General features: G+C 35.7%; 104 protein-coding genes. 62 read left to right on the top strand and 42 right to left on the bottom strand.

Annotation, left to right across the window (positions count from 1 at the left end; all coding sequences use genetic code 11):
- Window positions 1-59 precede the first annotated feature (59 nt).
- The 10 genes from nfsB (at window position 60) to ACXAGJ_RS16195 (ending at window position 8,229) form a co-directional block, all read left to right on the top strand.
- On the top strand, window positions 60-713 hold the full coding sequence (nfsB, locus tag ACXAGJ_RS16240) for an oxygen-insensitive NAD(P)H nitroreductase (RefSeq protein ID WP_474841183.1): 654 nt from the start codon (window positions 60-62) through the stop codon (window positions 711-713).
- 31 nt (window positions 714-744) lie between these two features.
- Window positions 745-1,047, top strand: a complete 303-nt coding sequence (locus ACXAGJ_RS16235; protein ID WP_474841182.1) for a DUF1330 domain-containing protein — start codon at window positions 745-747, stop codon at window positions 1,045-1,047.
- A gap of 61 nt (window positions 1,048-1,108) precedes the next feature.
- Complete coding sequence (locus ACXAGJ_RS16230) at window positions 1,109-1,906, top strand: SDR family NAD(P)-dependent oxidoreductase (RefSeq protein WP_474841181.1); 798 nt, start codon at window positions 1,109-1,111, stop codon at window positions 1,904-1,906.
- Window positions 1,907-2,830, top strand: a complete 924-nt coding sequence (locus ACXAGJ_RS16225; protein ID WP_474841180.1) for an LLM class oxidoreductase — start codon at window positions 1,907-1,909, stop codon at window positions 2,828-2,830.
- Between the two features lie 53 nt (window positions 2,831-2,883).
- Window positions 2,884-3,762 carry an AraC family transcriptional regulator gene (locus tag ACXAGJ_RS16220; RefSeq protein WP_474841179.1) on the top strand — a complete coding sequence of 293 codons (879 nt, stop codon included), beginning with the start codon at window positions 2,884-2,886 and terminating at the stop codon, window positions 3,760-3,762.
- A 102-nt stretch (window positions 3,763-3,864) separates the two neighbouring features.
- Window positions 3,865-5,343, top strand: a complete 1,479-nt coding sequence (locus tag ACXAGJ_RS16215; RefSeq protein ID WP_474841178.1) for a hypothetical protein — start codon at window positions 3,865-3,867, stop codon at window positions 5,341-5,343.
- Between the two features lie 91 nt (window positions 5,344-5,434).
- Window positions 5,435-5,869 carry a cupin domain-containing protein gene (locus ACXAGJ_RS16210; protein ID WP_474841177.1) on the top strand — a complete coding sequence of 145 codons (435 nt, stop codon included), beginning with the start codon at window positions 5,435-5,437 and terminating at the stop codon, window positions 5,867-5,869.
- Window positions 5,870-5,985: 116 nt separating this feature from the next.
- Window positions 5,986-7,119, top strand: coding sequence for an FAD-dependent monooxygenase (locus tag ACXAGJ_RS16205; protein WP_474841176.1), 1,134 nt, complete (start codon window positions 5,986-5,988; stop codon window positions 7,117-7,119).
- A 9-nt stretch (window positions 7,120-7,128) separates the two neighbouring features.
- On the top strand, window positions 7,129-7,692 hold the full coding sequence (locus tag ACXAGJ_RS16200; protein ID WP_473286249.1) for a hypothetical protein: 564 nt from the start codon (window positions 7,129-7,131) through the stop codon (window positions 7,690-7,692).
- Between the two features lie 15 nt (window positions 7,693-7,707).
- Window positions 7,708-8,229: a DUF4269 domain-containing protein gene (locus tag ACXAGJ_RS16195; RefSeq protein WP_474841175.1), complete on the top strand. Its 522-nt coding sequence runs from the start codon at window positions 7,708-7,710 to the stop codon at window positions 8,227-8,229.
- Between the two features lie 29 nt (window positions 8,230-8,258).
- On the opposite strand, the gene ACXAGJ_RS16190 is transcribed toward ACXAGJ_RS16195, so the two are convergent.
- Window positions 8,259-8,921, bottom strand: a complete 663-nt coding sequence (locus tag ACXAGJ_RS16190) for a class I SAM-dependent methyltransferase (RefSeq protein ID WP_474841174.1) — start codon at window positions 8,919-8,921, stop codon at window positions 8,259-8,261.
- Between the two features lie 147 nt (window positions 8,922-9,068).
- Between ACXAGJ_RS16190 and ACXAGJ_RS16185 the strand changes: the two genes are divergently transcribed.
- From ACXAGJ_RS16185 to ACXAGJ_RS16135, 11 genes are all read left to right on the top strand, one after another.
- Window positions 9,069-9,995, top strand: coding sequence for an alpha/beta hydrolase (locus ACXAGJ_RS16185; protein WP_474841173.1), 927 nt, complete (start codon window positions 9,069-9,071; stop codon window positions 9,993-9,995).
- Window positions 9,995-10,468 (top strand): RNA polymerase sigma factor, encoded by a 474-nt coding sequence (locus ACXAGJ_RS16180; RefSeq protein ID WP_474841172.1) that lies wholly within the window; start codon window positions 9,995-9,997, stop codon window positions 10,466-10,468. Before ACXAGJ_RS16185 ends, ACXAGJ_RS16180 begins: the two co-directional genes overlap by 1 nt.
- Window positions 10,458-11,045 carry a hypothetical protein gene (locus tag ACXAGJ_RS16175; RefSeq protein ID WP_474841171.1) on the top strand — a complete coding sequence of 196 codons (588 nt, stop codon included), beginning with the start codon at window positions 10,458-10,460 and terminating at the stop codon, window positions 11,043-11,045. Before ACXAGJ_RS16180 ends, ACXAGJ_RS16175 begins: the two co-directional genes overlap by 11 nt.
- Window positions 11,046-11,116: 71 nt before the next feature.
- Window positions 11,117-11,917: a helix-turn-helix domain-containing protein gene (locus ACXAGJ_RS16170; protein WP_474841170.1), complete on the top strand. Its 801-nt coding sequence runs from the start codon at window positions 11,117-11,119 to the stop codon at window positions 11,915-11,917.
- A gap of 84 nt (window positions 11,918-12,001) precedes the next feature.
- Entirely contained in the window at window positions 12,002-13,078 is a 1,077-nt protein-coding gene (locus tag ACXAGJ_RS16165; RefSeq protein ID WP_474841169.1) for a serine hydrolase domain-containing protein, read from the top strand.
- 15 nt (window positions 13,079-13,093) lie between these two features.
- Window positions 13,094-14,191 (top strand): hypothetical protein, encoded by a 1,098-nt coding sequence (locus ACXAGJ_RS16160; RefSeq protein WP_474841168.1) that lies wholly within the window; start codon window positions 13,094-13,096, stop codon window positions 14,189-14,191.
- Window positions 14,192-14,286: 95 nt separating this feature from the next.
- Complete coding sequence (locus ACXAGJ_RS16155; protein WP_474841167.1) at window positions 14,287-15,114, top strand: tetratricopeptide repeat protein; 828 nt, start codon at window positions 14,287-14,289, stop codon at window positions 15,112-15,114.
- 109 nt (window positions 15,115-15,223) lie between these two features.
- Window positions 15,224-15,595, top strand: a complete 372-nt coding sequence (locus tag ACXAGJ_RS16150) for a VOC family protein (RefSeq protein ID WP_073314614.1) — start codon at window positions 15,224-15,226, stop codon at window positions 15,593-15,595.
- Window positions 15,596-15,605: 10 nt separating this feature from the next.
- Complete coding sequence (locus tag ACXAGJ_RS16145) at window positions 15,606-16,127, top strand: hypothetical protein (protein ID WP_474841166.1); 522 nt, start codon at window positions 15,606-15,608, stop codon at window positions 16,125-16,127.
- Window positions 16,128-16,156: 29 nt separating this feature from the next.
- On the top strand, window positions 16,157-16,948 hold the full coding sequence (locus ACXAGJ_RS16140) for a cupin domain-containing protein (RefSeq protein ID WP_474841165.1): 792 nt from the start codon (window positions 16,157-16,159) through the stop codon (window positions 16,946-16,948).
- Between the two features lie 72 nt (window positions 16,949-17,020).
- A complete protein-coding gene (locus tag ACXAGJ_RS16135) occupies window positions 17,021-17,755 on the top strand; it encodes an SGNH/GDSL hydrolase family protein (RefSeq protein WP_474841164.1) in 735 nt (244 codons plus the stop codon).
- A gap of 51 nt (window positions 17,756-17,806) precedes the next feature.
- Here the strand turns inward: ACXAGJ_RS16135 and ACXAGJ_RS16130 are convergent, their stop codons facing one another.
- Entirely contained in the window at window positions 17,807-18,733 is a 927-nt protein-coding gene (locus ACXAGJ_RS16130) for an alpha/beta hydrolase (RefSeq protein WP_474841163.1), read from the bottom strand.
- Between the two features lie 32 nt (window positions 18,734-18,765).
- Window positions 18,766-20,106 carry a M28 family metallopeptidase gene (locus ACXAGJ_RS16125; RefSeq protein WP_474841162.1) on the bottom strand — a complete coding sequence of 447 codons (1,341 nt, stop codon included), beginning with the start codon at window positions 20,104-20,106 and terminating at the stop codon, window positions 18,766-18,768.
- A 278-nt stretch (window positions 20,107-20,384) separates the two neighbouring features.
- Between ACXAGJ_RS16125 and ACXAGJ_RS16120 the strand changes: the two genes are divergently transcribed.
- From ACXAGJ_RS16120 to ACXAGJ_RS16105, 4 genes are read left to right on the top strand one after another with little or no spacing between them, the layout of a single operon-like run.
- Window positions 20,385-21,140 (top strand): hypothetical protein, encoded by a 756-nt coding sequence (locus tag ACXAGJ_RS16120; RefSeq protein WP_474841161.1) that lies wholly within the window; start codon window positions 20,385-20,387, stop codon window positions 21,138-21,140.
- A gap of 1 nt (window position 21,141) precedes the next feature.
- On the top strand, window positions 21,142-23,907 hold the full coding sequence (locus ACXAGJ_RS16115) for a TonB-dependent receptor (protein ID WP_474841160.1): 2,766 nt from the start codon (window positions 21,142-21,144) through the stop codon (window positions 23,905-23,907).
- 4 nt (window positions 23,908-23,911) lie between these two features.
- On the top strand, window positions 23,912-25,120 hold the full coding sequence (locus ACXAGJ_RS16110) for a DUF4249 domain-containing protein (protein WP_474841159.1): 1,209 nt from the start codon (window positions 23,912-23,914) through the stop codon (window positions 25,118-25,120).
- A 10-nt stretch (window positions 25,121-25,130) separates the two neighbouring features.
- Window positions 25,131-26,933, top strand: a complete 1,803-nt coding sequence (locus tag ACXAGJ_RS16105) for a hypothetical protein (RefSeq protein ID WP_474841158.1) — start codon at window positions 25,131-25,133, stop codon at window positions 26,931-26,933.
- A 26-nt stretch (window positions 26,934-26,959) separates the two neighbouring features.
- On the opposite strand, the gene ACXAGJ_RS16100 is transcribed toward ACXAGJ_RS16105, so the two are convergent.
- The 4 genes from ACXAGJ_RS16100 to ACXAGJ_RS16085 form a co-directional block, all read right to left on the bottom strand.
- Window positions 26,960-28,141, bottom strand: coding sequence for a nuclear transport factor 2 family protein (locus ACXAGJ_RS16100; protein ID WP_474841157.1), 1,182 nt, complete (start codon window positions 28,139-28,141; stop codon window positions 26,960-26,962).
- A gap of 71 nt (window positions 28,142-28,212) precedes the next feature.
- Window positions 28,213-29,331: an MFS transporter gene (locus tag ACXAGJ_RS16095; protein ID WP_474841156.1), complete on the bottom strand. Its 1,119-nt coding sequence runs from the start codon at window positions 29,329-29,331 to the stop codon at window positions 28,213-28,215.
- 124 nt (window positions 29,332-29,455) lie between these two features.
- Window positions 29,456-30,256 carry a sugar-binding protein gene (locus ACXAGJ_RS16090; RefSeq protein WP_474841155.1) on the bottom strand — a complete coding sequence of 267 codons (801 nt, stop codon included), beginning with the start codon at window positions 30,254-30,256 and terminating at the stop codon, window positions 29,456-29,458.
- A gap of 116 nt (window positions 30,257-30,372) precedes the next feature.
- A complete protein-coding gene (locus ACXAGJ_RS16085) occupies window positions 30,373-32,667 on the bottom strand; it encodes a starch-binding protein (RefSeq protein ID WP_474841154.1) in 2,295 nt (764 codons plus the stop codon).
- Window positions 32,668-33,323: 656 nt separating this feature from the next.
- On the opposite strand from ACXAGJ_RS16085, the gene ACXAGJ_RS16080 reads away from it, so the two are divergent.
- Entirely contained in the window at window positions 33,324-34,118 is a 795-nt protein-coding gene (locus tag ACXAGJ_RS16080) for a DUF8213 domain-containing protein (RefSeq protein WP_474841153.1), read from the top strand.
- A 112-nt stretch (window positions 34,119-34,230) separates the two neighbouring features.
- Here ACXAGJ_RS16080 and ACXAGJ_RS16075 read toward each other — a convergent pair whose 3' ends face one another.
- The 8 genes from ACXAGJ_RS16075 to ACXAGJ_RS16040 form a co-directional block, all read right to left on the bottom strand.
- Entirely contained in the window at window positions 34,231-36,048 is a 1,818-nt protein-coding gene (locus tag ACXAGJ_RS16075) for an acyl-CoA dehydrogenase family protein (RefSeq protein ID WP_474841152.1), read from the bottom strand.
- Between the two features lie 37 nt (window positions 36,049-36,085).
- Window positions 36,086-37,273: an acetyl-CoA C-acyltransferase gene (locus tag ACXAGJ_RS16070; protein ID WP_474841151.1), complete on the bottom strand. Its 1,188-nt coding sequence runs from the start codon at window positions 37,271-37,273 to the stop codon at window positions 36,086-36,088.
- Window positions 37,274-37,295: 22 nt separating this feature from the next.
- Window positions 37,296-39,701, bottom strand: coding sequence for a 3-hydroxyacyl-CoA dehydrogenase NAD-binding domain-containing protein (locus tag ACXAGJ_RS16065; protein ID WP_473286271.1), 2,406 nt, complete (start codon window positions 39,699-39,701; stop codon window positions 37,296-37,298).
- A 17-nt stretch (window positions 39,702-39,718) separates the two neighbouring features.
- Window positions 39,719-40,174, bottom strand: coding sequence for a MarR family winged helix-turn-helix transcriptional regulator (locus ACXAGJ_RS16060; protein WP_073314584.1), 456 nt, complete (start codon window positions 40,172-40,174; stop codon window positions 39,719-39,721).
- A gap of 194 nt (window positions 40,175-40,368) precedes the next feature.
- Complete coding sequence (locus tag ACXAGJ_RS16055; protein WP_473286272.1) at window positions 40,369-42,141, bottom strand: AMP-binding protein; 1,773 nt, start codon at window positions 42,139-42,141, stop codon at window positions 40,369-40,371.
- A 341-nt stretch (window positions 42,142-42,482) separates the two neighbouring features.
- The gene (gene purL, locus ACXAGJ_RS16050; RefSeq protein WP_474841150.1) at window positions 42,483-46,148 is read right to left on the bottom strand and encodes a phosphoribosylformylglycinamidine synthase; all 3,666 of its coding nucleotides are present in this window, start codon (window positions 46,146-46,148) and stop codon (window positions 42,483-42,485) included.
- Between the two features lie 242 nt (window positions 46,149-46,390).
- The gene (locus ACXAGJ_RS16045) at window positions 46,391-46,603 is read right to left on the bottom strand and encodes a hypothetical protein (protein ID WP_474841149.1); all 213 of its coding nucleotides are present in this window, start codon (window positions 46,601-46,603) and stop codon (window positions 46,391-46,393) included.
- A gap of 156 nt (window positions 46,604-46,759) precedes the next feature.
- Complete coding sequence (locus ACXAGJ_RS16040; protein WP_474841148.1) at window positions 46,760-47,977, bottom strand: RsmB/NOP family class I SAM-dependent RNA methyltransferase; 1,218 nt, start codon at window positions 47,975-47,977, stop codon at window positions 46,760-46,762.
- A gap of 76 nt (window positions 47,978-48,053) precedes the next feature.
- On the opposite strand from ACXAGJ_RS16040, the gene ACXAGJ_RS16035 reads away from it, so the two are divergent.
- Complete coding sequence (locus tag ACXAGJ_RS16035; RefSeq protein ID WP_474841147.1) at window positions 48,054-49,118, top strand: WD40/YVTN/BNR-like repeat-containing protein; 1,065 nt, start codon at window positions 48,054-48,056, stop codon at window positions 49,116-49,118.
- A 31-nt stretch (window positions 49,119-49,149) separates the two neighbouring features.
- On the opposite strand, the gene ACXAGJ_RS16030 is transcribed toward ACXAGJ_RS16035, so the two are convergent.
- The 8 genes from ACXAGJ_RS16030 to ACXAGJ_RS15995 all read right to left on the bottom strand — a co-directional run bounded on the left by ACXAGJ_RS16030 (window position 49,150) and on the right by ACXAGJ_RS15995 (window position 57,313).
- On the bottom strand, window positions 49,150-49,611 hold the full coding sequence (locus ACXAGJ_RS16030; RefSeq protein ID WP_473286277.1) for a hypothetical protein: 462 nt from the start codon (window positions 49,609-49,611) through the stop codon (window positions 49,150-49,152).
- Between the two features lie 50 nt (window positions 49,612-49,661).
- The gene (locus ACXAGJ_RS16025) at window positions 49,662-50,306 is read right to left on the bottom strand and encodes a hypothetical protein (protein ID WP_474841146.1); all 645 of its coding nucleotides are present in this window, start codon (window positions 50,304-50,306) and stop codon (window positions 49,662-49,664) included.
- Between the two features lie 31 nt (window positions 50,307-50,337).
- Window positions 50,338-50,880, bottom strand: coding sequence for an RNA polymerase sigma factor (locus ACXAGJ_RS16020; protein WP_474841456.1), 543 nt, complete (start codon window positions 50,878-50,880; stop codon window positions 50,338-50,340).
- A gap of 666 nt (window positions 50,881-51,546) precedes the next feature.
- A complete protein-coding gene (locus ACXAGJ_RS16015) occupies window positions 51,547-53,370 on the bottom strand; it encodes an ABC transporter ATP-binding protein (RefSeq protein WP_474841145.1) in 1,824 nt (607 codons plus the stop codon).
- A gap of 30 nt (window positions 53,371-53,400) precedes the next feature.
- On the bottom strand, window positions 53,401-55,131 hold the full coding sequence (locus tag ACXAGJ_RS16010; RefSeq protein ID WP_474841144.1) for a phospho-sugar mutase: 1,731 nt from the start codon (window positions 55,129-55,131) through the stop codon (window positions 53,401-53,403).
- A 72-nt stretch (window positions 55,132-55,203) separates the two neighbouring features.
- On the bottom strand, window positions 55,204-56,151 hold the full coding sequence (locus ACXAGJ_RS16005; RefSeq protein ID WP_473286281.1) for a glycosyltransferase: 948 nt from the start codon (window positions 56,149-56,151) through the stop codon (window positions 55,204-55,206).
- 3 nt (window positions 56,152-56,154) lie between these two features.
- Window positions 56,155-56,679 carry a DUF4199 domain-containing protein gene (locus tag ACXAGJ_RS16000; protein WP_474841143.1) on the bottom strand — a complete coding sequence of 175 codons (525 nt, stop codon included), beginning with the start codon at window positions 56,677-56,679 and terminating at the stop codon, window positions 56,155-56,157.
- Window positions 56,680-56,803: 124 nt separating this feature from the next.
- Window positions 56,804-57,313, bottom strand: coding sequence for a DUF4199 domain-containing protein (locus ACXAGJ_RS15995; RefSeq protein WP_474841142.1), 510 nt, complete (start codon window positions 57,311-57,313; stop codon window positions 56,804-56,806).
- 330 nt (window positions 57,314-57,643) lie between these two features.
- On the opposite strand from ACXAGJ_RS15995, the gene ACXAGJ_RS15990 reads away from it, so the two are divergent.
- The 3 genes from ACXAGJ_RS15990 (at window position 57,644) to ACXAGJ_RS15980 (ending at window position 60,110) form a co-directional block, all read left to right on the top strand.
- Entirely contained in the window at window positions 57,644-58,129 is a 486-nt protein-coding gene (locus ACXAGJ_RS15990) for a hypothetical protein (RefSeq protein ID WP_474841141.1), read from the top strand.
- A 128-nt stretch (window positions 58,130-58,257) separates the two neighbouring features.
- Window positions 58,258-58,509 carry a type B 50S ribosomal protein L31 gene (locus tag ACXAGJ_RS15985; RefSeq protein WP_073314555.1) on the top strand — a complete coding sequence of 84 codons (252 nt, stop codon included), beginning with the start codon at window positions 58,258-58,260 and terminating at the stop codon, window positions 58,507-58,509.
- Between the two features lie 425 nt (window positions 58,510-58,934).
- Window positions 58,935-60,110: a GlmU family protein gene (locus ACXAGJ_RS15980; RefSeq protein ID WP_474841140.1), complete on the top strand. Its 1,176-nt coding sequence runs from the start codon at window positions 58,935-58,937 to the stop codon at window positions 60,108-60,110.
- Here the strand turns inward: ACXAGJ_RS15980 and ACXAGJ_RS15975 are convergent.
- The gene (locus ACXAGJ_RS15975) at window positions 60,107-61,738 is read right to left on the bottom strand and encodes an ABC transporter substrate-binding protein (RefSeq protein WP_474841139.1); all 1,632 of its coding nucleotides are present in this window, start codon (window positions 61,736-61,738) and stop codon (window positions 60,107-60,109) included. The two genes, ACXAGJ_RS15980 and ACXAGJ_RS15975, sit on opposite strands and share 4 nt — an antisense overlap.
- A 104-nt stretch (window positions 61,739-61,842) precedes the next feature.
- Here ACXAGJ_RS15975 and mtaB point away from each other — a divergent pair, with 104 nt between their 5' ends.
- Entirely contained in the window at window positions 61,843-63,180 is a 1,338-nt protein-coding gene (gene mtaB / locus ACXAGJ_RS15970) for a tRNA (N(6)-L-threonylcarbamoyladenosine(37)-C(2))-methylthiotransferase MtaB (RefSeq protein WP_474841138.1), read from the top strand.
- Window positions 63,181-63,236: 56 nt separating this feature from the next.
- On the opposite strand, the gene ACXAGJ_RS15965 is transcribed toward mtaB, so the two are convergent.
- The gene (locus ACXAGJ_RS15965; protein ID WP_474841137.1) at window positions 63,237-63,548 is read right to left on the bottom strand and encodes an N-acetyltransferase; all 312 of its coding nucleotides are present in this window, start codon (window positions 63,546-63,548) and stop codon (window positions 63,237-63,239) included.
- Between the two features lie 280 nt (window positions 63,549-63,828).
- Between ACXAGJ_RS15965 and ACXAGJ_RS15960 the strand changes: the two genes are divergently transcribed.
- From ACXAGJ_RS15960 to ACXAGJ_RS15950, 3 genes are all read left to right on the top strand, one after another.
- The gene (locus ACXAGJ_RS15960; protein ID WP_474841136.1) at window positions 63,829-64,500 is read left to right on the top strand and encodes an alpha/beta fold hydrolase; all 672 of its coding nucleotides are present in this window, start codon (window positions 63,829-63,831) and stop codon (window positions 64,498-64,500) included.
- Window positions 64,501-64,566: 66 nt separating this feature from the next.
- Window positions 64,567-65,514, top strand: coding sequence for a lytic transglycosylase domain-containing protein (locus ACXAGJ_RS15955; protein WP_474841135.1), 948 nt, complete (start codon window positions 64,567-64,569; stop codon window positions 65,512-65,514).
- Between the two features lie 57 nt (window positions 65,515-65,571).
- Window positions 65,572-65,940: a sulfite exporter TauE/SafE family protein gene (locus ACXAGJ_RS15950; RefSeq protein ID WP_474841134.1), complete on the top strand. Its 369-nt coding sequence runs from the start codon at window positions 65,572-65,574 to the stop codon at window positions 65,938-65,940.
- An 11-nt stretch (window positions 65,941-65,951) separates the two neighbouring features.
- On the opposite strand, the gene ACXAGJ_RS15945 is transcribed toward ACXAGJ_RS15950, so the two are convergent.
- Together ACXAGJ_RS15945 and ACXAGJ_RS15940 are read right to left on the bottom strand one after the other, a co-directional pair.
- Window positions 65,952-66,794, bottom strand: a complete 843-nt coding sequence (locus ACXAGJ_RS15945; protein ID WP_474841133.1) for a TlpA family protein disulfide reductase — start codon at window positions 66,792-66,794, stop codon at window positions 65,952-65,954.
- Between the two features lie 150 nt (window positions 66,795-66,944).
- On the bottom strand, window positions 66,945-67,460 hold the full coding sequence (locus ACXAGJ_RS15940) for a tetratricopeptide repeat protein (protein ID WP_073314537.1): 516 nt from the start codon (window positions 67,458-67,460) through the stop codon (window positions 66,945-66,947).
- Between the two features lie 175 nt (window positions 67,461-67,635).
- On the opposite strand from ACXAGJ_RS15940, the gene rpmH reads away from it, so the two are divergent.
- The 9 genes from rpmH to ACXAGJ_RS15895 all read left to right on the top strand — a co-directional run bounded on the left by rpmH (window position 67,636) and on the right by ACXAGJ_RS15895 (window position 84,261).
- Window positions 67,636-67,794, top strand: coding sequence for a 50S ribosomal protein L34 (gene rpmH, locus ACXAGJ_RS15935; RefSeq protein ID WP_073314535.1), 159 nt, complete (start codon window positions 67,636-67,638; stop codon window positions 67,792-67,794).
- Between the two features lie 102 nt (window positions 67,795-67,896).
- Window positions 67,897-70,749 carry a carbamoyl-phosphate synthase large subunit gene (gene carB / locus ACXAGJ_RS15930; protein WP_474841132.1) on the top strand — a complete coding sequence of 951 codons (2,853 nt, stop codon included), beginning with the start codon at window positions 67,897-67,899 and terminating at the stop codon, window positions 70,747-70,749.
- A 181-nt stretch (window positions 70,750-70,930) separates the two neighbouring features.
- Window positions 70,931-73,204 (top strand): glycoside hydrolase family 3 N-terminal domain-containing protein, encoded by a 2,274-nt coding sequence (locus ACXAGJ_RS15925; RefSeq protein ID WP_474841131.1) that lies wholly within the window; start codon window positions 70,931-70,933, stop codon window positions 73,202-73,204.
- A 107-nt stretch (window positions 73,205-73,311) separates the two neighbouring features.
- Window positions 73,312-73,866, top strand: coding sequence for an RNA polymerase sigma factor (locus ACXAGJ_RS15920; RefSeq protein ID WP_073314529.1), 555 nt, complete (start codon window positions 73,312-73,314; stop codon window positions 73,864-73,866).
- Window positions 73,867-74,022: 156 nt separating this feature from the next.
- Entirely contained in the window at window positions 74,023-75,033 is a 1,011-nt protein-coding gene (locus ACXAGJ_RS15915) for a FecR family protein (RefSeq protein WP_474841130.1), read from the top strand.
- Between the two features lie 139 nt (window positions 75,034-75,172).
- Entirely contained in the window at window positions 75,173-78,622 is a 3,450-nt protein-coding gene (locus tag ACXAGJ_RS15910; protein ID WP_474841129.1) for a TonB-dependent receptor, read from the top strand.
- An 11-nt stretch (window positions 78,623-78,633) separates the two neighbouring features.
- A complete protein-coding gene (locus ACXAGJ_RS15905; protein WP_474841128.1) occupies window positions 78,634-80,397 on the top strand; it encodes a RagB/SusD family nutrient uptake outer membrane protein in 1,764 nt (587 codons plus the stop codon).
- 78 nt (window positions 80,398-80,475) lie between these two features.
- Complete coding sequence (locus ACXAGJ_RS15900; RefSeq protein ID WP_474841127.1) at window positions 80,476-83,781, top strand: VCBS repeat-containing protein; 3,306 nt, start codon at window positions 80,476-80,478, stop codon at window positions 83,779-83,781.
- A gap of 123 nt (window positions 83,782-83,904) precedes the next feature.
- A complete protein-coding gene (locus ACXAGJ_RS15895) occupies window positions 83,905-84,261 on the top strand; it encodes a T9SS type A sorting domain-containing protein (RefSeq protein WP_073314523.1) in 357 nt (118 codons plus the stop codon).
- Between the two features lie 6 nt (window positions 84,262-84,267).
- On the opposite strand, the gene ACXAGJ_RS15890 is transcribed toward ACXAGJ_RS15895, so the two are convergent.
- From ACXAGJ_RS15890 to ACXAGJ_RS15840, 11 genes are all read right to left on the bottom strand, one after another.
- Window positions 84,268-84,648 (bottom strand): c-type cytochrome, encoded by a 381-nt coding sequence (locus ACXAGJ_RS15890; protein ID WP_474841126.1) that lies wholly within the window; start codon window positions 84,646-84,648, stop codon window positions 84,268-84,270.
- Window positions 84,649-84,720: 72 nt separating this feature from the next.
- Window positions 84,721-85,263: a hotdog domain-containing protein gene (locus tag ACXAGJ_RS15885; protein ID WP_473286317.1), complete on the bottom strand. Its 543-nt coding sequence runs from the start codon at window positions 85,261-85,263 to the stop codon at window positions 84,721-84,723.
- Between the two features lie 6 nt (window positions 85,264-85,269).
- Complete coding sequence (locus tag ACXAGJ_RS15880; RefSeq protein WP_474841125.1) at window positions 85,270-85,638, bottom strand: 6-phosphogluconate dehydrogenase; 369 nt, start codon at window positions 85,636-85,638, stop codon at window positions 85,270-85,272.
- 133 nt (window positions 85,639-85,771) lie between these two features.
- Window positions 85,772-86,941 carry a serine hydrolase domain-containing protein gene (locus ACXAGJ_RS15875; RefSeq protein ID WP_474841124.1) on the bottom strand — a complete coding sequence of 390 codons (1,170 nt, stop codon included), beginning with the start codon at window positions 86,939-86,941 and terminating at the stop codon, window positions 85,772-85,774.
- A gap of 4 nt (window positions 86,942-86,945) precedes the next feature.
- The gene (locus ACXAGJ_RS15870; protein ID WP_474841123.1) at window positions 86,946-87,272 is read right to left on the bottom strand and encodes a hypothetical protein; all 327 of its coding nucleotides are present in this window, start codon (window positions 87,270-87,272) and stop codon (window positions 86,946-86,948) included.
- Window positions 87,273-87,282: 10 nt separating this feature from the next.
- Window positions 87,283-88,632 carry a DNA recombination protein RmuC gene (locus ACXAGJ_RS15865; RefSeq protein ID WP_474841122.1) on the bottom strand — a complete coding sequence of 450 codons (1,350 nt, stop codon included), beginning with the start codon at window positions 88,630-88,632 and terminating at the stop codon, window positions 87,283-87,285.
- Window positions 88,633-88,724: 92 nt separating this feature from the next.
- Entirely contained in the window at window positions 88,725-89,465 is a 741-nt protein-coding gene (locus ACXAGJ_RS15860; RefSeq protein ID WP_474841121.1) for a DUF2927 domain-containing protein, read from the bottom strand.
- 12 nt (window positions 89,466-89,477) lie between these two features.
- On the bottom strand, window positions 89,478-90,173 hold the full coding sequence (locus ACXAGJ_RS15855) for an ABC transporter ATP-binding protein (RefSeq protein ID WP_342039420.1): 696 nt from the start codon (window positions 90,171-90,173) through the stop codon (window positions 89,478-89,480).
- 147 nt (window positions 90,174-90,320) lie between these two features.
- Entirely contained in the window at window positions 90,321-92,717 is a 2,397-nt protein-coding gene (gene gldG / locus ACXAGJ_RS15850) for a gliding motility-associated ABC transporter substrate-binding protein GldG (protein ID WP_474841120.1), read from the bottom strand.
- Between the two features lie 40 nt (window positions 92,718-92,757).
- Window positions 92,758-93,042, bottom strand: coding sequence for a putative quinol monooxygenase (locus ACXAGJ_RS15845; RefSeq protein ID WP_474841119.1), 285 nt, complete (start codon window positions 93,040-93,042; stop codon window positions 92,758-92,760).
- 76 nt (window positions 93,043-93,118) lie between these two features.
- Entirely contained in the window at window positions 93,119-93,949 is an 831-nt protein-coding gene (locus ACXAGJ_RS15840) for an SAM hydrolase/SAM-dependent halogenase family protein (RefSeq protein ID WP_474841118.1), read from the bottom strand.
- A gap of 261 nt (window positions 93,950-94,210) precedes the next feature.
- Here ACXAGJ_RS15840 and ACXAGJ_RS15835 point away from each other — a divergent pair, with 261 nt between their 5' ends.
- Together ACXAGJ_RS15835 and ACXAGJ_RS15830 are read left to right on the top strand one after the other, a co-directional pair.
- Window positions 94,211-95,167 (top strand): PhoH family protein, encoded by a 957-nt coding sequence (locus tag ACXAGJ_RS15835; protein WP_073314501.1) that lies wholly within the window; start codon window positions 94,211-94,213, stop codon window positions 95,165-95,167.
- Between the two features lie 53 nt (window positions 95,168-95,220).
- The gene (locus ACXAGJ_RS15830) at window positions 95,221-96,177 is read left to right on the top strand and encodes a phosphoribosylaminoimidazolesuccinocarboxamide synthase (protein WP_474841117.1); all 957 of its coding nucleotides are present in this window, start codon (window positions 95,221-95,223) and stop codon (window positions 96,175-96,177) included.
- A gap of 2 nt (window positions 96,178-96,179) precedes the next feature.
- Here ACXAGJ_RS15830 and ACXAGJ_RS15825 read toward each other — a convergent pair whose 3' ends face one another.
- Window positions 96,180-96,587 carry a glyoxalase gene (locus ACXAGJ_RS15825; protein WP_073314497.1) on the bottom strand — a complete coding sequence of 136 codons (408 nt, stop codon included), beginning with the start codon at window positions 96,585-96,587 and terminating at the stop codon, window positions 96,180-96,182.
- 303 nt (window positions 96,588-96,890) lie between these two features.
- On the opposite strand from ACXAGJ_RS15825, the gene ACXAGJ_RS15820 reads away from it, so the two are divergent.
- From ACXAGJ_RS15820 to ACXAGJ_RS15810, 3 genes are all read left to right on the top strand, one after another.
- Window positions 96,891-97,784 (top strand): DUF72 domain-containing protein, encoded by an 894-nt coding sequence (locus ACXAGJ_RS15820; protein WP_474841116.1) that lies wholly within the window; start codon window positions 96,891-96,893, stop codon window positions 97,782-97,784.
- A 211-nt stretch (window positions 97,785-97,995) separates the two neighbouring features.
- Entirely contained in the window at window positions 97,996-98,361 is a 366-nt protein-coding gene (locus ACXAGJ_RS15815) for a hypothetical protein (protein ID WP_474841115.1), read from the top strand.
- 76 nt (window positions 98,362-98,437) lie between these two features.
- Complete coding sequence (locus ACXAGJ_RS15810) at window positions 98,438-99,547, top strand: DEAD/DEAH box helicase (RefSeq protein WP_474841114.1); 1,110 nt, start codon at window positions 98,438-98,440, stop codon at window positions 99,545-99,547.
- Between the two features lie 13 nt (window positions 99,548-99,560).
- Here ACXAGJ_RS15810 and ACXAGJ_RS15805 read toward each other — a convergent pair whose 3' ends face one another.
- Window positions 99,561-99,929, bottom strand: a complete 369-nt coding sequence (locus ACXAGJ_RS15805) for a response regulator (protein WP_474841113.1) — start codon at window positions 99,927-99,929, stop codon at window positions 99,561-99,563.
- Window positions 99,926-102,130: a PAS domain S-box protein gene (locus ACXAGJ_RS15800; RefSeq protein ID WP_474841112.1), complete on the bottom strand. Its 2,205-nt coding sequence runs from the start codon at window positions 102,128-102,130 to the stop codon at window positions 99,926-99,928. The genes ACXAGJ_RS15805 and ACXAGJ_RS15800 overlap by 4 nt, the downstream gene beginning before the upstream one ends.
- A gap of 289 nt (window positions 102,131-102,419) precedes the next feature.
- On the opposite strand from ACXAGJ_RS15800, the gene ACXAGJ_RS15795 reads away from it, so the two are divergent.
- The 4 genes from ACXAGJ_RS15795 (at window position 102,420) to ACXAGJ_RS15780 (ending at window position 105,144) form a co-directional block, all read left to right on the top strand.
- Entirely contained in the window at window positions 102,420-102,596 is a 177-nt protein-coding gene (locus ACXAGJ_RS15795; protein ID WP_474841111.1) for a hypothetical protein, read from the top strand.
- Window positions 102,597-102,868: 272 nt separating this feature from the next.
- On the top strand, window positions 102,869-103,540 hold the full coding sequence (locus ACXAGJ_RS15790) for a DUF4386 domain-containing protein (protein WP_474841110.1): 672 nt from the start codon (window positions 102,869-102,871) through the stop codon (window positions 103,538-103,540).
- A gap of 254 nt (window positions 103,541-103,794) precedes the next feature.
- Window positions 103,795-104,553 (top strand): hypothetical protein, encoded by a 759-nt coding sequence (locus ACXAGJ_RS15785; RefSeq protein WP_474841109.1) that lies wholly within the window; start codon window positions 103,795-103,797, stop codon window positions 104,551-104,553.
- A gap of 165 nt (window positions 104,554-104,718) precedes the next feature.
- Window positions 104,719-105,144 (top strand): nuclear transport factor 2 family protein, encoded by a 426-nt coding sequence (locus ACXAGJ_RS15780; protein ID WP_474841108.1) that lies wholly within the window; start codon window positions 104,719-104,721, stop codon window positions 105,142-105,144.
- A gap of 188 nt (window positions 105,145-105,332) precedes the next feature.
- On the opposite strand, the gene ACXAGJ_RS15775 is transcribed toward ACXAGJ_RS15780, so the two are convergent.
- A complete protein-coding gene (locus ACXAGJ_RS15775; RefSeq protein ID WP_474841107.1) occupies window positions 105,333-105,842 on the bottom strand; it encodes a GNAT family N-acetyltransferase in 510 nt (169 codons plus the stop codon).
- A gap of 216 nt (window positions 105,843-106,058) precedes the next feature.
- On the opposite strand from ACXAGJ_RS15775, the gene ACXAGJ_RS15770 reads away from it, so the two are divergent.
- The 10 genes from ACXAGJ_RS15770 to ACXAGJ_RS15725 all read left to right on the top strand — a co-directional run bounded on the left by ACXAGJ_RS15770 (window position 106,059) and on the right by ACXAGJ_RS15725 (window position 115,080).
- Complete coding sequence (locus ACXAGJ_RS15770; protein WP_474841106.1) at window positions 106,059-106,640, top strand: Crp/Fnr family transcriptional regulator; 582 nt, start codon at window positions 106,059-106,061, stop codon at window positions 106,638-106,640.
- 64 nt (window positions 106,641-106,704) lie between these two features.
- Entirely contained in the window at window positions 106,705-107,328 is a 624-nt protein-coding gene (locus tag ACXAGJ_RS15765) for an FMN-dependent NADH-azoreductase (protein ID WP_474841105.1), read from the top strand.
- A 191-nt stretch (window positions 107,329-107,519) separates the two neighbouring features.
- Complete coding sequence (locus ACXAGJ_RS15760; RefSeq protein ID WP_474841104.1) at window positions 107,520-108,782, top strand: glycosyl hydrolase family 18 protein; 1,263 nt, start codon at window positions 107,520-107,522, stop codon at window positions 108,780-108,782.
- Window positions 108,783-108,881: 99 nt separating this feature from the next.
- A complete protein-coding gene (locus tag ACXAGJ_RS15755) occupies window positions 108,882-109,283 on the top strand; it encodes an ACT domain-containing protein (protein WP_474841103.1) in 402 nt (133 codons plus the stop codon).
- Between the two features lie 83 nt (window positions 109,284-109,366).
- Window positions 109,367-110,410: a helix-turn-helix domain-containing protein gene (locus ACXAGJ_RS15750; protein ID WP_474841102.1), complete on the top strand. Its 1,044-nt coding sequence runs from the start codon at window positions 109,367-109,369 to the stop codon at window positions 110,408-110,410.
- 75 nt (window positions 110,411-110,485) lie between these two features.
- Complete coding sequence (locus ACXAGJ_RS15745) at window positions 110,486-111,232, top strand: type 1 glutamine amidotransferase domain-containing protein (RefSeq protein ID WP_474841101.1); 747 nt, start codon at window positions 110,486-110,488, stop codon at window positions 111,230-111,232.
- A 12-nt stretch (window positions 111,233-111,244) separates the two neighbouring features.
- The gene (locus ACXAGJ_RS15740) at window positions 111,245-111,679 is read left to right on the top strand and encodes a nuclear transport factor 2 family protein (protein ID WP_474841100.1); all 435 of its coding nucleotides are present in this window, start codon (window positions 111,245-111,247) and stop codon (window positions 111,677-111,679) included.
- Between the two features lie 8 nt (window positions 111,680-111,687).
- A complete protein-coding gene (locus ACXAGJ_RS15735; protein WP_474841099.1) occupies window positions 111,688-112,152 on the top strand; it encodes a YybH family protein in 465 nt (154 codons plus the stop codon).
- A 163-nt stretch (window positions 112,153-112,315) separates the two neighbouring features.
- Window positions 112,316-113,632, top strand: a complete 1,317-nt coding sequence (locus tag ACXAGJ_RS15730; protein WP_474841098.1) for a serine hydrolase — start codon at window positions 112,316-112,318, stop codon at window positions 113,630-113,632.
- A gap of 269 nt (window positions 113,633-113,901) precedes the next feature.
- Window positions 113,902-115,080: a retropepsin-like aspartic protease gene (locus ACXAGJ_RS15725; protein WP_474841097.1), complete on the top strand. Its 1,179-nt coding sequence runs from the start codon at window positions 113,902-113,904 to the stop codon at window positions 115,078-115,080.
- The last annotated feature ends 263 nt before the right edge of the window (window positions 115,081-115,343 follow it).

Here is a 115,343-nt window from a genome sequence, read left to right as displayed (position 1 = left end):
GATAAAAAACTATAATTAGTTTTGCTACTATAAAAAATATAGTATAAAGTTTTACACTCATGAATATTACAGATGTATTGAATTGGAGATATACGACAAAGTCGTTTGATCCCAATAAAAAAATCTCTCCAGAGGATTTAGAACAAGTTAAATCTTTGTTACAAATGTCTCCCTCAAGTACCAATTTACAACCCTGGCATTTCATTATTGCTGGCACCAAAGAAGGGAAGCAACGTTTTACCAAAAGCACACAAGGTTTTTTTATTTTCAACGAACCCAAAGTCCTCAACGCATCTCATGTAGTTGCCTTCTGTTCTCGAACTAGCGCTACTGATGAGTACATGCGTCATTTGGTAGATAAAGAAGACAATGATGGTCGATATGCCAAACCAGAATTCAAAGAACAAACGTATGGAGCTAGAAACCTATTTGCAGATATCCATAGGTATGATGTGAAAGATTTTCAGCATTGGATGGAAAAACAAGTATACCTAAACATCGGGAACTTTTTACTGGGTGTAGCCGCAATGGGCATAGACGCCGCTCCTATGGAAGGTTTTGATATGAAAGCTTTTGATAAAGAGTTCGGTTTGCGTGAAAAAGGGTTTACTGCTGTTACATTGGTGGCTTTGGGATATCGTAGTGAAGACGATTTTAATGCCAAACTTCCAAAATCCAGATTGGATCAGAACGAAATTTTAACCTTAGTATAATCGAAAATATAATCCATTAAAACCCAAAACGATGAGTTATTATTCAGTATTAGATGTAACACCCACAGACGACAAATGGGTTGCCGATTACGTAGCCGCTTCAGGCAAAATAGTGGCAAAACACGGAGGTAAATATCTGGCAAGAACTGCTTCTCACGAACAAATTGAAGGAAACGATCAACCTGCTGCTTTACGGATAATTTTAGAATGGCCATCCAAAGAAGCTGCATTGAACTTTATGAAAGATCAAGAATATGTGCCACATTTGAAAGCAAGAACCAAGGGATCGGTAAGTCATCACTATTTAATCGAAGCCAAAGATGATTTGGCATAATTAATACAAGAAAGAGTTGCTCTCTAGAAGAGCACTCTCTCTTTAAAATTTACACTAAGGCATGAAAACGATATTGATTACAGGAAGTACAGATGGTATTGGTAAGTTGACCGCTTTGAAGCTTGCAAAAGATCAGCATGAAGTGATACTGCATGGAAGAAATCAGGAAAAACTAAATACTACTATTGCAGAGTTAAAAGAAAAAACAAACAATGATGGTATAAAAGGATATGTTGCCGACTTATCCAGTTTTGGAAGCATACAAAAGATGGCAGATCAGCTTAAAGAAGAGCTTTCAAAAATTGACATATTGATCAATAATGCGGGTGTTTTTAAGAGTCAAAATCAGCAAAATGAAAATCAACTGGATCTTCGATTTGTGGTCAATTATTTGGCTCCATTTCTACTTACCAATCAGTTGCACGATCTTATTAAAAAATCAAATTCTCCAAGAGTTATTAATCTTAGTTCGGCTGCGCAATCACCAGTTTCTTTGAATGTCTTAATGGGCAAGGAAATAGCGCCCGAACAGCAGACGTACGCTCAAAGTAAATTAGCGTTAACGATGTGGAGTTTTTATTTAGCAAAGCAATGGGATTTTGCCAATGTAATTGCTGTAAATCCAGGCTCTTTATTAAATACAAAAATGGTACAAGAAGCTTATGGGCAACATTGGTCTTCTGCCGATAAGGGAGCTTCTATTTTGTATGATTTAGCTAGTTCTGACAAGTATGTAAATAGCTCGGGTAAATACTTTGACAATGATAAAGGGAAGTTTTCCCAAGCACATACTGATGCATACGATGATAACAAAATACATCAACTCATTGCAGCCACCAAATCAATTTTATCTGTGTAAATGGAAGCATTTCAAAAAATAGCAAAAAAAGAGAAACTCACATTAGGGCTAGTTTTTCCGTTAGAATCTTACAAAGGATCAATAGCTAAAATGGAAAATCAAGAGCAATTGGCCAAAAGAGCCGAGGAATTAGGTTTTAAGGCATTATGGTTTCGGGATGTGCCGTTTAATGATCCTATGTTTGGGGATGCTGGTCAATTATTTGATCCTTGGATATACATGACGCATATAATGAATCATACCAAGGAGATTGCTTTGGCTACAGGTAGCGTGATTCTTCCACTACGTCATCCAATACATACGATAAAATCAATAAATAGTTTACAGGTTTTGTCTGGAGGTAGAGTAGTAGCAGGAGTGGCTTCTGGTGATCGCCCTGTTGAGTACCCTGCTTTTCATCAAAAATTAGATCAAAAAGCAGAACTTTTCAGAGATAGCTTTTTTTACATCAAAGCCCTACAACAAAATTTTCCCGCGTATCAATCCAAATATTACGGTGGTACAAATGGTGGTATAGATATATTGCCAAAATACAATTCAAAAACACCATTTCTGGTAACCGGGCATTCAGGACAATCTATAGATTGGATAGCAGAACATGCCGATGGGTGGTTGTATTACCCTAGAGATTTTGCTACCCTACAAAAAGTAATGCATCAATGGAATGACGCACTTGACAAAGCGCAGCAAGATTGGAAACCTTTTATGCAATCACTTTATGTAGATTTATTAGAGAATGAAAAAGCTACCCCAAGCCCAATTCACCTTGGTTTTAAAGCGGGTGTGGAGTATACAATCTCTCATTTGAAACTCTTAGAGTCCTATGGAGTCAATCACGTAATTCTGAATTTGAAATATGGTTCCAGACCAGCGGATCAGGTAATTGAAGAGCTTGGCGAAAGTGTACTGCCTCATTTTTCCTGATAGAATATTAGTATATTGCTACGAACATAACCAATGTTCTATTCAAGGTTTTCATGAGAGAAGACATCAGGCAAATACAGTTCGACAATAAAACCAATCCTAAATCATATTTTGAGGTGGTTCGAATTGAAGAGCTGTTGAACAGAACTTTGGATCATGATATCTGTAAAAATCATATCATCAAATTTTACAATATCTTTTTGGTGCTCGAGGGAGAAGGTTACCATACTATTGATTTTACTGATTACAAATACCAGAGCGGGACTGTATTGTTAATTCGAAAGGATCAAATACAAAAGTTTTTTAAAAGTGGTACTGTAAAGGGATATTTATTGATTTTTACAGAAGATTTTATCGTTAGTCATCTTAATAAATTAGAAGCTTTAAAATCCTTCCAGCTCTTTAATGAATTATTGAGTTTTCCCAAAATAGAATTAAAAGAAGATAAAGAAGCATTTTCCAGTTTTTCCACCCTTGTCAAGCAAATCGAATTAGAGTATCAGTGCAAGGATGAATATTCGATAGGGATAACCCGAAGTGCATTACATATGATTATTACCAAGCTATTTCGTATAAAATCTCAGAATGGCCAACTCTCTGGTAAGAAGAAGTATTTGGAAGAATTTCTTTCGTTTCAACGTATGGTAGAAGAGCAGTGTTTTGAAAATAAAAAAGTAATGGATTATGCTCAAAATATGGGGGTGACCACAAAAACACTAAATAATATTGTACAAGCAGTGGTGAATAAACCTGCCAAAACATTTATCAATGAAATTGCCATAATGCAAATCAAAAGACTACTGATTAGCACCAATACTCCCATCAAAGAAATTGCGTATACCTCGGGGTTTGATGATCCCGCTAATTTCTTCAAATATTTCAAAAAGTATGTAGGCGCTTCTCCGGATGTGTTTCGACAGGCGCATCAGTAAGTTTTCCGATTTTGACACTATAAAGGATGGTTTTTACCATTCTTTTTTTTATGCTGAAAATTAATTTTACTGCAGAATTTTAAACCATTAAACACATCAAAAATGAAATATTCTGCAGAATGTATGTTGGTGGTATTGGCTTTAGTTTTTAGTCAATGCTCTACCAACAAAAAGAAGGATCCCCAATCAAACACTGAGAATGCTATGGAAGGAAAGACCATTATGGAGGTTACCACATTTCAAATTAATAGCGATGTAAATCCTACTGATTTTGAAAAAAGGGATGCGCAAATAGAAGGTGATTTTACCAGTAAGCAACCCGGATTTATCAAACGCCAAAGCGGTGTTAACAAAAAAGGAGAATATGTGGTCATCGTATACTGGAAGAGTATACCTAACGCTAATGCCTCCATGAATAAGTTTATGAGTGATCCATCTGTTGCAGACTATGCACAAATGATCAATGCGAATACCATGAAAATGTCTAGGTATGGGATAGATAAGGTTTTTAATGCGAATGACAGCCATTTTGTTGAAGTGATGTCTTTTAAATTGGCCCAGGAAACGGATATTGTGCAGTTTAATTCGTTGAATCAAAAAGTAGAAACCGATTTTACCGGAAAACGAAAAGGATTTCTACAAAGACTTACCGGTGTAAATGAAGAAGGTAAACAAGTGGTTGCCGTGTATTGGACCAATAAGGAAGATTCTGATGCTTCGTTAGATGCATTTATGAACAATCCTACTGCCAAAGAATTTATGCAAGATATGGATCAATCTACCATGGCTATGGGAAGATATAAATTTTTGAATATGGAACTAACGAACAAAGAAAAAGTAGTTGCCTTATTAAATAGTTTTAATACAGGAGACAAAACACCGATTTCTTACATCAATCCTCAAAAGTATATTCAGCATAATTTGAGCGTAGGAGATGGACTTGCAGGTTTTGGAGAGATTATGCAGCATGCACCACCACAAGGTTTTAAAGCGAATGTGGTAAGAGCCTTTCAGGATGGAGAGTATGTGTTTACACATACGATTTACGATTTTTTTGGACCTAAAATCGGCTTTGATATTTTTAGGTTCGAAGATGGATTGATCGTAGAACATTGGGATAACCTGATAGAAGTACAACCGCCTAATCCAAGTGATCGCACACAAACTGACGGGGCTACAGATATAACGGATAAAGAAAAACGTGAAAGTAATAAAACCATTGTAACATCATTTGTGAACGATGTTTTACTCAATCATCAAAGTGATCAAATCACGACTTACATCAATCCAACAAAGTACCTACAACACAATCCAGCTGTAGCAGACGGTTTAGAGGGTTTTGGAGCGGCAATGAAATATTTTACAGAAAATGGCTTGGTAATGGAGTATGATAAGCTGCATATGGTATTGGGAGAAGGAAATTTTGTGCTTACCGTTAGCGAAGGAAAATTTGGTAAAGGAGCGCATACCGCTTTTTATGATTTGTTCCGATTAGAGGATGGGCAGATTGTAGAACATTGGGATGTGATTGCAACTATTCCACCAAAATCCGAATGGAAAAATCAGAACGGAAAATTTTAATCTTAACTAAACAAATGATAATTTTAAAGGGCCGTTCTATAGGAATGGTCCTTTATAATTTTTTCAACTATTTTATTTAAAACAAACTAAAATGGAAACACAGGAAATTATAAGAAAAGGAGAAGGAGAGAACTACAACTATGCGCAAGATCATTGTTTTATAAAGCTCTCTTCGAGGCATACGAATGGGGAACTTAGCTTTGTAGAGGATACATTAAAACCAGGATTTTATTTGGGGAGACATCATCATAAGATGATGACAGAGGTCTTTTATATTTTGGAAGGAGAAGTAACCTTGATTTTTGATAACGAAACGATTGTGGGTAAACCGGGAGATACGATCACGGTACCGCCTAACGTATGGCATGCAGCAAGTTGTAAAGAAGGAGGGAAAATGCTAACGATTTTCAAAAATGGTCAATTTGATCTTTATTTAGAGAAACTATCTCAGCTTTCAGAATCTGATTTTGAAAATCCAGAACTTATAAGATCAATCTCTGAGGCATATGATATTTATGAAGAATAGTTTTGTTCAGTTTCGATTACAGGAAATTTGATTAACTTATTGGAAAACGGATAGGTGGATCTTAGCAGAGAGTTTTTGTTTGTTTTATTACCAGAAAAATAAAATTTTTTAAATAGATGAAATATGCAATTATCGGTGCAGGTATTGGGGGGCTAACCACTGCTTTAGCTTTAGAAAAAATTGGAGTAGACTATGAGATTTTTGAAAAGGCACCAAAAATAGATGAAGTGGGAGCTGGAATTTGGTTAGCTCCAAATGCCTTGTCAGTTTTGCAATATTTGGATGTTTTGGACGAGGTAAAAGTAAAAGGAAATACAATCAACCAAATTACCTTGGCAGAGGTAGACTTGGCTCCAATTTCGGATAATGATCAGGATTTTATAGAAGAAGAGTTTGGATTTACCACAATTGCGATACATCGAGCAGCACTACAACAACTGTTGTTTGATAAAATTCCGAAAGGAAAAATACATTTGGGTAAAGCCTTTCAATCCTATGAAGAAGATCCAAATGGAAACATCAAGGTAAAATTTGAAGATGATACTATCATTGAAACAAATTATCTATTAGGTGCCGATGGGATACATTCCAAAGTGAGAAAACAACTTTTTCCAGAAAGTAAAATCAGATATTCTGGTCAGACATGTTGGCGAGGCGTAGCAAATTTTGAAATGACATCCGAATTTCAACATAGAGGGATAGAGCTTTGGGGGAATCAAATACGATTTGGAATATCAAAAATAGCAGAAAACAAGGTGTATTGGTTTGCAGTGGCCCTGGATCGTCCCGATCAAAAGGACAATCGTGATCAATTGCAACAAAAGCTTGTAGAGATGTTTAAGGAATTTGATCCAATGGTAACTCAGTTGATTTTATCTACACCAATAGAGAAAATAGTTCGTAATGATATTATTGATTTGGCTCTTCTGGATCATTGGCATCATGATAATATTTGTTTGATTGGGGATGCAGCCCATGCCACCACTCCTAATATGGGACAGGGAGGAGCACAAGCGATAGAAGATGCCTATTATTTGAGTAAAATGATAGCAAATGATCAGGGTAATAAACACAATTTTAAGATATTTGAAGGGAAAAGAAAGAAGAAAGTAACCACAATCGTTAATCAATCCTGGAGTACTGGAAAGATGGCACACTGGAAATATGGTCAAGGTTTTAGAAACTTTGTGTTGAAACGTGTTCCGAAAAAAGTACTGCAGAAGAAGATGATAGAAATGTATCAAATTTAAAAATTGTATATGGAAGATTTAAACCCAGCTGAAAAAAGTAAATTAAGAAGACATTATGAAAAAATAGGAAACCTAATCGCCATGTGGGGTGGAGGTGTTTTTGTTTTGTTAATAGTTTTTTCGGTAATCCCCATGGGATTAATCCCTAAAAAAAGAAGGGTCGAGATTTCTGATCCTAATTTGACCATGTTTGAGTCTTTGGGAGTACTTCCCACCTTAATCATGATATTTTCGATTTCTGGAGCTTTGGTTTTATACTTGTATTTTTCGTTTAAATATGCGAAATTGAAAAAAGATCTTGAAGAAAAAAAGAAAGTAGTACTTCATGTTAAAGCCAAAAATGTAAACTATAAACAGGGCCCAGGACCGCAAGAAATTGATCTTTATTTTAGTCCGTCATACAACAAAGTAAATAAGGTAACTTTTATAGATGAACCAAGTTTTCCGAGATTACGTAAAGATCAGGAAGTAATACTTTTGTTAACCAAAAATGCGCTGCATCCGCTAGGAATACGACCAAAAACCAATTTGGAAAGTATCAAGAAAATATGGGATGAAGCGGTCAAAAAATAATTGAAAAGTTGAGAGATGAATTTCCTGGATATAACTTATTTGAAGAATGGAAATGAACGTCAGCAAAAAGCGTATACCGACCTTACGCAACTTCAAATATTCGAGAAGTTAAAGAAGTACAACCCAATTTTGGCAGGTACCATACCTATTGGTATTGATCTTCCGAATAGTGATTTGGACATCATTTGCCAATGCAACGATCATACTGAATTTTCATCTACTATTGAACGCTTTTTCTCTGAGGAAGAAAATTTTGAAATACGAACTTATACTCAAGGTCATCTTTTGATAACTGTGGCCAATTTTGACACTGATCATTTTGGAGTTGAAATTTTCGGTCAGGATATACCCACTACAAGTCAAAATGCCTACAGACACATGCTCATTGAGCACGAAATATTGAATAAACAGGATGCAGTGTTTAAAAAGAACATTATCCAATTAAAGAAAGAAGGTTATAAAACAGAACCCGCATTTGCCAAACTACTGGGCTTACAGGGAAACCCTTACGAAGCGCTTCTTAAGATTAAACCCTAGCAAAAATTTTGTTCGTACCACTTGGGGATTTAGAAGACAGTATATAAAATGGTTACCACTACACCTGGATGTTCATCGATACGCGTGGATAGCAACATTTTTTCTTCCTTTACTTCAAAATTAAAGGGAGGAGATAACAATTGCACTCCACTTTGCTTTTTCAAACGAATACCTTGTCCTGTAATAATATCTTTATTTGGTTCGAAATCACCCTCTGGGATATGCTCTGTTAGAATAATATATTTGTATTGATATAACTTCTCAAGAACCCCATGTATTTCGGTATTTGATAAATGTTGTAATACTTGCCTTAGTATAGCACAATCACCTGCAGGCAGATCATCTTTTGCAATATCTAAACAGTGAAATTCTAAATGTGCAGTCTTAAATTGTTCTTCATGGTGAGTAATCAAATCTGGTACAATATCTACTCCAATGTATTTTTGAGTGTAGGGTACCAATTCTTTTCCAACATTAAAATCTCCACATCCCAAATCACATACGGTGATAGGACTTTCAAAAGATCTCAAAAATGAACGTACTGCTGTTAAATAAGGATCAACCATATCGGTATGATGAGACCCGATTCCCGAATAAAAGGCAGCATCATTAGCACCCCAAAGTTGCATCTCATAAATCTGTTTCATAACCTCTTGGGTGGGCCAGGGTTGCTTTTTCCTTTTTTCTTTCATGAGTGATTGCATTGCTACCATGGTAAAAGTAACTAAAGCCAAACAGAGTCTAAACAAATTTTAGCCTTACTTTTTTACCGTTTTTGACATAGTAGGTGTAACATTTTGAGATTCCTTGTATCTAAACGAAAATTTAAAGGAAAAACGATGAAAAAAACACTGGTGTTATTTTGTATACTATTGGTAGCTTCTGTAAGATCCCAAACATTATTTACCAAAGCATTTGGAGACCCAAATAACAAAGCAATTATATTTCTTCATGGAGGACCTGGATATAATGCTGCGAGTTTTGAGAGAACTACCGCCCAAATTCTTGCAGAAAATGGTTTTTATGTGATTATTTACGATAGGAGAGGAGAAGGGAGATCAACAGATAAAAACGCAAAATTTACCTTTGAAGAAACGTTTAATGACTTGAATACTATTTACGATACGTTCGACTTAAAAACAGCAACGCTGATGGGACATAGTTTTGGAGGGATCGTAGCCACGCTTTATGCAAAAAATCATCTGAATAAAGTAGGGTCCGTTGTATTGGTGTCTGCTCCTTTGTCTATGCAGGAAACCTTATCAACGATTGTGAAATCTTCTAAAGAAATCTATATACGAAACAAGGATACTGTTAATCTGAATTACATTAGGATGCTAGAAAAAATGGACAAAAGCTCTATTCAATATAGTTCGTATTGTTTTAGCCATGCAATGCAGAATGGATTTTATCATCCCCAAAAGCCAACAACAAAGGCATTACAGATGTATGCAAACTTTAAAAAAGATCCCGTATTATTAAAGTATGCCTCACAAATGACCTATGAAGCACCAATGGGGTTTTGGAAAAATGAAAAATACACAACGCTTGATATCACCGATATGGTGAAGCATATTCAAACACTGCGTATTTCTATCTTTGGGATATACGGAGAAGATGATGGTCTTTTTTCTGAAATGCAAATAGAAAAAATCAAAAATCTGATAGGCAATACGAATTTTAAGAAGTTTGATCATGCATCGCACAACCCATTTATCGATCGTCAAAAGGAATTTATTGATACCTTAAAAGAGTGGATTAACTAATGGATTTTGAAGAGATTTATAAAACGTATTGGCAGAAGGTATACAGGCTTTGTATGGGGTATGTTAACCATACTGATCAAGCCAAAGATCTGGCTCAAGAAACGTTTGTAAAAGTTTGGCAACAACTCCCCAATTTTAGAGGAGAGTCTGCTATTGGTACCTGGATATTCAGAATTACGACAAATACATGCCTACGGCAAATTCAAAAAGAAAAGAGGATGCCCACATCAGAATTACCACCTCATATGAAGCTTGAAACCTCAGAGGTTACTATCGAAAATCACATTCAGTTTTTACATCAATGTATTTCAGAACTAAAAGAAATTGAACGTATTATCATATCTCTTGAATTAGAAGATATCGATCAGAAAGAGATTGCCAAGATTGTTGGAATTTCAGAAGGGAATGTTCGAGTTAAAATTCATAGAATCAAAGAAAGGCTAACCAAAAAGTTTAAAGAAAATGGATACTAATATAGACTTCAAAAAAATCTGGAATACTCAGGAGGTTCAGAAACTTGAAATTGCAGATCTTTATAAAAAAGCGGATCGGTTGAAGAGACATAAACGTTATCAACTTATGGGCGCAAATACAATACTGTTGATTACTTCTTGTATCATAGGAGGCATTTGGTATCGATTTCAACCCGAATATATTACAACAAAAATAGGACTCGTACTGGCTATTCTTGCCATGATCATTTTTTTGATTCCTTACAATAGATGGATTTCACTACTCAAGACGAATGAGGGATATAATAATAAAACATACCTTAGGCAGTTGATGCAATTAAAGCAAAAACAGATATTTCAGCAAAAGTGGATGTTGAGCATCTATTTTGTAATGCTTTCTTTGGGGATAGCGTTGTATTTGTTTGAGTACGTTTCAAATATGACAAGGTTCTGGGGGATTGTGATGTATACCGCTACCTTACTTTGGATAGGAATAAATTGGTGGTACTTACGACCTAGAGTGATCAAAAAACAAAATGCTAAATTAGACGAGTTACTACAGAAATTTCAAGAATTGAATAATCAAATACAAGAGTAACAGAATAAATGGTTTTTAGTATTGTAGCTTTTGCCTATATTGTTTATGTCAAATTCAACTAGCAACAACGTATGAAGATACTTACCCCAGGGAAATACTACGGAACAAAAAAGTCTGAAGTAGATTTTGACGGGGTTATTTTATCTGAATACGATTACTCTGCTACCCGAACGGATTGGCATTTTCATGAAAACCCTTATTTTATGTACGTTCTGCAAGGAAACTTGTTTGATGTAAATAAAAAGTTGAAGCAAACATGTCAGCCCGGGAGTCTAATTTTTCATAACTGGCAAGAGGCTCATTATAACTCTAAAGAGACTGCATACGCCAGAGGATTTCATATAGAATTTCCGAGGGCTTGGTTTGATACAAAAAAATTAAATATTAACCTTTGGGAAGGAAGCAGTATCGTTGATCACCCCAAATCTCATCATCTGTTGGCAAAGATTTATTTTGAATTCAGATTTCAAGATGTTTATTCAGAATTGTCGATAGAACTATTGCTGCTTCAATTATGCGAAAATATACAGGAGGCGGCACTCTCTAAAAGTAAACAACCTGCTTGGGTGGCATCACTAAGACAAATACTGAATGACACTCCTGATCAAATAACACTTCAATCTCTCTCTGATCAGTTAGGCGTTCATCCGGGACATATTTCTAGGGCGGTGCCAAAGTATTTTGCAAGTTCTTTAGGAGATTATATTCGTCAGCAAAAAATTAAGAAAGCCTTGGCTTATTTGATGAATAAGAACTTTAGTTTAACCGAAATTGCTCACATATGTGGGTTTTCGGATCAAAGCCATTTTACGAGAACTTTTAAAACCTATTTGCAAAGAACACCAAGTGCATTTAGAAAAAATGTACTTTAAGTTGAGGTTTCGGCATAGATGTTAATTTCATTCTATTTTTGCAATGTAGGGAATAGTATTTTGCGATCTCAAAAAACGTAAATTATGTATAAAACATCTTTAATTACCCTTACTGTTTTATTTGCTTTTCAGATGGTTACGGGGCAGCTGGATTTTTCTAAAGTAAACGGTACTCCAAATGAGTATTTTGATAACATGGATAGTGCCATTCAATCCGGAAAATACGAACGAATTACCAGTGTTTTGATCGCACAAAAAGGAAGAGTGTTGTTTGAAAAATATTATAATGGGGCAGATCAAAATAGTAAGCATAATACAAGATCAGCAACAAAGACAATGGCAACATTGCTTACCGGTATTGCGATAAAAAATGGTCATATAAAATCTGAAAAAGATAAGATATTTACCTACCTGAAACATAAGACTCCTGTAGAGCATCCAGACCCCCGTAAGTTAGAAATTACGATAGAGGACCTACTAACGATGAGTTCGATGTTGGAGTGTAATGATTTTAATAGTTTTTCGAGAGGGAATGAAGAACGTATGTACCCCATAGAAGATTGGACCAGTTTTTTTGTTGATCTACCCATCCGATCTTATCCTTTTGAACCCAAACCAGAAGATCAGCCTTATGGGAGATCCTTTAGCTATTGTTCTGCTGGGTCGGCAACAATGGCAGAAATTGTGCAGAAGGCAGTCGGTATGGATGTGGTAGAATTTGCGAAGCAACACCTGTTCGAACCTCTGGAAATTAAAGAATACAAAATTCATTATAACCCAGAGGGTATCTTGAATACCGCTGGAGGAAGTGAATATCAAAGCAGAGATTTTTTAAAACTTATCCAAATGTGTTTAAATGGTGGTACATGGAACGGGCAACAAATTATGGACAAATCGTGGATTCAAAAAGCAACAACTCCCAAAGCTAAGGTACGAGATGGGGTAGAATATGGATATTTGTTTTGGTTAAAATCCTTTGGGAAGGAGCAGCAATACAGTGCGTATGCAATGGCTGGAAACGGAGGGCAAAAGGTATTGGCCATTCCAGAATTAGATGTAGTATTAGTAATTACCACCACAAATTATGGAAATAGAAATGCTCATAATTATACCGATGAGATCATAAATGAGTATATTGTACCTGGAATTAATAATGGATAAAAATTGATAAACTAGATGCGTAAAATAACAGGAAATCTTATTGTAGAAATGCGATTTTTTCTTGTGTTTACTTTTTTGATCATTAGTTTCTGGAGTTCTGCTCAACAATGGGATAATCCGGCTAACAAATACCTCAATTCATATAAAAAATACAGTAAAGCTTCCTGCCCAATACCCAAAAGCCAAATTCAGCATTTTGTTTATTTTTCCAGGGATAGAGGAAAGCTTAAATCGCATGCCATGTTGGATCATCATGCATTTGCAGGAGCACAAATTATGTATTCCTGGAAACAACTAGAACCTAGAAAGGGAGCGTATGATTTTTCGGTAATAGAACAAGATCTTAACTATCTGGAAAAATTTGGTAAGAAATTATTTATCCAATTACAAGATGCTACCTTTTCTGTAAAAAATAAACCGGTCCCAGAATATCTCATGCAGGAAGAGTATGATCAGGGTGCAGTGCTACATCATGAGAATAAAGAACCTGTTGGATGGGTTGCCAAACGATGGAGCAAAAAAATACAAGAACGTTTTGCACTTTTTTTGATGGCTTTGGGGCAGGAGTTTGACGGTAGAATTGAAGGCATCAATCTTCAGGAAACATCTTTAAGTTTCAAAAACAACGAGCATGGCTTTACCGAAGCGAAGTATGTAGATGGAGTAAAAAATAATATGTTGGCTCTGAAGAAAGCATTTCCAAAAAGTACAACAATGATTTACGCTAATTTTATGCCAGGAGAGTGGTTGCCTTGGGAAGATAAAGGGTACTTGAAAGGAATTTATAATTACGGTCAGGAAATTGGTGTAGGTTTAGGAGCGCCAGATTTGATGGTCACCAGAAAAGGGCAATTGAATCATGCGTTGGCACAAATGCATGAAAATACATTGACGGTTCCTGTAGGAATCGCTATTCAAGATGGGAACTACATTGGTAAAACGGGAGCGGACAAAGATTATAACGAAAAAAATGACAAAGGAATAGGTAGAAACAATATTGTACCTATGTTATACGCTTTTGCTTCGGATTTTTTGAAGGTTGATTATATGTTTTGGGTAGATCAAAAACCCTACTTCGAAGAAGATGTACTTCCTTGTTTTTCTGAGAAATAAATCCTTTTCTTTAAGAATTTATCTATTTTTATTATCATCAGGAGTGTTAAAACAAATTTAGCGGTAGTTATAAAACTGCATAAAACCAACTATAGATGAGAACGCTGTCAATTGCATTATTTACCATTTTGGGTTTAGTCTCTTCTTGCAAAAAGAATGAAAAACAAAACCTTAATCTTAAAACCGAAAAAATGACTATTAAATTCACCGATTCTAAAGGGAATGCCATATCCAAAGAAGAATTATCTAAAGCTACCGGAACATTTAATTATGAAATTTATGGAATAGAAAATGTATCTGATCAAGCAAAACTTTTACATAATGTGGCAAGACAATTAGGACAATCTGGAAAATATACTGAGGCAATTGAAAAATTACGAGAAGCTCATAGAGTTGCTCCAAAATGGCCTTATCCTGTGTATGATATGGCATATACCTATCTTTTGCAAGGTGATTTCGATAATGCGTTAAGATATTATAAGTTAACAGATGAATTAGCTCCACGAGGATTTTATACGTCCAAAACGGCACTTCATACCTTGGAAAAGGAAAAAACCGGAGAGTTTCAGAAAGGATTGTATAAATCTTACCTTTCTCTGGAATGGATTCAGGATATACAAGAGAAAAAAGAAATAGTACAATTATTAGTGAATAAGTTTCCCGCGTTTGCCCCGGCATGGAAAGATTATTCAAGTTTTTTAGAAGGCAAAGAAAGGCTAGAAGCAATTGATAAAGGCCTTACAGCTAATCCAGATTCAGAAACAAAAGGAATGCTTCTTATTAATAAAGCTCTTACCATAAATAATGACGGTGATTTTGATGGAGCTTCCGAAATATTAACAAAGGTAATTTTTGATTCCAATACTACTTATGGGAATCTTGAGATGGCGAAATTTGTTTTAAATAATATATCCAATGAATAAAACAAAATGAAAGAGAATTTCACTTTGTAGAAGAAATACATAAGTAAGAGATGTGAAGTAAAAACTTATTTGCTTTGCGTCAAAGATTAACAATCTAAAATATACAAATATGAAATTAGGAGCATTTTCTATTAGCCTTAGTGTAAAAGACATAAAGGCATCCAAAGAATTTTATGAAACCTTTGGGTTTACCGTTTTTGCAGGTGATCCCGCAAACAATTATCTGATTATGAAAAACGAGGATTCTTTGATAGGTTTATTTCAAGGAATGTTTGAGAATAATATTCTTACCTTCAATCCAGGATGGAATACAAATGCAGAACAATTGGATACGTTTGATGATGTAAGAACCATTCAGGAAGAATTAAAATCAAAAGGGATTGAGTTGCAAAAGGAAGTGGATACCACCACTACGGGGCCGGGTAGTATAACGGTTTTTGATCCAGATGGCAATGCTATTCTTATTGATCAACATGTTTAACAACAGTAACATGAAAAAATTAATGTTCTCTTGCCTTTTGGTGATTGTTATTGCTTGTTCACAAACAAAATCGGATCATAAGGATAAGGAATCTACAATAATTGATACGCTCAAGAATGATGAGGAGATAGATCATAGTAAAAATGATGTAACCGAAGAAAACAAGAATGTTTCAAAACCTGGCAAAATAGATCATTATATCTGCTATACAGAAGATGAACAATCTGATTTGGTCATTTGGATTAGTTATGATGATCAGGGTAAAGCCAGGCAGGTAAAGTACAAAGGAATGACGGCTGCTATTAATCTTACTTTTGTGAAGGAATCGGATAATTTAAACCCAGGAGGGCCATATCCAGTGTATGCAAAGTATTATAACGAAATTTACGAAGGAAAGATAAACGGAGTATACAAGCTAACACATTCGGGTAATTGGGATTATGTGGAGTATACCAGAGGTAAAGATGCAAAGGTTTTCAATTTTACCATTGATCATAACGCCGATCCTTACGGAAGTTCGCCTTGTTTTTGAAATCAAACTAATCATAACCTAACAATGACATGAATCGAAACCAAATTATACAAGGAATAGGAGTGTTAAGTTTCTTAGTCTTCATTAGTTCTGGATTTGCGCAACAGAAGGAAGCTATAGTTCCTTTTAAAATAGAAGATCGGTTATTGTCTGGTATGGATATCCCAAAGCTGAATTTAAAAGCGCATCCAGATCGTGAGTATTTCCAAAAAAGAATTTACCAAGGCAGTGAGTTGAGTGTTTTTATCCTTTCCAGCGAAACAGCAGTTAATGACATACCTAATTTCCCGATTGATGAATTCGTGTATTTTTTAAGTGGACGGGCCGATATTGAACCCAAAGACAATAAAGAGTTTTCTTTTTTTGCTGGGGATTACATTTTTGTGCCCAAAGGATTTTCGGGAAAATGGACAAATAATGGTGGGAATACCTACCATTTAGAACTTTCGGTAATATCAAATATCCGTTCGGATAGTACAGCAATATCAAAAGCAAAAATTCCTTTTGTATTGAATAAAGATCTCATTTCCGGAATTCAGCTCACCCAATTAGGGTCGAAAAAATATAAGGATGTTCTATATCATGGGGTAGAGTTAGAAGTAACCACAGAGGCTGAAATATCCAGTGAAATGGAAATTGTTGATCAGCCAAAAGAAGAATTTATTCATGTACTCGCAGGAGTACTTACGATTACTCCGAAATCAGGAACCGCTCAAACTTTTTATCGAGGAGATTTTTTTGTGCTCCCAAAAGGGTTTACTGGACATTGGAAAAGTGAAGGACATGATCTATGCAGAACATTACGAGTAAAACAAATTTGAAATAAATAACAATGAGCAGGTAGGGTATTTTTTGATTGAGCTGTTCTTACAGCAAATCATAAAAGTAAAACAATGAAAAACCAATTTTTCTACCCAATTTTAGTGTTTTTGTTCATTTTTTTATCCTGCAGTGAGGATGATAATGCAACTCCCACTACGCCCAATCCAAGTACTTCTATTAACAAAATTATGCCGTTAGGAGCTTCCAGGGTTGCTGGGGCTCGACCAGAATACGAAAGTTATCGATACGATTTATGGAAATTGCTGGTAGATGGCGCATATGATTTCGATTTTATAGGAACCGCAAAAGATGAGGCCTCTTATCCTGATTTTAAAGGCTTATCTTTTGATATAGATCATGAGGGGAGAGGAGGCATCAATTCTACAGAAATTCTTGCCGGACTTAATGGATGGATAAATGAAGCCGGAATCCCAGATATTGTGTTGTTTAGCTCACCTGGCGGTAATGATGGAATTGATAATTATACCCAGACTTTGGCAAATATCAATGCAATTATCGATGCCATCCAGGCTGTCAATCAAAATGTAACCATTCTTATAGAATTACCAGCTCCACCTTTAACAAGCGAGCAAACTCAAGAGTTCCTGACTTTTTATAACCAAGCCCTACAAGATATTGCACGCATTGCAACGCAGCAAACCACAACCACTTCAAAAGTAATGACGGTTGATATGCAGGATGGTTTTAATGATTCCTTTCTGGCTGACGATGTGCATTATAATGCAGCGGGAGCGGCTTTTATAGCCAACAAATACTTTACCGTTTTAAAAGATATATTGAAATAAAGAATCAATAAAAACACTGAAATTTCAATACAAAATAATGTTTACGATTACTTAGTTCAATAAGAACTCCAGAGGGATGTGAATTCTGGATTTCCAACTCTTTTCATTGTGGCCTGCACCTTCGAATTTTTTGGTGATCCAGTTTTTTTCTTGCGTGTACCCCTTATCTGTCATGATCTTGTCTACTGTGATTTGAAAAGGTTCGTATTGGGCATCTAATCCTTCAGTCCCAAAATCAAAATAAATCTTATGGGTTTCTGGATCTGGTAAGGAGGCAGCTAATGTGCCGATAAAAGCATCTCCCAAAACAGGCACAGGCCAGTGGGTAGAGACACATCCTGCTGCTCCAAATACTTTTGGATATTTACAGATCGCATACAATGAAATCAGGCCACCCATAGATGATCCCATAACCGAAGTATCTTCAACTAGCGTAGATACATTATAGGTTTTATCAATAAATGGTTTTAATTCTTCGACCAAAAATTGAAGATAATTGTCAGAATACAATTGGTCAAAACCAGTATTGTCTTTTAATCCTTTTTTAGCTTCGGGAGTAGCTGTTGCTTCAGCGGGAGCTTTTGGCATATATTCTACAAATCGTTTAGGACCATTATTCCAAGCCGCTACAACAATGGTTTTTTTGATTTTACCATTTTCCAGCAGGCTGTCCAGAGTTTCATCTACTCCCCAATCGATCCCAGTATAAGAGGTCTCGGGGTTAAAAACATTTTGTCCATCGTGCATGTACAGTACCTGGTACTTTTCGGTGCTATTTTCATCATATCCCTTTGGTAAATAGACTTCAACATTACGAGCATCTACGAATTTGGATGCAAAGTTTTTGTGGATCACAACTTTGCTTTCTTCCAAAGCATTGGTTGGTTCTGAAACAGCTACTACCTGCGTCGAGGGAGTTTTAGTCTGGTTACATCCTATTAGGACAATGGTGACTAAAAAGGTGGTTAATCTTCTCATGATTTAAGTTTTTAGTGGTGTTATGAATTGTTTTAATTTCTAAAGATTTTAGTTGGGAATACAACGGGACTTTCGAATCCATCTTTACTCACCGTGCTAACTCCAAAAAAGAAGTTGTCGATGACAATCCCGTCTAATACAAAATTATCTACGTTTCCTACAAATCTGCTGTAATCCCAGGTAGGAGAAGTAGTATCTCGCCAATATATTTTATATCCTTTTATATTGGGGTCATTGCTCTTTTTCCATCGAAACTTTGCAGAAGGTTCTACGATACCTCCGATTCCTACCTCTGTTGGAGCTGGAGGTGCCCAGGCCATACTTGCAAGGTTGATTGCATTTACGGCAGTTAGTTTGGCTGCATATTCAAAATTAACATGTTCTACAACATCTCCATATTTGATTCCATTTTCTTCTCTAATGTCCTGATGTTGTTGTGTGTAATTTTCGTGAGCTTCCATGATTCGAATACCAGCAAAACCAGCATCATTAAAAGGTCTGTGATGTCCTCCTCTTCCAAAACGATCTAATCGATATACCATCATCGGATTCATCTCTGGCATATACGTCTTTACCGTTTTATAGATGTATCTTGCAAGCTGTCGGGAAATACCATCTACCTCACCACCATAGAAACGTCTTGCTCTACGCTGTTCTTTGGTTTCAGTAGGAGGCACGGGTTCAGAAAATATTCTAAACGTACGGTTGTCAATTACTCCGTCAACTCCTTTTATATTTCCGATCATATCATTGTTCATCACACCAATGATTTCCCATTTTTTCTCAGTAGCATATAGGGCCAGGCCTTGTCCTCCAAACAAACCTTGTTCCTCTCCTGATAACCCTACATAAATGATACTGCTCTCGAATTTGTATTTAGAAAGTACCCTGGCTGCTTCTATTGCTCCTGCCATACCAGTAGCATTGTCGTTAGCTCCAGGGGCGTCATCGGTAAAGTTATTGGGATCGGTAATTCTTGAATCGATATCACCACTCATTACGATAAAACGGTTGGGATACTTAGTTCCTCGTTGGATCGCAACCACGTTATATACCCATACGTCCTTTACAATACGTTGATTGGTTCCTTTTTTTACTAAATCCTTTTGATAGAATACTTCTAAGCAGTTATTACAATCTTGAGAAATACGTTCAAACTCTCCTTTGATCCATCTTCTTGCCGCTCCAATACCTCGGGTATTAGAAACAGTATCGCTTAAGGTATGGCGAGTACCAAATCCTGCAAGTTTTTTGACATCGGTTTCAATTCTTTCTGCGGATACAGCATTGATAATATCATATATTTTTTGGTCGGTTTGAGCGACAAAAGTGGTGGTAAATAAAAGTAAGGCGGTGGTAAAAACTATTTTCATTTTCAATTTTTTGATCGCCTAATTTAAGTAAAAGCACTTGTGTAAGAAGCTTCATTAACAAATTTATAAGAGATCTGAAGATTTGGAATAAGATATGCGAGTTTCTAAGGCTTATGTTGCATATTTTACAAACTTATTAACACGAAAACGTTGTAGCTGAATTGGTAAGTGATACAATTCAATATTTCGATCTATCTTTCTATAGTGTTGGTGTTTTTGAGGGACAAAAATACTGGATTACCGACATAAATTCTTTGCATAATCATCTTTTGGGGAACATGAATTTTATAATTACAAAAAAGAGCGCTTTTGTATTGCTATTGGTATCATATGCTTTTTATGGTCAAAAAAATAGTGATAGTGCTCAATACTACAATTGGTTCGATGGTATGATTGGTAAAACACATACCGGACTTTTTAATGGAAGACAATACGTAGATACAGATGTAAATAAAATCTTTGAAGATAGGCATGCTTTTTTTCTGTCTGATAAAGTACAACTGGCAACGATTACCTATAATAACCAAACCTATTATGAGGTACCCTTGAAATACAATTTAGAAAATGATCATGTGTTGGTTGCTCTAAAATCAGGTACTTCTTCTTCCATAATTCAATTGATTGATGAGAAAATAGAAGGTTTCTCTATTGAAGATTTCAATTTTAAGAGATTGGATACAGTGTATACTAATGAAATTGAAATAAGAGGATTTTATCAAATCATAGTGAGTGATGAGATCTTTACCCTATATAAGAAAAACAAAAGGAATAGAAAAGAGCGTATAGAAGATTTAGGGAAAACAAAGATTTATTATGAATTTGTAGATGATCACTCCTACGTCTTGTTCTATAAAGATTCTTATTGGGATGTTACTTCTAAAAGCAATATTCTAGATGTTTTTCCCGAAGAGAAGGGCATCATCAAAAAATACTATACTGATCAAAGACAAAAACGCAAGTCGAATCCGGATCTCTTTATGAAAAACTTATTTGAATATATAGGCGATAACTTATCAACTAGTAACGATATATAGTATGAAAAATAGTTGGATCATACTCTTTTTTTTGTGCGCTCAGATGGGTTGGTCTCAGGGAGAAGACAAGAGAATTACCGTTACTTTTGAAAATGTGGATTTACAATCGGCCATATTGCAGTTAGAAGGGCTTTGTGATTGTACTTTTTTTTATCAGGAACCTTGGGTAGATCAATATCAGGATGTAAGTGGTAGTTTTCAGAATGCTACGATGAAAGAAATATTAGAAAACCTTTTGGATACTACTTCTCTAAATTACTTTCTTCTGGAAGATAGAGTCATTTTAACTAATAATAATCGTATTTATGGATACTTGCCTAAAGGCTTTTTTGGAGCCCAGGAAATAGGGGATAGTACCGTTGCTAATACATCCAAAAAGATCAATTCTCCAATTTTTGAGAAGTCATATCGACAATCAAATCAACAAATCATTCCTACCGTCAAAATCGGGAAATCTTCAGAAATAACTAACCAAGAATCCTTTACCATATCTGGATATGCGACTAATACCAAAACACAAAAACCATTGGTAAATGCTTTGATCATTCTTGGAGGTAGAAATACTGGAGTCAAAACAGATAATAATGGGTATTACACTATAGAACTTAGACGAGGAACTCATCTTTTTGAAGTGAATGCCTTAGGAATGGAGAATTTCAAAAGGCGTTTGATTATATACAATAACGGAACCCTAAATATCAAACTAGAAGAAAAAATTGAACAGCTCGAAGCTGTAATTCTTCAGTCTGATGTAAATAATGCGGTAACCGATGTAGTAACCAAAACTGAAATTGATATCAAAGAATCCAAAAATATACCGCTGGCGCTGGGAGAACGTGATGTTTTAAAAGTTGCCGCTACCTTGCCAGGAATAACAACAGCAGGAGAAGGTACAATAGGTTACAACGTACGAGGAGGTAAATCTGATCAAAATTTGATTTTGTTGGATGAGGCCGTGGTTTATAATCCTCAACATTTTTTCGGGATTTTTTCGGCTTTAAATCCATTTGTACTGGGAGAAGCAAATATTTATAAAAGTAGTATTCCAGCATCTTATGGAGGAAGATTATCATCGGTTTTTGATCTACAGACCAAAGATGCTTCTACAGATAAATTCGGTTTAGAAGGAGCAATTGGACCTGTAACCGCAAATATTGCTCTCGAAACACCTATTGTAAAAGAGAAATCTGGATTATTAGTAGGAGGTAGAGCGGCATATGCGAATTGGATTTTGGATGCTTTGGATGAAGAATCCCTGCAAGATAGTGAGGCTTCATTTTACGACGGAATTGCCAAGTACAATCATCAAATTTCAAAAAACGCTAAACTAGAAGCTATGGCTTATTGGAGTAGAGATGATTTTAGTATTACTTCTGACTCCTTGTATGTGTATGGGAATAAAGCTTTTTCTCTACGTTGGGATCAGAAATTTAATGATAAAAATAGTGGAGAAATAGCACTTTCAAACAGTGAATATAGCTTTGATATTGAGTTTGACGGAGATGCAGATGATGATTTCGAATTGGGATATCGAATCAATGAAACCGCTTTAAAATTACATTTTAAGCACTTATATAGTGATCGATTGAAATTTGATTATGGCGTCGCGAGTAAACTATATTCTGTAAATCCTGGAAGCATTACGCCCAAAGGCACAGAATCGATTGTCGAGCCATTAACTATCGAAAAGGAAAGAGCTTTGGAGTCGGCTGTTTTTGTTGCCGCAGAAGTAGATCTTTTTGAAAAGTTTACTTTGGACGCTGGACTAAGATACTCCATCTATAATGCCCTGGGAGCTGGAACTCAAAATGTATTTCAAGAGGGAGTCCCTAGAGAAGAAAGCAATATTACAGAGACGCTTACTTTTGATGAAAATGAAGTAATAGAAACTTATTCTGCCCCAGAAGTAAGAGTATCGGGAAGGTATTTGTTTACCGAGGATTTTTCCTTAAAAGCATCTTATAATTCGACCTATCAATATATCCATACTTTATCCAATAATACCACGGTGTCTCCTATAGATACCTGGAAACTCTCTGATTTAAATATCGAACCGCAGAGTTCGCAACAGTACGCGCTTGGCTTATATAAAAATTTTGATGATAACACTTACGAAATGAGTCTAGAAGGGTTTTACAAAACCTCCAAAAATATACTGGATTTTAAGACAGGTGCAGAAATTCTACTGAACGAAAATATTGAAACCGAGGTGTTACAGGGAAAAGGAAAAGCTTATGGAGTTGAATTCTTGGTCAAAAAACAAAAAGGAAAGCTTTATGGGTGGCTGGGATATACGTATTCAAGATCCTTTATACAATTAGATAGTCCCTTTGGTGAAGAGCGGGTCAATAATGGAGATTTTTTCCCGTCAAACTTTGATAGACCGCACGATTTTAGTTTGGTGACCAACTATCGATTTACGAAACGATTTAGTTTGGCGACCAATTTTGTCTATCAAACCGGTAGACCAGTGACTTTCCCTATTGGGACTTTTAGTTTTGATGGTGCAGAATTTACAGTGTTCAGTGATCGGAACAAGTTTAGAATTCCGGATTTTTTCCGATTGGATATTGGATTAAACATAGAAGGGAATCATAAAAAGAATAAACTTGCCCATGGATTTTGGACCATTTCGGTATATAATGTGTTAGGACGTAACAATCCACTTTCTGTCTTTTTTGTTACCGAAGAAGGAGAAGTAAAAGCGTTACAAAGCTCAGTCTTTTCGGTGCCTGTTCCTTCTATTACATATAATTTCAAATTTTAAGGTGATGAAGATGCTAAATAATCATAATCATACGTATCATAAAGCAATCTTATATCTATTGAGTTGTTGTTTGTTGCTCTCCAGTTGTGTTGAAGAATTTGATGTTGAGACGGAAGATTTTGAGAGTATTTTGGTGGTTAATGCCACAATTACAAATGAGTTAAAACGTCAAGAGGTACTCCTTACCCGAACGTTTAGATTTGAAGAGAATGGACCAGCGGCCGAACAAGGTGCTATTGTGAAAATTATTGAAGATGAAACTACCACGATTCCTTTTGATGAAATTTTTCCAGGCAGGTATGAGTCCATTATTCCTTTTACCGTTGTTCCCAACAAGAACTATCAACTATCTATAGAAACTGTAGAAGGTCGAGTTTATCTGTCTAAAATTGTGCAATTGCCTCCTGTTACTTCTAATATCGAACGGGTGTTTCCAATGCGAATGACAAATAACGATGGGGTAGAAGGAGTGGGACTCTTTGTGGATAGTTTTGATGAAACTGGAAATTCTAAGTTTTACCGATATCAGTTTGAAGAAACTTATAAAATTGTAGCTCGTTTTTGGGTTCCAGTGGATTTAACACCTTCGTTAGAGTTTATAGAACGATCAGAAAATCAAAGAATATGCTTTAATAATCGAGTTTCAGAAGATATTTTGATTACAGACACAAATACATTAAATGAAGATCGGGTGAGTGGATTTTTCTTACGCTTTATTCAGGCAGAAGATATCCGCGTGTCAGAGCGATACAGCATTTTGGTACGACAATTCGTGCAATCGCAGGAAGCCAATGGGTTTTATCAGACCCTTTCCAATTTCTCTCAATCCGAAAGTTTGTTTTCGCAAGTGCAACCTGGTTTTATTAGTGGTAACATTACCTCTCAGACCAACCCCAACGAAAGAGTTCTTGGTTTTTTTAATGTGGCTTCGGTAAAGGAAGAACGTATATTTTTTGATAGAGAAGAATTCTTAAATGATTTACCTAGATTTTCTCCTGGATGTGATAGAATAATACCCAGACCCAATACAGGCGAAACTCCAGAATCTTTTGACAGAAGATTAAGAGAATTGATTCGATCCGGCAGTATCAAATTCTTGGAAGAAATTAGAGGAGATGAGCCAGGAAGTGGTGTTTTGGTTTTTGTGCCGAGACCCTGTGGGGATTGTACTGTTTTTGGAAGTAGTGCTGTGCCTGATTTTTGGGTGGATTAAACAATGATATATGCAAAAAAGAGTAAAATATAGAACTGTACTAAAAACATATGTTGTACTTAGTGTTTTTCTGTTTAGCAGTTTGGTTGGCTATGGTCAAAGATTATCTGAACTAAGAACCAATCAAGAAGTACTGGAGTATAGTCAAATCCCGCAAGAACGAATTTTTGTGCATTACAACAGCACCTTATTATTTTGTGGAGAATATTTGTACTATAGTTTGTACTGTATTAACAACCAAAGCACACAACTAAGTGATATCAGTAAAATAGCCTATATAAAGTTGGTCAATCAAAACAAGGAAACGGTGCTTCAACAAAAGGTAATGTTGCATTCTGGGTTGGCACAAGGAGACTTCTTTATACCGGTTGATCTTCCTTCGGGGAACTACAAACTTTTGGCATATACTCAGTGGATGCTCAATGCAAAGGAAGTTCTATTTTTTCAAGGTGATGTGAGCATTCTTAATCCGTATCAAGGAAATCAGGAAAATGTATTGGCAGATGATTCAAAACAATCTTCTGTACCAATTGATCAAGAAGAGCGTACTATAATTCCTCAAAAAAACATGAAAGATGTGGTGGCCGTTCTTCTGGATAAGGAAAAATATGTAAAAAGAGCAAAGGTGAAGCTTACTATAGAAAATACATTGGATACACCTATTTCGTATTCGCTGTCTGTGAGAAGAGTTAAAACAATTCATGCTGCTACTCCTATAAAAACAATTGACTTTGATGAATTTGATCCAAACAAACTTCGAAATAAAGAAAAGAGGGTTGGAGAATCCGTGTTTTTACCTGAAATGAGGGGTGAACTGATCTATGGTAAAATAGTATCAAAAGATTCATTGTATAAGGTGTCAAATGTACCCATTGCACTTTCTACGGTAGACGGAGAAAATCATATTAGTATCGTTGCTACAGACCCAAATGGTAATTTTGTTTTTAATATACCACACAACCAACAGGGAGCAGGAATATCTTTTGTTCAGGTTTTGGATACACAAAAGGAAAAATATAGCATTATTCTTGATAAGATTCCTTCTCCAAATCCGCAATATTTTAATATGAATAAGCTAACAATTACTCCCGTCATGCGTAAAGAAATTTTACAAAGAAGTATTTATAATCAAATTGATAATAGCTTTTATAATATAAAACCGGATACCATTAGTGAAGTTAAAAAGGAAAAACCTTTTTATGGGCAACTTTATGAGAATTATGAGTTAAACGAATATACGCGATTTGCTACCGTAAAAGAGACATTGGTAGAGATTGTAGATAAAGTTTGGACTAGGAGAATTGCTACCAAAGGAGAAGTCTTTGCTATACAAGGAAACTATGCAATAAAAAAGGATGATAATTTTTTACCCCTAGTACTGGTAGATGGGATTTTGGTACAAGAGCAAGAAGAGGTATTAAATTATGATGCCAGAAAGGTTAAAAGTATAGGTTTTTTGCCAGATCGGTATTATTTGGGAGCTAAAGTATACGATGGGTTAATAAGTATTAAAACCTTGGATGGGAATTATTTTGATGAATTCAATAAAAGTTATATCAAACAAATTACTACTCATAGGCCAGCCAAAGAAAAACAATACTATAAGCAAGATTATGCTACTACAAAGTATGATCGCATTCCTGATTATCGATATCAACTATATTGGGAACCAAGAGCACAGCTAACACCTGAAAGCAGAAATGAGCTTCATTTTTTTACTTCAGATGTGGTAGGTACCTATGAAATTGCTTTAGAAGGATTTACTCTCAATGGAACATCCATTTCTGAAAGAAAGCTATTTACTGTAGAATAGTATTCCTGGTTTGTTGTATTTGAGTGCTATCTAATAAAAGTAACTTTTGAAATTTTACCATTACTAACTTCGTAAATTGCTATCACACTAAATTGAGAGCCATTTACTGTTACCAACTCTTCATCAATCACCTTATTGCCAAAAACAATACGATTCTTGATTTCGCAATGCAAATCGGGGGTGTTTTTGAAGAAACCAGCATACGAAGTTCTCATTTTATCAAGTCCTTCATACTGGAGTTGTTCTGGAAAATCATACGCTTTTACGTTTTTGCTGAATGCAGCCAAAAATTCTTCAATATCTCTGTTGTTATAAGCATCAAGTTGTTTTTGAACAATATGTTCTGGAGAAGCATCTGAAACCAGAGTCAGCATTGTAGAGGTAGCGTTAGTGGCGATTCGGGTAATATTTCCTATTTCTTTATCTGTAAAGGAGTGGAATATATTCCAAAATTGATCTTCTTTGGGTTTGAATTTAAAAATGGAGTTGCCTTTTCCCATAAGAATAGTACCATCTGCCAACCAACACATGTCTTCTACATTGGGGAAAGTATTTACAATTTTTTGCGTAACTCCTGTAAGTGGATCAAGACTTTTGATTTCCCAATTTTCATTTTCTTTGCTGATATAACTTATCAAATTAGAATTAGGGATTTTGTGTAATGATCTCCCTATTTTTTTCTGAATAGTTTTATTGGTATTGTCTTTTAAGTTAGAAACGACAAGAGATAAACTACCATCTTCTAGTACCGATGAAACCACAATATTTTGATCGTACCAGGTGTGATATCCTATTTTTAAATCTTCAAAAAGCGCTTTGGATTTTCCTGTTTTATAATCGTAAGCATACAAAAGTTGTTTACCGTCTTTATCCAATCTAATTGATGAAATTTTGTTCCCTCCAGGAATTTTGGTAGGAGAATATTCACTACCCTCAGGAGTTGAGTTTACCCAACGGATAGTGTTTGTTTTTATGGTATATGCAGCGATATCCGTCTGTCCATTTCTTGTACCTGCAAAAAGAAGTGTATTATCATCAAAAAAAGAAGGTTGATTGTCGTATCCTTCATTATTAGATACGTTTCTTTGGTTGTTTAGGACAAAGGAATTGCCTTCTTTTTGTAGGTCAAATAGAAAAACTTCAGTATTGGTTTGAGAAAACACAGTAATAGCGATAAGCTGAATTGAGAGAAAGACGATACGTTTCATAAAAAATATTTGCTTCCTAAAATACATGGAAAAAAAAGGCTTTTTCCTAAGGAATTGTTAATAATGAATACCTATTTGCGCATGGCATATAGTCCAAACAAAGGTCCAAATCCAAGGAATAAATAGATCAATCGATCGTCAAAAACTTCAACCAATGCTGATAATAGCTGAATACTTATAATGGTCACGGCAAAACCAATAGAGTTGGTGATTGTTAACGCAGTACCTCTCAATTCTGGAGGAGAGGTCGCTGCCACCATGGTAGAAAATTGTGGTGAATCTGATATGACCACCATTCCCCAAATACATAAAGCTGAGATAAATAGTTGAGGAGATAGCTTAAATAGCAGGGGGGAGAGTATGCAAAATATCCCGGAAACGAGTAAAGAATTGTAAGCTACTTTTCTGCTTCCCGTTCGCAGGGAGATTAATCCTCCCAACACACAAGAAACAGCTCCTATCCCTATGATAATAAAAGACCAAAAGGATATAGGTAACTCGATAGCATTGTATCTTGCATATGTTTTTAAAATTACCGGCACGAATCCCCAAAAGGCATAAAGCTCCCACATATGTCCAAAATAGCCAAAAGCTGCTTTTCTAAAATTTTGGATGCTAAAAAGTTGCGTAACTACACCAAGTTGCAATTTACTCACTGGTCTTCGATATGGACCATCGGGTACAAGTCCCCAAATACTAATGCCTCCGACACTCGCCAAAATGGAAGTGCTGATAATTACCGCTTTATAATCACTACTCCAAGAGAATTCGTTGATGAAATGGGGGAAAGAGGTACCCAGCACCAAGGCGCCAACCAAGTATCCCAAAGCTCTTCCTAATCCGCCTTTGTAATAATCTGAAGCGATCTTCATACCGATAGGGTAGATACCCGCAAGAAAAAAACCGGTTCCAAAGCGTGCCGTAAGCAAGTTGAAAATACTAATGTTGGGAATCAATAATGACAAATTGCATATCGCTCCTAAAAAAGCACAAATCATAAATATTCTAGAAGGAGAATAGCGATCGGCAAGGGTTAATAAAGCAAAGGTGAGAGTCCCAACGATAAATCCAAACTGAACAAAAGATAATAAATATCCCAGTAAATTAAATTCAACATTAAACTGTGTTGCTAAATCATCGATAACGGCATTTCCTGCAAACCAAAGGGAGGTGCAAAAAAATTGTGACAAAATAATTACAGGAAGTATATAAAACTTTGGTTTCAGAGGACTAGATATTTATTACTAAATATATGTATTTAAAATCGGTTTCTAGATTTTTTACTTCATAAATATCTTTTAAAACTTAGGATTCCTACTCTTGAAGTACTATGGTTCCAAAGATATCAGCATTGATCCAACCTTGGTTTTTATCCTCTCCAGGAACAAAAACAGAACCCATAAAGTTTTCACGCTCTTTGCTGGTGTCATTATCATTATAGGCAATGGCGAAACCGATTTTCTGATCTTTTTGCAAGACTTTGGCATCATTGGTTTTTCCTTCTTCATAAGTGTCGTTATGAACTATTACTTCAAACTCCCAAACAGAAACATTGTCTGTAGTCGTTCTTTTAGAAATCACATGGTTGTTGTAGAGGATGGGTTCTTTTTTCGAATCCAAATCCACCACGTTTCCATCTAAAGCTACGTGATAAGCAAAAGCATTATTGTTAAATTGGTGTTCTCCTCCGGAGTTATCAGCATCGATAAAAATTTCGACACAGTCGTCGTCCCACCATTGCGTTAGGGGATCCTTGTATTGATCAATTAATATATTGTCTTTTACTTCTACAAGAATATATAAGGCTTCTGGAGTCCAGGCTATTTTATATCTGCCAAAAAAATCATCTACCGTTGGATATTCACCAATCCAGGCCTGATCCATAGGTAACCATTTCAAATCGTTCCATATAGGGTCATTCATTTGCCCGTCAATTTCGGGTACGATGACAGCTTTTTGAACTTCAATGATTTGGTGATCTTTTTTTTCTGGTTTTGCCAATGTCTGTGCTACTGCTGCCGATGAGACAGAGGTATCTGAGTCTTGTTTTTGAGTTTTGGCACACGAATAAAGAAAGATAAAAGTAAAGGCTGATAAAATAAGTAATCGGTTCATATATTTATTGCTAATAAAAGTTTATTCTAAAATTAATAAGCGACTGTATCTTATATAAGACACAATCGCTTATTAGTATAACAAAAAAAATGTTAAAATTGAATAAACTTAGCGGATTATTGTTTTATGACCCGTATTGGTTCCGAAAGTCTTTCTCCATTTAATTTTACAGTATAGAACTGCATTCCTTCTCCTATTTGAGAGCTTTCTAAGGGAATATTTTGGCTTCCTGCCAGTGTTTTTTGACTATAAATAGTTCTGGTTTGACCTAGAATATTTGAGGCAGTAATTTCCAGAATCCCATCAGTAGTCGTATGTGCCGTAATGGTAGCATTACTTGTTACAGGATTTGGCCAGATGGTTACTGCATTTTTGGCTAGTAATCCATTGTCATCATCAATAGTAGTCGTTAGGTTAGCTGCTCTATTTGGACATCCGGTGGTACAATTTGCCGTCCAGGTTCCTGTTCTTTTTCCACTACTACTACCAGTTACTCTAAACCATCCGTTAGTACCTCTTGTCAAGTCTACAGTTTGTTGTCCGTTACCATTATTGAAAACAACACCAATATTATTCGTAGAAACTCCATTTGGAATAGTAAAGGTACTACGACTCCATGATGTACCACTGAGATTATCCATGGATCGCCCCGGCCATCCAGGAGTTCCTGCTAGGGTTTGGTTGGTAGCATTGTTATACAGATATATGTTAGTAGTGTTGCCCCATCCACCTCCGGGTCTCAAGAAATTAAGGGTTACCTGATTTGAAGGTGTTGATCCGCCGCTACAACCACTTGGGCAGGTGTCTGTCCATGTCCCATTGGTATACCATCCGGTTGTACTTCTTGAGAGATCGTCGGTTTGGTTGCCTCCACCATCATTAAAAATTACACGAATATTAGCCGCAGATGTTCCTGATTGTGGAGATAAAGTGTATGCATACCACTGGGTTCCAGAGAGATTACTCATGGATTGACCTGGCCATCCTGCAGTTCCTGGTAGAGTAGCATTTGCTGATGCATCAAAGAAGTATACATTAACGTTGTTACTCCATCCGCTTGGTTTTTGGAAATTAACTGTAAATGGATCTACTGTTGTGGTTCCACCTCCGGTATTACTTCCTCCTTGTGTCCAAACAGCGTAATCGTTACCTGAAGTTCTTAATGTCCATCCGCTACCATTTGGAGACCAGTTCCCGCTACCTAATTTCATTGCGATTGTACCATTTCTACCATCGATATAAGCAGCATATAGATCATTTCTAGCTTCAGCAATACTAATATTAGATCCAGCAAATACTCTTACATCTTTTCTAATTGCAATCAAATCTTTGATCGCATCACGAACCCCTGTTCCAGCATTGAAGAAATGCGTCCAAAATACCATTGGATTGCCTGGGTGCGTAAGAATGTAAGCATATCCTTTTCTTAAGTTCGTTTCTCCACCTGGAAATACAAAATTAGATCCACAACACTGTTGTGCCTCTCCAGTGTCATGATTGTCTAAAAACGTAACTGATTTTGTTGGGTTGATACCAATCATTCCCGAAGGATTTCCTGAAAAATCGCGTAAATATGATAGGTTATTATCTCTGATTGCATTTTGCAAACTTACCTTGGTGTTAAAATCAAATGCAGACGAAGAACCTTGTGTCCAGTTTACAAAATTATTGGTTTGTACCCGGCTGCTTTCTAACAATTCACCAACCGCAAAATATGGGTTAGTTGCATCGTTATATTCTTTATTGTAAATAGGATTGTATCCATGTACAAAGTCGTATCTCCATCCATCAAAACCAAGATCGTTTCTCAAGAAATTCATCCATCTGATAATTTCCTGGCGTACCTCTGGGTTTTCGTGGTCCAAATCTCTTGCCGCTGCAAATCCACCATTGGATCCATCGGCTTTTAGGGCATTACCCGGGAAAAAGTCGTTGTTGATACTGAAATTAACCGGGAAATTTACAAAATTTCTTCCTTCATCGTCTGCTGTGATATAAAACGTGGGCCATGCAGGATTTGTAAAAGTAACCGCATCATTGGTACCAACTCTGTGATTGATAACAATATCACTAATCACGCGCATATCTAAAGCGTGATATTGATTAATTAAGTTACGTAACTGGGCTTCTGTACCGTAAGCACTATCAAAATTATACAGTTCTCTAGGTAAGTATCCTTGTGGAGCAGCAGAATTACTTGGTGGCGGCATCCAAATCAAATCGATGCCTGCATCTTTAATAGCGTTTCGATTTTGAGTTACAACGTTATACCAAGTCTGTCCGGCAGGTTGGTTTTGTACATTCCAGTCAAAAGCCTGAAACATAACATCTTCATCTTGGGCCTGAACTCCTACAAAGGGGATCCATAAAAGTAAGGTTACTAAAAGTGAGGTAAAAATTTTTCGTTTCATTTCTCAATTTTTTGAGTTAAGTTAAGTGTGATAAGTGTTTAAAATTTTAATAATACAAGCCAATAAGAATACATCATGGCTTTGTTGAATACATTAAATCTTAAGGAGTGGTTGTATTTGGATGTCGACTGGATTGAAAATCTGAAAAACCTTGTAAATCAATGACTAACCGATCATGTTTTTCTGGTGTAATTATCTGTAATGTAGTTTACTCGTTAGGTTAGGAAGATCAAAACAGATAACTAAACAATCTAGAAGTACTTTAAATATCCTGAAGATGAGTTTTCAGAATTTGAAAAACTATAGCATTAATCAAAAAAAACGAGGTTTCTTTGATGTGTGATAAGTAGCTCAAATAAATTTCCAATTTTCGTAGTTGGAGAAATTAATTTCATAATTAATAAATTTTTGTTTGTAAAAGTGTCTCTTGTGTTAAATTTTCACTAAGTTATTACGAAATATTCAATTTCTTTGAGTCCTAACCGTACTACAACGTTTTCGTGTTGATAAGTTGTTGATTTATTGAGTAATATCTTACAAAGTTATTACCCTTTTAACCTTTCGTTCATTATTTTAATGTTTTGGTAATATTTAGGTTTTCATTGTGTTTTTTTCACTTTCTACCTTTAGAACACTAACTTAAATTTTATTATACAATGAAAAATCGATTTAGATTATTAGGTATTGCCTTGATTTGTTTACTGTTAACAGTTTCTTGCGAGCAATCTGAAGAAAACCAAACTGCACAATCTGTAGGATTAGAAATTCAGGAAACAGATATACTCAGTGGGCAAAAACGAATGAATGGTCATGAAATTCACTTTAAGGTGATCGCTAAAAGTGATGTGCTTTATATGGCTACGATTAATATAGACCAACATGCTCTTACTGCCGCTATTGATTATGCTACAGAAAATATAGATTTGGATGGAAGCAAAGCAGTTTTAAGTAAAAGTCAAAAAGAAGCGTTTTTGGATTTGGGCCAAGAGTTATCCGAGTATTTGTTTAAAGATGGTTCTGTGGATGATTTTACGCTGGCAGAGTTTACATTATTGAGATTGTTAGAATATTGGGCTAAATCACCTAACCATTATGCTCATGATAAGTTGAGTATCAGAAGTAATAGGCTTAATGGCATAAAGGGGTCCAACGAAGGAATTACCTGTATTCGCAAAAATACCTATGTTACCGCGGTTTATGACGATGCGGGAGGAAGAGAATTCAGAGAGCGAAAATTAGTAAACGGAGACCGTTGTTTAGGACGTTGTGGTTCTGGATGTCCTGGAATTTTTACTTTGGCTAGTGCATGGACAAAGGACTGTCTGGATCATGATCAGTGCGGTAGAGTATTAGGAGGAAGTACCAATCCATTTGATAGTAATTGTGGCGATGAATACGGACAAGCTGCAGATGATTACCTTTTTGGAGTAATACGAGGATGTAGAGGTTAAATAATACGCATAAAAAAACCGCCTTTTACCCAATACTAAAAAGGCGGTTTCTTAAATCAAAATTAAACAACTCCCTAGTTTAAAGCCCTAGGGCGGCAATATGTATTATTAATTATCCAAGGTAATATCCGTTTTCTTCAGATATTTTGTTGGCAATTTTAGTTCTTAATTCAACAACGTTAGGTTGGTTTGCGTATTTAGTAAAACGCTTAAGACCCATTAACATCATTCTTTGCTCATCTCCTTCTGCAAAAGAAACGATAGCTTCTTTTCCTTTCTTGATGATGATGTCTACTGCATTGTACAAGTATAATTGACTCATTGCAATTTGAGTATCTTGAGATTCTTCACCAAAACGTTTAGCGTTTTTCTCGGTACGTAATATTGCAGATTCTGCCATGTAGATCTCGATCAAGATATCAGCGGCAGCCATTAATAACTGTTGGTGCTCTTCTAATTTTGGTCCGAATTTCTGAACAGCAGATCCTGCCACCATTAAGAATACTTTCTTCAACTTAGCAATGATTTCTTTTTCTTCAGAAAACAATACTGAGTAATCCGGAGTATCGAATGAAGGAATTCCTGTAAGCTCATCAGCAACTTTCATAGCTGGTCCTAACAGATCAACGTGACCTTTCATCGCCTTTTTTACTAGCATACCTACTGCCAACATTCTGTTGATCTCGTTGGTACCTTCATAGATACGAGAAATACGAGCATCTCTCCAAGCAGATTCCATTGGAGTATCAGCAGAGAATCCCATACCTCCAAAGATTTGGATACCTTCATCTGTACAACTTTGTACATCTTCAGAAACTGCTACTTTAAGAATAGAACATTCGATAGCATATTCTTCTACACCTTTAAGTTCAGCTTCTTGGTGCGTATTACCTTCAGCTTGACGAATAGCAATTCTATCTTCGATATTTTTTGCAGCTCTATAACTGGCAGACTCATCAGCGTACGTGTTGGTAGCCATTTCAGCAAGCTTCGATTTTATAGCTCCAAAATTAACGATAGGCGTTTTAAACTGAATACGCTCGTTAGCATACTTTGTAGCCTCATTGATTACTCTACGTTGTGCGTCCAAACAAGCAGCTGCCAATTTGATACGACCAACGTTTAAAGCGTTCATCGCAATTTTGAAACCATTACCTCTTTCAGATAACATGTTTTCTACTGGTACTTTGGTATCGCTAAAGAATACCTGACGAGTAGAAGAGGAGTGGATTCCTAATTTTTTCTCTTCATCTCCTAATGAAATTCCGTTAGGATTTGCCGGATCATATTCTACGATAAAACCAGTAATGTTCTTGTCGTCTTCAATACGAGCAAAAACAATCATTAGGTTACAAAATCCTGCATTTGAGATCCACATTTTTTGACCAGAGATCGAATAGTATTTTCCATCTTCAGAAAGAACAGCTTTGGTTTTTCCTGAGTTAGCATCAGATCCTGCTCCCGGCTCGGTCAAACAATATGCACCCATCCACTCACCAGTGGCTAATTTAGAAACGTATTTTTTCTTTTGTTCTTCATTTCCGTATAACGAGATTGGCATAGTACCGATACCAGTGTGCGCTCCAAACGCTGTACTGAATGATCCTGTTGCTCCAGAAATATAATCACATACAAGCATTGTAGAAACAAATCCCATTCCTAGTCCATCATAATCTTCAGGAACAGCAACACCCAAAAGACCAAGCTCACCAGCTTTTTTCATACACTGTTCTGTGTAATCGTAATCCTTAGATTCAAATCTCTCCCAATGCGCCCATAATTCGCGATCTACAAACTCTCTTGCGCTATCACGCATCATTTTTTGCTCTTCAGAAAAATCTTCTGGAGTAAATACATCTTCACATTTTGTTTCCTTTACAAGGAATTGTCCACCTCGTAAAATATCTTTATTTATAGTTTCTGTACTCATCTTCTTCGTATTATATTTCTTCTTTTACTCTTTTATTTTAATTCAAAAACTCAAAAATACCAGCGGCTCCCTGTCCTGTTCCGACACACATAGTTACCATACCGTATTTTCCTTTCATTTCACGTTTACGCATCTCATCGAATAGCTGTACCGATAGCTTTGCTCCTGTACAACCTAGTGGGTGTCCCAAAGCAATAGCTCCTCCGTTTACATTGATGATATCTGGATTCAATCCAAGTTCACGGATTACAGCAAGCGACTGAGAAGCAAAAGCTTCGTTAAGTTCGATCAACTCTACATCATCTTGCTTTAAACCAGCTTGTTTCAACGCCTTTGGAATAGCTTTTACCGGTCCGATACCCATAATTCTTGGTTCAACTCCAGCAGCTGCATAGTTTACCATACGTGCAATAGGCTCAAGATTTAGTTCTTTTACCATCTCTTCGCTCATGACCATTACAAAAGCAGCACCATCACTCATTTGAGAAGAGTTACCCGCAGTAACACTACCACCTGCAGCAAATACAGGTCTTAGTTTACCTAGAACTTCTTTGCTAGTACCAGCACGAGGTCCTTCATCTTTGTTTACCGTATATGATTTTGTAGCTTTCTTACCACTACCATCGATGTAAGTTTGCTCCACATTGATAGGCACGATTTGATCCTGAAAACGGTTTTCAGCTTGTGCTTTCAATGCTTTCATATGAGAATTGTAAGCAAACTCATCCTGATCCTCACGAGATACTTTAAACTGATCTGCTACGGCTTCTGCAGTATTCCCCATTCCCCAGTAATAACTTGCGTTATCTTTTGCCAGGTCATAGTTCAAATCTGTTTTGAAACCAGTCATTGGTACTGCACTCATACTCTCTGCACCACCTGCGATGATACAATCTGCCATTCCTGCTTGAATTTTTGCAGTAGCGATCCCGATAGTTTCAAGTCCAGAAGAACAGAAACGGTTTACGGTAACACCTGGTACATCGATAGAATCTAATCCCATTAATGAAATCAAACGGGCCATGTTTAATCCTTGTGCACCTTCTGGCATTGCATTTCCTACGATCACATCATCGATACGAGACTTGTCCAATTGAGGAAGCTCTTTCATCATGTGTTCGATAGTTTCTGCAGCTAATTCATCAGTTCTTTTAAATCTGAACAATCCACGGGGCGCTTTTCCCACGGCTGTTCTATAAGCTTTTACTATATATGCTGTTTTCATCTTTTTTTCTTTTTCTAAGGTTCTAGTTTCTAAGAGGTTTTCCTTTCTTAAGCATGTGTTCGATACGCTCAAGAGTTTTACGTTCTGTACAAAGAGACAAGAAAGCTTCTCTTTCAAGATCAAGTAAATATTGTTCTGTAACCAAAGTAGGTTCAGAAAGGTCTCCTCCTGCCATTACATAACCTAGTTTGTTGGCTATTTTGTGATCGTGTTCAGAGATAAATCTACTTGCTTCCATAGAGTCTGTTCCTACCAAGAACATACCTAGTGCTTGTTTTCCAAGTACTTTTATGTCTTTACGGCGAGGCGGTTGTGTATATCCTTGCTCTGCCATTAATTTTGCATGTGCTTTTGCGGTAGCGATCTGGCGGTCTTTGTTAACCACAACAATATCTTTACCTTTTTGTAGTAGGTTAGTATCAAAAGCTTCGTAAGCTGAAGTAGATACTTTTGCCATACCAATGGTTAAGAAGTGCTCTTGTAGAATATTTAGCTCTACATCATTTTTCTTAAACAAATCAGCAGCTCTCAATGCCATTTCCTTAGATCCACCACCACCTGGGATCACACCAACACCAAATTCTACTAATCCCATATAAGTTTCTGCAGCAGCAACAACTTTGTCTGCATGAAGTGAGATCTCACATCCACCACCAAGTGACATTCCGTGAGGAGCCACAACCGTTGGGATAGAAGAGTAGCGCATACGCATCATGGTATCCTGGAAGTATTTGATCGCCATGTTCAATTCATCATACTCTTGCTCTACAGCCATCATAAAGATCATACCGATGTTTGCACCCACAGAGAAATTTGCTCCTTGGTTACCAACAACCAATCCCTGGAAATCTTTTTCAGCAAGATCAATAGCTTTATTAAGACCAGCAAGAACATCACCACCAATAGTGTTCATCTTACTTTGGAATTCTACATTTAAGATTCCATCTCCAAGATCTTCAACTACAACACCACTGTTTTTGAATACCTGAGAAGATTCTCTAATATTGTCTAAAATGATAAAGGCATCTTGTCCTGGTACTTTAGTTTGTTGTTTTGTTGGAATTTCGTAGAAATATGTAGCACCCTCTTTTACCGTGTAGAAAGAAGAACTTCCAGAAGATAACATTTCGTTTACCCAAGCTGCCGGCTCATATCCTTCAGCTTTCATCATTTCTATTCCTTTTTCAACACCTACAGCATCCCAGATTTGGAATGGCCCATGCTCCCAGCCAAAACCAGCTTTCATCGCATCGTCAATTTTGTATAAATCGTCAGTGATTTCTGGAATTCGATTTGAAACGTATGCAAATAAAGCGGCAAGGTTCTTACGATAGAATTCTCCTGCTTTGTCTTTTCCAGATACCAGTACTTTAAAACGATCGATTACTTTATCGATAGTCTTCGTCATTTCTAGTGTTGCAAAAGAAGCTCTTTTCTTTTCTCTATATTCTAAAGTATCTAGATCTAAAGAAAGAATATCTTTTTTACCCTCTGGGGAAACGTGCTTTTTATAAAACCCTTGTTTTGTTTTACTTCCTAACCATTTGTTTTCCATCATCGTATTGATGAAATCAGGAAGTTTAAACAATTCATGACGTTCGTCATCTGGACAGTTTTCAGCGATACCATTAGCTACATGAACCAAAGTATCCAGACCAACAACATCTACCGTTCTGAAGGTAGCTGATTTTGGACGACCGATTACCGGACCAGTAAGTTTATCTACTTCTTCTATAGTTAATCCCATTTCTTTTACCATGTGGAATAAACTCATGATGCTGAAGATACCAATTCTGTTACCAATAAATGCTGGTGTATCTTTGGCTACAACAGAAGTTTTACCTAAGAATTGCTCTCCGTATCCGTTTAAGAAATCCAATACTTCTGTAGAAGTTTGTGGACCAGGGATAATCTCAAATAACTTTAAGTAACGAGCAGGGTTAAAGAAGTGTGTTCCACAGAAATGTTTCTGGAAATCTTCGCTTCTACCTTCACTCATAAATTTGATAGGAATACCAGAAGTATTTGAAGTAATTAGAGTTCCTGGTGTTCTGTATTTTTCTAAGTTTTCGAAAACTTGTTTTTTGATATCAAGTCTCTCAACAACAACCTCGATAATCCAATCTACATCTGCAACTTTTGCAATATCATCTTCCAAATTACCTGTGGTAATTCGGTTTGCAAATTTTTGATGGTAAATAGGAGAGGGCTTTGATTTAAGCGCAGCGGTAAGCGAATCATTTACTAATCGATTTCTTACTACTTTGTCTTCTAAAGTAAGGCCTTTTGCCTTTTCTTTATCGTTTAGTTCTCTAGGAACGATATCTAATAATAGAACTTCTGCACCAATATTAGCAAAATGACATGCAATTCCCGATCCCATAATTCCTGAGCCGACGACTGCAACTTTTTTAATGATTCTTTTCATTGTTGAACTTCTGGTTGTTAAGGTTTTATAGATTCCTGTTTTTTATAAATTTTCTTTGACGATATTAAATCGTTGATGATCTGAAATACTTCCAGAAAAACATCTAGTTTTTCTTTTGGAATATGTTTTTTTACCGCGTTGTCAAAAGTAAAAACCACTTCTTTAGAGAAATTTCTCATTTCTACTCCAAAAGGGGTTAAATAGATCAAAACACCTCGGCCATCCTGAGGGTTCTTTTTTCTATAGATTAATCCTTTTTCTTCCATGGTTTTCAAAGTACGTGACAGGCTTGTAGCTTCCATGCCCATTTTGGGTCCTAAAGAGGTTGATGGAGTGCCACTTTCTGGATCAATACTTAGGAGTGCAAATCCAGTAGCCATAGTACTGCCTTTTTTACTTGCTTCTTCGTTATACATCTTGGCAACCGCCATCCATGTAGCCCGAAGGGCATAGTCGATCGTTTTTTCCCTCATTCGTTTATTATTGTGATGGTAAAGGTAAGAAAAATTTATTATGCATGCATAATAAATAGTGTAAAAATTTAGAAAATGTTGAAGTAATTTACGTTTTTCTATTGAATTAATAAAAAAACTCCCCATAAAATGAGGAGTTTACTGATTAACAGTTAAGCTTGTATATATATTACAATTGTAATCAGTAGTTTGAATTAGCCATAAATCTTAGTGTATAACGCACTATATTTTTCTTTGATAACTCTTCTTTTTAGTTTCATAGTAGGGGTAAGGTGACCCGCATCGATACTCCACTCATCTGGTGTCAATTCGAACTTCTTTACACGTTCCCATTTACCAAATTTTTCGTTGTGCTCATCTACCTCTTCTTGATAGCGTTCTATTACGGTAGGATTGCTGATCATTTCTTCCATTGTTCCACCGATCTGCAGTCCTTTTCTTTCTGCCCAATCTTTTAAGAATTCGAAGTTAGGTTGAATGAAAGCAGCTGGCATTTTTTCTCCTTCACCGATCACCATGATCTGTTCAATGAATCTGGATTGCTTCATAGCGTTTTCAATCAATTGAGGAGCTACATATTTTCCTCCAGAAGTTTTAAACATTTCTTTTTTACGATCTGTAATTCTTAAGAACCCGTCGCTATCAATTTCACCGATATCACCAGTATGGAAGTATCCATCTTTTAATACCTCAGCAGTTTTTTCTGGATCTTTGTAATATCCTTGCATTACTTGTGGTCCTTTTACAAGAATCTCACCGTCTTCTGCAATTTTAACTTCAGTATTCGGAATCATTCTACCCACAGTTCCAATTTTGAAACCTTTCTCTCTTTCATCATTTACGGATACTACGGGAGAGGTTTCGGTAAGACCGTATCCTTCCATCACAGACATTCCGGCAGCGTTAAATACTCTTGCCAATCTTGGTTGCAGTGCCGCACTTCCCGAAGCAATTACTTTTAGATTCCCTCCAAGGGCTTCCTGCCATTTGCTGAATATTAATTTTCTGGCTAATCCTAGTTTCTTTTCATACCACCATCCGTTGGCTCCGTAGGGTTCGTATTTTAAACCAAGTTCTACTGCCCAGAAGAAGAGCTTTTTCTTTAACCCTGTTAAATCCGCTCCTTTTGCAATAATTTTATCGTATACCTTTTCAAGAAGTCGAGGTACCGCAGTCATTACATCTGGTTTTACTTCTTTAAGGTTATCGCTGATCGTTTCTAGCGATTCTGCAAAATAGATACTTACACCCAAATATTGGTATAAATACATCAGCATACGCTCATAGATATGACATACTGGTAAAAAGCTTAACGCTTTTGCCTCTCCCGAAGGAATAGGGAATCGAGTTGCAGCACTTAAGGCATTGCTTACCACGTTTTTATGACTTAGCATTACTCCTTTTGGACGACCTGTAGTACCTGAAGTATAGATTAAGGTAGCAAGATCATCTTCATGTACTCCTGCCATTAACTTTTCTACTTCTTCCTGGTTGCTGTCATCTTTACCTAATTCTAAAACTTCATTCCAGCTTTTACAACCGTCTATATCATTAAAAGAATATACTCCTTTTAATGAAGGTACATTTCCGTGAATATTTTTTACTTTTTGAAATACTTCATCATCAGAAACAAAACAATATACCGACTCTGAGTGATTTAATACATATTCATAATCTTCCTGAGAAATTGTAGGATAAATAGGAACATCTTGTGCTCCGATTTGTAACACACCAATATCTGTAATATTCCATTCCGTTCTATTATTTGAAGATATTATGGCGATTTTATCGTTTGGTTTTACCCCCAATCTTAGTAAACCTCTACTAATCTGGTTGGCTTTATTAATGTATTCTTGGGTAGAAGTAGCAATCCACTCTCCATTATACTTTGTGATTAAAGCCTTGTCTAAATTAAATTTCTCTAATTGATAATGTGGAAAATCAAATAATCTAGTAATTGTCGTCATAAGTCGTTTTAAATGTTTTTTGTAGAATTCAACAAATCTTATCTAGAAGAATGGTGTAAATGCTTTATAAGATAGTAAAATCCAAGGGATTATATACCAAAAACAAATGCTTCATTTTACTTTCTAGGGATCTTGTTAAATTACTATGCGTGCATAGTTTCGCAAATTATAAAAAATCTGATAATACACAACCCTAATATATAAAAAAAGGAGCTGTAATTTATCAACTCCTTAATTTTTTATTGTTTTTGATGCGATATTCTTGATATCGTAATTTTTAAGAGGATATGGTAGTATTCTCCATTCTAGTTTAAGGTATCTTTAATCCTACCGCTTTATTATTATCGGTTTTCTATCCACTTTCTCGCATTTACAAAAGCTTCGATCCATGGAGATACTTCATCTTTTCTGCCATCTGGATAGTTAGCCCAGTTCCACTGGAAAATCGAACGTTCGATATGTGGCATCATTACCAGATGTCTACCGGTTTTATCCGCCATCATCGCTACGTTATAATCTGATCCATTTGGATTAGAAGGATATGCATCATAACCATATTTGGCTACGATATGATAATTGTCTTCAGACAGTGGTAGGCTAAACTTCCCTTCTCCATGAGAAATCCAAACCCCAAGTGTACTTCCTGCCAAAGTAGATAGCATTACAGAATTGTTTTCCTGAACTTTTACTGAGGTAAATGCGCTTTCGTGTTTATATGAGGCATTGTGAATTAACTTTCCATGAGTGTCATGGTCTGGATTGATCACTTCTAACTCCATAAACAACTGACAACCGTTACAGATCCCTACAGAGAGTGTGTCTTCTCTATCAAAGAATTTTTTCAACGCCGTATTGGCTTTCTCATTATATAGAAATGCTCCAGCCCATCCTTTTGCCGAGCCTAATACATCACTATTTGAGAATCCTCCAACTGCACCAATAAACTGAATGTCTTCAAGAGTCTCACGTCCCGAAATAAGATCAGTCATGTGCACATCTTTTACATCAAAACCAGCCAGATACATGGCATTAGCCATTTCACGCTCAGAGTTACTTCCTTTTTCTCTAATAATTGCTGCTTTTGGACGTGGGTTGCTACTATCAATGATCGGTTTTCTTCCCATAAAATGAATAGGGAACTCATATTTCAAAGGTTGCTTTGCATAATTTTCGAAACGATCCTTGGCAAGATTATTTGCCGTTTGTTTTTGATCCAAAAGGTAAGAGGTCTTATACCAAGTATTTCGAAGTTCTGCAATATTCAAATCAAAACTATCGTCCTTGTTTATAATCTGCAGCGTGTTTCCTTCAACAGCTTTACCAATCTTGAAAAATTCAATTCCGTTTTCAGCAAGTATTTGTGCTACATCACTATTAGGAGCACTTTGGAAAACGATTCCGGCATTCTCTGCAAATAATAACTTGATAGAATCGGACTCTCCAATTTCAGATAGATCAATGTTGGCAGCAAGATCTACATCAGCAAAACATAGCTCTAATAGGGTAGTGATTAAACCTCCAGAAGCAACATCATGCCCTGCGATAATTTTGCGATCCTGAATCAATTGCTGGATGACATTAAATGTAGTTTTGAAAGCTTTGGCATTTGTTACATTTGGTGCTGTTGTACCAATTTTATTGTGTACCTGCGCAAATGAAGATCCACCCAATTGATGTTTGTCGTTGGACATATTGATGTAGAAGATATCTCCACCATATGTTTTTAATACCGGTTCAACCACTCCGGCAATATCATTACAATGTGCAGCAGCGGATATGATTACTGTACCTGGCGCGATAACTTCTTCATTAGGATACTTTTGTTTCATGGATAAAGAATCCTTACCTGTTGGTACGTTGATCCCTAAATCTATGGCAAAGTCAGAAACAGCTTTAACAGCTTTGTATAGCCTTGTATCTTCTCCTTCATTTTTACAAGGCCACATCCAGTTTGCAGATAATGAAATGGAAGATAATCCCTCGTTCAAAGGAGCCCAAATAATGTTGGTAAGTGATTCTGCTATAGAGTTTTTACTTCCTGCTTCGGGATCAATCAGTCCAGAAATAGGGGAGTGCCCTATAGAAGTAGCAATACCTTCGCCAGATTTGTAATCTATAGCCATTACTCCACAGTTGTTCAATGGTAGTTGTAATGGTCCAGCACATTGTTGCTTAGCTACACGTCCTCCTACACAACGGTCTACTTTGTTAGTCAACCAGTCTTTACAAGCAACTGCTTCTAATTGTAACACTTGCTCGAGGTAATCTTTTAATTTGTCAGTAGTGTAATTGATCTCATTATAGTTACGATCAATATTTACATCGTTCATGATGGTTTTAGGAGAACTTCCAAACATATGGTCCAAATCCATGTCCATAGGGGTGTCTCCTTTTGTTTTTGAAGTAAAGGTAAAACGATGATCTCCGGTTACATCTCCAACCTGATACATAGGAGAGCGTTCACGTTCGGCGATACGTTGTAGGGTGTCGATATTATCAGGTCCGATCACCAATCCCATTCTCTCTTGAGATTCGTTTCCTATGATTTCTTTGGCAGATAAGGTAGGATCTCCTACTGGTAGCTTATCCAAATCGATTTTACCTCCTGTTTCTTCTACCAATTCTGAAAGGCAATTTAAATGTCCTCCAGCTCCGTGATCATGAATAGAAATAATCGTATTTTGATCGCTTTCTACCATACCGCGAATCGCATTGGCAGCTCTTTTTTGCATTTCTGGGTTAGAACGTTGGATGGCATTCAATTCGATACCACTACTAAATTCTCCTGTATCTGCAGAGGATACAGCTGCACCTCCCATACCGATTCTATAGTTTTCTCCACCAAGAATCACAATTTTATCACCTGTTTCTGGTTTGGCTTTGATTGCTTGGTCTTTTTTACCGTATCCAATACCTCCAGCTAGCATGATTACCTTATCGAATCCTAATTTTCTAGCATCTTCTTCATGTTCAAAAGTAAGTACAGATCCAGTGATCAAAGGTTGTCCGAACTTATTTCCAAAATCCGAAGCTCCATTAGAAGCTTTGATCAAAATATCCATTGGAGTTTGATACAACCAATCGCGCTCTGCAACAGCTTGCTCCCAAGGTCTGTTTTCTTCAAGTCTAGAGTATGAAGTCATGTATACTGCAGTTCCTGCTAGCGGTAAAGAACCTTTTCCTCCTGCAAGTCGGTCTCTAATCTCCCCTCCAGAACCTGTAGCAGCACCATTAAAAGGCTCTACGGTGGTCGGGAAGTTATGTGTTTCTGCTTTTAGAGAAATTACACTTTCAAAATCTTGCTCGGTATAAAAATCCGGTTTGTCTGCAGTTTTAGGCGCAAACTGTGTAGCCTTGGGTCCATCGATAAAGGCAACATTATCCTTGTACGCAGAAACGATATGATTTGGATGTGTTTCTGACGTCTTCTTGATCATTTTAAAAAGAGAAGAGGGTTGCTCCTCTCCATCAATAACAAATGTACCGTTAAAGATTTTATGACGACAGTGCTCTGAATTTACTTGTGAGAAACCGAATACTTCAGAATCTGTGAGTTTTCTTCCTATTTTTTGGCTTATTCCTTCCAGATATTCAATCTCTTCTTCGCTTAGTGCTAATCCTTCACTTTCGTTATAGGCAGCAATATCTTCGATAGCAATAATCCCTTCAGGTTGGATATCTATAGTGTAAATATCCTGATCCAATCCATCGTATTTTTGAGAAAGCATCGGGTCAAAGTCCGTATGCGATTCTGGAACCGAGTTGAACTCCTCAATTCGTATGATGCCTTCGACACCCATATTTTGAGTGATCTCTACTGCATTGGTACTCCACGGAGTGATCATTGCGGCACGTGGACCAACAAAAAAAGCGTCAACAGACGCCGTAGATATTTTAGGTTGGTTGCCAAATAACCATGTGAGTTTTTTAATACTTTCTGGGGTAATTTCAGTATTGGCTTGAACGGCAAATACTTTCTCTTTTGGGTTTCCGAAGAAATGAATCATACTTCGATTATTTGTGTTGTTTTAATTAAGCTGCAAATTTACTATTTTCTGTATAAAATCAACTATAAATATAAGATTGAATAGTAGAGTTATCCACCAAATTTTAAACAACTTTGTTCTCTGAAAAATTTTATTACTTATACTACTTAAAAGTTATTATATCTTGTTTAATTAAGAACAGCTTATGGGATGTGTTAAAAACTTCAATAAGCTGTTCTTATCAGCATTGTGATTCTTAAAATTTAAACACAACAGATTTGATTTACTTCTGTTTGCTGTGAAAATGGTTTATCTGTTTTTGGTTTGTCTGTTTTTGGGCAAACATCTGTATCCTGTGGACAATGCCTAAAAGTTTCTGGCCAATCTGTTGCTCCACCTCGGATAAACGACATTTTCTTAAGGATAGCGATTCGTTCCTTTTTTAACACAAGAGATTTTAAATTCTTTTTTTTCATGATTTTCACATTTTGGTTTTACTAATAGCACTGAAATTATTGTAACCAAGAAGTGAATAAAAATAATAGTAATCGATATTCTCGAATTTCGATCTATATTCTCGAATTTTGGAAAGTCCGCAATAAAAAAATGAATATTAAAAATAACAATGCGCCCTATGAAGGTACTTTTCTTTCTAGTAAAGCCATATAAAACCCATCATAACCAGATTGATGAGATAATATTTTTTTGTCTTTGATAAAATTGAAATTTTTTCCGGTTTCTGTGGTAAGAAAATGCTCTACCTGGTTTTGATTTTCTGAAGGTAGGATAGAACACGTAGCATAAACCAGTTTCCCTCCGGGTTTTACCATTTTTGAATAACTCTCCAAAATCTCTGATTGTGTCTGCCTGATCGAATCGAGAAACTCAGGCTGAAGCTTCCATTTGGCGTCAGGATTTCTGCTTAACACTCCTAATCCACTACACGGAGCATCAATCAAAACCCGATCTGCTTTGCCATGTAACTTTTTGATATCCTTAGTGCTTTCTATGGTGCGAGGCTCGATATTATGAGCACCTGCTCTTTTTGCTCTTCTTTTTAATTCTTTCAGTTTATTGCCATAGATGTCCATAGCAATAATTTGCCCTTTGTTTTGCATTAAAGCCGAAAGATGCAACGTTTTGCCTCCAGCTCCGGCACAAGTATCGACCACGCGTTGCCCTGGTTGTACTTCCAGAAAGTTAGCCACCAATTGCGATGAAGCATCCTGTACCTCGAAAAAACCATTTTTGAAAGCATCTGATGTAAATACATTTTTGCGCTCAGTAAGCTGCAAGGCATCTGGATATCCTTTGATGAATTCGGTATCGATATCTTCATCTTCTAAGGCACTTCGTAATTTATCTCTCGAAATTTTTAAGGTATTGGTTCTTAACACTACAGGAGCTTGCTCGTTGAGCGCTTTCAATTCTTTTTCCCATTTAGCCCCTAATTCTTGTTCTCCGATTTTGTCCATCCAATCAGGAATAGATTCTCTAAACTTTCTGATTTTAATTAATTCATCAAAACGTCCTTTGATACGTCGGGTAGGAGTAGGACCGATTTGTTTCCAATCGGGTAGTGTAATTCCTCGTAGTGTAGCCCAAACCGCAAAAATTCGCCATAGATTTTCTCTTGAAAAAGGCTCTTTTACTTCAGCGATTTCAGCATACAGGCGTTTCCAACGTACAATTTCATAAACCGTTTCTGCCACAAAGCTTCGATCGCGGGATCCCCATCTTTTGTCTCGTTTCAAAAGTTTTTGAACTACTTTGTCGGCATACCCATCTTCATTAAAGATTTCATTAAGTCCGTCAATTACCGCAAAAACAAGATTTCTATGTAAACGCATGGTGCTACTTTTTAAAGGTTTGCAAAGGTAGACGTTTGTAATCAAATACTATTATATTTGGTCAAAATTGTTGCATATGAGAGTAGTTTTGATTCTTATTTTCGTTTTAAGTATACTATCCTGTGGTACCAAAGAGGAAATTGTAAAGCCCAATTTTTCTGAAGTGGATATAGAAATACTCTATAAAGATTCAATAAGTATACGTGCTATTGACATATATAGGGATTCTTTGGTTGGTTTTGGATTTAACAAAGGGTATGGTTTTTTGGATTTGAAGAGCAATTCGGTAAGTTTAAGGGAATACACGATCAACGAAGTGGTAGATAGTAGTAAAAATTGGATCACAGAACACAGAGCAGTTACTTTTGTTGACAATTCATTTTACAGTCTAGGAATCAGTTCGCCAGCCAGATTAAGAAAGGTGAATATTGAAAATAAAGAAGAAAAGTTGGTCTACGAAGAACATCATAAAAAAGCATTTTATGATGCCATTTCTTTTTGGAACGATAAAGAAGGAATCGCAATGGGGGATCCAACAGATGGATGCTTATCTGTTATCATCACTAGAGATGGAGGCAATTCCTGGCAAAAGGTATCTTGCGAGGATTTACCAGAAACAGCAGAAGGAGAGGCTGCATTTGCGGCAAGTAATGGGAATATTGCTATACAAGGTGAACATACCTGGATGGTGTCAGGAGGGATGAAATCCCGAGTGTTTTACTCTCCAAACAAAGGAAAAACCTGGACGGTTACAGATACACCTATTATACAAGGACAACCAACTACGGGAGCGTATTCGATGGCGTTTTTTGATGCTTTGAATGGAGTGATTTATGGAGGAGACTACACCCAACCAGAGAATAACAAGGCGAACAAAGCCATTACAAAAGATGGTGGAAAAACATGGACGTTAGTTGCCGATGGTAGTGGAGCGGGTTATAAAAGCTGTGTTCGCTATATCCCTAATGGGAAAGGAGAAGAAATGGTTGTAGTAGGTTTTACAGGGATTAGCATTTCCAACGATAGAGGAGTGTCCTGGAAAGAACTCAGTAAAGAAGGATTTTACACCTTACGTTTTTTGACAGATAGTACTGCCATTGCAGCAGGTAAAGGAAGAATTGCCAAACTTACGTTTAAATAAAAAAGAGGCTTATCTAAGCCTCTTCCTATATCTATTGATTATTTCTTCGATTTCGCCATTGTCGTACCCGATCCAATAATCGTTTATTGAAATCATTTTCTGCTTTAATCAAGCGTACGATCTTTTTATTTGGGAGCACGCTTTGCAAATCTTTGATCAATTTTTTTCTAGCTTCCATTTTTTTGGTTTCGCCATCCATATAATTGTCCAAAAATGTTCCTGCCTGGCGATCACTTAATCCATCAGGTCCATTGTAAGCTTCTTTTAGTGCTCTAAAACCCTTGCGTTCACTTTTCTTAATTTGGTGTACAGTTTCATCATAAGCATTGTAGATAGGCCAAAACTGTTGCGCTTCTTTACTGCTTAGATTTAATTGTTCTGTGATAAAGGCAACTTTAAACGCTTTGATTTTTTCACCACCTGGACCAGGTCCTTGCGCCATAGCGTGTAGCGAAATAAAAGCGAAGCATATCAGTAGTAGTATCTTTTTCATCAAATTTAATTTTTCAATCGTTCATTTGGAGCTATACACTCGTTCATTTGTTAATCTGTAAATATAATGTCATCCTCGAGATCTTCTTCGGATAGATATTCTAATAGTTCTTCTTCAGAAATTTCTTTTTCCTCAAATACATCGGCATAGTTAGTCTCTTCATCCAATAAGGAAGCAATATCTTCATTACTAAGCTCTACATTCCCTTCTGCAAAATACTCCTGTATATCTGCTAATTCCAGAGTATTGATGTCTGTTAAGCCAGTATTTCCTTTATTAATAGATACAGAAATGATAATGGCAATCATAGCGGCTATACCAGATATGTAAAGGAGATTCCTTTTAGAGAATATTGAGATTACCTTTCCTTTAGGCGCTTCTTTTGTAGCTTTTTGCAATACCTTTTCTTCCAAAGACTCAAAATAGGATTCTGGAGTGCTAAATCCAGAAGAGATCTTATGATCTAGTATTGATTTCTCTTCTTCTTGAAACGTTATGACTTTAGTGATAGATTCCTCTACATGATCAAAGTAGCCATCGGGAGTGGTAAACCCTGAAGATATCTTTGTATCCAGAGTAGGAGAGGTATCGGTTTCAGAAGCAATGGCCTCTTGTAATCGATCCTCAAATGTTTCAAAATATCCATCTGGTATTTTAAAACCTCCGTTGTCTTTATGTAATTTATCTTTTTTCACTATATATATGACTGTGTAAATGTATAAAGGTTTAACCTTCTTTTAAAAAATCTTCTATTTTTTTCACTGCCAGGTGATAAGAAGCTTTTAGGGCTCCCTCACTGGTTTCCAGGATTTCTGATATCTCTCTATATTTTAATTCCTGAAAATACTTCATATTAAATACTTGTTGCTGCTTTTGAGGTAAAGTGGCAACGGCCTTTTGTAACTTCAATTGCATTTCATCACCATTATAATATACATCAGCTTCCAAATTCTGTACCAATTGCAGGTTTAGCTCTTCATTGCTAATATTATATTTTTTGGCTTTTTGATTGAGAAAGGTAATCGATTCGTTGGTAGCTATACGGTATAACCAGGAATACAATTTACTCTCTCCTTTAAACTTACTTATATTCTTATATACCTTAATAAAGACATTCTGTAAAATATCATCGGTGTCGTCATGGCTTTTGACCATATTACGTATATGCCAATACAAACGTTGCTTGTAGAGGGTAACCAACTTGCTAAAGGCTGCATTGATATCTTCATCAGATTGCAGGGCAATAAGTAAGCTTTCTTCTTCTTGAATATTCAATGGTAGACTTTTTATATGATTAGTGATAGTTTATTCTAACCTCTTAGACTAATGTACACAAAAAAGGTTTAATAAACTTGTAAAAAAAGGTAAACTGATCAATTTTGTAGGAAAAATGTAGGAATAAATGTTAAATTTAGTGTTTATTTGCATTTTTTATAGATAAAATGCAGATTTTATTTGGAGAATTGAAAATTAGTCGTATCTTTACACTGTAATAATGAATTACTACTTTCATTTCCCCCAAGGTGAAAGTTTATTAATAAGAGTGAGTTTTAATTTTAGAGTAAGCCCCTAAATTAAGATGATTTGTGTGAAGAGAAAGAGTGCGACAGCACTCTTTTTTCTTTTTATAGGTTTTTGATATTTTTGAGTAAAGTAGGAATAAGACTACAAAGTATGATATGTTCAGTATATCAAAACGTTAAAAAACACATTTTTTTAGATAAAATGCATTTTTTATTTGGAAAACTGAAAATTAGTCGTATCTTTACACTGTAATAATGAATTACTACTTTCATTTCCCCCAAGGTGAAAGTTTATTAATAAGAGTGAGTTTTAATTTTAGAGTAAGCCCCTAAATTAAGATGATTTGTGTGAAGAGAAAGAGTGCGACAGCACTCTTTTTTCTTTTATAACTATTTGGAAGTCAATTATTTTTTATTCAAACGACTGCATCGTTACTAATTTTTGATACACTCCATCTTTTGCAGTTAATTCTTCGTGTGTACCTTTTTCAACAATTTTACCTTTTTGCATTACAACGATTAAATTTGAATTTTGTATTGTTGATAATCGATGTGCGATCACGATACTGGTTCGATTTTTCATCATATTCTCTAAGGCAGATTGTACAAGTCGTTCACTTTCAGTATCCAGTGCGGAGGTAGCCTCGTCCAAAATCATGATAGGAGGGTTCTTTAATACCGCTCTAGCGATCGATAGACGTTGTTTTTGACCACCACTTAGTTTATTTCCGCTATCTCCAATATTGGTATCGATACCTTTGGGTAAGTCTTTTACAAACTCCCAGGCATTGGCAACTTTTAACGCATCTATAATCTCTTCTTCTGTAGCCGTTTCGTTTCCTATTAATAGGTTGTTTTTGATGGTATCATTGAATAGGATCGAATCCTGAGTCACCAATCCCATTAAATTTCTTAAGGAGTGTTTGCTCAAATCTCTGATATCAACACCATCGATGTTGATGTTTCCTTTATTTACATCATAAAAACGAGTGACCAGGTTAGCAATGGTGGATTTACCACTACCAGATTGTCCTACCAAGGCAACGGAGCTACCTTTTGGAACCTCTAAAGAAAAATCATCTAATACATAGTCATCTTCATACTTAAAGGAAATGTTATTGATCCCAATTTTTTGATCAAACCCTTCCTTTTCTTGTGCATTAGGCTTGTCTTGTAGAGGAGAAGGCGTGTTCAAAATTTCTAAGACACGTTCTGCAGCTGCATTTCCTCGTTTTACACCATAACTGGCTTTGGATATCGCTTTGGCCGGAGTCAATATATTATAGGCCAATCCCATATACACAATGAAGAGCCCCGGATCCAGGGTTTTGTCTACCAAAACCATTTGTCCACCATACCATAATAAGATAGCAATAACTGAGATTCCTAGAAACTCACTAGTAGGAGATGCTAAATTCTGTCTATTTAATAAGGTATTCGAAAAGTCATAGAATCGTCTGGTAGAAGCTTCAAATTTGCTCCCAAAGATCTTTTCGGCATTAAATCCTTTGACTACCTTCAATCCACCAAGCGTTTCTTCAACTATGGAGAGGAAAAACCCTTGTTCTTGCTGTACTTTGTCTGAGTCCTTTTTCAAACGCTTTCCGATCAAAGAGATTAAGAAACCGGACACAGGTATAAAAATGAATACAAATATGGTCAGTTTTACACTGATCAATACCATCGCGACGATAGTGAACAGAATCATCAAGGGTTCTCGTACAATCAATTCTAAAATTGATAAAAAAGAATGTTGAATCTCCAAAACATCGGTAGATATACGAGCCATGGTATCTCCTTTTCGTTTTTCAGAAAAATAAGAGAGGGGTAATGCTACGGTTTTGTGATACAGTTCATTACGGATGTCTTTTAATACCCCATTTCGTAAAAAGGTGATAAAATACATGGCCAAGTAACTAAAAATGTTCTTCAAAAAGAACATGCTAATCACCAGGATCACCATAAAAATCAACACATCATCACTTCCTTGCTGTTCTTTTTGGGTTACAAAGTAACTCAGGTAACTCTCAGCGTAATCGCGAACATTAAAGAAACCTTCCCACTGCGGCTCTTCATATACTTTTTTGGTTTTGTCAAACAATACATTAAGCATAGGAAATAAAGATACCATGGCCAATGTACCAAAGAGCGCATAAAAAATATTCGAGATGATATTTAAGATTGCATATATTCTATAAGGAGCCGCAAAGCGGAGAATTTGTTTAAAGTATTTCATTAATTATTTCAAAACAGCTATCACTGTTATTTAAGTTAATTGTAAATCTTTTTTGATAGCTTCAATCTTGCTATCCAATTGTTGTTGTGCGGTATCAAAATCAGCCACCGAATCCAAAGACCCTTGTACGCTGATATAAAATTTAATTTTTGGTTCGGTACCACTGGGTCGAGCTGCAATTTTGCTACCACCTTCGGTATAAAAAATCAACACATTCGATTTTGGGATATCGATGGTCGTTTCTGTATGATCTTGTAGATTTTTGGCAATGCTACTCTGGTAATCTTCGATCAAGACCACTTTTTCGTTATTTAAATGTTTTGGCGGAGTATTACGCAGATCAATCATTGTTTGTTTGATCTCTTGCGCACCCTCGATTCCTTTTTTAACTAGCGACACCAGATTTTCTTTATAAAAACCATATTTGGTATATAGTTCTAGTAAGGTTGCATAGAATGAACTGCCATTTGCTTTGGTATAGGCTGCAATTTCGCAAGCCAATAGGGTAGAAGTCACCGCATCTTTATCACGCACAAAATCACCTACCATAAAACCAAAACTCTCTTCACCACCACCAATAAAATGTTTTTCAGGAAAATCTTTGATCAGTTTTGCAATCCATTTGAATCCGGTAAGTACTTCGAGATATTCTACTCCAAAACCATTGGCAATACTACGCATCATCGGTGTAGATACAATAGTAGAGGCAATAAATTCGTTGCCCTTAAATGTTTTTTCTTTGGCATATTGCTCTAGCAAAAACCAAGTCATCACTACCATGGTTTGATTCCCATTCAACAATTGTAAATCTCCATCCGTATTGCGTACCGCGATTCCTAAACGGTCACAATCCGGATCTGTACCGATCACGATATCGGCATTTACTTTTTTGGCTAGGTCCATAGCCATAGTTAGTGCAGCTGGCTCTTCTGGATTAGGAGATTTTACCGTTGGGAAATTACCATCAGGCTCCGCTTGCTCTTCTACGATATGTACGTTTTTGAACCCTGCACGTTTTAAGGTTTCAGGAACTGCGGTGATAGAAGTACCATGCAAAGAGGTAAATACGATCGTAAGATCATCTTTCGCTTCTTGAGTAGCGGCGATACTCCCGTTTTGTACACTTTGATTGATAAAAGTTTCGTCAATCGTTGTGTCTATTTTTTCAATAAGGTTCGGTTGTGCTTCAAAATTAATATCTGCGTATTGTAATGCATTGATTTCTGCAATGATCTCTGCATCCTGCGGTGGTACCAATTGCCCACCGTCTTGCCAATACACCTTATATCCGTTATATTCTGGCGGGTTATGACTAGCCGTAAGTACGATCCCACAGTGACATCCTAACTCCTTTACGGCAAAAGATAATTCAGGAGTAGGGCGTAGGCTAGAAAATAAGTACACCTTTACTCCATTGGCCGAAAACACATTGGCTACTACTTGTGCCAGTGTATCACTATTATTGCGGCAATCGTAGGCGATTACTGCCTTAGGTTGTTCACCTTCAAATTGTTTGAGTAAGTAATTACTAAGTCCTTGGGTACTTTTACCCAGAGTATATTTATTAATGCGATTGGTTCCGACACCCATTACACCACGCATTCCACCGGTACCAAATTCTAGGTCTTTATAAAAGCTTTCTTTTAGGTCTTCGGGAGCGTTTTCTTGCAGGTTTTTAATGTGTTGTTGTGTTTCTGTGTCAAAGATAGGAGTAAGCCACTCGCTTACTTTTTGGCTGATGTCGGAATCTGTTACTTGCATGAAAATGATTTTATAACAAAAATACTATTTAATACTAGTTTGGGCATGAAAATACCGCAGAAAATCACACTTTTAGAGGTGTATTTTTTCGGAAATCTTATAGCGCTCTTTGCTTCTTTTGCTGGTAAGTATAATTTCTCCTAAAAAACCAGCCAAAAAGAACTGTGTTCCCAGAATCATGGCAGTCAAAGCAATATAAAACTCTGGGCGTTGGGCGATAAGTCTACCTTTGGTCTCTATAAAAAGTTTATCGATCCCCAGGTATAGCGAAAACCCAAATCCAACGATAAATAATAAGGTACCAATCAACCCAAAAAAGTGCATGGGTCGCTTACCAAAACGTGACATAAACCAAATAGTGACTAGATCCAGAAAGCCATTGATAAAACGACTCATCCCAAACTTGGTTTTACCATATTTACGGGCTTGATGCAGCACTACTTTTTCTCCAATTTTGTTGAAACCGGCATTCTTGGCCAAAACCGGGATATAGCGGTGCATCTCACCATGTACATCGATGTTTTTTACTACAATATTTTTATAGGCCTTGAGCCCGCAGTTAAAATCATGCAATTTTACTCCAGAGGTGCTACGCGCTGCTGCATTAAATAGTTTAGAAGGTAAATTTTTGGCAATTACCGAGTCGTAACGCTTCTTTTTCCAGCCTGAGATCAGATCATACCCGTCTTTGTCGATCAGGTCATACAATTCTGGGATTTCTTCTGGGTTATCCTGTAGATCCGCGTCCATTGTGATCACCACATTACCTTTTGCTTGTTCAAAACCAGCGTGTAAGGCTTGGGACTTTCCAAAGTTTTTTAAAAAGCGAATCCCTTTTACCTGTGGGTCTTGTTGTGATAATTGGGTAATGGTGTCCCACGATCCATCCGTACTTCCATCGTCGATAAAGATAATTTCGTAAGAAAAAGAATTGGATTGCATAACTTTTGCAATCCAATTGTATAATTCGGTAAGTGATTCCTGCTCATTGAGCAGTGGTATGACCACGGATATATTCATAAATTAATAAAGTTCCTGTTTTTGTCTCATTGCGAGTCCCGCAAATAACGAAAAGATAAAACCTAAAAACAAGTTACCAATAAGAGAAAATGCAGCACCAATCATTGGACTACTCATTTTTTCCATTACAGACATACTTTGCTCTACCATAGCTTCAGTCATGTCTGGATTATCCAGTAGTTTTTCACGCTGTGCATCCAGCACATTTTGCATGTATTCCGGCTCAATTACTGTGGTTAAAACAAATGACCAGATTACAACAATAATCCCACCGATAAGGGCGATACCAATACCGATTTTTAAGGCATCAGTAAGTTCCAGAAAACCGTGGTTTGATTTTTTATAGGCCTTGATTCCCATTACAATTACTGCAATAAGGATTAAAATTCCAATTAAGGTAAAAGACCAATGTGGATCGGTGTATGTATTGGTGACATAAATCACCACACCTAGTAATATAGAGATGATTCCTAGTATTACTCCATAGTTGATAATTATCTTTTTTGAAGAAGGTTTTTCATTTTCCATTGTTGAACATTGTTAAGGTTAATTATAACCTATACGTATTCAAAGATACTAAAATGTTACAAGCTGTTCCCTTTTATTCAAAATATTGCTGCAGGAGTAACCATAGAAACAAGAGTCTGTAATACTAATCAAAAGGATCTGGATTTTTTTGCATGATGGCACCGCTGAGCATAGAGATTATTAATCCAAAGGTTAAGTGGTAAATCAAACTCGCGGTTGAACGTTTAATAAAATAAGTGCTTTCTTCACTTAATCCTCTATTTTGTTCTGTTAATTCCTCTAGGGTTGAAGAATTGGAAGGATTTACTATTTCCTTTAATGTTTCAGGCGAAATAAACTTAAGAAAGAAAATATCCCAGGAAATTAATAAAAGCGCACTAATAGCAGAGATTCCAATACCGATTTTTATCGATTGCCATAAAGTTAAAAAATTGTCATTATTAAATTTGTATTTGTAGATGGTATAAGATATTATACAAATGTGTAGAACTAATTCAAAGGTTGAAAATGCCCAATTTGATGTAGTTCTGTTGTCAGTTACATGACGCAAAACCCCATAAATAATCCAAATGGCACCGATTAATAGTCCATAAATTAATATGTGTTTTTTTGTAGAGATAGTAGTTTCAACCATAAGCGATAGATTCCTTTTAATATGCTTTCTAATATCAGTATACAAATATAAAAAAATGTTACAATTGTAATAAAATTAGCGTTTTATCGGGATAATTCATAATTTTATCGTATCTTTAGCCAGATGTTTACGGTTTTACCACATGTAATTTAAGGCGTGAACAGTGGAAAAATAAGGGGATTTACTCAATACAGGGGGATTTGGCGTAAATGATTGATTTTTTGAGTGATATGAGTTTTTCTCTTGAATTGGAATGTGAAAAAGATGAATTTTTAACAGAATACCCCAATTTTAAATTGAATAAAAATATATTAACAAAAAGAATCACGTATGAGAAAATTATTACTTTTTTTAATAGCCGTTTCGGCTATAGGAATTTCATCTTGTACTAGGGATGATGTTGAAGAGATTTCTCAAGTAGAGAAGGAATTATTGGTGGAGCAAATGCTTGTTGAGTTAAATGAGTCTGTGAAAACAGGTAAGTATCAGCAATTTATTATTGTTTTAGGTCAAAAATCTTCAACTGAGAGCTTGAGCGAAGCGGAAATGGAAGCTTTGTTTTTGGAAATCTTAGGAGAAAAATCGCAAACATTTTTAAATCTATTTCTTCAGTTGAAAGCGATTAACATGACAGGGGAGGAGTTTACAGCGATATCTGAACAATTTAAACATTTGATATCTGTTAATGATACAAAACGCTTAAAAAAATCTTCTTCGGATTGTGATAACCAAAGTCTTATTTGTGCTATCATTAATTTTTTAAGTGAGATAAATTCGGAAGGTGAAAAACCTAAAGATCCTAAGGAAGAAGATTAGAGTGAAAATAAATAAGTCTTATTAAATAAGTGCTTAGATGAAATTTAAAACTGTTTATTGTAAAAATATTTTGCAATTAAGAAATTAGTTGTAAATTTGCACCTCGCAAAAAAGAAAAGATAAACCAAATGAGAAAAGGTATTCACCCAGAAAATTATAGATTAGTAGCTTTTAAAGATATGTCTAACGACGAGGTTTTTATTACTAAGTCTACTGCGAATACTAAAGAGACTATCGATGTTGATGGTGTTGAGTATCCGCTAGTGAAGTTAGAAATCTCTAGAACTTCTCATCCATTCTATACTGGAAAATCAAAACTTATCGATACCGCAGGACGTATCGACAAGTTCAAAAACAAATACGCGAAATTCAAGAAGTAATTTGGCGACACCGTTTACAAAAAGCCTTTCCGAGCAGGAAGGGCTTTTTTGTTTGTACACTTCGACTCCGCTCAGTGTACGCCAATTATCACCCTATCGAGCCCTGAGGCTCTCGAAGGGAGAAGTACGGTTCTACTCAGCATACGTAACGCTATTTGTGTGTAGTAACATTATCGAGCACTGAGCGGAGTCGAAGTGCGGCTACACCCGGCACACATAACTAATACATATTTCAATTATAGCATATCGAGCACTGAGCGGAGTCGAAGTGCGAAGTGCAGCCTCTTATCAACGCACCATACAACCAAAATCAAAACCTCTCCACTATTTATTTCCAAATAAAATAGCTCAACCGCATTATTTTTAAGACCAACGTGCTTATTTTTGTCGCAGTTAACCAATAGTAACTTTTTTGATCATAGCACATGAACTACATTCTTTTTGATGGGCCTTCGCGCAATGCTTTATTACCATTTACTTATACAAGACCTGTAGCAGATATACGAATCGGGATCTTAACCATTCGTGAGAAATGGGAGCAACACCTGGGGTATACCACTTCTACCGTTACCGAAGAGTATTTGAGTGATAAATTCCCAATGGTGGAGCTGGAGGATAATATAATGATCAATGCCTCGTATTTGCCTACGACGGATTTGGTAGCCAAAATCAAAGAGTTACAAGAAAATCAAGCCATTTTTGATGGTGAAGAGCCAATTGCCTTTTTTGTAAAAGAAGATCAGGAAGTAGATTTTGAAAGCTTTGCCATTGTACAATACGAGCAGGAACTGCTTACGGTTAAAAATACCTGGGATATCTTCTCTAAAAATGAGCAAGCCATTGCTCAAGATTTTGCACTGGTTACCGCCGATAGAGAAAGTCAACCCATACCCGAAAGCAATCGCGTGATTGCTCCAGAAAATGTATTTATCGAAGAAGGAGCAAAACTAGAGTTTACGATATTGAACGCTAGTGCGGGACCCATTTATATAGGTAAGGATGCCGAAATTATGGAAGGCAGCATCATCAGAGGTCCTTTTGTACTCTGTAATAACGCTACGGTTAAAATGGGAGCTAAGATTTATGGAGGAACCACTGTAGGACCACACTCCAAAATAGGAGGAGAGGTGAATAACTCGGTAATTTTTGGATATAGCAATAAAGGACATGATGGATTTATTGGGAATACCGTACTGGGCGAGTGGTGTAATCTGGGTGCAGACACCAATACTTCGAACTTAAAAAATAATTACGCTCCTGTACGCCTTTGGAGTTACGAAACTGAAGGTTTTGCTAAAACAGGACTGCAATTTTGTGGATTAATGATGGGAGATCATTCCAAATGTGGGATCAATACCATGTTTAACACCGGTACTGTAGTTGGAGTAAATGCTAATATTTTTGGTGGTGGTTTTCCGCGTAATTTTATTCCTAGCTATAGCTGGGGTGGTAGCGCTGGTTTTACCACCTATCTTACCAAAAAAGCCTTTGATGTGGCACAAGTGGTGATGGATAGACGTAAAGTCGAGTTTACTGAACAGGATAAAAAGATATTAGAACACGTTTTTGAGACCACTAAAGACTGGAGAAAAAACTTCTAGTCGAGTTTCTCTTTCCAAACTCGTTTTAAGATCAGGAAATTTTGAGGGTTATTCGTTAGTCCTCTCACATTTTTTTGTGTAAAACGGACTACTTCGTCATAATATAACGGAACAATAGGAGCGTGGGCTACGATGATAGAATCCATCTTGGCATAATATTGTTCTCGTATTTGATCATCGGTAATCAAAAAACTTTCCTCATACAAACGATCAAAAGTTTCATTTTTGAAATGCGTGTAGTTTGGTCCATTGGGTGTATGGTTTTTACTATAGTAGGGAGATAAAAAGTTCTCGGCATCGGGATAATCGGCAATCCAACTCGCTCTGAAGGTATCTAATTTACCAGCCCATTTCTTTTGTCGTATGGTTGAGGAGGGCATCACATCTACAATAATGTTGATCCCAATTTTTTCGAGTTCGCGTTGTATGTATTCACAGATGGTTTGATAATTAGCATCGGTAGCGATACGAACTGTGGGGGCGTTATCTCCGGTTTCTTTTTTATAAGCTTCGACTAGTTTTCTGGATTTTTCTGGATTGTATTCAAATCCTGGAATATTGGCATATCCAGGGATTCCTTTAGGGATAAAACCATTTTCCGCAGGCATACCAATACCATTTTTAAGATAGGTAATCATTTTTTTACGATCAAACCCATGATTTACTGCTTTACGCAATAAAAGCGATTGAATTTCCTCTTTTTCGGTATCCAGATAAAAGCCCAGGTATTCAGAGTTTAGGTAAGGTCCTTTGCTAATATTGATTCGATCTTTGTATTTATCTCTTAGTTTACCACTGGGTGTTAAAAGCTCATCTTTATACGAAGCATCCAAACTGTTTAATAAATCGATCTTTCCTTTGGCAAACTGTAAAAACTCACTTTGCTTATCGGGTAAAAAGGTAACTGCTACCGCTTCAAGATAGGGGAGTTGCTTGCCGTTGTCATCTTTTTCAAAATACAATTGATTTTTACGAAAGACTAATTTTACGTTTTCTTCCCATAGCTTGAATTTAAAAGGACCTGTACCAATAGGATGCGCTCTAAATTCGTCACCATAATACAAAACCGCTTCTTTGGGTACTACAGAGCAGTATCGCATGCTCAAAAGTCCCAAAAAGGCAGGGAACGGCATGTTGAGTTCTATTTTCAGGATGGTATCGTTAACCGCGCGATAGTGTTTTACATTTTTCAATACCCAATTCCCAGGCGAGGCAACTTTAGGATCTTTTAATCGGTTAAAACTGTACACAAAATCCTTCGCAACCACTCTTCTGGTGCTGTCTTTGGTATTAAAAGCAGCATGTCTATGAAATTTCACATCATTCCGAAGGTAAAAAGTATAGTGTAAGGCATCTTCAGAGATTTCCCAGCGTTTGGCGATATCCGGTTTGATGTGCAAATTATCGTCCAACTGTACCAATCCGTTAAATAATTGATTTGTAGCCCAAATATTGGCTACATCTCTGGCAAACGCTGGATCTAATGAACTTACATTCTCGTATTGATTGTACCGAAAAACATGATGATCTCTATCTTTTTCTTCAGAATTACTACAAGAAACAAGTGTTAAGCCTATATAAATTATTGTTATATAGCAATTTATGTGGAAATGATAATTGAATTTCAATTTTAGTAAACGAATTATTGTTGGTATATTTGCACCCTCAAATTTTATTGTAAAGGATAAAGATAAAGAGATTTCTGCCTTCAAGGAAAACGACAGCTGGTTTTATGAGAAAAAAAGTTGCTTTTTATACGTTGGGATGTAAACTGAATTTTTCAGAAACATCGACTATTGCCCGAAGTTTTGTAGACGAAGGTTTTGATCGTGTGGATTTTGCAGAGCATGCAGATATTTATGTGATCAATACCTGTTCGGTAACCGAAAATGCGGATAAGCGATTTAAAACTATCGTAAAACAAGCACAAAAAGTAAACCCAGATGCGTTTGTGGCTGCTGTAGGATGTTATGCGCAATTAAAGCCGGAACAACTGGCTGCGGTAGATGGAGTGGATTTGGTACTGGGAGCGACAGAAAAGTTTAAGATTACTGATTACATCAATGATCTGTCTAAAAATGATTTCGGGCAAGTACATTCTTGTGAGATCGAAGAAGCTGATTTTTATGTAGGGAGTTACTCGATCGGGGATAGAACTCGTGCGTTTTTGAAAGTGCAAGACGGTTGCGATTATAAGTGTACCTATTGTACGATTCCTCTAGCACGAGGAATATCGCGTAGTGATACCTTGTCTAATGTGTTGAAAAACGCCAAAGAAATATCTGAACAAGGAATCAAAGAAATCGTACTTACTGGTGTTAATATTGGGGATTACGGTAAAGGGGAGTTTGGGAACAAAAAACATGAGCATACCTTTTTTGAATTGGTACAAGCCTTGGATCAGGTTGAAGGTATAGAGCGATTACGAATTTCATCTATTGAACCAAATTTGCTGAAAAACGAAACTATAGATTTTGTATCCCAATCCAGAACCTTTGTGCCGCATTTTCATATTCCGTTGCAATCCGGTAATGATGAGATTTTGAAATTGATGCGCCGCAGGTATTTGAGTGATCTGTATGTGGATCGAGTGACAAAAATCAAAGAAGTAATGCCACATGCCTGTATTGGGGTAGATGTGATTGTTGGATTTCCTGGAGAAACTGATGATCATTTCCTGGATACCTATAATTTCTTGTCGCAATTAGATATCTCTTACTTGCACGTGTTTACCTATTCTGAAAGGGACAATACAATTGCAGCTGATTTGGATGGTGTAGTGCCTATGGATGTGCGTAAAAAGAGAAGTAAAATGTTACGTGGTTTATCTGTGAAGAAACGAAGAGCATTTTATGAAAGTCAGATAGGGACAGAACGAACAGTATTGTTTGAATCTGAAAATAAGGAAGGTTATATCCACGGCTTTACCGAAAACTACGTAAAGGTAAAAATGCCATGGAATCCGGCTTATGTAAATACCTTACATCGGGTGGTGTTGACAAAAATTGATGATGATGGGATGGTGCGATTTGATTTTGTGCCAGAACCCGAAAAAATACAAGAAGCATAAACAAAAAAAATCTGCAAGTAATTGCAGATTTTTTTTATTCTATATACGTTGTAAGACTATATGTTTATTCCTACGGGTAATAAATTTTTGTATTTCCTTCTATTTTTCCGCATAAATTTCGCAATCGTAGGGCTTGTGGGGACCAATCTTATGTTGCGATCTTCGATAATGTTGAAAACAGCAACGATAAAATCTTCCTCAAATCCTTTCTTTACTAGTTCTTCGCTCATGATGAGTTTTGTCAGGAAAATTTTTCTTTCCTGTTGGGCGTACTCGATGGTCGCTTTCTGACCTTCAATTGTAGTCTCAAATTGTCTTAGAAATTCATTGTCAATAACTTCTAATCCAACATCACTCAAGTTCTCCATATTGTTTTTTAATTATGAGGTAAATAAGTTTTACTTATGGGGTAACCCCCTTGATTAACTGACTAACATCCGAAAGCAACACGCAAAACCATATCCGAAACTTGATAGGTTCAGTAATTATTTTGTTGATGCCTAACTAAGATTTGTTAGTTTACATTCCCTGTTTCAATAAAAAATTATTGATGTATTTCCTTTTATCTAAAGGGGGAATACTATAATTTTGAGTTGCAAAGATAAGAAAATTAGAGCTTTAAACTTTAATAGTACTGTTAAAATACCTATGTCGCAGGAAGTTACCCATGTTTATTTTGTGCCAGGAATGGCTGCCGATGTTTCGATTTTTGAACATATACGTCTGCCAGAAGCACATTTTAAGACCTACACCATCCCTTGGAAAATCCCAAATAAGGAAGAATCTATTGCGGATTATGCGCAACGTATGTGCGAAGAAATCAAACATAAAGACGCCGTATTGCTAGGGGTTTCGTTTGGAGGGGTGATTGTTCAGGAAATGAGTAAATATTTGCAACTTAAAAAACTTATTATCGTTTCTAGTGTAAAGAGTAAAGATGAATTGCCAAAGCGAATGAAAATCGCTCGTAAAACCGGACTGTATAAGTTGTTGCCGACTTCAGTGGTTTCTAAAATTGATAATTGGGAAAAACTGGCTTTTGGAGATTTTGCCAAAAAACGAGCAGCGATGTATCAACGCTATTTATCAGTGAATGATAAAGGATACTTGGACTGGGCGATCAAGAATATGGTTTGCTGGGAGCAAGAGGAAGCTCCAGAGGATCTAATTCATATCCATGGGGATAAGGATATTGTTTTTCCGATAGCGAATATCAAAAATTGCATAACGGTTGATCAGGGGACGCATGTAATGATTGTAAATAGGGCGAGATGGTTTAATAAACATTTACCTGAAATAATCGGGGATAACTTGCATTAGTCTAACTTTTTACGTTATATTGTAATCTAAATTTTATTTCCCCAATAAAATAAAACCTACTTAGAGATGAAGATGATAAAAAAAGTATTAGTTTTTTTAGGAGTGCTGTTTGTTTTCAGTATTCTTGTAAATGCAACGCAGGAAGAACCTCAAAAGACCCCTGTACAAGAACAGCTTGAGGATAATTTGGTAAACGACTACAATGTTTACGCTATCCCAATGCCTGATAATCTGAATTTTGCTGGAGAATTAGTTCCTATCGATAACCCGGATATCCGAGAGCGTATGGATAGAGAGTTGTTGGTAAATACCTACTGGCAATCTAATGGGTTGTTACTTTTTAAACGTGCCAACAAATATTTTCCTGTTATAGAACCTATTCTGAAAGAAAACGGAGTTCCTGATGATTTCAAATACCTTGCTGTTATTGAGAGTAGCTTGACGCAAGCGGTATCGCCAGCTAGAGCAACTGGTTTTTGGCAGTTATTGAAAGGAACTGCAAAAGAATATGGGTTAGAGGTAAATCAAAATGTAGATGAGCGTTATCATATCGAAAAATCTACAGAAGTAGCTTGTAAATATCTAAAGAGTGCTAAAGAAAAGTTTGGATCCTGGACGTTGGCTGCTGCAGCCTACAATGCAGGTCGTGCAGGGATCAATAGACAGTTAGATAGACAAGATGCTGGATCTTACTATGATTTATTGTTAGGTGAGGAGACAGGACGTTATGTGTTTAGAATTGTAGCGGTAAAAGAGATTTTAAGTAACCCGAAGAAATATGGATTCAACTTCAATGACGAAGATTTGTATAAGCATATTCCTACGTTTAATGTGTTTGTGGATGAGCCTATTACTGATTTCAATGAGTTTGCCAAAATACACGATATCAATTATAAGATTTTAAAATTGCATAATCCTTGGTTAAGAGAAACCCACTTGAATAATACCACAGGTAAGGAGTATTTTATAAAAATTCCTAGAGACGGATATTATAATGTAGGTACCGGACAGTAATTAAATCTCCCATTTTACAAGTTTTTTAAGTAAGTTAGCTGCTTATATATTACAATCATGAATATAAGTGTGCTAGTCTCTTTGGTGCTAATCGGATTATTAGCTGGTTTTTTTAGTGGAACTTTAGGTATTGGCGGAAGCGTAGTGATGATTCCGTTAATGTTGCTGTGGTTGAATTTTTCGCAACATGAAGCACAAGGGACAAGTTTGGCTGTACTTGCAGTACCAGTTACCTTATTGGCTGCCTATAACTATTATCAAGAAGGACATGTCAACTGGAAATATGCCGGTATTATTGCTATTACCTTTATTGTAGGTGGATACCTAGGCAGTAAACTTGCGATATCTATCAATCAAGTTTTGCTCAAAAAAATATTTGGGGGTGTGCTTTTACTAGTAGCTCTAAAAATGATTTTGGGAAAGTAGCGAACTCAATATTAGTTTTTGTCTCTTAACAGGTTTCGCAACGAATCTTTTTCTCTTTTGTATTTTTCGTACTCTTCGTCGATTCTTCTTTCTTCGGCAGTTCTGCCATCTTCACCCACTTCTTCATCTTCGGCTTCTTTTTCTTTAAGTGCTTCAGTGTCTGTGTCATCCTTAAGTAGACCTTTTCTATCAAGGTCAGCAATGATAAGAGATACTCCCTTAGACAGGGAATTGAAATGAATGTTATAAGAATTACTCAAGGTTTCGCTAGAGTGATGTGTTTCTATTTTCTGAATATTCAATAATTTTTTTTCTTCATCCAAAAAATACATCATCGGGAATCCTAGTGCGTGTTTAAGCTTATTTACGATATACGAGTCCTGGTTTGTCTTTTCGTCGACATAAACCATTTGGATGTTCTTGCTATAGTCGTCGCTTTTGTCTTTTAAGTTTTCTTTGGTGTCCCAAAACAATACAACAAAATCAATCTGATCATGAAATCTATCTGCTAAATCATTAAGTGCAGGGATTTCTCCAATTCCAGGAACACACCATGCGGCATATGTAATTAAAAATATGGGTTTTTCGTATTCTTTGAAAGTGATAGGCTCCTCCTTAATAGTGTTAAAGGTAAAGTCATCCATATAGGTTCCATTAAGATGATTGGTAACCAAAGAATCAAATAAAAAGGTGGCCCGCTCTAAGTCGTTTTGTCTATAGGCTTCATCCATCTTTTGATTATACTTGACGATATGAGCAGAAATAGCGACAGAAAAGGGGATTCTTACTTCTTCTTGCGCAAATACATTACTACAAAAAGAGAAGAGTATTCCTAGAATTAATAATTTTCTCATTCTAAAATAATTACAATAGCTAATGTACTATAAAGTCCTTAAAAATAAGCTTTTTTGTTATAAAAACTAATGCTCCCTACTTTAAGGTTTTCAACAATAAAGCTATACAAGACTTATTACATAACGTAATATAGTAAACAATTAGTGTGCCTAAATTTTCTTCATTTGCTGTTTCATCATCGCAATCTGATCTTTAAGCATACCATGCTTATCCAATTTTTTGGCTTCAGTAAGCAAAGTTTGTGCTTCTCTCTTTCTTCTTTTGGTCATTGCGATACCAGCAAGGTTAAGTTTTGCTACGGCCAAATCTTGATTCATTGATAGCCCTAGCTTAACCGCTTTCTTTAAATATTTTTCGGCTTGTGTGATATTGGTTTGGGATAGCATGATCCCTAAAAGATAATTATAGTATCCTTGTTGCTTTGTAGTAAGGGCAACTTCTGGATTTTTTATTTTGTCTAGCCATTTTTTTGCACCATCAAAATCTTGTTTGCGCAGTCTTAAAAAAGCAAGCAAAATCATTTCGTTTTTAAAGTATAAAAACACAAAAACCAGTGATAATAAAATTAGCATGATTCCATTACCCGTGTATCCTTCTATGATTTGCCATACGCCAGCACCAATAATTAGAGCTGCTATTACTAATTTTATATTTTTATTGAACATTGAAAATGTGTTATTTTGTAAGTCGCGGCAAAGGTAATAAAAACAAATAAAAATATTTTGATATTTAGGTTTGTCAAAGTAAAAAGTCTTCGTATATTTGCCCGCAGTTTTGGGTAGAGATATCCGAAAGATTCAAAATAAGGTATTCAAGAAGATTTTATAAAGATAGATAGTAATGAAAAGAACGTTTCAACCATCGAAAAGAAAGAGAAAAAATAAACACGGTTTCAGAGAGCGTATGGCTTCTGTAAATGGTAGAAAGGTATTGGCTAGAAGAAGAGCCAAAGGAAGAAAGAAATTATCTGTCTCTTCAGAATTAAGACATAAGCATTAATGAGAATGCGTAGTTTAAAATATTAAAGGTGTTACTTTATCGGTAACGCCTTTTTTTATATCTGCTAGAAAAAAATAATATATACAACACAATTTTAAGTACATGCCAAAAAGAGAAGACCTTAAGAGTATATTGATTATCGGATCTGGACCGATTGTAATTGGGCAAGCTTGTGAATTTGATTATTCAGGATCGCAAGCATTGCGTTCATTAAGAGAAGATGGAATTGAAACGATTTTGATCAATTCGAATCCTGCAACGATTATGACTGATCCATCTATGGCGGATCACATATACCTTAAACCTTTGAATACGAAATCGATTATTGAAATCTTAAAAGAACACCCTCAGATAGATGCGGTATTGCCTACGATGGGTGGTCAAACTGCGCTTAACCTGTGTATCGAAGCAGATGAGAAAGGGATATGGAAAGATTTCAATGTTGAGATCATTGGTGTAGATATCGACGCCATCAATATTACCGAGGATAGAGAGCAGTTTAGAGAGTTAATGCTCAAGATAGGAATCGGAATGGCGCCTCAGGCAACTGCTAACTCTTATTTGAAAGGTAAAGAAATTGCTCAGGAGTTCGGATTTCCATTGGTTATTAGAGCTTCCTATACTTTAGGAGGAGCCGGAGCTTCTTTTGTATATAAAGAAGAAGATTTTGATGAATTGTTGACTAGGGGATTAGAAACTTCGCCAATCCACGAGGTAATGATCGATAAGGCCTTGATCGGATGGAAAGAATACGAATTAGAGTTACTGCGTGATAATAATGACAATGTAGTTATTATCTGTACGATAGAAAACATGGATCCAATGGGGATTCATACCGGAGATTCGATCACCGTTGCGCCAGCAATGACATTAAGTGACAAGACCTTCCAAAAGATGCGTGATATGGCAATTCATATGATGCGTAGCATTGGGGAGTTTGCGGGAGGATGTAACGTACAGTTTGCTGTTAGCCCTGATGATAAAGAAGAAATAATTGCAATCGAAATTAATCCAAGAGTATCCAGATCTTCTGCATTGGCATCAAAAGCTACTGGATACCCTATTGCAAAAGTAGCAGCCAAATTAGCGATCGGTTACAACTTAGATGAGTTGGATAATCAAATTACAAAATCTACTTCGGCATTATTTGAGCCTACTTTGGATTATGTCATCGTTAAAATACCACGTTGGAACTTTGATAAATTTGAAGGATCAGACAGAACGCTAGGATTACAGATGAAAGCTGTGGGAGAAGTAATGGCTATTGGTAGATCTTTCCAGGAAGCGTTGCATAAAGCTACACAGTCTCTAGAGATCAAGCGAAATGGTTTGGGAGCCGATGGTAAGGGGTATAAGAATTACGATCAGATTATAGAAAAGCTTACCTATGCCAGCTGGGATAGAGTATTTGTGATCTATGATGCTATCCAAATGGGGATTCCATTGAGTAGAATCCATGAGATTACCAAAATAGATATGTGGTTCTTGAAACAATATGAAGAACTGCATAATCTTGAAAAGGAGATTTCTACCTACACGATACAGTCACTTACCAAAGATTTGATTTTAGAAGCAAAACAAAAAGGATTTGCAGATAGACAAATTGCACATATGGTAGGTTGCTACGAAAGTGAAGTGTATAACAAAAGAGAAGAGTTGGGGATCAAACGAGTATATAAGCTTGTAGATACCTGTGCAGCAGAGTTTAGAGCAGAAACACCTTATTTCTATTCTACTTTTGAAGAAGAAATAGAAACACCAGAAGGGGTAGTGTCTGTGCATAATGAGAGTGTAGTAACCGATAGAAAGAAAATTGTAGTATTGGGTTCTGGTCCTAACCGAATTGGACAAGGAATCGAGTTTGACTATTGTTGTGTGCATGGGGTATTAGCTTCTGCAGAGTGTGGATATGAGACGATCATGATCAACTGTAATCCAGAAACGGTTTCTACAGATTTTGATACTGCTGATAAGCTATACTTCGAACCAGTTTTCTGGGAACATATCTACGATATCATAAGACACGAAAAGCCAGAAGGTGTTATTGTGCAGTTAGGAGGGCAAACAGCTCTTAAACTTGCAGAGAAGTTGGATCGTTACGGAATCAAGATTATCGGTACAAGCTACCAATCCCTTGATTTGGCAGAGGACAGAGGAAGTTTCTCGACCTTATTAAAAGAAAATGGAATTCCTTATCCAGAATTTGATACTGCAGAAACAGCAGACGAAGCCCTAGCAGTGGCAGATCGATTAAATTTCCCGATTCTGGTAAGACCTTCATATGTACTAGGAGGACAAGGGATGAAAATCGTGATCAACAAGCAAGAGTTAGAAGAGCATGTAGTTGACTTGTTACGTAAAATACCAAACAATAAGTTGTTATTGGATCATTATTTGGATGGCGCGATAGAAGCCGAAGCTGATGCGATCTGTGATGGAGAGAATGTATATATTATTGGTATCATGGAGCATATCGAGCCTTGTGGTATTCACTCTGGAGATTCTAATGCTACATTGCCTCCTTTTAATTTAGGAGAATTTGTGATGCAACAAATTAAGGATCATACCAAAAAGATTGCACTTGAGTTGAATACAGTTGGATTGATTAACATCCAGTTTGCGATCAAAGATGATAAAGTATATATCATCGAGGCCAACCCAAGGGCTTCTAGAACGGTTCCGTTTATTGCAAAAGCTTACGGAGAGCCATATGTAAATTATGCAACCAAAGTAATGCTTGGAGAAAAGAAAGTAACTGATTTTGATTTCAAACCACATTTAAATGGATATGCGATCAAGCAACCGGTATTCTCTTTCAATAAATTCCCTAACGTAAATAAGAAGTTAGGACCAGAAATGAAAAGTACTGGAGAGAGTATTTTATTTATTGATGATCTTAAAGATGATCAGTTCTATGATTTGTACTCACGTAGAAAGATGTATCTAAGTAAATAAGCATTTTGACACATAAAAATAAGCCGGATTCTGCTAGTTAGGATCCGGCTTATTTTGTTAAATACGTAAAATTTTAAGTTATTTTTTTGGACTCCTTAAAAAAAACTTAATTTTTTTTGTCTATGCATCGTAAATTGGGTTCTCTGTATAATAGTATCTGAGAAATAAATTTTATATTGATATGAGAACCGTCACTTTCCTAATTATGATTTATGGAATAGCATTATTTTCCTCTTGTGCCTTCAAAGAAAAAGAAGAAATTTCAGATCCAATAGATAAAAAAGTAGCAGAATTGATGTCAAAAATGACCCTAGAAGAGAAAATAGGTCAGATGACTCAAATCACGGTTACTGCTTTAGAGAAGAGCGGATCTCCAGGTGTTTTGGATAAAGAGAAGCTGAGAGAAGCTATCCATAAATATAAAATAGGTTCTATATTAAATGTACCTAACCCTGGTGCACCTACACCACAACGGTGGTATGAAGTATTGAACGAAATTCTAGAAGAGACGAATAAAACCGATAATAAGATCCCTGTGATATATGGCATTGATGCTATACACGGAGCCAGTTATACCGCTGGTGCCATTTTGTTTCCCCAGCAGATTGGTATGGCAGCAACATGGGATCCAGAATTGGTTGAGAAATGTACGGCGGTTTCTGCATATGAAACAAGAGCTTCTTCGATCCCATGGGTATTTTCTCCAGATTTGGACTTACCTAGAAACCCAGCATGGTCAAGACTTTGGGAATCTTTTGGAGAGGATTCTTATTTATCTTCCGAAATGGGAGTAGCCATGGTAAAAGGATTTCAAGGAGATGATATTGGGGATGCCAACAAGGTTGCAGCTTGTATTAAACATTATATAGGATATGGTAGTCCAACAACAGGTAAGGATAGAACGCCGAGTATCATACCAGAACGAGTGTTGAGACAATACGATTTACCGATATACGAAAAGAGTGTAGAAGCCGGAGCCAAAAGTGTAATGATCAGTTCTGGGGAGATCAACGGGACACCAGTTCATGCTAGTAAAAGAATTATTACTGATATTTTAAAAGGGGAACTTAACTTCAAAGGATTCGTGGTTACCGATTGGAAAGATATTATTTATTTACATACTCGTCATAAAGTAGCAGCAACCATGAGAGAAGCTGTAAAAAAATCTGTAATGGCAGGTATTGATATGAGTATGGTTCCTGAAGACTATACGTTTTATGAAGAATTATTCTCTTTGGTTAGTGATGGAGAAATACCAATGGCTCGAATTGATGATGCAGTACGAAGAATATTAAGAGTAAAATATGAATTAGATTTATTTAGAACACCAGTTACTAATCCTGAAGATTATCCGGATTTTGGTACAGCCTCTTCTTCGGCCTTGGCATACATTGCAGCTTCAGAGTCTATTACGTTATTAAAAAATAAGGAGAATGTTTTACCATTATCCAAAGAAAAGAAAGTATTGGTTACAGGACCAACCGCAAATAGCATGAAACATCTAAATGGTGGTTGGTCTTATACATGGCAAGGGGAGAAGAGTGATCAATACGCTAAAGATAACCTGAATATTAAACAGGCTTTTGAAAAGAAACTGGGGCAAGAAAATGTATTATATGCTCCAGGGGTATCCATTTTTGAAGAAATAGATATTGCCAAATCGGTTGCTCTGGCAAAACAAGCAGATTATATCGTGTTGTGTTTGGGTGAACATAATTATACGGAAACTCCAGGAGATATTGATGATTTGGTAATTACAGAACCACAAGTAAAATTGGCTGAAGCATTGAGTAAACTGAATAAACCAATCATTTTGGTACTTAATGAAGGAAGACCAAGAATTATCAGCCAGTTTGAAAAGGATATGGACGGAGTGTTACAGTGCTATCTTCCAGGAAATGAAGGTGCAAAAGCCTTGGTTGATGTGGTTTACGGAGATGTAAATCCAAGCGGAAAGTTACCGTACAATTACCCGCGATATACCAGCGCTTTACAAAAGTACAATCGTAAGTATACTGAAAGCCTTGGGGATAGTGAACAAAATGATGATGCAGATTATCAAAGAAGCTATAATCCACAGTGGGAGTTTGGTTTTGGATTGTCCTACACCACTTTTGAATATAAAAATTTGAGTTTTGATAAGGTTTTCTTCAAAAAAGGAGATGCTGTAAAAGTGAGCGTAGATGTACAAAATACTGGAGAGAGAAAAGGAAAGGAAGTGGTGCAATTGTATATCACAGATCTTTATGCGAGTATTACTCCAGAAGTAAAATCATTGAAAAGGTTCAGTAAGATTGAACTTCAACCAGGAGAAGTTAAGACCGTTTCGTTTACAATCAATGTAGATGATCTCAAATTTGTAGATGAAAATAACCAGTGGATCGCAGAAAGTGGGGAGTTTGAAATTTCTGTAGGAAATTTGGTCAAAAAAATCGTTTTAGAAAAAGAGATATAAACGTTTTTGATTATATTTATATATAAAAAAAATGTTAAATTAATCTTGAAAAGGTACTAATGAGGTTATATTTTTAAGGAATTCATAAATTACACAAATTCGTTCAAATGCAAGTCGTTACAAATGTTGATGCTATATTATGGTCTAAAGTTAAACAAGGAGATTTAGAAGCCTTTAATTCACTTTATGATAAATATATAGATACGTTGTATGCATTTGGGACACAACATACCAACGACAAAGATCATGTTATGGATTGTATCCATGATTTGTTTGTGGATATCTACAAGTATAGAAAGAAATTATCTGATGTAGATAATGTGAAATTCTACCTTTTTAAATCTTTAAAACGTAAGATTAATAAAAAGTTCAAGTCAAAAATTAAACTTTTTTCGGCAGACGAGAATAGAAAAGAAATAGTATCTATGAATAGTTCTGTCGAAGAATCTATTATACAATCTGAAAAATCTGCAGAAATCAGTGCTAAACTTTCTTTGGCCTTAACCTCCCTATCTAGTAGGCAAAGAGAAGGATTGTCCCTCAAATTTGATGAAAAAAAGTCTTACGAAGAAATAGCTGCTATCCTTGGGATTTCTATCGAATCCGTAAGAACTCTTATCTACAGAGCAGTAAAAAAACTCCGAAGTGAAATAGAAGTATAGCCAATCAAAAAAATAATATTAGATTTTTGTCTATGTTTTTTGATATGAGTGCTTTAGTATGTATAAGATCAATTCGTTATGTATCAGAATGATGGGTTGCGTCGAATTAAAAAACGTGTTGATAAAGAAATATTGTAATTATATAATATCATAAAGATGTTAACGGAAAAAGAAAAGGAATTTTTAAAATCTAGGATAAATACCTCCATTGTTGAACATAATCGCAAAAGGAAAAAAAGGAAGGTGACCTATTTTTTTGGTATGGCGGCGGCAATGATTTCAGTGTTATTGCTGTCGATAGTCTACCAGAATAAATTCACAAAGACTTCGAAAATCAAAAATTATGTGGATGCCAATAAGGTGAATTTGATTCAAGAAGGAGATGTGAAACTTGTATTACACGACAACAAAGAAATCAATATACAGGAAAAAGAATCTAATATCGAATACTCGAGTACTGGAGATCAAGTGAATATCAATAGTTCTGAGAAGGTAGCGCAAGTAGCCAAAGAAAGTTATAATACGATATTGGTGCCTTATGGGAAAAGAACAAAACTTACCTTATCAGACGGAACCAAAGTATGGTTGAACTCTGGATCTAAACTTACATATCCGGTTGCATTTGTTGGAAATAAAAGAGAAGTGCACTTAACGGGAGAAGCGATTTTTGATGTTAGACACAACCAGAAAAAACCGTTCTATGTATTGACTAATGATTATGATATTAAGGTTTTAGGAACAGTGTTTAACGTAAGTAGTTATGAAGATGATTCCTATACTAGTACAGCTCTAGAACGTGGAAGCGTAGAAATCAAATACACTTCAAATTCTATTTTTGGAAATTCTAAAATAAAAATCAAGCCAGGAACATTAGCTGTTTATAGTCATAAGAACAAGACGATAAGAAGCAGTAATGTAGATGTTGCAAAATATATGTCTTGGAGAGAAGGGAAGTTCATTTTCAAAAAAGAACGTCTTTCGGGGATTGTAAAGAAACTATCCAGATTTTATAATGTACAGATTGTTATCAATGATGAGGATCTTAAGAATGAGACTTTCTCTGGACATTTGGATTTAAAAGATAGTATCGAGAAAGTGATCGAAATCATTAAGGAAACCACTGATTTAAAATATGAAAAAGAGAACGGTAAAATTGTAATTAACTAAACAGAAAATATATGAAATAACAGAACCACCACCTCCATTTTATTTACTTCATAAAAAAGTCAGAAAATGCGGCAACATTTTCTGACCAGAGTCATCTTGTATTGCGTAAAGCAATACTTAACGCATAAAAAACAAAATTATGAATAAAAAAGCTAACTGTCACTCTTTTTTATCCAAAAAGAAGACATACAATTTTTTATTAACCATTATGAGGGTTTTTATTTTATTCTTGTGTCTGGGGCTATCGAGTGCATACGCATATAACTCTTACTCACAAACAAAGCTTACTATTAACGTCGAAAACGCAACTTTGGAAGATCTGTTCGAGCAGATACATTCTCAAAGTGAGTTTATATTTTTCTACAAGGACGACGTATTAAAAAAGGATCATAAAGTAACGCTTAATCTAAAAAGATCTACAGTAAACGAAATACTGGATAAAGCATTAACGCAAACAGGTCTGGTATACAAAGTTATTGATCGGCAAATTGTCATATCAAGGCAAAAAATTGAGCCAATTACGAAAACGTTTTCAGACGCGCTTACTGTTCAGACTTCAATTTCTGGAACGGTAAGTACATCAGACGGATCTCCTTTACCAGGGGTAAATGTATTGGTAAAAGGAACTTCGACAGGTACACAAACTGATTTTGACGGAAAATACACACTAGAAGTTTCTAGTGGTGATATTTTAGTCTTTTCATATATTGGTTTTGTAACCAAAGAACTAACATTTGCAGGTCAATCTTCAATGGATGTTACCTTGCTAGAAGATGCTAGTGAACTTAGTGAAGTAATCGTAACAGGATATACAACACAAAGTGCAAGAAGTATTACAGGATCGGTAACTATAGTAGAGTCTGAAGCTATTGCAGCTACTACTCCTGCTAGTTTAGAGCAGGCACTACAAGGACAAGCAGCGGGGGTTACTGTTGGTGTTGAAGGTGGACCAGGAGGAAACTCGGCGGTAAGAATTCGTGGATATGGTACTATTAATGGTAATGATCCATTATATGTAATCGACGGGGTACAAACAGGACAAGGTTTAAATGATTTAAACCCTAATGATATCAAATCGATTCAGGTTCTTAAAGATGCAGCAGCAGCTTCTATTTACGGTATTGGTGCTGCAAACGGTGTTATCGTAATTACGACAAAAAACGGAAACAAGAACAATAAAGTTTCTTTTAACTATAGTGCATTAACAGGTGTTGATTTTATTCCGGAATCTGTATTTCCAGAGTTTGCTACACCACAACAAATTGCAGATGCACGCTGGCAAGCTTTATCAAATGATGGTTTGGCACTTTCTCATCCACAATATGGTACAGGACCTAATCCAGTACTTCCGGATTACATTCTTCCTGAAGGTTTTGTGGGAACACTTGATGAGAGTACGTATAGTTTTCCAAATAATAGAATTACTAGAGCAAATCAGGCAGGAACCGATTGGTTTGATGCATTTTTTGATACTGCATTTGTACAACAACATAATATTTCTGCTACTGGAGGAGGAGAAAATTCGAAGTTGTACGTAGGACTTGGTTTATTAGATCAAGAAGGGGTAGGACGTGCTACTAGTTTTGAAAGATATAACCTAAGAGTAAACTCTGAATTTGATATCACTGACCATCTTAGATTAGGAGAGTCTGTAAACGTATCGTATTCAGAAAGAATCGGAATTATTGACCCTGTAGGGAGTTCAAGTAACCAAAATAATGAAGGACAAATCGCATCCTTATATCGTAGTAACCCTTTAATTCCTGTTTTTGATATTCAAGGAAATTATGCAGGTACTGCTGGTATTGGAGGGGTTGGTAATGCTTCAAACCCAATTGGGCAAGCAGATCGAAATGCAGAAAACCCTACAGAAACCATTAGAGCCTTAGGTTCTATCTATGCCGAAGTAGACATTTTTGATGGACTATCGTTAAAAACCACATTTACTGCAGATTTAACAGCTACTAAATTTTCATTCTTTAGACCTGTAGATTTTGAAAATTCTGCAGCGAGACAAGTAAACTTGTTAAGAGAAACATCTACAGATATTTTTAATACGAACTGGTACAATATTTTACAGTACAAAAAGATCTTTAATGGTGTGCATAGTGTAGATGCTTTCGTAGGTACGGAATTTAAAAAGAACCGATTCGAACAATTCTTTGCTCAGGTAACAAATTTCTTACAGGATGATCCTGATTTCACCTTCATTAGTGCAGGTACAGGTGTGCAAACAGTAGGTAGTGGACAGTCAAAATCTTCTAGTTTTTCTGTTTTCGGAAAAGTGGATTATGCATATGACGATAAATACTTAGTAAGTGCTACCGTGCGTCAAGATCAATCTTCACTTTTTGAAGGAGGTAATCAAGATGCTGTTTTCCCTGCATTTAGTTTAGGATGGAGATTATCAGGAGAGAATTTCCTTGAGGACTCTCCCATAGTTGATAATTTATTATTAAAGTTTAGCTGGGGACAAGTAGGAAACAACTCGATTCCTGCGTTTAGAGGAATCACATCTTTTGCTTCGAACCTGAACTTTTATAACTATAATGGAAATACTGGATTTTTCTTATCCAATATAGGAGATCCAGATCTTACCTGGGAGACCACAACCACAACCAACATTGGTATTGCAGCTACGTTGTTCAACAATGTATTAAGTGTTGATTTAGACGTGTACGAAGCCGTAACCGAAGATATGTTATTGGCAGTACCAGTAGATCCTACCGTGTTTGGTAATACTATTGGTTCTATCTTTAGGAACTTTGGTCAGATGACGAATAGAGGATTTGATCTTGGAATTTCGTATTCAAGTAATCCTGAAAGAGCTTTTACGTATTCGGTAGGTCTTAACGTGTCTCACTATAAGAACGAAGTAGACTTCTTAGATGAAAGTAACTTGGATCAAGTAATTGCAAATCCAAATTTAGGATCACAAACTAGATTCGAAACAACCAATACATTAGCAGGTGAGCCTATTTCTTCATTTGTTGGATTTACTTGGGAAGGAATAGACCCAAATACGGGTAGAGCTATTATTACTGGAGATGCCAGAGATATTATCGGAAGCCCGCATCCTGATTTCACTTACGGAATTAATTTCGATGCTACGTATAAGAATTTCGACTTATCAATGCTTTTCCAAGGATCTCAAGGAAATGATATTTATAATCTAACTAGATTCTGGACAGATTTCTCAAATTTTGAAGGAGCTAGAAGTTTAGACTATATCAGAAACTCATGGTCTCCAACAAATCCAGGAGGTACTTTGCCAGCATTTACGCTTAGTGCAGATGAGTCTGTGGGATCATCCTACTATATCGAAGATGGATCTTATGTAAGATTAAAAAACATAGCTGTCGGATATACCTTGGGAGATGCGATTAGTGAAAAATTGAAGTTAGATAAGATTAGATTTTTCTTGCAAGGAAAGAACCTGATTACGATTACTGATTATTCTGGTTTAGACCCTGAGATCAATTTATCAAACTACACCAACCAACAACAAGCCAACCTGGAAATCGGAGTTGATAGAGGAGCATACCCAGTTTCACGTTCAGTAAACCTGGGAGTAAACGTTTCATTTTAAAAAAAATAGCAATGATTAAGATATATAAACTTTCGAAAATCAGAACAATCAAAGTAATGACTGTTTTGTTACTTGCTGGTACGATATTCCAGGCTTGTAAAGACGAGTTAGAAATCCCGTTGCAAGGTCAGTTAAGTGAAGATGTAATTGTGTTTGATAGTAGTTGGGTAAGTTCACAATTAACAGCGGCTTATGGAATGTTGGACCTTAATGTTTCAACTTCTGATCCATGGCGATCAGATCCTTCGCACTGGATTTATGGAGAGGTATCTTCGGATAATGCCTACAAAGGTAGTGATCCTGGGGATCAGCCTATTATTGATAATATTGAGGCATATAGAGCTTTAGCTACGGAAAACAGTTATTATGGGTTTTTATGGAATGCTATTTTTGAAGGAGTAGCAAGAAGTAATGAAGCAATCCGAGGTGCTCAAACTGGTTTAGAACGTGGAGAGCTAACTGCTGCTGAAGCTGCTCAGTTTGAAGCAGAAGGTAGATTCCTTAGAGCACATTATCATTTTGAAGCTAAGAAGCTTTGGGGTAAAATTCCTTATATCGATGAAACAGTTACAGAATCACAATCTAATGAAAATGTGGATTCTTGGGCATTGATCGAAGCTGATTTTCAGTATGCTATAGATAACCTTCCTGAAACGTCAAGATTTGTGGGTGCTGCAAATAGCTGGACAGCCACTGCTTATTTGGCTAAGGCCCATATGTACCAATTAGATTATGCTGCGGCAGGTCCAATATTGGATAATGTTATCAATGGAGGTCCGTATAGTCTGACGATGAAATATTCTGATAATTTTAATGCAGCCACCAAAAACTCTAGTGAATCTATATTTGCAGTACAGCATACGGTTAGTGATGGAGCTGCAAATGATGATAATGGTACTTGGGGACAAGCACTTAATTTTCCTCAGGGAGCACCAGTAGGTACTACAGGAGGAGCTTGTTGTGGTTTCTTCCAACCATCACAAAATTTGGTAAATGCCTATAAGACTGATGCTTCTGGATTACCATTATTGGATACATTTAACGATGTTGATGTAACCAATGATGATGGAGTTCCAGCAGAAGATCCTTTTACACCATATACTGGTGAGTTAGATCCAAGATTAGATTGGAAAGTAGGTCGAAGAGGAATAGATTTTAATGGTTGGGGAATTATGCCAGGACAATCCTGGATTCGAAATCCTGCCAATGGAGGACCGTACTTACAAAAAGTTTCGGTATTTAGAGCTAGCCAGTTTAACGATCCTTCTATTGATGCACCAAGTGCATGGGCTCCTGCTGTAAGTGCGATTAATACAAATATTATTCGTTTTGCTGAAATTCTTTTATGGAGAGCAGAGATCATGGCTGCTAATGGTGAGGGAGATCTTGGAGCAGCACTAGTGGATAGAGTAAGAATGCGTGCAGCAAACCCAGAAGATTTTGTAAGAACATTGGATGTAGATGGTAATCCAACCGCAACACCAGCTGCTAATTATGTAATTAGTACTTATGGAACCTTTACTGATCAAGCACAAGCAATACGAGCTGTAGCACACGAGTACAGAATTGAAACTGCACTCGAAGGACATAGATTCTTTGATTTAGTAAGACGCGGCGAAGCCGTAAATACAATTAATACCTACCTTGCTGTTGAAGGCACCAAGCGTACACATCTTAGTGGAGTAACTTTTCCCGGAAGAAGTATTGTATATCCAATTGCACAAAGTGTAATTGATGTGAGTGGTGGTGTTATCATGCAAAACGATGGATATTAAATTGTTTTTAGTTTGAATTGTTTTCTAAAAAACAGTATGTTATGCATACTGTTTTTTTGCTTCTTTAAATAAAAGAAAATGACATTGAGATATTTGAAAATCCTGATTATAGGGCTAATTTTAGGGAGTTGTACAAAAGAAAAAACATCTTTTGATGAGAAAATTTTCGAAAGGTTAACCCCAAAAACAACAGGTATTGAATTTAGTAACATCCTTACGGAGACCGATTCTTTAAACTATTTTACCTACTCATACTTGTATATGGGTGGAGGAGTAGCTGTTGGAGATATCAATAACGATGGGTTAAAAGATTTGTATTTTACAGGAAATCAGGTTGCTAATGCATTATATCTCAATAAAGGAGATCTTACTTTTGAAGATATTACGACAACTGCCGGAGTCTCAGGAGACGACAGATGGTATACAGGGGTTACTATGGTAGATATCAATAATGATGGTTATCTAGATATCTATTGTTCAGTAGGAGGTAAGTTTGAACCAAAATACAATCAATTATTTATCAATAACAAGGATAATACCTTTTCAGAAAAAGCTGAGGAATATGGTATTGCTGATATAGGGAATAGCGTACAGGCTACTTTTTTTGATTACGACAAGGACGGGGATCTGGATCTATATGTAGCCAATTACCCACCTACAAGTTTTAATGCTCCTAATTTCTATTATGCATTCAAAATGCGAACGTTAAAAGATCATGAATCTGATCATTTGTACCGTAACGATGGTGATAAATTTGTAGATGTAACCAAGGAAGCTAATGTGAGGAGTTTTGGGTTAACCCTTAGCGCAACCATTGGAGATTTAAATAATGATAGTTGGCCAGATATTTATGTATCTAACGATTTTAGTACGCCTGATTATTTATACATTAATAATCAGGACGGTACATTTAGAGAAGTCGTAAAAGAAGCTACTTCGCAAACCGCTTTTTTTGGTATGGGAGCAGATATCGCAGATTTCAACAATGATGGAAATCTGGATATTTTTCAGGTGGATATGGATGCGCAATCCAATAGGAGGAAAAAAGCCAACATGGCCAGTATGAATCCTAGTTTGTTTTGGAGTACTGTAAATTCTGGTTTTCATTATCAATACATGCATAACTGTCTACAACAAAACACTGGAATTATTAAAGATGGTGTTCCTCAATTTACGAATGTGTCCAGAATCACAGGAACCTCTTCTACAGATTGGAGTTGGGGACCGTTATTTGCAGATTTCAATAACGACGGTTATAAAGACCTGTTCGTTTCTAACGGAACAAGACGAGAAATAAATAACAACGACTATTTTAAGAAAATAGACCGATTATCAGCCGATAGTGATAGCTTATTACAGAAAAGTCTAAAAATACCTTCGGAAAAAATAGATAATTTCATGTATCGCAATACAGGAGATTACAATTTCGAAATGATCAATAAAGAATGGGGTATTGAATACGAAGGTTTTTCAAACGGAGTGGTCTATGCAGATCTGGATAATGATGGAGATCTGGAAATTGTGACTAATAATATTGACGATCACGCCTCTGTTTTTGAAAATAAAAGCGCACAACTTCATAATTATCTCACGGTTCGATTCAAAGGAGATCAAAATAACATTTTTGGATTAGGAGCTAGAGTATATATCACTGTACCTGATCAAACACAAATGCAGGAATTGACACTTACTCGTGGATTTCAGTCTTCGGTAGCTCCGGAAATGCATTTTGGAATCGGTTCAGAGACTGTAATAGAAGAAGTTAAAGTGGTATGGCCAGACGGTAAATCACAAGATCTTAAAGGAGTTTCTGCAAATCAGATACTTACTTTAGCATATGCAGATGCTGTTCAAAATGACTCTTCAGATGGTGAAAAACAAACATTGTTCTCATCTTTAGCAGAAACCTCATTTCCGGCACACAAACACGAGGAAAACTCGTATGATGATTTTAAAATACAAGTGCTGCTTCCGCATAGAATGTCTCGTTTTGGCCCTGCATTAGCGGTTGGAGATCTTAATAATGATGGATTAGAAGACTATTTTGTAGGAGGAGCTTCTGGAGTTGCAGGAAGTTTGTATTTGCAAGAAGAAACAGGTTTCATAAAGTTAGAAACACATAGTTTTGAAGCGGATAAGAAAAGCGAAGACACTGGAGCCTTATTTTTTGATATAGATCAGGATGGAGATAAGGATTTATATGTGGTAAGTGGTGGATACGAGTTTGCTCCAGATGCAGAACAATTACAAGATCGGATTTATATCAATGATGGTGAAGGGAATTTATCCAAAGCAGAAGAGGGTACCTTACCTCAAATGTTTACCAGTGGATCTCGTGTGTATAACTTGGATTTTGATAAAGACGGACAAGAAGATGTTTTGGTGCTGGGTAGACAGGTGCCATGGCATTACCCAAGCCCTGCTAATAGCTATTTGTTGCGAAATGTGAGTAGCGATGGAGTTCCAAAATTTGAAGATGTTACTCAAAAAATGGCCAAAGAACTAACAGGACTGGGGATGGCCACCAGTGCTGTAGTTACAGATATCGATAATGATGATTGGTCAGACCTGATTATTGTTGGAGAATGGATGCCAGTAAGAGTTTTTAAGAACACGAAAGCAGGATTCGAAGAACAGACGGAACAATTAGGGTTAGGCGATGATACTACTGGTTGGTGGTGGAGTATAGCAGAGGGAGATTTTGATAATGATGGCGATATGGACTATATTTTAGGGAATAATGGACTCAATTATAAATACCAGGCCACCGAAGATGAAACCTTTGATATTTATGTGAATGATTTTGATAAAAATAATTCTTCGGATATCGTGTTGAGCTATTTTAATGACGGGAAACAGTTTCCAGTTAGAGGTAGACAATGCTCCTCTGAGCAAATCCCAGGGATAGAATATAAGTTCAAAGACTACAAAAGTTTCTCTGAAGCTACATTGGTAGAGGTGTATACCAAGAAATCCTTGGATTCTTCTTTGCATTATCAGGTTAAGTCTTTTGCAAGTATTTATATTGAAAATAAAGATGGGACAGAGTTTAAAGTACATGAGCTACCGGTAGAAGCGCAGCTGTCTTCAATTAATCAGGTTTTGGTAAAAGATTTTGATAAAGATGGAAATATGGATGCTGTAATTGCTGGAAACCTATATGCCTCTGAAGTAGAAACCCCTAGAAATGATGCGGGTTATGGTTTGTTCCTAAAAGGAGACGGAATGGGTGGTTTCGATCCCATTTCAGCTTCAGAGAGCGGATTGTTCATTTCTGGAGATGTAAAGGATATGGCTCTTATTTCTAACAAAGAGACCGACTATATCATATCGGCAAAGAATAATGATTACCTTCAATTTGTAGAAGTTAAAACCGAAAATTAAAACCGAACGATGCTTTTCAACAAATCATAATCTTTTGTCAAAGTTTCAAAAGATCTGTTGTTTTATGTGTTTGTTAACGACTTATGTCACTGATTATTAGTAAATTGTAGTAAAAGCAGTCACATGAAAAAAGTATTACTCTATTTTTTGTTATTCGCAGGTATGACCTTGGTATACCCCAACCTTCCTGAAAGCACAAATCCTATCAAGGTAAACAATGAAGTGTTTTCTGTAGAAGTTGCTCCCGCTATTACATCAGGTTTGATTACAATCAAAACCAATTTGGATGTAAAAGGACCTCTCCAGATCAAAATTATGGACAAAGGAGGACTAGTTAGACTAGAGAAAAAGCTGCACTTAGAACGAGATATTGACGTGTCTGGCCTTAGGAAAGGACACTATCTGGTAGAAGTGTACACTGGTAATTATGTTGCTATTGGCAGATTTTATAAAGGACAGGATGCTATAAATAACAAATAAATAGCTCTATCTTTCTAAAAAACCATCAGCTTCCCAGTCTAAGATAACATCAATAGTTTCTTGTGGTAACCTTCCTGCAGGAGGCATTACGTTATTAACACTATTAGAAACCATTCTTAATACTAGATCTCTGTTTACTCCGATAATGGTCTCATCATAATTTCTCATTGGGAAAGGAGCACCTTGAGCCAATGGAATAGTATGACATTCTAAACAGTGTTCATCGATGATCGCCTTTACATCTGCATCATAGGTAGTTATTTTATTTGGATTAGGATTTACATCCGGATCTGGTCCTGCATCTGGATCAGAATCATCACTACCACCGCAACTTGCAAGTACGAGTAATGAGGTGAAAAGTAAAAATTTTGAACATATAGTTTTCATAGCGTGGGGTTTTTCTCTGAAATATACAAAAGATTCAAGAATTACCTATATAACGGGAAATATACAGCTAAATTATAGTTCAATTTTAACGTTATATTCCTTCAGTAATTCCAAATGAGACTCATATTCAAATTCTGAAGCTTTAAAACGCCCTCGTCTTACTTTGGCATCTTCCTTTCTGATAATACTTCTTACAAAACGTCGTACAGCGGTTTTGTTTTCTAGTATCAAACCAGGTACCGCAACACTTTTTCCATCATTGTCTTTGGCCACCATCGTAAAATAACTAGAATTGCAGTGTTTGATTTTACCGGTTTGTATATTTTCAGCTTCAACCCGCACTCCAACCACCATAGAGGTTGTACCAACATGATTTACAGAAGCTTTTAAGGTTACTAGTTCTCCTACTTCTACCGGTTTCAGGAAATCTACTTTATCCACACTCGCCGTTACACAATAGGTTTCAGAATGTTTGGACGCACAAGCAAAGGCAATTTGATCCATTAACGAAAGAATGTAACCCCCGTGTATTTTTCCACTAAAATTAGAATGGGAGGGAAGCATGAGTTCAGAAATTAGTACTCTTGAATCTTTATTGGTTTTATATTTTTTCATAGCAAGTTATTTATTTCTGAAATGTGGAGAGATTTCTTCTACTACGTCTACAATAAAATATTTGGTATCACCCAACCAGGATATGGCTGCAAATCGTTCTTTGTAGGTAAGTTTTACATAACGCCCTTGAAATTTTTGGAGTTTTTTGATCACTTCCTTGTCACTATCTTCTACAGAGAAACTAAAAATTTGCGCTCCTGATATTCCCTGACTGATTTCGCCTTCCCAGGTTTTAAAAACAACACCCTTGTTGCTAAATTTAATAAGCTCGCCACTGCGTGTTCCTTTACTATAAGTGGTATAATATACGGTAGCATACCAACCCGCAAACAGCAGCAAAATAACAGCAATAATTATGACTAGTATTTTTTTCATCTATTGGAAAATTTTTATTTTCTGGTGATAAAACAAATAAAAAATTTCTGCTTAGATCAACCACTTCGTTTTCGCATAAAAAAATTAACTATTTAAGTGAGTAAGCAAAAAATTAATTTTGTTTATACTCATTTCATAGCGCCTGATACACTTTGGTCATAAATTCATCAATTTGACTAGGTTCTAACCATCGGGTTACAACCACCAATTGTTCTTTTTGATCGATAACAATAAAATTTCCTCCAAAACCGGCGGCATAATACAGATGTTCTGGAAGCCCTTCCCAATGGCGAGCTCCTTTTTGATTGAGCCACCACATAAATCCATAGTTCGAATTAGCTTCCGAAGGTTGTATAGCCTCTTTTATCCAGGATGGCGATAGTAATTGTTGACTCTTCCATTTCCCATTGTTCAAAAACAAGAGTCCGAATCTAGCATGATCCAAGGTGTTGATAAAAAGTCCGCCACCAGAATGCCCACCACCACTGACCGATTGCATCTTCAAACCGTCTATAGTGACCCAAGAGTTGTCGTAGCCAAACCACCTCCAGGTAGTTGATGCGCCAATGGGGTCCATAATTTTTTCCTTTAGTACTTGAGGTAAAGGTTTACGCCAAACGTTAAGTAAGGAATATGCCAGTACATTTACGCGTACATCGTTATATTCAAAAACAGTTCCCGGGGTGTTGAGCTTGCGAGATTTCCAGTCGTCTATTCCTCCTTCTCTTGGAGGTCTGTCAGCCCAGTCATACCCTCCCCATAATTGACCTGACCAATCTGAGGATTGTGTTAATAAATGACGCCAGGTAATCGTTTTGTTGTGAACTCCATCAAAAGTTTGATCCCATAGATAAGAGTATGTAAAATCGTCTACAGAAGAGATCAGTTTGGCGTCTACAGCGAGCCCTGCCATGGTAGACAAGTAACTTTTGGTGACACTAAAAGTCATGTCTACTCGCTCAGTATCACCCCATTGTGCTACGATATATCCATCTTTTAGAATTACACCGGCTGGTGTTCCTCTCTTTTTGGTAGGACCAAGAATTTTATGATAAGGTTCTCTTTCAAACCCTTTTAATATCGCTTGTCTTAAATCTTTAGCACCAGAGTATTCGTTAGTCTTGGCAAAATCTATTGCCTCTTGTAGTTTTTGAGTATTGATGCTAAATGATGCAGGTGTTTTTTCTTCCCATTCTCCTCTTTCAGGAAAATACAGTTGTTGTCCCCAGGCAGAGAACATAAAAAAGAAAAGCAATACGCTATTGAAAATACGAGAAATTGGTGTGAGATGGATTGGAATCATAAAATTAGAGTTGTTTTTTGGTGATTCGTCGAACTAAAAGCAGAAAACCAACGGCAAATAGGAGTGAGCTTAAAAAGAAGAACCCTTGTAAAAAATAAGAGAACATTAAATATTTGTCGGATCCCCAGGTAGTAGCATAACCGATCCCAACTCGACTGGTAATAGTTCCTAAAATAGATAATCCACTACCAATTACTAATAAAAGACTATCCGCTTTTGGACCTCTTTTAAAAAGATAATACATGCAAATTACTACTAGAAATAATTGCCCCAAGGAGGTAACTAATCCTAAAAAAATGTAATAGATAATTTCTGATAAACTAGGTCCCATACTAAAAGTTTTATAGATCTGAATCTTCTGTTGCTCTTTTGATAATAGCTTCTGGTAACGCTTTTTTGGCTTTGGCTCCCATTTTCTTTAGTTTTTCGACACTGGTAATAAGATTCCCCCGTCCCTCTACCAATTTATTCATTGCAGAAGAATAGTCCTTTTTGGCATCATCAATTTTTTTGCCTACACCAGTTAGATCCTTTACTAAACCTTCAAACTTATCATACAAGGCCCCAGCTTGTCTGGCGATCTCAATGGCATTACGTTGTTGTTTTTCATTATTCCACATAGTATCTATGGTGCGCAATGTTGCCAGAAGGGTAGAAGGCGTTACGATTACAATATTCTTTTCAAAAGCCTGATTATAGAGTTTGTTATCCTCGTTTATGGCTATTGCAAATGCAGGTTCGATAGGAACAAACATCAAAATAAAATCTGGAGAATCGATATCATAGAGATCCTGATAATTTTTTTCTGAAAGTTGATCCACGTGTCTTTTTAAGGAACCAATATGCTCTTTTAAATGGATAGCTTTTTGGGTGTCGTCTTCTTCATTGGTAAAACGCTCATAAGCAGTTAAAGCTACCTTGGAGTCAATAATCATTTTCTTATTATCAGGGAGATAGATTACTACATCGGGCATTACGCGTTGCCCTTCCTCATTGGTAAAACTTTGTTGCACAAAGTACTCTCTGTCTTTTTCCAGACCGGATTTTTCAAGGACTCTTTCTAGCACCAATTCTCCCCAATTTCCTTGCATTTTACTATCTCCTTTCAGTGCTTTGGTCAAATTGGTAGCTTCTTTACTCATTTGTTCATTAAGATCCTTAAGGCCTAGAATTTGCTGTCGCAGTGCAGCATGATAGTCGATACTTTCCTTATGAGTCTGTTCAACTTTCTTTTCAAAGGTATTGATCTTCTCCTGAAGTGGATTCAGAATATTTTTGATGTTTTCCTTATTCTGTTCTGTAAATTTATTGGACTTTTCGTCGAGAATTTTGTTAGCTAAATTTTCGAATTCTTTGGTGAATTTCTCCTGTAGCTTTTCAACTTCATCCTTTTGTTCTTTATTTTTTAATTGTAAGGCTTCAAACTCTGTATTTCTACGAGTCAATTCAGTATTCAAGAAATCTTTTTCTCTTCGGATACCTTCCCGATCTTGTGTTAGCTCTGCTAATTGTTTTTCGGACGCCTTTTTAAGTTCATCATATTGGTATTGTAGTTGATTGGCACGCTCTTGCACCGTACTACTATCTGTTTTGTACTTCAATGAAGCCACATATTTACCTATAAAGAACCCAACAATAATGGCTGCAACCATTGCCCCAACAGCAATAATGATCGGTGTGTATTCTGTCATCTAATCTTTGAATTTATTGTATTCAAAGATAAAGATTAGAACTAAGAAACGTCGCTTTTGCTATAAGGAAATTGCAAACAACAAATAAGAGTTTACGGAGCGGTTAGTATAGTAATCAATAAGGTTTCTACTGTAGTATCGTCTAATCCAATTTCCATTTCCGGATGATATAGTAATCGGATGAGGTCTGTGTCGATAGTGGCATATTCATTAGTTGTGGTCCATGCCGCTTGAAAGATACTATCCTGATACCTACTGGAATCTCTGGCTAACCCCAAAGATTGTGTAAGTTCTTCTCGCAATAAATGTTTTTGTGCAGCCTCGTCTGCTCTTACAATATCTACATACATATGCCCGCCATTAAGTTCGTTATTTGCGTTCCAGAATAGACTAAAAAGTCCCCAGTTATTGACAACAAATGAAGATTGATCTGGGTAAATCGAAGCATAATCGTTTCCAGATCCAAAGAATATAAAATAATTGGACTCATTTTGATCCTGAACGATTTCTATCATAAATCCATCAGTGGTAAGTGCATTTATTTCCGCTATGATTCGATCTAGTTCATCTCTCAAAGCTGTACTTGGGGCACCGCCTACAAAAACCTTCATATCCGTGTTCCATTTTCGGGTAATTCTACTGGCGTTGCCAAACTCAAATCCTAATGCAACTTCTTTGAAGTAGGTAACCACATCCTTTTGGTAATCCGTTAGGCCGTTCTCATCAGGGTTTTCGATTCCATCAGGTTCTGTAGAATCATCACTAGAACAAGAGGAAAATGTTAAGGTAACAATAAATAGAAGTGCGAAGAGTTTGTAGTAAAATGTTTTCATAGCTTTTTAAGTTTAGTTTCTGACCTTATACCTTCCAGATTTTGAGTCGAAAAGTATTAGGTCCTCGGGGAATAATCCAGAAAAGGCTCTTGCTTGCACCAATTCCTTCGGTCTGCCAAATTCATAGCCATCTTTGTTCATCACGATCATTTTATCACATAATTGAATGGCAAAATCAATTTCGTGAGTAGAAAATAATATGGTTTTTTTGGTTTCAAAGGCCAGTCTTTTCAGCAATTTTAAGATATATGCTTTGTGGTAAATGTCCAGATGCGTTGTGGGTTCATCAAGCATAATAAATGGGGTGTCTTGAGCTATTGCTCTTGCTATTAATGCTTTTTGAAGCTGACCATCACTCAGCTCATAACAACGTTTGGATACCAGATCGTTAATATGGGTAACGTCGATTGCTTTTTTTACTTTTTCTATATCCTCTTCGGTCATTTTACCTACCCAATTAGTATAGGGCTGTCTGCCAAGAGCAACAAGTTCTTGGACCGTGAGGTTTTTGGAAGCAATTTGTTCAGTAAGTACAATACTAAGTTGAGCAGCTAACTCAATCGATTTATAAGAACTGAGTTCTTTTTCGGAGAGGATCACCTTTCCGTGCAAAGGAGATTGTACCTTGGATAATGTTCTTAATAAAGTAGATTTACCGATACCATTTGCGCCTACGAGTCCTACCAGTTCTCCCTCGTATAATTTCAGATTGAGATCTGCAGAAACAACCTTTAATTCGTTTTTGGTTTGATAACCAATAGAAAGGTCTTCCGTTCTTAATACGATATGAAGATTATCGGGGTCGATAGGTTAAATTTTTTGGGTTGCGCTTATCCCAAAGATAGAAAATAGATTTTAACTCGATTTTTGATAGCGTTTCTTTCGCATCCAGGAAAAGAGAAAACCAAATACGCCAAGAGCCAATAGAGGGCAAATAATGTTGATTATTTGCCATAGTGTTTTGTTGGCTACTACCTTTTCTACATCCAGAAAAGGAATTTCAATTTCCTTGCTACGTACTTCTATCAGACCAGAATCATCCAGCAAATAGTTGATCGAATTGAGCAAGAACTCTTTATTACCATATTTTAGATTCATATATGGATCATACCCCAATTCTATAGGTTGTCCTCTTCTGGTTTTGTTGCGAATAACATCTCCATCGCCGATTACAATCATTTTTGTTGGAGCGCTATAATCGATGTGAGTCTCCAGATTAACCGGTTTAATACGATCCTTGTAGGTGGATTTAAACTTTCCTTCCAACAATACAGCCAAATCTTGTGGTCCTTGATTATAGCTGGCGATATCTGGTTTTTTTCTGATGATATCTAGTCTTATTTCTTTAGGAACTCCTTCTATCTTTGATTTATCAGAACTAGTGAGTAAGATCGTTTTTTTAACCTCATTTTTAAGGGTGTCAATCTGATTGGCAAAATCAAACTTAACTGATTCTGTATTTTTTACAATAGGATGATTGTTATTGCTTTTTGTTAGAGAAGCATAAAACCACGGGTAAGGAGTAAATTGTGTATCATTTCCTTGTCCAGAAGCTAATACCAGAGGAGCAGAATACAAATCATTCACAATAACCGGATTTACACGTATACCATAAGAAAATAAAGCATCTCCCAGTCTAAGATCTTGCATTACTGCCACCGCACTACCTTCGGGGTTTATTAGGCTGTCCACTTCCATGGTGACAGACTCTAGCAACCAAAGAGATTTACCTCCTTTCATTATGAACTGATCTAGGACATACTTTTCTTTTTCAGAGAATGCCTCTGTCGGTTTTGCGTTGATGATCATGTCAAACCTTTCCAGGTCATTTAGCGTTTTTTCTGGATCACTAGCTACCGAATCTAAAGTAAAAGCGCCAACAAAATAGTAATCCTGAAGTGTCTTTATAAAGTCTGCAATTTGTATATCGGGTAACTGGCCATTGCCTTTTAACACAGCTATTTTTTGATTTTTGGGATTCAATAACTTCGATAACCCATCAGCAAAAGCATATTCTAATTGTTGTATCGAATTATTAACACGTTCTTCTGATGTGGCTCCAATGGTGTTTTTGATCAAAGGTACCTTTACACTTCTATTCTGATAACTGAGTATCGCCCAGGGCACAACGGTTTCGATCTCTGTCTTCCCGCTTTCTTTTACACTAACCTCCATAGGAGTTAGTCCAAAACGCTGTAGTTCTTCAATCGTTTCGGAACGTAAAATTTCTTCTTCAAAAGGATTGGTGAAAATATATTGAATGTTCGAATTCAAGGCGTTGAATTCTTCTAAAACCTGTGTAGTTTCTTGTTGCAAACGCCTAAATTCTGCAGGAAAATCTCCTTTTAATAAAACATCTATGACTACTGGTGTTTTTGCTTGATAGATTAAATCTTCTGTGGCCGAAGATAAAGTGAAGCGTTGATCTTGGGTAAGATCAAATCTTTTATAGAAGGAGTTTCCAACTACATTAATAAACAATATAGCTCCTAGTCCAATAGCAATAGGTTTGATTTTTTGTTTGAAATCACCTTTGTTAAGCGTAATAATGGTCAAAATTAGAAATAAGACAATAATGCCTAAGAAATAGAAGACATCTCTGGTGTCCAATACTCCTTTGCTAATCCTATCATAATGAAAAGCTAATCCTAACTCCTCTGCACTGAATGAATCTGAATTTAAAAAAGCGTACTGCGCTAATTCACTAAACCCAAAATAACACACAAAGCATAAAAACAACGCAATCAAGAATGCGATAATTTGATTTTTGGTGATCGAGGAAGAGAATATCCCTATAGCAGTATATGTTGCCCCTAGAAGGAGTAATGCAATGTAGGATCCTAATGTACTTCCTATATCCAGATTCCCAGTGGGGTTGCCTAGTTGGTAAATACTTATCACATAGAGGATACTAGGAATAAAGGCGATAAGAATCAGTAAAAAACAACCTAGATATTTACCAACTGCCAGTTTCCATATAGTTAGCGGCTTGGTCATTAATAATTCGAGTGTGCCTTGCCTTTTTTCTTCGGCAATGCTACGCATAGTTACTGCAGGAATCAAAAAAAGCAATATCCAAGGAGCAATTTGGAAAAAAGGAGACAGATCTGCAAAACCACTATCCAGAATATTGTATTGTCCTTTAAAAACCCAAAGAAAAAGTCCATTTAAGATTAAAAAAATACCAACCACCAAATATCCGGCGGCCGAAGAAAAAAAGGTACTTATTTCTTTTCGTACTAATGGTAGCATATGTGCTTAGGTTTATAAATTGAAAGGGTGAACATAAAAATTAAACGGCATCAACACTCCAGGCTTCTGGTCTTTGATTAAATTTGTTTTTTGTATTTGCCCAAACTTCTTTGAATAACGCAGAGTTTCTATAGTTATTGAGATGTTCTTCAGATTCCCAATGGCTATAAGTGAAAAATTGATGCGTATGGTGTATATCTCTTAATAGTTGAAGATGGCTGCACCCTTCAAAATGTCTGATTTTATCTTTATTCTTTTCAAAGTTTTCTAGAAAAGCATCAATTTGATCGGGAACAAAGCCCAATTTTACAATCCGTATTATCATTGTTTTAAATTTCAACCCAAAGGGCAAAGCTACAAAGTTTTATATTCTGTTTTTCTTTAATAAACATTAAAAAAAACTATTCAAAAGTGATACTTACCGTATCTCTGTAATACAAACCAAAAAGGCTTGAAGCTCCTCCTACAGTCTTGGGGTTACTCTTGTAGATGGCAAGCTCCAAATATCCTGACGAATTAAAAATCGCCAGTTTTTTACCGTCTTCTTCCCGTTTACTTTTTTCAATCTCAAAATTTATGGCGTCGCTGTAACGGTTATATACCTTTTGAAAAACTGCGGTTCGCGCAGTTATTTTGAATTTTCTTCCTTTACCTACATCCTCAAATAGTTTGCGAGTTACATTGGTGATCAGGTTGCCGTAGTTATCTATATAGATGATGCTTCCAACAATCTGCTTGTCTCCCACATTTACAATTGGAGTAATCCCTTTGATGGTTTTAATTTCTGAAATAGGTTTCCCTATGACCTCTAGTGTACCACCTCTTGCAATATGGCAAGCGACAGTTACAAAAACATCCAAAACCGGAAAGTTAGAAACAATAGCATCATGAATATTGATTTCAACAATTTTTTCAGGATTAAATTGCGAGGTGATCAAACAAATCAATCCATTATTGGCACAAATAAAATAATGATCATCCAATTTAACCGCAATGTGTTTGTTCTCTGCATGCATCTCACTATCTATACCTACGATATGAATACTACCTTTTGGGAAGCTTTTGTAAGCATTTTGAATGATGTAAGCAGCTTCAGTAATATGAAAAGGAGAAATTTCGTGAGATATATCAACAACATTGGCCTCCGGTAATTCTGAATAGATAGCCCCTTTAACCGCAGACACAAAATGATCTTTGATTCCAAAATCTGTAGTTAAAGTAATAATTGGCATGAACAATAATTGTTAATATCTTTTAATCGTAAGCGCTTAAAAATATGTAAATTTGTTTCGAACTTTAAAAAGGTTTTATCAGAAAGATAAAATGAAAGAAATTAGGGTTTTAGAAGAGCGTATTATCATATACTCTTCGTGTGTAAATTACCATTGATCATTTCATTTTTCCCAATAAAACCAACTTGTTTTTCCGATTGAATTCGAAATAACAAACTTAGTTAATCCTAAAAACAATTCATACTAAAATTCGTATAGCTTTTGAACGAACTTATTATTGAACTTACAGAAATTAACCCGAGAGAATTTTTCGGACTTCAGAATAGCAATATTCAATTGTTAAAAAAATATTTTCCAAAACTGAAAATTGTAGCACGAGGTAGCAAAATGAAGGTGTATGGTGACGAGGACATGTTAGAAGAGTTTGATACTCGTTTGAACATGTTACTGGAACACTTTGGTAAATACAATAAATTAGACGAAAATATAATCGAGCGCGTGCTTACCAGCGAGAGTAAGGCAGATTATGAAACGTCTAAAAATAGTGGAGAAACCTTGGTGCACGGAGTAGGAGGTAAACTGATAAAAGCTCAAACCGCAAACCAGCGTAAATTAGTAGAATGTTCTTATAAAAATGATATGGTTTTTGCCATTGGACCAGCAGGTACCGGAAAAACCTATACGGGAGTTGCTTTGGCGGTAAAAGCACTTAAAGAAAAGCAGGTAAAGCGTATTATCCTTACCAGACCAGCAGTAGAGGCCGGAGAAAACTTAGGTTTCCTGCCAGGAGATTTAAAGGAAAAGCTTGATCCTTACATGCAACCTTTGTATGATGCCTTAAGGGATATGGTTCCTAGTGAAAAATTAAACAGTTTGATCGAAAAAGGAGTTATTCAAATTGCGCCGATGGCATTTATGAGAGGAAGAACCTTGGATAATGCATTTGTAATTTTGGATGAAGCACAAAATACAACACATGCGCAGATGAAGATGTTTTTGACGCGTATGGGTAAAAATGCAAAGTTTATCGTTACCGGAGATCCAGGTCAAATCGATTTACCACGTAGAGTTACTTCTGGACTAAAGGAAGCACTATTGGTTTTGAAAAATATCGAAGGTATCGGGATTATTCACCTCGATGACAAAGATGTGATTCGTCATAAACTGGTGAAAAAGGTAATTGCTGCCTATAAAGAAATAGAAAATAGAAATGGATAATGTAGTCTTTAACTTTGATAAAAGTGAAAAGACTCAACATTAATCAATGATCAATGAATACAATTGTAAGTACAAATTATAACTTTCCTAATCAGAAATCAGTTTATAAAGGAAAAGTAAGAGAAGTATATAATATAGGAGATGAGCTTTTGGTAATGATTGCCACTGATCGTTTATCGGCTTTTGATGTGGTGATGCCTAAAGGAATTCCTTTTAAAGGGCAGATTCTGAATCAGATTGCAACACAAATGATGAAGGCTACCGAAGATTTGGTGCCAAACTGGTTGATTGCTACCCCAGATCCCAATGTTGCCGTAGGTCATCTTTGTGAACCTTTCAAAGTAGAAATGGTGATCAGAGGATACTTGTCTGGTCATGCGGCAAGAGAGTACAAAGCCGGCAAAAGAATGCTTTGTGGGGTTGCTATGCCAGAAGGAATGCAAGAAAATGATAAATTTCCGGAGCCTATTATCACTCCTTCTACAAAAGCGGAGAACGGAGAGCATGATGAAGATATTTCTAGAGAAGAAATTTTGACTCAGGGTATTGTATCCGAAGAGGATTATTTGATTTTGGAAGACTACACTCGTAAACTCTTTCAGAGAGGAACAGAGATTGCAGCACAACGTGGTTTGATTTTGGTAGATACCAAATATGAATTTGGGAAAACCAAAGAGGGAAAGATAGTATTAATTGATGAGATCCATACACCGGATTCTTCACGATACTTCTATGCAGATGGGTATGAAGAATTGCAACAAAAAGGAGAACCTCAGAAACAGCTATCCAAAGAATTTGTGCGTCAATGGTTAATTAGCAATGGATTTCAAGGTAAAGAAGGACAGCAAGTTCCGGAAATGACAGAAGCTTATATACAATCTGTTTCAGATCGATACATAGAGTTGTTCGAGAACATTACCGCTACTTCTTTTGAAAAAGCAGACGTGTCTCAAATAAGACAACGCATAGAGAACAATGTGCTGTCTTATTTAAAGAAGACTACAGTATAAGTCTAAGAGGCCAAAGAATGCTCAAGCAATTGCACATTGTCTTGCAGGCGTTCTTTTACAATATTCATCATACGTTTGTTGAGTGCTGAAGAATTTTGGATATAAATCTGATATTCTTCAACCGTAAATTGGCCTATGATCATTCCTTTTAAACTATTTCTGAATTTCATGTCCTTTTGAATGGCATTTTCAATAAATTCCATTCTTTTTTCGAGCTTTAGCTCGTAGAAGGTGTTTTTCCTTTTTTTGATGTAGTTTTTAAATACTACGATTAATAAATCTCCTTGTAATTTTATAATAGGCCTAATGGTTTTGTTCTGAAACCTCTCGTCATTAGACATATTATCTGATACTCTTGCATTCAGCAATTGCGGACGCATTGCCAATAAATTAGATTCCCTGTTTTCCATAATTAAAGAAGGTTTACTAAAGTTACTCAAATGTTCTATGCAAAATTCAAGTCTGTATTTAGAGTTTTAAACTACTTATAAACAATGTTTATTTTGGTTGTACAGGATGTTTTGTGTGCATTGGTAACTTATAACTTTAATGTTTCCGAAAAGTTAGGAGAACTATAAGTTATTCATAATAATGAGGTTACGCAGAAGTAGAAGGTGCTTAAAAAAGAGCTGATATAGTTTGTCTTCTTAAAAGAGATAGCATAACTAATTAAACCCTATTTTTGTTAATAGCAACTAATTTTTGATATTCTTATGAAATTTGGCAGTGTAGAACGTCCTGAGATCATTGATTTTACTTTACCCAATGATCATTCTGAAACCCCAAGAGTTTTGAAAGAAACGAGTACAAATAACCTATCCGTACACGTAGGGTGTGCCAAATGGAACCGACAAGATCTCAAAGGGTTTTATCCCAGAGGGACCAAAGATGAGCTTGAGTATTACTCGAGGCAATTTAATAGTATAGAGCTCAATGCCACGTTTTATAGAATATTTCCAGAAGATCAGTTCAAGAAGTGGTATGACAAAACCCCAGATGGATTTAAGTTTTTTCCAAAATTAGTACAAAATATTTCTCACCTCAAAAGATTAAATGAGGATGTATATCCATATGTAGATGAGTATCTGGCCAATGCGATACATCTCAAGGAAAAGCTAGGAACCATTTTTTTACAAATGCATGGGAACTTTGCTCCCAAAAACTTTGATCGAGTTGTCAATTTTATTCAGAAATGGCCTAAAGAAGTTCGATTAGCGGTAGAGTTTAGACATACAGATTGGTTTAATGATGAAACCGTAGCCAATGAGTTGTATGATCTTTTAGAAAGACATTCGATTGCTAATATTATAACGGATAGCGCAGGGCGAAGAGATTTATTACATATGCGACTTACCAACGACGAAGCCTTTGTGCGTTATGTAGGCGCAAATCACGATACTGATTATTCCAGGTTGGATGATTGGATCGAGAGATTAGTTGCCTGGAACGGTTACGGAATCAATCATATTCATTTTTTTGTGCACCAGAATATAGAGAAAGAATCTCCATTGTTGTCCGGATATTTTATCCAAAAACTAAACGAAAAGCTGAATTTACAGTTGCATTTGCCTGCTCATTTGTCTAATGAGCCTAGATTATTTGAGTAGGATATATAGTTTTTATATAGGGGTAAGCAGTTTGTCTTACTAATTTCGAGGTTAAAGTGTTAAAAATCAGTTTAAACTTGCATTTAAACGATAATATATGTACTTTGCCGATGAATTTAAAAGTAATTTTGTAAGAATTTATCGATTTAAATTGTACGAATTTACTTTTGAATTGTGAAAAACAAAACTCAATCCCCTAATAATGAGCTATATGACTAAACTTCTACACTATTCTTTCTTATTGGTTTTTATTTTTTTATCCAACCTTGGATTTTCCCAATCGTCAATACCTACTTATCAAACAGCACATCAACATACCCATGAACAGGTTTCCATAAACACCCATTTGGATGCAGATAATGTCATTGTTTTATTAACTAACCTCGAGTTAGAAGCTGAAACTGAACATGATCATTGTAAGGATGTATCCTTATTAGATATTATGTCTTCTGAAAAAGAAGAGGATCTAAATTGCCTTGGAGGTTTTTGTATGGATCATACACACTTTCATAAAAGAGGATTAAATATCAAAAGCAGAAGACAACTTTTCAGATACTTTGTGAAAATTTCTTGCTAAACCATTTTTATGAGTTTGAATTGTATGCGAATAATTATGATTATTCAGTTACTTTTGCACTTTAAACTCGTGAACTATGACGTTTTCAGATTTAGGAGTACCTAAAGACTTCAATAAAGGATTAAAAGAAATGGGTATTGTGGTACCCACAAAAATCCAGGAACAAGCCATACCTATCTTGCTAGAACAGCAAACTGATTTTATAGGTAAAGCACAAACAGGAACTGGAAAAACTGCGGCTTTTGGTATTCCGTTACTCTCCAAAATAGATCCTAACAAAAAACAGGTTCAGGCATTAATTCTAGCACCTACCCGTGAATTAGGACAACAAATCGCCAAACAACTTTTTAAGTTCACCAAGTACACCCATAAAATATTCACAGAATCTGTGTATGGAGGCGAAAAGATAGAACGCCAAATCAGCAGATTAAAGAGACCAACCCATATTATTGTAGCGACCCCAGGAAGACTTATAGATTTGATGGATAAGAAAGTGGTAGATATCTCTCGTGTTCATACTGTGGTTATGGATGAGGCTGATGAGATGCTGAGCATGGGATTCAAAAAAGATCTAACGACTATTTTAAATAAAACTAAAGGGTATCGCAATATCTGGTTGTTTTCTGCCACTATGCCACATAGTCTTAACGAGATTATTAATACCTACGTTGCCAAAAACGCAATTCGAATAGCGGTTGACCGAAAAGATGCTGCAAACAAAGGAATAGATCATCAGTTCGTTATTGGGGAAGATGCAGGGAAGTTGGATACACTCACGTATTTCTTAAAGACGCAAAAGGACAACAGAGGTATTATTTTTACAAAAACTAAGGTCGCAGCAAGAACATTATCAAAACAATTAAAAGCCAAGAATTATGAAGTGGGATTGCTAGAAGGGGAGATGACTCAAAAAGACCGAGATAAGGTGATGCGAGCTTTTAGGAGTAAAAAATTACAGCTTTTGGTATCTACAGATGTGGCAGCACGAGGAATCGATGTAGCAAATTTGGCTTTTGTTGTTCATTATCAACTTCCAGATCAGATAGAATACTATACACATAGAAGTGGTAGAACGGCCAGAGCAGGTAACACAGGACTTTCACTAGCCTTGGTGACAAGAGCTGAGGTAAAAATGATTCGGTCTATAGAGAAAGAACTCGGTATACGATTCGGGCAAGTACGATAGTGTTGTTAGGTAATTAATTTATTGCTAGGGTAGAAATAGCAGATATTAATTTTTCAAAATTTACTGGCTTAGAGAAATAGTTGTCAAATCCTAAACCAAGAAATCGCTGCTCATCTCCAGGCATGGCATAAGCAGTGACTGCAAATACAGGGATGTTTTGAAGGATTTCTAATCTTTTAAATCGTTGTAGTAACTCGCAACCATCCATTTGGTTTAGACCTAAGTTAATATCTACCAAAATAAGATCAAGGTTTTTCTCTCGTACTAGTTTTAGTGCTTCGCTACCATTTTCTGCAATAATAACATTAGAATTATGTTTAGACAACATCTTATCCATCACCATTGCATTTATTTTGTTGTCTTCTACGTAGAGAATATTCATAGGCATTTCGGAATTATAATCGTAAACTCGGTACCCTTGTTTAGCTTGCTTTTTACATTTATTTCTCCTCCTAAGATTTCAATATATCGCTTTGATAAACTAAGGCCAATACCGGTTCCTTCATATTTTCGGCTCAAACCAATACTTTCTTGAATAAAGGGATCAAATATTTTATTCAGGAATTTTTTGCCGATTCCGATTCCGGTATCAATGATATAAATATAAATATTTTTTTTCGACTCTTGGGTGCTAATCTTTACTCTTACACTTCCGGTGTTCGTATACTTAATGGCATTATTAATAATATGATCTATGGCAGTTTTAAATAGTCCTTCGTCAATTAAGGCCTCTGGACTTGACTCGTCCAAATCCAGAAAATAATCAAGGCCTTTGGCTTTTGCGAGATGTTTATGATCCCGATGTGAGGTTTCTACCACATAGTTGATGTCTTGTTTGGTGTACTGTAGATTCTTCTGTATGGTTTCTAGCTCACTAAAACCAGCCAAAGTATCCAAAGTATCTAATAATCGGTCTTGACTTTCCTGAAGATAATCTTTGAGTTGGTCTTTTTCTTCTTTACTATGATCATCTAGTAAAAGTTTGCTAATGGTGATAATTCCATTGAGCGGGGTACGTATTTCATGACTGAAATTAGACAAGATATTCGATTTCAGATCACTTAATTCCTGTTCTTTGATATGCGCGTCTCTAATAGCGATACGAGCCAGTTTTTCTTCGGTAATATCATGAAAAGTGATCAATACCGAATCCGTTTTTAGTTGATCATCAAAAATGGGTATGTATTTAATTTCCAACCATTGATTTACTCCTTTTGGAGTAACCCGTTCTATTTCCTCTTTTACTATTTTTCCTTTAATAGCTTCATTAAAAAAATGAGCAAAAGTGGTTTTGAAACTTATAGGGATGACATCTATAAATTGACAGGTAGATTCTTTTGGATTTACATTAAAATCCCGTTTTATAATTTTTACAGAATCCTCATCCGCCATTAGGATTTCTCCTTTGGTATTCAAAAGTACTACATAGTCCATTCCGTTGTTTACCATAGCCTGAAGTCGTTTTTTATTCTCTTCTATGGTTTTTTCATGTACTTTTCTTTGGTGCACATCGATCAGGTTTCCGATCATACGTATCGTTTCGCCGGTATCATTTTTTCTTCTGAAACCATGGACTTCATAATATCGATACTCCCCAGAGTTATCTTTTAGGCGGTAATGATTAAAATAGTAGTTGTCCGGTTTGTTTAGATTTTCAGAATGTCGTTGCATAGCACTTTCGACATCTTCGGGATGGATCATCTGTCTAAAAGCCTCTTCAGACACCTGGTTTTGATTGCAGGGAAGCCCCAACATTTGTTTAAATTCGGCACTATAGTAGACTTCGTTTTCTGGAATGATATGATCAAAAAGACCAGATTGGATTCCTTTTAGTGCCAGGTGCTTAGTCTCTTCGTTATATTTTAGTTTTTCGATGTAGTTATAGCGTTCGGTAATATCGGCAATAGTTCCATTTACGAAGACCACTTCGTTTTTATAGATCACTGGGTGAGCCACTACTTTTACCCATTTTTCGACTCCTTTGGCAGTGATGATCTTTTCGGTATATTCATAGGGTCTTTTTGTTCTTAGAAGGGTGTCTAAATAGTTTTCTACCCGTGCTCTGGATTCTTCGGGATAAAAACTAGCTCCTAAATCTCGAGTCATTGGTGTATTGGGATCTAAATCCTTAACAAAATAGCACCCCTGAGACCAGTACATCTCCTTACTTTTTGGATTAAAATACCAGGCTCCGGTTTTGGTGAGTTTAGAAATGGTAATAAGTGCTCTATGCTCTTTATACTCCTCGGTGGTGTCTATACCAGCGGCATACACCAAGTTATCGCAAAGCGTAAAATCAAATTTTAAAGACAAGACTCCTGTTTTGCCAGAGGGAAAAGTGAAGGATTCATTGGTCTTTGGCTGTTGTACGGTTAGGTTCGAAATCGTGTCGGTAAATACCTGTACATCATCATCGATTACAAAATCCGTTATGTTTTTTCCTTTTATTCCATCACAACCTTCAGGGAACAAAAGTTCACATCTTTTATTGAACGCAATGATCTTTCCTTCTTGTGAAAAGATAAAGAGAAAAAGCTGCGTTTTTTCTGCAAGAACTTCTAATTGTGCTATGTTAAAAGGCATAGTTCAGGGTATATTTCTCTTAAAGTTACAAAATGATTTCGAATTTAAATTGAGGTTTGCCGTAAAGAAGGGATTTCTATGGGAAAGCCGTAAAATAGGGTAGTATAAAGGTATAGAAACTGTTATGCATCCATAATAAAAGCAATAAACACCTATGCTTTGGAGAGATTTGCGAAAGGGTAATACATCCTTGACTTAGAATTAACATTAGGTGTAGAATTTATTTTGGTTTTGGCAGTTACTATAACCTAAACATAGTTGAGACAGGGAAAAATAAAAAGTAAAAAGAATGAAAGAATCATGTATCAATTGCACCAAAGCAGGATCAGTGGATTACGATGGTGTACTGGCAGAAAGAGTGTATTGTTTAAAGTTAAAAGTAGGTTTTTCTTCAGATTCTAAATGTGATCACTACGTAAAAAAGAGAAAGAAGAAGACTAGTTTGATTATCGCTAAAAGTAGATAGGGATTGTTTATGGTAAGATAAGAACCTTCTGGGAACCAGTTTGTCTTTAGGTTTTTCATTAGGTTTTTTTTTATGTAACCAATTTAATATGTTTAATGTATATCTCATTTTTTAAATTAGTATATATTAATCTTAAGTCACTGCGCATATGTTGTAGACCACTTGGAAAAAGAAGAGGCTCAAGTAACATACTTCCTATACAATCGTCGTATATTTTTAATCTGCTAAGAAGTTTCAAAATTGTCCACTGCTTAGTTTCTAAAAATTGAATCATGGAAAACAAAACAAGTATTGTTAGAAACCTTAGAATTCTTTACCCAATTTGGATGCTTTTTGGAATGTTTGGTATTATGTATGTTCCTTCAGTCTTAATTGATTTTGCCGATCCAATAGCAACATCCGAAAATATTAAGGAAAATATGTTACTGTTTAGACTGGGAATTGCAGGAAGGTTAATCACACAATTGCTTTTTATCATTATCCCTTTTCTTTTTTATCAATTGTTTAAAGATCTGGATAAGACGACATCAACTTTATTGCTTATCCTGGCATTGGTAAGTGTGCCTATCTCAATGGTTAATGAAACCATAAACTTAAGTATTGTTGGACATTTAGAAGATCCTGATAAAATTATTGAAATGCTAACCCTTTATAATCAGAGAATGTATATTTCGATAATATTTTGGGGATTGTGGTTGTTACCTCTTGGTTGGTTAGCGTATAAATTTGACTGGTTTCCCAAATTAATTGGAATTTTCTTGTTTATCGCTGGTTTTGGATATCTTATTAACTCTTTCCTAAAACTAATTTTCCCTGATTTTGATCAACTTAACTTAATTCTGGAGTTAATGACCTTTGGAGAGTTAATATTCATCTTATGGTTTGTAATTCGAGGAATAAAAAAACAAAAGCTTAATGATATATCGCCACAATTAAAGCTGTAGTGAAGGTTACACGAACCCATTGTGGCAATTAAAAGAAGGCGAGACAACCATTAGTGAAAAAGATACGTCTTTGTGTATGTATACATATATCAATCAATAATTATGACAAAAACACTTTGTATTAATTTTATACTGTTTTTTTTACTTGCTTCATTTGCATCTCAAGCACAGGTGATTACGGGTTTTAATAATGTAGAATTCAATGAGTCTCTTTTAAGTGTTCAAAAAAAATATCTGCGATATCCAGTGACGTAGTGATACTAGAAATCATAACACCCAACTTTCCTTTATCTGAAAAAAAGGAAGAACACCTTATTGCTTCGATGGTTGAGCTTGATAGCGGAACTCTAGATAAAGTTGTTTTTACTTTTTCTGATGATAAATTATGTTATATCCAAGCCAAAGGAAATGTAGTTAAAACAATTGCCTCAATATCGAAAAGTGAAGCAAAAAGGTATTTGGATTATACCGTATATGAGCCTGATTTAATATTTATCAATAATAAAAAAGACCTGGCCTGGCAGCTAACACCAGAATCTGTTCATCCGAATTTATTTACTTGGGATAACCCTTATTTGTATACTAAGAATGAAATCAAATATGAGCCTTCTGTAAAAATTCCAGAATTTATCAAGATGGGAGGAAATATTGATGATTTAACCCCTCTTCTGAAAAGTAATAGTTTATTTATTCAAGTTCAAAAATTAGAAAAAAAAGATTCAATTACTAAAACTCAGATAAACTGTTTCGGAGTTGAATATGCTGGCTTCCCCAGAAAATTTGAAGCTCGGTTTGAAAATGGCGAACTCAATATGGTTTGGATTTTAACTGGAAAAGGAGAAGAAAACCGATTACGCAAAAAATTAACTGAAGAATATGGAAAAGCAGTATTCGTTAATGATGATTGGGAAGTTTTTAATAATTGGACAGTGCTTCTGAGAAAAGATAAGCCTGAGATTCTTCTCTTAACTCAAGAACTAGGATTGATGTATAAAAAACAATATTCAAAATAAAAACAGGCTACAATAATGTATAAAAGCAATAGCGGTTTGAGTATAAACTCGAACCGTTTTTGTTTTAAATTAAGTATATTTCAGAAAGAGAAGTAATTCAACGTTTACCTCTTATTAGTTTGATATGATACTGTTATGTGTAATGAACGCTATAAAGAATAAATCATGAAGAAATTAATTTTAATTTTTCTGCTCATATGTTGTTTCAATCTATACTCATATAGTCAGGATAAGGATCAAATAGAAAGAGCAGCGCTGGACTATATTGAGGGTTTTTATGAAGGAGATACAACTAAGATTAAAAGAAGTATTCATCCTAACCTATCCAAATTGGGATATGGTAGCAAAAGCAGTGGGTCCAAAGAGCATATTATGACCTATGATAAAGCCATTGGGTTTGCGGCTGATGTTGCAAATAACCCAAAATGGGCGGCTCCAAAAGATGCCGTAAAGAAGATTGAAATTCTGGATGTACAAGACAAAATTGCTAATGTAAAATTGACGCTTTATTGGGGAATTGATTATTTGCTACTTGTGAAACAAAATGACAAGTGGATGGTTAATAAAGTAGTATGGCAATCTTTGGAGTAATCATTGCAATTTTTATAGGTATATTTCTTATTGGATATAATCAAAGCTTAACTACAAAACACGATTTTTTAGGTGATTTGGATAGAGAGAGGGAGGATTATGAAATGTCATTTTAAAATTAATAGATGACGTTAAATCCGTCTTTACCAATAAAAAATAGGACAAAGAATTATTCTAGAGTTATTCCTTTATAATCTCATCTCAAAAAGACAACAATTAGGTTCCTCTTGATAATGTTGAGGTAGTGAAGCGGTATTGGTAAGCTCAAAAATTCCTAAAAATTCAAACCCTGCAGACGTATAGTGTTTGATTAAGCTTTTGTTATTACCCAGTGTATCTAGTCGAACGTATTTCTTCCCATGTTCCTTTGCATGCATTTTGGCCCAGGTAACCAGCGTATGTATATAACCATTTCCTCTAAAACTAGGATGATTACAAATTCTGTGGATAAAGATCCCATCATTTTGATCCCGATCTCCCCATATTTCTTTGTCGGTATAAGCAATCGCCCAGTTGAACACGATTTGCCCATCTACGATTAATTTCCATTGCCGTCCTTCTTCTATTTCTTGTTGTATAAACTCAGCTTCAAAATGGGGCCATACGACGACATTGTGTTGTATTTGTGTATTCCTGGCTGCTTCATACAATTCCAAAATTGAAGGGATATCAGATAGTTCGCAGTTGTGGATGTTCATGGTTTTTAATTTTAGCAAAGATCGAGGTATTACTAGAAGGGTACAACCCGAAAATTGCTTAGGTAGGGTAAAATTATTAAAATTTTAAGAGTATTTGTTGGTACTATTTAGCATTTAAGATTCTTGTTAAAACATTATCAATTGCTGTAGTTCTTATATTTTCTATCTTTATATCATCAACCCTTGTAACTGCATAATACCTTAGCAAAAAACGAAATGAAAAAGCTTTTGATTAAATCGATTTCAAAACACGTCAAATTAAGTGCAGAGGAAGAAAATTTAATGGAGACATATTGGAGGGAGAAAATCCTTGAAAAAGGGGATTACTTATTGAGAAATGGAGAAGTTTGCCGAAGCGATAATTATGTGGTTAATGGAATATTAAAGGCTTTTTATATAAATTCTGAAACAGGGAAAGAGGAAATTCTATATTTTGCAATTGAAAACTGGTGGGCGACAGATATTGATAGTTTTCAAAAACAAAAACCTTCCGTTTACAATATTCAAGCCATCGAAAAGACTACATTACTTCAGATTAGCCATAATTCTTTTGAAGAAATGTTGAAAGAAATTCCAAAACTTGAACGCTTTTTTAGAATAATCCTTGAAAATTACATTGGCAGTTTACAGCGCCGAATAATCATTAACAAAGTACTTGACACAGAACAACGATATATAGCGTTTTTGGAAAATTATCCAAAAATTGCCGAAAAAGCACCCAACTATCTTATTGCGTCTTATTTGGGGGTTACTCCCGAATTTTTGAGCAGAGTTCGTAAAAAACTTCAAGCATCTTAAACTACATCAATTTTTTTCATTTTTCGAATCCAGAACTTTGTTTCATAATCAAAATTTAAAGAATATGAATAAGGTTTTAATTATCAACGCAAGTGTAAGAAAGGAAAATTCACATAGTCGAAAACTTACACAACTTTTTGAGGATAAATGGAAAAAGAAAAATCCAAAGGATATTTTTACATATCGGGAAGTTGGATTAGAAGAAATCCCACCCATAAATGAAAAGTGGATCGCCAGCGCATTTATAAGACCTCAAGATAGAACCGAAAAAAATCAATCAGGCGTGGCATTTAGTAATCAGTTAGTCGAAGAATTTAAGATGCATAATATTTATGTAATTGGAACACCAATGTATAATTGGTCAATTCCTAGCGGACTAAAATCCTATATCGACCAACTTATGCGAATCAATGAGACCTGGAAATTTCGTTCAGGAAAACCCGATGGCGATTATATGGGACTACTCAAAAATAAAAAAATGTTCATTTTTTCAAGTCGAGGGGATTCTGGATATGGGGAAAGTGAAAAAAATGCGCATATGAATTTCCAGACGACATATCTCAAATTTGTGTTTGGAATAATGGGAATAGAGGATATTTCAATACTATCATTGGATAATGAGGAGTTTGGCGGGGAATTATTTGAGAATTCTAAAAAAGAAATCTATAAAAAAATAGAACAGATTTAAAAAATAGTAGTAACCATGACTGTTGGTAATAGTATTTTTAATTCTTGCTGATATCATTTATCATAAAAAAATGTTTTTGCTTTAAATGCCAAATCAAAAGTAGTTTTTGTAAATTCAGTATTAGTTTAAAATTGAAAAATTATTCAATTAAATCTGCTACTTTTTAGATATGCAACGCTATATAACATTCGATGAAAATATTTTTAATTACTATTATTTCAATGCTATTACTAGTAGGATGTGGTAATGATAGCACAGCTGAAAATAAGAATACAAATTCAGAGTTAGATAACTTCGATTTTATCAGTCAACGACATTTACATGAAAAGAAATTTGAAGGATTTAATTTCGAAACGGAACAGCAATGGGATAGTCTCAATACTATTTCACCAAAAAAAGTATTGCTCAAAAAAGGAAAAATTCATCCAGATATACGCACATTTGGTTGGCACACTTATTCCAATGGTTCTTCCTGGAAAAATTATAATTTTTCTATGCTATGGGGTATTTCTTATTTTTCTTATAGCATACAACCGGAAACAGGAAGCTATAAAACTATCCATCAATGGAAAACTACTGCTTTGATCGATAGTGCCAAGGTATCTAATTGTAAAGTATTTCTTTCTATCTCTAATTTTGGAAGTGAGAATAATGCTATTTTTCTTAAAAACCTTAAAGCTCAGAATACTCTTATCGATAGCGTTTCAAATTTATTAGCGTTAAGATCAGCAGATGGGATAAACATCGATTTCGAAGGTGTATCCAAAAAAGATAAAACAAGCTTTACCAAGTTTATTATTGAAATTTCAAATAGACTAAAACAAAAGAATCCAAACTACAAGATATCTCTCTGTCTGTACGCAGAAGATTGGAACGCTATTTTTGATATTCCAACGATTGATCCTTACGTAGATTTTTATACGTTAATGGGGTACGATTATTATGGTAGGTTTAGCAAAATCACTGGGCCAGTGACCCCATTTAATCAAAGTCAAAAATTTGGGAAAGGGTTAAAAAACTCTATTCAGTATTACAAAAATAAGGGAGTTCATTTCAATAAGTTAATCGTTGGATTACCTTATTATGGTGCTCAATGGTCTACCAAAAAATCGTTCCCAGGGGCAACGGTATCAAAATTTATAGACCATCCACCATACAAAAGGATTAAGAAATTCTATATAGATTCATTACAAACTCCAGTACAATTTGATTCCATAAGTTCTTCAACCTATTTGGTTGTTAAAGAAAATGACGATGAATTTCATCAGCTTTTTTTCGAAGATGAGAAATCACTTTCGATCAAATATGATTGGATAAAGAAGAATCGATTGGGTGGTGTAGGAATTTGGGCCTTAGGTTATGATAATGGATATGCTGAGTTGTGGGATCTTTTAGCTGAAAAATTTTCAGAAGAACAAAATATTGATTTGTACCAGGACAATAGCCCCGATTAAAATATATGTTTATTAAATTTATGTCGAGCTATTTTGACTTGTTCTGTTTGAATAGAGAATATGTGGTAGCTTTTTACACAAATACAAAGCGAATATGAAATGGCAGGCGAAAAAAGATTATCTGAATTAATAAAAGGAATGAAACCCAAACTAAATGATGGAGAGTATGTTTTTTCGTCAATAGACGATATTAGTAAAATTAATCTCAACGATACTATTTGTAAGTTTAACGAAGAAGAAGGAACAACAATAGTGATAGAGAAAGGAAAGGCTGATGAACTGAACTTGGATTATGAATATGTTGCTTCGTGGATCACTCTTATGATTCACTCATCACTGGAAGCTGTTGATTTAACAGCAATATTTTCGACAGAATTGGCAAAACACAACATAAGTTGTAATGTTATCGCTGGGTATTATCACGACCATATCTTTGTTGACAAAAGTGATGCTCATAAAGCCATCGAAGTACTATCTAAGTTATCCAAGGATGAACAATAAAATAGAAAAGTACGGTAATATTTTGCGCTGCAACAAGACATATATTAAACGATGTAATTGAAACTTGAAACAAACTCGTATTTATGAATTTTGAAAGTCAAATTATCTTTTTCTTTAGCGCTTTAGGGGCTTTCAATGGCTTTCTTCTTTCTTTATATTTTGCATTTACCGCAAAGACCAAAAAATTCTCAAATTATTTTCTGGCTTTCTTGCTTTTGGTGTTGAGCATTAGAATCATCAAATCGGTTTTTTTTTATTTTAATCGTGAGCTATCTAATATTTTCATTCAAATTGGGTTATCGGCCTGTATGTTGATAGGCCCTTTTTTATTTCTCTATCTAAAAAAATATACCGAGAAAGAAAGAATAAATTGGGCAATTCATGTCATACCATTTTTGATTGGAATATCTATTCTTGGAATATACTATCCCTATGTAGGACACCGAAAGATTTGGAGCCAATGGATAGTAAAAGGTATCTATTTTCAATGGTTGGTCTACATTATTTTATCCTATAAATTTATCAAGCCTATCATTCAAAAGCTAAAAACCAAAGACAAACTAAAAAACATTGATATTTGGCTACTAAGTATTTATTTTGGAGTTGGTTTTATTTGGTTAGGATATAACATTGGCGCATACACCTCATATATAGTGGGAGCGCTATCATTTTCATTTGTTTTGTACCTAATAGTACTGCTGCTTATTTTTAAAAGTAATAAACAGCCCACTTTTTTTGAAGAAAAGGAAAAATACAAAAACAAAGATATCGAAGATAGAATACTAGGAGAAATAGAGACTGGTTTATCAAAAATTGTGGATAACGAACTATTTCTTGACCAGCATTTAACTCTTGCAAAAATAGCAGGAGAGCTGGGCGTACCAAAACACATTTTGTCTCAGTATTTGAACGAAAGATTGGAAAAATCTTTTTCAACATTCATCAATGAGCTACGGGTAGAAAAGGCGAAGGAGTTACTGCACAAAAAAACTAACTTCACCATAGAAGGTATAGGTTATGAAAGTGGCTTTAAATCGAAATCAACTTTCTTTACCGCCTTCAAAAAAAATACTGGACAAACACCTTCAGAATACCAAAAAAACATAGGTTTTAGTTCGGTTTTATAAATCCGAACTACTCTTTGATTATTCTGCCTCTATTACTCGATTCCGTTTTTCATATTTGCTCAAAACAAGAGAAATATGAAAAAAAACCTGCTCTATTTTTTAGGTGTTTTACTATTAGCGAACTGCTCAAAACAAGAAAACAATAGGCGTATTCTTATCGTGACTTCAAATCAACATACCTATGGCAATAGCGAAATTAATGCTTCAAATCATTTTGCAGAAATAGTTGTGGCGTATGACATTTTTGTAAACAACAACTTTTCGGTCGATGTTATCAGTCCCAAAGGAGGGGCAATTCCGATAGGATATATCTCAACTTCAGATTCGATCCAAAAGAAATATATCTACAACAGTGAATTCATGAATGTCCTAAAAAACACCAAAAAACCAAGTGATATTAATCCAAGCAACTATGTGTCTATATACTATAGCGGTGGTGGAGCTGCCATGTTCGGCGTTGCTGAAAATACTGAAATAAAAAATATTGCAGAACAAATTTACAATCAAAATGGGATCATTTCGGCGGTCTGTCATGGAACAGCAGGAATTGTTAACCTACAAGATAAATATGGTAATCCACTCTACCAAAATAAGAAAATTAGTGGTTATCCGGACTTATTTGAAAATAGGGGAGCAGCATATTACAAGACATTCCCTTTTTCAATCGAGAAAAAAATCAAAGAAAATAATGGGAACTTTTTATATTCAGATCAGCGACAAGATAACTTTTATGTAATAGATGAGAATTTTATTACTGGTCAAGATCCATCCGCTACAAAGTCCGTGGCGCAACAAGTGGTCAACATTCTAATAAACAAATAAACACTTTTACAAATGAAAAAAATAATTTTTACAACACTTTTACTTTTTGCATTCGGTGCAGCTAATAGTCAGAAACAGAGCCCATCCGAAATTCAAAAAATCTCAGAAACCATTATGCTATATATTGATGGTACCGCTAATGGAGAACCCGATAAGTTAAAAAAAGCTTTCCATCCCAAGTTTAATCTCTATTCTGTTACTCAAGAAGATAGTTTACGCGTTTGGGATGGCAATAACTATATAAGCAGGATAAAGGAAGGGCAAAAAAGCAACAGAATAGGACGTATTGTTGCTATAGATTATGATCAAAATGTAGCAACGGCCAAAGTAGAAATCATTATGCCTAACCGTAGGGTAGTTACTGATTACTTTATGTTGCTTAAATATCAAGGTGCGTGGAAAATCATTCACAAAAGTTATACAATTAAGAATTTAGTGCAACCATAATGTACGATATGAAAAACATAATGTATACCGCCAAAATTTTGGTCATATTGACGTTGTCATCCATTAGCTCTTATGCTCAACAGTTTAATGGTAACAGAGACGATATTGATGTTATCCTTAAAAACACGGCTCAGTTTTCTGCTTATGTAATGGCTTCAGACTATCAAGGGATTTCTAATAGTTATACCGCAGATGCTAAGATCTTTCCAAATAAATCCAAAATTCTATCTGGAGATACTATTGTAGAATATTGGACTTTACCAGTAGGCATATCGACTCCATATCATAAGATTATGCAAGAAGAGATTACTATTGTAGGTAATACAGCTTATGATTATGGTTATTATGAGGGGAAAACCAAACACAAAGACGGTAGCATTTCTGCTTGGACGGGTAAATATGTTATTGTTTGGAAAAAAGTGGATACCGATTGGAAAATGTATCTGGATATCTGGAATTCAACTACTCGGTAGTTTTTTAGATAAAAAAACTATAAAGTTTAAAAAGAGCTCTAATAGCTCTTAATAAATCAGCTCATCAAACCAAATTAGTCATATGACCAAATATATCATTTTCATCCTTTCAATATTCTTTTTGGGATGTAACAGCTCAAAAAAACAAGAAACTCAACCTCTTTTGAAATACAATAAAACTATTGATTCGCTAATGCAGATTAGTTATAAGAGAGGAATTTTTAATGGCAATGTATTAGTAACAAGAAATGATTCTATTGTGTATCAAAACTCATTTGGATATACAGACGGTTCATCAACTACTGGACTCACAAAAAAATCTATCTTTTGTCCTGGTTCAATTGCAAAGGAATTTGTTGCAGTATCTATTATGATGTTAATTGAGAAAGGGGAATTGCATTTGGATGATACACTTTCTCGATTTGATTTAGGTTTACCAAATTGGTCAGAAAAGATAACTATCAAGCATCTCTTAAACTATGTAGGTGGGCTTCCTCAAATTGATTATGATAATGTAAAGAATGAGAAAGATATTTTAGAAGATTTACAAGGAGTAACGAGTTTACTATTTGAACCAGGTACAGATTTTCATTACAATCTTAATAGTATTTTTCTTCAGCAAAAGATTATTGAAAAGGTTACGAAAAAAACGTTTCAAGAATTTGCGAAAGAAAGTATTATCATTCCTTTGGGGATGAAAGATGCAGTTTTTGACCCTGATTTTGATTACCCAAATAGAACTAGAAGTTTTGATATCTATAAGCAAAATTCGCTTGAAATTTATATGATAAAAGGTATTTTATGGACAAGCATAGAAGATTTGAATATATGGATTACAGCTTTACATCATAACAAGCTAATTTCAAGAGAATTATTAAAATCCTTATTGAAGAATCAGTATTTTGAAAACAGAAAGGCAATTCTAGGAGGTACGGATGATTCATACACTATGCATAGACATGGCGGAGAATCCTATCAGTTTGGATCAGTTTTCATTAGTGAGTTCGAAAATGACCTCAATGTTATTTTAATGTCTAATCATAAAAATCAGGTGTGGGAAATAGGGCATTCTGTTTTTGATATTATGAAAGACAAAACGTTCATTTTACCTAAAAAATCGATATATAGAGAAATTAGAAAAAAGTGTTTAGAGGATATCAATGAAGGAATCCAATATTATTACGCTTTAAAGGAGAGTGATCATGACATTTACAGTTTTGAAAACCCGAACGAATTGAATAGTCTTGGCTATGATTTATTGTCATTAGAAAAAATAAGCCAGAGTATTGAAATATTTAAATTAGCTGTTTCCGAATTTCCTAACAATGCCAATGCATATGATAGTTTAGGGGAAGCCTACTTCACAGATAAACAATATGACCTGGCGTTATTAAACTATAAAAAATCGTTAGAACTAGATCCAAAAAACACAAATGCGAAAGAGATGATGAAAAAGATAAAAAACAACATTACAAAATAACGTACGGGGGGCTAAGACCTGGGAGATTTTTCGATAATCTTTCTGGATGACTTAACATGTTGTTTTTGATGTCTTTTTGGAAGCCAAAAACTCAGTTAATCGCCGAGGTTTTTGTCTAATAATATTTTGAAATAAAATGAGGTAATTATACTTCCTATAGTTAGGATATATAATTACCTTTAGTAACTATACACCTACCTTGGCAACAATTTTCAAACCCAAGCAACCAATGATCAAAGAAATGCGTCTATTAAAATAAACAACCTTTTATGAAAAAAATATTATTACTCGCATTACTTATCTTTTCAAATAGTCCTGTACAGGCTAATCTTAACCCAAACTCAACAAGTCCAATTCTCAAAGAAATACCTTTTGATTTCTCTCAAAATCTACCTATCATAGAAGTGAATATAAAAGGAAACAATTACAGATTTCTTTTTGATACCGCGGCCGCACATACCGTTGTTTCTGAACATTTATTTACAGAATTAGGCTTAAACGTTATAAAGAAACAATCGATAGCGGACTCTAACAACAACATTACCCAATTAAAGGTTTGCGAAATTGATGCTATGTCCCTTAATGGAATTAATTTTCAAAATAAGCTTGCGGTGGTTACCGCTTTGGATAAATCTTATAAAATTGGGTGTCTAAATATTGATGGTGTTTTTGGCAATGATGTAATGAAAGATTACTTCTGGGGGATCGATTATAAAAAACAAATCATCACACTTACTGATGACAAATTTTTGTTTAATATACCTGAAGAGGCACACATTATTAAGTACAATACAGCAAAACACAGTTTTACACCCAAAGTGGTACTTAAGATAGATGGGAAAAAAGTGAAAAATCTCTCATTTGACACGGGTTATAACAAAAGTGTTTTTTTGAACAAGTCTTTTATCAGCGACCCATTAAATATGGAATCTACAATAACCTATTATGGTTCAAGCAGCGAAGGTCTTTTTGGCGGAGCCAAGCCGAAGATATTTTATAGATCAATGCTAAAAAACGTACAAATGGGAAGCTTAAAGGTCGATAAAGCTTTGGTAACCTTAAATGACGGAAAGCCTAGGATAGGTAATGATTTTTTTAAAGATTACAAGGTCTATCTCGATTTTGAGGATAGTAAAATTTATCTCGTCGGTTATTCAGAATCAGTTGAAGAGAAAGTTTTTAATTCCTTTGGGTTATCATACATCGTTACGGATAGCAGTTTAAGGATTAATACTATAATTAAGGACTCAAGTGCAGACAAAAACGAATTAAAAATCAATTACGAAATCTTAGAGATTGATTATTTGACTGTGAGTTCAGAGATAAAAGACAATCCTTGTATTTTTTTAAAAGAAATTTTCAAAGAGAAAGAAACGATTTTAGTAAAGTATAAAACACCTGAAGGAACTAAAGGCAGCGTAGTGCTAAAAAAAGAAAAATTACTATAAACAAGCTGTTGCTAACAATGGTAACCGTTGCACAAGCCCATAAAACATCAAAAAGCAACCAATAATCTTGAGTATAAGTCCTGATTTTCTGGGAAGACAGATTAATATTAGTCAATATTAAACCTACGTTAGACCGCTTATTTCATGCTTAAAAAGGCATTTTGATGGAAAAATATGAGCAATATAGCTTCCTAGCTTACTTATTGGGTTTTTATTGATGAATTTTAGGTATTTCTTCAAGTTATAGGCTATTGCCGCCAAAT

It is taken from the genome of Aquimarina sp. AWH4_224 (assembly GCF_056160245.1).
This window is presented reverse-complemented; position numbering and strand designations above follow the sequence as displayed.

What these genes read in the sequence shown, in the direction of transcription:
- ACXAGJ_RS15980 (WP_474841140.1), top strand. Translation starts at nt 58,935, where the DNA reads ATGAACTACATTCTTTTTGATGGGCCTTCGCGCAATGCTTTATTACCA.
- ACXAGJ_RS16195 (WP_474841175.1), top strand. Translation starts at nt 7,708, where the DNA reads ATGAATTTCCTGGATATAACTTATTTGAAGAATGGAAATGAACGTCAG.
- ACXAGJ_RS16155 (WP_474841167.1), top strand. Translation starts at nt 14,287, where the DNA reads ATGAGAACGCTGTCAATTGCATTATTTACCATTTTGGGTTTAGTCTCT.
- ACXAGJ_RS15870 (WP_474841123.1), bottom strand. Translation starts at nt 87,272, where the DNA reads ATGGGACCTAGTTTATCAGAAATTATCTATTACATTTTTTTAGGATTA.
- ACXAGJ_RS15895 (WP_073314523.1), top strand. Translation starts at nt 83,905, where the DNA reads ATGAAAAAAGTATTACTCTATTTTTTGTTATTCGCAGGTATGACCTTG.
- ACXAGJ_RS15780 (WP_474841108.1), top strand. Translation starts at nt 104,719, where the DNA reads ATGAAGAAATTAATTTTAATTTTTCTGCTCATATGTTGTTTCAATCTA.
- ACXAGJ_RS15865 (WP_474841122.1), bottom strand. Translation starts at nt 88,632, where the DNA reads ATGACAGAATACACACCGATCATTATTGCTGTTGGGGCAATGGTTGCA.
- ACXAGJ_RS15725 (WP_474841097.1), top strand. Translation starts at nt 113,902, where the DNA reads ATGAAAAAAATATTATTACTCGCATTACTTATCTTTTCAAATAGTCCT.
- ACXAGJ_RS16210 (WP_474841177.1), top strand. Translation starts at nt 5,435, where the DNA reads ATGGAAACACAGGAAATTATAAGAAAAGGAGAAGGAGAGAACTACAAC.
- ACXAGJ_RS15995 (WP_474841142.1), bottom strand. Translation starts at nt 57,313, where the DNA reads ATGGTTGAAACTACTATCTCTACAAAAAAACACATATTAATTTATGGA.
- nfsB (WP_474841183.1), top strand. Translation starts at nt 60, where the DNA reads ATGAATATTACAGATGTATTGAATTGGAGATATACGACAAAGTCGTTT.
- ACXAGJ_RS15915 (WP_474841130.1), top strand. Translation starts at nt 74,023, where the DNA reads ATGTTAACGGAAAAAGAAAAGGAATTTTTAAAATCTAGGATAAATACC.
- ACXAGJ_RS15795 (WP_474841111.1), top strand. Translation starts at nt 102,420, where the DNA reads ATGAAAGAATCATGTATCAATTGCACCAAAGCAGGATCAGTGGATTAC.
- ACXAGJ_RS15790 (WP_474841110.1), top strand. Translation starts at nt 102,869, where the DNA reads ATGGAAAACAAAACAAGTATTGTTAGAAACCTTAGAATTCTTTACCCA.
- ACXAGJ_RS16215 (WP_474841178.1), top strand. Translation starts at nt 3,865, where the DNA reads ATGAAATATTCTGCAGAATGTATGTTGGTGGTATTGGCTTTAGTTTTT.
- ACXAGJ_RS15900 (WP_474841127.1), top strand. Translation starts at nt 80,476, where the DNA reads ATGACATTGAGATATTTGAAAATCCTGATTATAGGGCTAATTTTAGGG.
- ACXAGJ_RS15880 (WP_474841125.1), bottom strand. Translation starts at nt 85,638, where the DNA reads ATGAAAAAAATACTAGTCATAATTATTGCTGTTATTTTGCTGCTGTTT.
- ACXAGJ_RS15885 (WP_473286317.1), bottom strand. Translation starts at nt 85,263, where the DNA reads ATGAAAAAATATAAAACCAATAAAGATTCAAGAGTACTAATTTCTGAA.
- ACXAGJ_RS16200 (WP_473286249.1), top strand. Translation starts at nt 7,129, where the DNA reads ATGGAAGATTTAAACCCAGCTGAAAAAAGTAAATTAAGAAGACATTAT.
- ACXAGJ_RS16165 (WP_474841169.1), top strand. Translation starts at nt 12,002, where the DNA reads ATGTATAAAACATCTTTAATTACCCTTACTGTTTTATTTGCTTTTCAG.
- ACXAGJ_RS16070 (WP_474841151.1), bottom strand. Translation starts at nt 37,273, where the DNA reads ATGAAAACAGCATATATAGTAAAAGCTTATAGAACAGCCGTGGGAAAA.
- ACXAGJ_RS15960 (WP_474841136.1), top strand. Translation starts at nt 63,829, where the DNA reads ATGTCGCAGGAAGTTACCCATGTTTATTTTGTGCCAGGAATGGCTGCC.
- ACXAGJ_RS16235 (WP_474841182.1), top strand. Translation starts at nt 745, where the DNA reads ATGAGTTATTATTCAGTATTAGATGTAACACCCACAGACGACAAATGG.
- ACXAGJ_RS15990 (WP_474841141.1), top strand. Translation starts at nt 57,644, where the DNA reads ATGAGAAAATTATTACTTTTTTTAATAGCCGTTTCGGCTATAGGAATT.
- ACXAGJ_RS16175 (WP_474841171.1), top strand. Translation starts at nt 10,458, where the DNA reads ATGGATACTAATATAGACTTCAAAAAAATCTGGAATACTCAGGAGGTT.
- ACXAGJ_RS15965 (WP_474841137.1), bottom strand. Translation starts at nt 63,548, where the DNA reads ATGGAGAACTTGAGTGATGTTGGATTAGAAGTTATTGACAATGAATTT.
- ACXAGJ_RS16060 (WP_073314584.1), bottom strand. Translation starts at nt 40,174, where the DNA reads ATGAGGGAAAAAACGATCGACTATGCCCTTCGGGCTACATGGATGGCG.
- ACXAGJ_RS16150 (WP_073314614.1), top strand. Translation starts at nt 15,224, where the DNA reads ATGAAATTAGGAGCATTTTCTATTAGCCTTAGTGTAAAAGACATAAAG.
- ACXAGJ_RS16085 (WP_474841154.1), bottom strand. Translation starts at nt 32,667, where the DNA reads ATGAAACGAAAAATTTTTACCTCACTTTTAGTAACCTTACTTTTATGG.
- ACXAGJ_RS15820 (WP_474841116.1), top strand. Translation starts at nt 96,891, where the DNA reads ATGAAATTTGGCAGTGTAGAACGTCCTGAGATCATTGATTTTACTTTA.
- ACXAGJ_RS15905 (WP_474841128.1), top strand. Translation starts at nt 78,634, where the DNA reads ATGATTAAGATATATAAACTTTCGAAAATCAGAACAATCAAAGTAATG.
- ACXAGJ_RS15830 (WP_474841117.1), top strand. Translation starts at nt 95,221, where the DNA reads ATGAATACAATTGTAAGTACAAATTATAACTTTCCTAATCAGAAATCA.
- ACXAGJ_RS16205 (WP_474841176.1), top strand. Translation starts at nt 5,986, where the DNA reads ATGAAATATGCAATTATCGGTGCAGGTATTGGGGGGCTAACCACTGCT.
- ACXAGJ_RS15815 (WP_474841115.1), top strand. Translation starts at nt 97,996, where the DNA reads ATGACTAAACTTCTACACTATTCTTTCTTATTGGTTTTTATTTTTTTA.
- ACXAGJ_RS16090 (WP_474841155.1), bottom strand. Translation starts at nt 30,256, where the DNA reads ATGAACCGATTACTTATTTTATCAGCCTTTACTTTTATCTTTCTTTAT.
- ACXAGJ_RS16145 (WP_474841166.1), top strand. Translation starts at nt 15,606, where the DNA reads ATGAAAAAATTAATGTTCTCTTGCCTTTTGGTGATTGTTATTGCTTGT.
- carB (WP_474841132.1), top strand. Translation starts at nt 67,897, where the DNA reads ATGCCAAAAAGAGAAGACCTTAAGAGTATATTGATTATCGGATCTGGA.
- ACXAGJ_RS15735 (WP_474841099.1), top strand. Translation starts at nt 111,688, where the DNA reads ATGAAAAACATAATGTATACCGCCAAAATTTTGGTCATATTGACGTTG.
- ACXAGJ_RS15890 (WP_474841126.1), bottom strand. Translation starts at nt 84,648, where the DNA reads ATGAAAACTATATGTTCAAAATTTTTACTTTTCACCTCATTACTCGTA.
- ACXAGJ_RS15775 (WP_474841107.1), bottom strand. Translation starts at nt 105,842, where the DNA reads ATGAACATCCACAACTGCGAACTATCTGATATCCCTTCAATTTTGGAA.
- ACXAGJ_RS16110 (WP_474841159.1), top strand. Translation starts at nt 23,912, where the DNA reads ATGAAGATGCTAAATAATCATAATCATACGTATCATAAAGCAATCTTA.
- ACXAGJ_RS15845 (WP_474841119.1), bottom strand. Translation starts at nt 93,042, where the DNA reads ATGATAATACGGATTGTAAAATTGGGCTTTGTTCCCGATCAAATTGAT.
- ACXAGJ_RS16225 (WP_474841180.1), top strand. Translation starts at nt 1,907, where the DNA reads ATGGAAGCATTTCAAAAAATAGCAAAAAAAGAGAAACTCACATTAGGG.
- ACXAGJ_RS16135 (WP_474841164.1), top strand. Translation starts at nt 17,021, where the DNA reads ATGAAAAACCAATTTTTCTACCCAATTTTAGTGTTTTTGTTCATTTTT.
- ACXAGJ_RS16065 (WP_473286271.1), bottom strand. Translation starts at nt 39,701, where the DNA reads ATGAAAAGAATCATTAAAAAAGTTGCAGTCGTCGGCTCAGGAATTATG.
- ACXAGJ_RS15825 (WP_073314497.1), bottom strand. Translation starts at nt 96,587, where the DNA reads ATGGAAAACAGGGAATCTAATTTATTGGCAATGCGTCCGCAATTGCTG.
- ACXAGJ_RS16130 (WP_474841163.1), bottom strand. Translation starts at nt 18,733, where the DNA reads ATGAGAAGATTAACCACCTTTTTAGTCACCATTGTCCTAATAGGATGT.
- ACXAGJ_RS16115 (WP_474841160.1), top strand. Translation starts at nt 21,142, where the DNA reads ATGAAAAATAGTTGGATCATACTCTTTTTTTTGTGCGCTCAGATGGGT.
- ACXAGJ_RS15985 (WP_073314555.1), top strand. Translation starts at nt 58,258, where the DNA reads ATGAGAAAAGGTATTCACCCAGAAAATTATAGATTAGTAGCTTTTAAA.
- ACXAGJ_RS15810 (WP_474841114.1), top strand. Translation starts at nt 98,438, where the DNA reads ATGACGTTTTCAGATTTAGGAGTACCTAAAGACTTCAATAAAGGATTA.
- ACXAGJ_RS16160 (WP_474841168.1), top strand. Translation starts at nt 13,094, where the DNA reads ATGCGTAAAATAACAGGAAATCTTATTGTAGAAATGCGATTTTTTCTT.
- ACXAGJ_RS15740 (WP_474841100.1), top strand. Translation starts at nt 111,245, where the DNA reads ATGAAAAAAATAATTTTTACAACACTTTTACTTTTTGCATTCGGTGCA.
- ACXAGJ_RS15945 (WP_474841133.1), bottom strand. Translation starts at nt 66,794, where the DNA reads ATGAGAAAATTATTAATTCTAGGAATACTCTTCTCTTTTTGTAGTAAT.
- ACXAGJ_RS16080 (WP_474841153.1), top strand. Translation starts at nt 33,324, where the DNA reads ATGAAAAATCGATTTAGATTATTAGGTATTGCCTTGATTTGTTTACTG.
- rpmH (WP_073314535.1), top strand. Translation starts at nt 67,636, where the DNA reads ATGAAAAGAACGTTTCAACCATCGAAAAGAAAGAGAAAAAATAAACAC.
- ACXAGJ_RS16005 (WP_473286281.1), bottom strand. Translation starts at nt 56,151, where the DNA reads ATGAATATATCCGTGGTCATACCACTGCTCAATGAGCAGGAATCACTT.
- ACXAGJ_RS15860 (WP_474841121.1), bottom strand. Translation starts at nt 89,465, where the DNA reads ATGAAAACATTTTACTACAAACTCTTCGCACTTCTATTTATTGTTACC.
- ACXAGJ_RS16075 (WP_474841152.1), bottom strand. Translation starts at nt 36,048, where the DNA reads ATGAGTACAGAAACTATAAATAAAGATATTTTACGAGGTGGACAATTC.
- ACXAGJ_RS15750 (WP_474841102.1), top strand. Translation starts at nt 109,367, where the DNA reads ATGAATTTTGAAAGTCAAATTATCTTTTTCTTTAGCGCTTTAGGGGCT.
- ACXAGJ_RS15955 (WP_474841135.1), top strand. Translation starts at nt 64,567, where the DNA reads ATGAAGATGATAAAAAAAGTATTAGTTTTTTTAGGAGTGCTGTTTGTT.
- ACXAGJ_RS16185 (WP_474841173.1), top strand. Translation starts at nt 9,069, where the DNA reads ATGAAAAAAACACTGGTGTTATTTTGTATACTATTGGTAGCTTCTGTA.
- ACXAGJ_RS16190 (WP_474841174.1), bottom strand. Translation starts at nt 8,921, where the DNA reads ATGAAAGAAAAAAGGAAAAAGCAACCCTGGCCCACCCAAGAGGTTATG.
- ACXAGJ_RS15875 (WP_474841124.1), bottom strand. Translation starts at nt 86,941, where the DNA reads ATGATTCCAATCCATCTCACACCAATTTCTCGTATTTTCAATAGCGTA.
- ACXAGJ_RS15800 (WP_474841112.1), bottom strand. Translation starts at nt 102,130, where the DNA reads ATGCCTTTTAACATAGCACAATTAGAAGTTCTTGCAGAAAAAACGCAG.
- ACXAGJ_RS16120 (WP_474841161.1), top strand. Translation starts at nt 20,385, where the DNA reads ATGAATTTTATAATTACAAAAAAGAGCGCTTTTGTATTGCTATTGGTA.
- ACXAGJ_RS16230 (WP_474841181.1), top strand. Translation starts at nt 1,109, where the DNA reads ATGAAAACGATATTGATTACAGGAAGTACAGATGGTATTGGTAAGTTG.
- ACXAGJ_RS16035 (WP_474841147.1), top strand. Translation starts at nt 48,054, where the DNA reads ATGAGAGTAGTTTTGATTCTTATTTTCGTTTTAAGTATACTATCCTGT.
- ACXAGJ_RS15770 (WP_474841106.1), top strand. Translation starts at nt 106,059, where the DNA reads ATGAAAAAGCTTTTGATTAAATCGATTTCAAAACACGTCAAATTAAGT.
- ACXAGJ_RS15755 (WP_474841103.1), top strand. Translation starts at nt 108,882, where the DNA reads ATGGCAGGCGAAAAAAGATTATCTGAATTAATAAAAGGAATGAAACCC.
- ACXAGJ_RS16100 (WP_474841157.1), bottom strand. Translation starts at nt 28,141, where the DNA reads ATGAAACGTATCGTCTTTCTCTCAATTCAGCTTATCGCTATTACTGTG.
- ACXAGJ_RS16170 (WP_474841170.1), top strand. Translation starts at nt 11,117, where the DNA reads ATGAAGATACTTACCCCAGGGAAATACTACGGAACAAAAAAGTCTGAA.
- ACXAGJ_RS15765 (WP_474841105.1), top strand. Translation starts at nt 106,705, where the DNA reads ATGAATAAGGTTTTAATTATCAACGCAAGTGTAAGAAAGGAAAATTCA.
- gldG (WP_474841120.1), bottom strand. Translation starts at nt 92,717, where the DNA reads ATGCTACCATTAGTACGAAAAGAAATAAGTACCTTTTTTTCTTCGGCC.
- ACXAGJ_RS15950 (WP_474841134.1), top strand. Translation starts at nt 65,572, where the DNA reads ATGAATATAAGTGTGCTAGTCTCTTTGGTGCTAATCGGATTATTAGCT.
- ACXAGJ_RS16055 (WP_473286272.1), bottom strand. Translation starts at nt 42,141, where the DNA reads ATGACGACAATTACTAGATTATTTGATTTTCCACATTATCAATTAGAG.
- ACXAGJ_RS15910 (WP_474841129.1), top strand. Translation starts at nt 75,173, where the DNA reads ATGAATAAAAAAGCTAACTGTCACTCTTTTTTATCCAAAAAGAAGACA.
- ACXAGJ_RS16045 (WP_474841149.1), bottom strand. Translation starts at nt 46,603, where the DNA reads ATGAAAAAAAAGAATTTAAAATCTCTTGTGTTAAAAAAGGAACGAATC.
- ACXAGJ_RS16105 (WP_474841158.1), top strand. Translation starts at nt 25,131, where the DNA reads ATGCAAAAAAGAGTAAAATATAGAACTGTACTAAAAACATATGTTGTA.
- ACXAGJ_RS15745 (WP_474841101.1), top strand. Translation starts at nt 110,486, where the DNA reads ATGAAAAAAAACCTGCTCTATTTTTTAGGTGTTTTACTATTAGCGAAC.
- ACXAGJ_RS16015 (WP_474841145.1), bottom strand. Translation starts at nt 53,370, where the DNA reads ATGAAATACTTTAAACAAATTCTCCGCTTTGCGGCTCCTTATAGAATA.
- ACXAGJ_RS15940 (WP_073314537.1), bottom strand. Translation starts at nt 67,460, where the DNA reads ATGTTCAATAAAAATATAAAATTAGTAATAGCAGCTCTAATTATTGGT.
- ACXAGJ_RS15760 (WP_474841104.1), top strand. Translation starts at nt 107,520, where the DNA reads ATGAAAATATTTTTAATTACTATTATTTCAATGCTATTACTAGTAGGA.
- purL (WP_474841150.1), bottom strand. Translation starts at nt 46,148, where the DNA reads ATGATTCATTTCTTCGGAAACCCAAAAGAGAAAGTATTTGCCGTTCAA.
- ACXAGJ_RS15925 (WP_474841131.1), top strand. Translation starts at nt 70,931, where the DNA reads ATGAGAACCGTCACTTTCCTAATTATGATTTATGGAATAGCATTATTT.
- ACXAGJ_RS16030 (WP_473286277.1), bottom strand. Translation starts at nt 49,611, where the DNA reads ATGAAAAAGATACTACTACTGATATGCTTCGCTTTTATTTCGCTACAC.
- ACXAGJ_RS16000 (WP_474841143.1), bottom strand. Translation starts at nt 56,679, where the DNA reads ATGGAAAATGAAAAACCTTCTTCAAAAAAGATAATTATCAACTATGGA.
- ACXAGJ_RS16125 (WP_474841162.1), bottom strand. Translation starts at nt 20,106, where the DNA reads ATGAAAATAGTTTTTACCACCGCCTTACTTTTATTTACCACCACTTTT.
- ACXAGJ_RS16040 (WP_474841148.1), bottom strand. Translation starts at nt 47,977, where the DNA reads ATGCGTTTACATAGAAATCTTGTTTTTGCGGTAATTGACGGACTTAAT.
- mtaB (WP_474841138.1), top strand. Translation starts at nt 61,843, where the DNA reads ATGAGAAAAAAAGTTGCTTTTTATACGTTGGGATGTAAACTGAATTTT.
- ACXAGJ_RS15840 (WP_474841118.1), bottom strand. Translation starts at nt 93,949, where the DNA reads ATGCCAATTATTACTTTAACTACAGATTTTGGAATCAAAGATCATTTT.
- ACXAGJ_RS16180 (WP_474841172.1), top strand. Translation starts at nt 9,995, where the DNA reads ATGGATTTTGAAGAGATTTATAAAACGTATTGGCAGAAGGTATACAGG.
- ACXAGJ_RS15920 (WP_073314529.1), top strand. Translation starts at nt 73,312, where the DNA reads ATGCAAGTCGTTACAAATGTTGATGCTATATTATGGTCTAAAGTTAAA.
- ACXAGJ_RS15805 (WP_474841113.1), bottom strand. Translation starts at nt 99,929, where the DNA reads ATGAATATTCTCTACGTAGAAGACAACAAAATAAATGCAATGGTGATG.
- ACXAGJ_RS16140 (WP_474841165.1), top strand. Translation starts at nt 16,157, where the DNA reads ATGAATCGAAACCAAATTATACAAGGAATAGGAGTGTTAAGTTTCTTA.
- ACXAGJ_RS16010 (WP_474841144.1), bottom strand. Translation starts at nt 55,131, where the DNA reads ATGCAAGTAACAGATTCCGACATCAGCCAAAAAGTAAGCGAGTGGCTT.
- ACXAGJ_RS16220 (WP_474841179.1), top strand. Translation starts at nt 2,884, where the DNA reads ATGAGAGAAGACATCAGGCAAATACAGTTCGACAATAAAACCAATCCT.